The 114,674-nt window shown below is 69.5% G+C and carries 104 protein-coding genes, 2 tRNA genes and 1 pseudogene (1 of these 107 running past the window's edge); 44 read left to right on the forward strand and 63 right to left on the reverse strand.

Annotated elements, in window-relative coordinates; all coding sequences use genetic code 11:
- Positions 1-92: 92 nt before the first annotated feature.
- The 8 genes and pseudogenes from ACFWF2_RS05715 to ACFWF2_RS05750 form a co-directional block, all read right to left on the reverse strand.
- Positions 93-1,520: pseudogene (locus tag ACFWF2_RS05715) on the reverse strand (FAD-dependent oxidoreductase); the annotation flags it as partial.
- A gap of 15 nt (positions 1,521-1,535) precedes the next feature.
- Positions 1,536-2,549, reverse strand: coding sequence for a diiron oxygenase (locus ACFWF2_RS05720; RefSeq protein WP_379304979.1), 1,014 nt, complete (start codon positions 2,547-2,549; stop codon positions 1,536-1,538).
- 310 nt (positions 2,550-2,859) lie between these two features.
- Positions 2,860-3,000, reverse strand: coding sequence for a hypothetical protein (locus ACFWF2_RS05725; RefSeq protein WP_379304981.1), 141 nt, complete (start codon positions 2,998-3,000; stop codon positions 2,860-2,862).
- 118 nt (positions 3,001-3,118) lie between these two features.
- Positions 3,119-4,114 carry a sulfate/molybdate ABC transporter ATP-binding protein gene (locus ACFWF2_RS05730; RefSeq protein WP_379304983.1) on the reverse strand — a complete coding sequence of 332 codons (996 nt, stop codon included), beginning with the start codon at positions 4,112-4,114 and terminating at the stop codon, positions 3,119-3,121.
- Entirely contained in the window at positions 4,111-4,917 is an 807-nt protein-coding gene (gene cysW, locus ACFWF2_RS05735) for a sulfate ABC transporter permease subunit CysW (protein WP_379304985.1), read from the reverse strand. Before cysW ends, ACFWF2_RS05730 begins: the two co-directional genes overlap by 4 nt.
- The gene (gene cysT / locus ACFWF2_RS05740; RefSeq protein ID WP_379305165.1) at positions 4,914-5,714 is read right to left on the reverse strand and encodes a sulfate ABC transporter permease subunit CysT; all 801 of its coding nucleotides are present in this window, start codon (positions 5,712-5,714) and stop codon (positions 4,914-4,916) included. Before cysT ends, cysW begins: the two co-directional genes overlap by 4 nt.
- Before the next feature lie 122 nt (positions 5,715-5,836).
- A complete protein-coding gene (locus ACFWF2_RS05745; RefSeq protein ID WP_379304987.1) occupies positions 5,837-6,886 on the reverse strand; it encodes a sulfate ABC transporter substrate-binding protein in 1,050 nt (349 codons plus the stop codon).
- 210 nt (positions 6,887-7,096) lie between these two features.
- Positions 7,097-7,186: an Ms4533A family Cys-rich leader peptide gene (locus ACFWF2_RS05750; protein ID WP_019045829.1), complete on the reverse strand. Its 90-nt coding sequence runs from the start codon at positions 7,184-7,186 to the stop codon at positions 7,097-7,099.
- A 74-nt stretch (positions 7,187-7,260) separates the two neighbouring features.
- On the opposite strand from ACFWF2_RS05750, the gene ACFWF2_RS05755 reads away from it, so the two are divergent.
- Positions 7,261-8,310, forward strand: coding sequence for a M48 family metallopeptidase (locus ACFWF2_RS05755; protein ID WP_379304989.1), 1,050 nt, complete (start codon positions 7,261-7,263; stop codon positions 8,308-8,310).
- 117 nt (positions 8,311-8,427) lie between these two features.
- Here the strand turns inward: ACFWF2_RS05755 and ACFWF2_RS05760 are convergent, their stop codons facing one another.
- Positions 8,428-8,697: a hypothetical protein gene (locus ACFWF2_RS05760; RefSeq protein WP_379304991.1), complete on the reverse strand. Its 270-nt coding sequence runs from the start codon at positions 8,695-8,697 to the stop codon at positions 8,428-8,430.
- Between the two features lie 117 nt (positions 8,698-8,814).
- Here ACFWF2_RS05760 and ACFWF2_RS05765 point away from each other — a divergent pair, with 117 nt between their 5' ends.
- Positions 8,815-10,785, forward strand: a complete 1,971-nt coding sequence (locus ACFWF2_RS05765) for a glycoside hydrolase family 15 protein (RefSeq protein ID WP_379304993.1) — start codon at positions 8,815-8,817, stop codon at positions 10,783-10,785.
- A gap of 3 nt (positions 10,786-10,788) precedes the next feature.
- Here ACFWF2_RS05765 and ACFWF2_RS05770 read toward each other — a convergent pair whose 3' ends face one another.
- Together ACFWF2_RS05770 and ACFWF2_RS05775 are read right to left on the reverse strand one after the other, a co-directional pair.
- Positions 10,789-12,558: a hypothetical protein gene (locus ACFWF2_RS05770; protein ID WP_379304995.1), complete on the reverse strand. Its 1,770-nt coding sequence runs from the start codon at positions 12,556-12,558 to the stop codon at positions 10,789-10,791.
- 105 nt (positions 12,559-12,663) lie between these two features.
- A complete protein-coding gene (locus ACFWF2_RS05775; protein WP_379304997.1) occupies positions 12,664-14,571 on the reverse strand; it encodes a hypothetical protein in 1,908 nt (635 codons plus the stop codon).
- 281 nt (positions 14,572-14,852) lie between these two features.
- Here ACFWF2_RS05775 and ACFWF2_RS05780 point away from each other — a divergent pair, with 281 nt between their 5' ends.
- From ACFWF2_RS05780 to ACFWF2_RS05790, 3 genes are read left to right on the forward strand one after another with little or no spacing between them, the layout of a single operon-like run.
- Positions 14,853-15,239 carry a hypothetical protein gene (locus ACFWF2_RS05780; protein WP_379304999.1) on the forward strand — a complete coding sequence of 129 codons (387 nt, stop codon included), beginning with the start codon at positions 14,853-14,855 and terminating at the stop codon, positions 15,237-15,239.
- A 35-nt stretch (positions 15,240-15,274) separates the two neighbouring features.
- Positions 15,275-15,967: a response regulator transcription factor gene (locus ACFWF2_RS05785; protein WP_379305001.1), complete on the forward strand. Its 693-nt coding sequence runs from the start codon at positions 15,275-15,277 to the stop codon at positions 15,965-15,967.
- Positions 15,964-17,226 carry an ATP-binding protein gene (locus tag ACFWF2_RS05790; RefSeq protein WP_379305003.1) on the forward strand — a complete coding sequence of 421 codons (1,263 nt, stop codon included), beginning with the start codon at positions 15,964-15,966 and terminating at the stop codon, positions 17,224-17,226. Before ACFWF2_RS05785 ends, ACFWF2_RS05790 begins: the two co-directional genes overlap by 4 nt.
- A 3-nt stretch (positions 17,227-17,229) precedes the next feature.
- Here ACFWF2_RS05790 and lepA read toward each other — a convergent pair whose 3' ends face one another.
- Positions 17,230-19,077 carry a translation elongation factor 4 gene (lepA, locus tag ACFWF2_RS05795; protein WP_379305005.1) on the reverse strand — a complete coding sequence of 616 codons (1,848 nt, stop codon included), beginning with the start codon at positions 19,075-19,077 and terminating at the stop codon, positions 17,230-17,232.
- Between the two features lie 105 nt (positions 19,078-19,182).
- Between lepA and ACFWF2_RS05800 the strand changes: the two genes are divergently transcribed.
- A complete protein-coding gene (locus ACFWF2_RS05800) occupies positions 19,183-19,734 on the forward strand; it encodes a type II toxin-antitoxin system PemK/MazF family toxin (protein ID WP_379305007.1) in 552 nt (183 codons plus the stop codon).
- 60 nt (positions 19,735-19,794) lie between these two features.
- On the opposite strand, the gene ACFWF2_RS05805 is transcribed toward ACFWF2_RS05800, so the two are convergent.
- The 4 genes from ACFWF2_RS05805 to ACFWF2_RS05820 form a co-directional block, all read right to left on the reverse strand.
- Complete coding sequence (locus ACFWF2_RS05805) at positions 19,795-20,568, reverse strand: aquaporin (protein ID WP_379305009.1); 774 nt, start codon at positions 20,566-20,568, stop codon at positions 19,795-19,797.
- Positions 20,569-20,634: 66 nt separating this feature from the next.
- Positions 20,635-21,477, reverse strand: coding sequence for a transglutaminase domain-containing protein (locus ACFWF2_RS05810; RefSeq protein WP_379305011.1), 843 nt, complete (start codon positions 21,475-21,477; stop codon positions 20,635-20,637).
- Positions 21,474-22,451, reverse strand: a complete 978-nt coding sequence (locus ACFWF2_RS05815) for an alpha-E domain-containing protein (RefSeq protein WP_379305013.1) — start codon at positions 22,449-22,451, stop codon at positions 21,474-21,476. The genes ACFWF2_RS05810 and ACFWF2_RS05815 overlap by 4 nt, the downstream gene beginning before the upstream one ends.
- Before the next feature lie 5 nt (positions 22,452-22,456).
- Entirely contained in the window at positions 22,457-24,124 is a 1,668-nt protein-coding gene (locus ACFWF2_RS05820) for a circularly permuted type 2 ATP-grasp protein (RefSeq protein WP_379305015.1), read from the reverse strand.
- A 260-nt stretch (positions 24,125-24,384) separates the two neighbouring features.
- On the opposite strand from ACFWF2_RS05820, the gene rpsT reads away from it, so the two are divergent.
- Entirely contained in the window at positions 24,385-24,645 is a 261-nt protein-coding gene (gene rpsT, locus ACFWF2_RS05825) for a 30S ribosomal protein S20 (protein ID WP_019045815.1), read from the forward strand.
- A gap of 100 nt (positions 24,646-24,745) precedes the next feature.
- Positions 24,746-24,991 (forward strand): hypothetical protein, encoded by a 246-nt coding sequence (locus ACFWF2_RS05830; RefSeq protein ID WP_379305017.1) that lies wholly within the window; start codon positions 24,746-24,748, stop codon positions 24,989-24,991.
- 6 nt (positions 24,992-24,997) lie between these two features.
- On the opposite strand, the gene ACFWF2_RS05835 is transcribed toward ACFWF2_RS05830, so the two are convergent.
- The 5 genes from ACFWF2_RS05835 to ACFWF2_RS05855 form a co-directional block, all read right to left on the reverse strand.
- On the reverse strand, positions 24,998-26,206 hold the full coding sequence (locus ACFWF2_RS05835) for an LCP family protein (protein WP_379305019.1): 1,209 nt from the start codon (positions 26,204-26,206) through the stop codon (positions 24,998-25,000).
- 216 nt (positions 26,207-26,422) lie between these two features.
- Positions 26,423-27,394: a DNA polymerase III subunit delta gene (holA, locus tag ACFWF2_RS05840; protein ID WP_379305021.1), complete on the reverse strand. Its 972-nt coding sequence runs from the start codon at positions 27,392-27,394 to the stop codon at positions 26,423-26,425.
- Positions 27,354-30,176 (reverse strand): ComEC/Rec2 family competence protein, encoded by a 2,823-nt coding sequence (locus tag ACFWF2_RS05845; RefSeq protein WP_379305023.1) that lies wholly within the window; start codon positions 30,174-30,176, stop codon positions 27,354-27,356. The genes holA and ACFWF2_RS05845 overlap by 41 nt, the downstream gene beginning before the upstream one ends.
- Positions 30,177-30,717: 541 nt before the next feature.
- The gene (locus ACFWF2_RS05850) at positions 30,718-31,695 is read right to left on the reverse strand and encodes a helix-hairpin-helix domain-containing protein (RefSeq protein WP_379305025.1); all 978 of its coding nucleotides are present in this window, start codon (positions 31,693-31,695) and stop codon (positions 30,718-30,720) included.
- Between the two features lie 168 nt (positions 31,696-31,863).
- Positions 31,864-33,102 carry a cation:proton antiporter gene (locus ACFWF2_RS05855; protein WP_379305027.1) on the reverse strand — a complete coding sequence of 413 codons (1,239 nt, stop codon included), beginning with the start codon at positions 33,100-33,102 and terminating at the stop codon, positions 31,864-31,866.
- 577 nt (positions 33,103-33,679) lie between these two features.
- On the opposite strand from ACFWF2_RS05855, the gene ACFWF2_RS05860 reads away from it, so the two are divergent.
- A complete protein-coding gene (locus ACFWF2_RS05860) occupies positions 33,680-34,642 on the forward strand; it encodes a DUF2332 domain-containing protein (protein WP_379305029.1) in 963 nt (320 codons plus the stop codon).
- An 11-nt stretch (positions 34,643-34,653) separates the two neighbouring features.
- On the opposite strand, the gene lexA is transcribed toward ACFWF2_RS05860, so the two are convergent.
- The 11 genes from lexA to ACFWF2_RS05915 form a co-directional block, all read right to left on the reverse strand.
- Entirely contained in the window at positions 34,654-35,304 is a 651-nt protein-coding gene (gene lexA / locus ACFWF2_RS05865) for a transcriptional repressor LexA (protein ID WP_379305031.1), read from the reverse strand.
- 81 nt (positions 35,305-35,385) lie between these two features.
- Positions 35,386-36,228, reverse strand: a complete 843-nt coding sequence (locus ACFWF2_RS05870) for a DegV family protein (RefSeq protein ID WP_379305033.1) — start codon at positions 36,226-36,228, stop codon at positions 35,386-35,388.
- Positions 36,229-36,231: 3 nt separating this feature from the next.
- Positions 36,232-37,758: a diglucosylglycerate octanoyltransferase gene (gene octT, locus ACFWF2_RS05875; protein WP_379305035.1), complete on the reverse strand. Its 1,527-nt coding sequence runs from the start codon at positions 37,756-37,758 to the stop codon at positions 36,232-36,234.
- Entirely contained in the window at positions 37,748-38,407 is a 660-nt protein-coding gene (locus ACFWF2_RS05880; protein WP_379305037.1) for a histidine phosphatase family protein, read from the reverse strand. Before ACFWF2_RS05880 ends, octT begins: the two co-directional genes overlap by 11 nt.
- Positions 38,404-38,817 (reverse strand): ribosome silencing factor, encoded by a 414-nt coding sequence (gene rsfS / locus ACFWF2_RS05885; protein ID WP_379305039.1) that lies wholly within the window; start codon positions 38,815-38,817, stop codon positions 38,404-38,406. The genes ACFWF2_RS05880 and rsfS overlap by 4 nt, the downstream gene beginning before the upstream one ends.
- A gap of 46 nt (positions 38,818-38,863) precedes the next feature.
- Positions 38,864-39,505 (reverse strand): nicotinate-nucleotide adenylyltransferase, encoded by a 642-nt coding sequence (gene nadD, locus ACFWF2_RS05890; protein ID WP_378848310.1) that lies wholly within the window; start codon positions 39,503-39,505, stop codon positions 38,864-38,866.
- 65 nt (positions 39,506-39,570) lie between these two features.
- The gene (locus tag ACFWF2_RS05895; protein ID WP_379305041.1) at positions 39,571-40,479 is read right to left on the reverse strand and encodes a hypothetical protein; all 909 of its coding nucleotides are present in this window, start codon (positions 40,477-40,479) and stop codon (positions 39,571-39,573) included.
- Positions 40,480-40,640: 161 nt separating this feature from the next.
- Positions 40,641-40,982: an MmcQ/YjbR family DNA-binding protein gene (locus tag ACFWF2_RS05900; RefSeq protein ID WP_379305043.1), complete on the reverse strand. Its 342-nt coding sequence runs from the start codon at positions 40,980-40,982 to the stop codon at positions 40,641-40,643.
- 11 nt (positions 40,983-40,993) lie between these two features.
- The gene (locus ACFWF2_RS05905; RefSeq protein WP_379305045.1) at positions 40,994-42,385 is read right to left on the reverse strand and encodes a VWA domain-containing protein; all 1,392 of its coding nucleotides are present in this window, start codon (positions 42,383-42,385) and stop codon (positions 40,994-40,996) included.
- A gap of 1 nt (position 42,386) precedes the next feature.
- The gene (locus ACFWF2_RS05910) at positions 42,387-43,265 is read right to left on the reverse strand and encodes an AAA family ATPase (protein ID WP_379305047.1); all 879 of its coding nucleotides are present in this window, start codon (positions 43,263-43,265) and stop codon (positions 42,387-42,389) included.
- Positions 43,262-44,527 carry a glutamate-5-semialdehyde dehydrogenase gene (locus ACFWF2_RS05915; RefSeq protein ID WP_379305049.1) on the reverse strand — a complete coding sequence of 422 codons (1,266 nt, stop codon included), beginning with the start codon at positions 44,525-44,527 and terminating at the stop codon, positions 43,262-43,264. The genes ACFWF2_RS05910 and ACFWF2_RS05915 overlap by 4 nt, the downstream gene beginning before the upstream one ends.
- A 187-nt stretch (positions 44,528-44,714) precedes the next feature.
- On the opposite strand from ACFWF2_RS05915, the gene ACFWF2_RS05920 reads away from it, so the two are divergent.
- From ACFWF2_RS05920 to ACFWF2_RS05980, 13 genes are all read left to right on the forward strand, one after another.
- Entirely contained in the window at positions 44,715-45,587 is an 873-nt protein-coding gene (locus ACFWF2_RS05920) for a ribokinase (RefSeq protein ID WP_379305051.1), read from the forward strand.
- An 84-nt stretch (positions 45,588-45,671) separates the two neighbouring features.
- Positions 45,672-46,883, forward strand: coding sequence for an RtcB family protein (locus tag ACFWF2_RS05925; protein ID WP_379305053.1), 1,212 nt, complete (start codon positions 45,672-45,674; stop codon positions 46,881-46,883).
- Positions 46,884-47,043: 160 nt separating this feature from the next.
- The gene (locus tag ACFWF2_RS05930; RefSeq protein WP_379305055.1) at positions 47,044-49,167 is read left to right on the forward strand and encodes a RecQ family ATP-dependent DNA helicase; all 2,124 of its coding nucleotides are present in this window, start codon (positions 47,044-47,046) and stop codon (positions 49,165-49,167) included.
- A 170-nt stretch (positions 49,168-49,337) separates the two neighbouring features.
- Complete coding sequence (locus ACFWF2_RS05935; RefSeq protein ID WP_379305057.1) at positions 49,338-50,438, forward strand: methyltransferase; 1,101 nt, start codon at positions 49,338-49,340, stop codon at positions 50,436-50,438.
- Between the two features lie 65 nt (positions 50,439-50,503).
- A complete protein-coding gene (locus ACFWF2_RS05940; protein ID WP_379305059.1) occupies positions 50,504-50,893 on the forward strand; it encodes a hypothetical protein in 390 nt (129 codons plus the stop codon).
- 214 nt (positions 50,894-51,107) lie between these two features.
- A complete protein-coding gene (locus ACFWF2_RS05945; RefSeq protein WP_379305061.1) occupies positions 51,108-51,545 on the forward strand; it encodes an EXLDI protein in 438 nt (145 codons plus the stop codon).
- 28 nt (positions 51,546-51,573) lie between these two features.
- Positions 51,574-53,745 carry an MMPL family transporter gene (locus ACFWF2_RS05950; protein ID WP_379305063.1) on the forward strand — a complete coding sequence of 724 codons (2,172 nt, stop codon included), beginning with the start codon at positions 51,574-51,576 and terminating at the stop codon, positions 53,743-53,745.
- Positions 53,746-53,810: 65 nt separating this feature from the next.
- Positions 53,811-54,770, forward strand: coding sequence for a non-homologous end-joining DNA ligase (ligD, locus tag ACFWF2_RS05955; RefSeq protein ID WP_379305065.1), 960 nt, complete (start codon positions 53,811-53,813; stop codon positions 54,768-54,770).
- A gap of 99 nt (positions 54,771-54,869) precedes the next feature.
- Positions 54,870-55,802, forward strand: coding sequence for a D-isomer specific 2-hydroxyacid dehydrogenase family protein (locus tag ACFWF2_RS05960; RefSeq protein WP_379305167.1), 933 nt, complete (start codon positions 54,870-54,872; stop codon positions 55,800-55,802).
- A gap of 150 nt (positions 55,803-55,952) precedes the next feature.
- Positions 55,953-56,687, forward strand: a complete 735-nt coding sequence (locus tag ACFWF2_RS05965; RefSeq protein WP_379305067.1) for an ESX secretion-associated protein EspG — start codon at positions 55,953-55,955, stop codon at positions 56,685-56,687.
- Positions 56,688-56,721: 34 nt separating this feature from the next.
- The gene (locus tag ACFWF2_RS05970; RefSeq protein ID WP_379305069.1) at positions 56,722-57,093 is read left to right on the forward strand and encodes a hypothetical protein; all 372 of its coding nucleotides are present in this window, start codon (positions 56,722-56,724) and stop codon (positions 57,091-57,093) included.
- Positions 57,093-58,580, forward strand: coding sequence for a hypothetical protein (locus ACFWF2_RS05975; protein WP_379305071.1), 1,488 nt, complete (start codon positions 57,093-57,095; stop codon positions 58,578-58,580). The genes ACFWF2_RS05970 and ACFWF2_RS05975 overlap by 1 nt, the downstream gene beginning before the upstream one ends.
- A 24-nt stretch (positions 58,581-58,604) precedes the next feature.
- The gene (locus ACFWF2_RS05980; protein ID WP_379305073.1) at positions 58,605-58,928 is read left to right on the forward strand and encodes a DUF6191 domain-containing protein; all 324 of its coding nucleotides are present in this window, start codon (positions 58,605-58,607) and stop codon (positions 58,926-58,928) included.
- Here the strand turns inward: ACFWF2_RS05980 and proB are convergent.
- From proB to ACFWF2_RS06025, 9 genes are all read right to left on the reverse strand, one after another.
- Entirely contained in the window at positions 58,918-60,015 is a 1,098-nt protein-coding gene (gene proB, locus ACFWF2_RS05985; RefSeq protein WP_189033282.1) for a glutamate 5-kinase, read from the reverse strand. The two genes, ACFWF2_RS05980 and proB, sit on opposite strands and share 11 nt — an antisense overlap.
- 147 nt (positions 60,016-60,162) lie before the next feature.
- The gene (gene obgE / locus ACFWF2_RS05990; protein WP_379305075.1) at positions 60,163-61,617 is read right to left on the reverse strand and encodes a GTPase ObgE; all 1,455 of its coding nucleotides are present in this window, start codon (positions 61,615-61,617) and stop codon (positions 60,163-60,165) included.
- Between the two features lie 121 nt (positions 61,618-61,738).
- Positions 61,739-62,005: a 50S ribosomal protein L27 gene (gene rpmA, locus ACFWF2_RS05995; protein ID WP_067486232.1), complete on the reverse strand. Its 267-nt coding sequence runs from the start codon at positions 62,003-62,005 to the stop codon at positions 61,739-61,741.
- Positions 62,006-62,027: 22 nt separating this feature from the next.
- Complete coding sequence (rplU, locus tag ACFWF2_RS06000; protein ID WP_110039506.1) at positions 62,028-62,339, reverse strand: 50S ribosomal protein L21; 312 nt, start codon at positions 62,337-62,339, stop codon at positions 62,028-62,030.
- A gap of 228 nt (positions 62,340-62,567) precedes the next feature.
- A complete protein-coding gene (locus ACFWF2_RS06005; RefSeq protein ID WP_379305078.1) occupies positions 62,568-65,735 on the reverse strand; it encodes a translation initiation factor IF-2 N-terminal domain-containing protein in 3,168 nt (1,055 codons plus the stop codon).
- 488 nt (positions 65,736-66,223) lie between these two features.
- Positions 66,224-66,640: a nucleoside-diphosphate kinase gene (gene ndk / locus ACFWF2_RS06010; protein WP_218721467.1), complete on the reverse strand. Its 417-nt coding sequence runs from the start codon at positions 66,638-66,640 to the stop codon at positions 66,224-66,226.
- Positions 66,641-66,649: 9 nt separating this feature from the next.
- Entirely contained in the window at positions 66,650-67,078 is a 429-nt protein-coding gene (locus tag ACFWF2_RS06015) for a DUF4233 domain-containing protein (protein WP_379305080.1), read from the reverse strand.
- Positions 67,075-68,445 (reverse strand): bifunctional folylpolyglutamate synthase/dihydrofolate synthase, encoded by a 1,371-nt coding sequence (locus tag ACFWF2_RS06020; protein ID WP_379305169.1) that lies wholly within the window; start codon positions 68,443-68,445, stop codon positions 67,075-67,077. The genes ACFWF2_RS06015 and ACFWF2_RS06020 overlap by 4 nt, the downstream gene beginning before the upstream one ends.
- Positions 68,446-68,531: 86 nt before the next feature.
- The gene (locus ACFWF2_RS06025; RefSeq protein WP_379305082.1) at positions 68,532-71,210 is read right to left on the reverse strand and encodes a valine--tRNA ligase; all 2,679 of its coding nucleotides are present in this window, start codon (positions 71,208-71,210) and stop codon (positions 68,532-68,534) included.
- Positions 71,211-71,522: 312 nt separating this feature from the next.
- Between ACFWF2_RS06025 and ACFWF2_RS06030 the strand changes: the two genes are divergently transcribed.
- Positions 71,523-72,224 (forward strand): AAA family ATPase, encoded by a 702-nt coding sequence (locus tag ACFWF2_RS06030; RefSeq protein ID WP_379305084.1) that lies wholly within the window; start codon positions 71,523-71,525, stop codon positions 72,222-72,224.
- Positions 72,225-72,258: 34 nt separating this feature from the next.
- Here ACFWF2_RS06030 and ACFWF2_RS06035 read toward each other — a convergent pair whose 3' ends face one another.
- Positions 72,259-73,209, reverse strand: a complete 951-nt coding sequence (locus ACFWF2_RS06035; RefSeq protein ID WP_379305086.1) for a YegS/Rv2252/BmrU family lipid kinase — start codon at positions 73,207-73,209, stop codon at positions 72,259-72,261.
- A 76-nt stretch (positions 73,210-73,285) separates the two neighbouring features.
- Positions 73,286-74,914: an FAD-binding oxidoreductase gene (locus ACFWF2_RS06040; RefSeq protein ID WP_379305088.1), complete on the reverse strand. Its 1,629-nt coding sequence runs from the start codon at positions 74,912-74,914 to the stop codon at positions 73,286-73,288.
- A gap of 194 nt (positions 74,915-75,108) precedes the next feature.
- Here ACFWF2_RS06040 and ACFWF2_RS06045 point away from each other — a divergent pair, with 194 nt between their 5' ends.
- Positions 75,109-75,729 carry a TetR/AcrR family transcriptional regulator gene (locus tag ACFWF2_RS06045; RefSeq protein ID WP_379305090.1) on the forward strand — a complete coding sequence of 207 codons (621 nt, stop codon included), beginning with the start codon at positions 75,109-75,111 and terminating at the stop codon, positions 75,727-75,729.
- Positions 75,719-77,266, forward strand: a complete 1,548-nt coding sequence (locus tag ACFWF2_RS06050) for a glycerol-3-phosphate dehydrogenase/oxidase (protein WP_379305092.1) — start codon at positions 75,719-75,721, stop codon at positions 77,264-77,266. Before ACFWF2_RS06045 ends, ACFWF2_RS06050 begins: the two co-directional genes overlap by 11 nt.
- Positions 77,267-77,368: 102 nt before the next feature.
- Here ACFWF2_RS06050 and ACFWF2_RS06055 read toward each other — a convergent pair whose 3' ends face one another.
- The gene (locus ACFWF2_RS06055) at positions 77,369-78,604 is read right to left on the reverse strand and encodes a GNAT family N-acetyltransferase (protein ID WP_379305094.1); all 1,236 of its coding nucleotides are present in this window, start codon (positions 78,602-78,604) and stop codon (positions 77,369-77,371) included.
- A 132-nt stretch (positions 78,605-78,736) separates the two neighbouring features.
- On the opposite strand from ACFWF2_RS06055, the gene ACFWF2_RS06060 reads away from it, so the two are divergent.
- Positions 78,737-79,930: an FHA domain-containing protein gene (locus tag ACFWF2_RS06060; RefSeq protein ID WP_379305096.1), complete on the forward strand. Its 1,194-nt coding sequence runs from the start codon at positions 78,737-78,739 to the stop codon at positions 79,928-79,930.
- A 79-nt stretch (positions 79,931-80,009) separates the two neighbouring features.
- On the opposite strand, the gene mihF is transcribed toward ACFWF2_RS06060, so the two are convergent.
- Positions 80,010-80,324, reverse strand: a complete 315-nt coding sequence (gene mihF / locus ACFWF2_RS06065) for an integration host factor, actinobacterial type (protein ID WP_019045768.1) — start codon at positions 80,322-80,324, stop codon at positions 80,010-80,012.
- Positions 80,325-80,805: 481 nt separating this feature from the next.
- On the opposite strand from mihF, the gene ACFWF2_RS06070 reads away from it, so the two are divergent.
- Positions 80,806-81,615, forward strand: coding sequence for a hypothetical protein (locus ACFWF2_RS06070; RefSeq protein ID WP_379305098.1), 810 nt, complete (start codon positions 80,806-80,808; stop codon positions 81,613-81,615).
- A gap of 57 nt (positions 81,616-81,672) precedes the next feature.
- Here the strand turns inward: ACFWF2_RS06070 and clpX are convergent, their stop codons facing one another.
- From clpX to ACFWF2_RS06095, 5 genes are all read right to left on the reverse strand, one after another.
- Entirely contained in the window at positions 81,673-82,953 is a 1,281-nt protein-coding gene (gene clpX, locus ACFWF2_RS06075; RefSeq protein WP_189032986.1) for an ATP-dependent Clp protease ATP-binding subunit ClpX, read from the reverse strand.
- A gap of 241 nt (positions 82,954-83,194) precedes the next feature.
- The gene (locus tag ACFWF2_RS06080; RefSeq protein WP_218721479.1) at positions 83,195-83,860 is read right to left on the reverse strand and encodes an ATP-dependent Clp protease proteolytic subunit; all 666 of its coding nucleotides are present in this window, start codon (positions 83,858-83,860) and stop codon (positions 83,195-83,197) included.
- Positions 83,861-83,902: 42 nt separating this feature from the next.
- Positions 83,903-84,478, reverse strand: a complete 576-nt coding sequence (locus ACFWF2_RS06085; protein WP_379030323.1) for an ATP-dependent Clp protease proteolytic subunit — start codon at positions 84,476-84,478, stop codon at positions 83,903-83,905.
- 188 nt (positions 84,479-84,666) lie between these two features.
- Complete coding sequence (gene tig / locus ACFWF2_RS06090; protein WP_379305100.1) at positions 84,667-86,031, reverse strand: trigger factor; 1,365 nt, start codon at positions 86,029-86,031, stop codon at positions 84,667-84,669.
- Between the two features lie 138 nt (positions 86,032-86,169).
- Positions 86,170-86,724: an FKBP-type peptidyl-prolyl cis-trans isomerase gene (locus ACFWF2_RS06095; RefSeq protein WP_379305102.1), complete on the reverse strand. Its 555-nt coding sequence runs from the start codon at positions 86,722-86,724 to the stop codon at positions 86,170-86,172.
- A gap of 162 nt (positions 86,725-86,886) precedes the next feature.
- Here ACFWF2_RS06095 and ACFWF2_RS06100 point away from each other — a divergent pair, with 162 nt between their 5' ends.
- The 3 genes from ACFWF2_RS06100 to ACFWF2_RS06110 all read left to right on the forward strand — a co-directional run bounded on the left by ACFWF2_RS06100 (position 86,887) and on the right by ACFWF2_RS06110 (position 90,720).
- On the forward strand, positions 86,887-89,361 hold the full coding sequence (locus ACFWF2_RS06100) for a phosphoketolase (RefSeq protein ID WP_379305104.1): 2,475 nt from the start codon (positions 86,887-86,889) through the stop codon (positions 89,359-89,361).
- Between the two features lie 42 nt (positions 89,362-89,403).
- Positions 89,404-90,207 carry a metallophosphoesterase gene (locus ACFWF2_RS06105; RefSeq protein ID WP_379305106.1) on the forward strand — a complete coding sequence of 268 codons (804 nt, stop codon included), beginning with the start codon at positions 89,404-89,406 and terminating at the stop codon, positions 90,205-90,207.
- A gap of 144 nt (positions 90,208-90,351) precedes the next feature.
- The gene (locus ACFWF2_RS06110; RefSeq protein WP_379305108.1) at positions 90,352-90,720 is read left to right on the forward strand and encodes a hypothetical protein; all 369 of its coding nucleotides are present in this window, start codon (positions 90,352-90,354) and stop codon (positions 90,718-90,720) included.
- Between the two features lie 75 nt (positions 90,721-90,795).
- On the opposite strand, the gene fabG is transcribed toward ACFWF2_RS06110, so the two are convergent.
- The 3 genes from fabG to ACFWF2_RS06125 form a co-directional block, all read right to left on the reverse strand.
- Positions 90,796-91,554 (reverse strand): 3-oxoacyl-ACP reductase FabG, encoded by a 759-nt coding sequence (fabG, locus tag ACFWF2_RS06115; protein ID WP_379305110.1) that lies wholly within the window; start codon positions 91,552-91,554, stop codon positions 90,796-90,798.
- Positions 91,555-91,603: 49 nt separating this feature from the next.
- Positions 91,604-91,680: transfer RNA gene (locus ACFWF2_RS06120), tRNA-Pro, on the reverse strand.
- Positions 91,681-91,722: 42 nt separating this feature from the next.
- A tRNA-Gly gene (locus ACFWF2_RS06125) sits at positions 91,723-91,793 on the reverse strand.
- A 698-nt stretch (positions 91,794-92,491) separates the two neighbouring features.
- Here ACFWF2_RS06125 and ACFWF2_RS06130 point away from each other — a divergent pair.
- Positions 92,492-93,448, forward strand: coding sequence for a GGDEF domain-containing protein (locus tag ACFWF2_RS06130; RefSeq protein ID WP_110039617.1), 957 nt, complete (start codon positions 92,492-92,494; stop codon positions 93,446-93,448).
- 71 nt (positions 93,449-93,519) lie between these two features.
- Here ACFWF2_RS06130 and ACFWF2_RS06135 read toward each other — a convergent pair whose 3' ends face one another.
- Positions 93,520-94,323, reverse strand: coding sequence for an Fpg/Nei family DNA glycosylase (locus ACFWF2_RS06135; RefSeq protein WP_379305112.1), 804 nt, complete (start codon positions 94,321-94,323; stop codon positions 93,520-93,522).
- A gap of 154 nt (positions 94,324-94,477) precedes the next feature.
- On the reverse strand, positions 94,478-94,951 hold the full coding sequence (locus tag ACFWF2_RS06140; protein ID WP_379030290.1) for a ribose-5-phosphate isomerase: 474 nt from the start codon (positions 94,949-94,951) through the stop codon (positions 94,478-94,480).
- Positions 94,952-94,987: 36 nt separating this feature from the next.
- Here ACFWF2_RS06140 and ACFWF2_RS06145 point away from each other — a divergent pair, with 36 nt between their 5' ends.
- A complete protein-coding gene (locus tag ACFWF2_RS06145; protein ID WP_379305115.1) occupies positions 94,988-96,172 on the forward strand; it encodes a M48 family metallopeptidase in 1,185 nt (394 codons plus the stop codon).
- A 39-nt stretch (positions 96,173-96,211) separates the two neighbouring features.
- On the opposite strand, the gene ACFWF2_RS06150 is transcribed toward ACFWF2_RS06145, so the two are convergent.
- The gene (locus ACFWF2_RS06150) at positions 96,212-96,856 is read right to left on the reverse strand and encodes a disulfide bond formation protein DsbA (RefSeq protein ID WP_379305117.1); all 645 of its coding nucleotides are present in this window, start codon (positions 96,854-96,856) and stop codon (positions 96,212-96,214) included.
- 149 nt (positions 96,857-97,005) lie between these two features.
- Here ACFWF2_RS06150 and ACFWF2_RS06155 point away from each other — a divergent pair, with 149 nt between their 5' ends.
- From ACFWF2_RS06155 to ACFWF2_RS06165, 3 genes are all read left to right on the forward strand, one after another.
- The gene (locus ACFWF2_RS06155) at positions 97,006-98,226 is read left to right on the forward strand and encodes an NAD(P)/FAD-dependent oxidoreductase (protein ID WP_379305119.1); all 1,221 of its coding nucleotides are present in this window, start codon (positions 97,006-97,008) and stop codon (positions 98,224-98,226) included.
- 106 nt (positions 98,227-98,332) lie between these two features.
- Positions 98,333-98,728: a YciI family protein gene (locus ACFWF2_RS06160; protein WP_379305121.1), complete on the forward strand. Its 396-nt coding sequence runs from the start codon at positions 98,333-98,335 to the stop codon at positions 98,726-98,728.
- The gene (locus tag ACFWF2_RS06165; protein ID WP_379305123.1) at positions 98,725-99,987 is read left to right on the forward strand and encodes an RNA polymerase sigma factor; all 1,263 of its coding nucleotides are present in this window, start codon (positions 98,725-98,727) and stop codon (positions 99,985-99,987) included. Before ACFWF2_RS06160 ends, ACFWF2_RS06165 begins: the two co-directional genes overlap by 4 nt.
- 48 nt (positions 99,988-100,035) lie before the next feature.
- Here ACFWF2_RS06165 and ACFWF2_RS06170 read toward each other — a convergent pair whose 3' ends face one another.
- Complete coding sequence (locus tag ACFWF2_RS06170) at positions 100,036-100,464, reverse strand: MarR family winged helix-turn-helix transcriptional regulator (protein WP_379305125.1); 429 nt, start codon at positions 100,462-100,464, stop codon at positions 100,036-100,038.
- Positions 100,465-100,521: 57 nt separating this feature from the next.
- On the opposite strand from ACFWF2_RS06170, the gene ACFWF2_RS06175 reads away from it, so the two are divergent.
- Genes ACFWF2_RS06175 through ACFWF2_RS06185 form a run of 3 tightly spaced genes read left to right on the forward strand, consistent with a single transcriptional unit; the run spans position 100,522 to position 101,911 of the window.
- A complete protein-coding gene (locus ACFWF2_RS06175; protein ID WP_379305127.1) occupies positions 100,522-100,932 on the forward strand; it encodes a MarR family winged helix-turn-helix transcriptional regulator in 411 nt (136 codons plus the stop codon).
- 25 nt (positions 100,933-100,957) lie between these two features.
- Complete coding sequence (locus ACFWF2_RS06180; RefSeq protein ID WP_379305129.1) at positions 100,958-101,434, forward strand: NUDIX domain-containing protein; 477 nt, start codon at positions 100,958-100,960, stop codon at positions 101,432-101,434.
- A 45-nt stretch (positions 101,435-101,479) separates the two neighbouring features.
- The gene (locus ACFWF2_RS06185; RefSeq protein ID WP_379305131.1) at positions 101,480-101,911 is read left to right on the forward strand and encodes a nitroreductase family deazaflavin-dependent oxidoreductase; all 432 of its coding nucleotides are present in this window, start codon (positions 101,480-101,482) and stop codon (positions 101,909-101,911) included.
- Here the strand turns inward: ACFWF2_RS06185 and ACFWF2_RS06190 are convergent, their stop codons facing one another.
- A complete protein-coding gene (locus tag ACFWF2_RS06190) occupies positions 101,912-102,859 on the reverse strand; it encodes an AraC family transcriptional regulator (RefSeq protein WP_379305133.1) in 948 nt (315 codons plus the stop codon).
- Between the two features lie 125 nt (positions 102,860-102,984).
- Between ACFWF2_RS06190 and ACFWF2_RS06195 the strand changes: the two genes are divergently transcribed.
- The gene (locus tag ACFWF2_RS06195) at positions 102,985-103,707 is read left to right on the forward strand and encodes an NAD(P)H-dependent oxidoreductase (RefSeq protein ID WP_379305135.1); all 723 of its coding nucleotides are present in this window, start codon (positions 102,985-102,987) and stop codon (positions 103,705-103,707) included.
- Between the two features lie 63 nt (positions 103,708-103,770).
- Here ACFWF2_RS06195 and ACFWF2_RS06200 read toward each other — a convergent pair whose 3' ends face one another.
- Positions 103,771-104,694 (reverse strand): NAD(P)-dependent oxidoreductase, encoded by a 924-nt coding sequence (locus ACFWF2_RS06200; protein ID WP_379305137.1) that lies wholly within the window; start codon positions 104,692-104,694, stop codon positions 103,771-103,773.
- Positions 104,695-104,715: 21 nt separating this feature from the next.
- Here ACFWF2_RS06200 and ACFWF2_RS06205 point away from each other — a divergent pair, with 21 nt between their 5' ends.
- Positions 104,716-105,072, forward strand: a complete 357-nt coding sequence (locus ACFWF2_RS06205; RefSeq protein ID WP_379030251.1) for a winged helix-turn-helix transcriptional regulator — start codon at positions 104,716-104,718, stop codon at positions 105,070-105,072.
- A gap of 72 nt (positions 105,073-105,144) precedes the next feature.
- On the opposite strand, the gene ACFWF2_RS06210 is transcribed toward ACFWF2_RS06205, so the two are convergent.
- Positions 105,145-105,981 carry a phosphoribosylaminoimidazolesuccinocarboxamide synthase gene (locus ACFWF2_RS06210; protein WP_379305139.1) on the reverse strand — a complete coding sequence of 279 codons (837 nt, stop codon included), beginning with the start codon at positions 105,979-105,981 and terminating at the stop codon, positions 105,145-105,147.
- Between the two features lie 113 nt (positions 105,982-106,094).
- On the reverse strand, positions 106,095-107,051 hold the full coding sequence (locus ACFWF2_RS06215) for a GlxA family transcriptional regulator (protein ID WP_379305141.1): 957 nt from the start codon (positions 107,049-107,051) through the stop codon (positions 106,095-106,097).
- A gap of 70 nt (positions 107,052-107,121) precedes the next feature.
- Between ACFWF2_RS06215 and ACFWF2_RS06220 the strand changes: the two genes are divergently transcribed.
- The 4 genes from ACFWF2_RS06220 to ACFWF2_RS06235 all read left to right on the forward strand — a co-directional run bounded on the left by ACFWF2_RS06220 (position 107,122) and on the right by ACFWF2_RS06235 (position 112,328).
- Positions 107,122-108,069, forward strand: coding sequence for an NADP-dependent oxidoreductase (locus ACFWF2_RS06220; RefSeq protein ID WP_379305143.1), 948 nt, complete (start codon positions 107,122-107,124; stop codon positions 108,067-108,069).
- 228 nt (positions 108,070-108,297) lie between these two features.
- Positions 108,298-110,889, forward strand: coding sequence for an aminopeptidase N (pepN, locus tag ACFWF2_RS06225; RefSeq protein ID WP_379305145.1), 2,592 nt, complete (start codon positions 108,298-108,300; stop codon positions 110,887-110,889).
- Positions 110,890-111,121: 232 nt separating this feature from the next.
- Positions 111,122-111,727, forward strand: a complete 606-nt coding sequence (locus ACFWF2_RS06230) for a ClpP family protease (protein WP_379305147.1) — start codon at positions 111,122-111,124, stop codon at positions 111,725-111,727.
- 10 nt (positions 111,728-111,737) lie between these two features.
- A complete protein-coding gene (locus tag ACFWF2_RS06235; RefSeq protein ID WP_379305149.1) occupies positions 111,738-112,328 on the forward strand; it encodes a ClpP family protease in 591 nt (196 codons plus the stop codon).
- A gap of 179 nt (positions 112,329-112,507) precedes the next feature.
- Here ACFWF2_RS06235 and ACFWF2_RS06240 read toward each other — a convergent pair whose 3' ends face one another.
- Together ACFWF2_RS06240 and ACFWF2_RS06245 are read right to left on the reverse strand one after the other, a co-directional pair.
- The gene (locus ACFWF2_RS06240; protein WP_379305151.1) at positions 112,508-113,344 is read right to left on the reverse strand and encodes an SDR family oxidoreductase; all 837 of its coding nucleotides are present in this window, start codon (positions 113,342-113,344) and stop codon (positions 112,508-112,510) included.
- Positions 113,341-114,674 carry the 3' portion of a flavin-containing monooxygenase gene (locus tag ACFWF2_RS06245; RefSeq protein ID WP_379305153.1) on the reverse strand. The gene runs 148 nt beyond the window's last position, so only the last 1,334 of its 1,482 coding nucleotides appear in the window; the start codon falls outside the window, past its right edge; it ends in the stop codon at positions 113,341-113,343. Before ACFWF2_RS06245 ends, ACFWF2_RS06240 begins: the two co-directional genes overlap by 4 nt.

Consider the following 114,674-nt stretch of genomic DNA (forward strand, 5'->3'; position numbering starts at 1 on the left):
ACCCTGCCCGAGGACGTGGCGGTGCGCGTGCAGGACTCGAACCAGAAGCACCGCTTCATGGTGATGCCCCTGCGCCCCGCCGGCACCGACGGCTGCACGGTCTCCTGCGCGCAGGACTTGTTGGTCCCGATGAAGCCGGTCGGGCCGCGCTTGATCCAGCCGGTCACATACGTGCCGGTGACGACCGCGCCACCCGCGGCGGTGAGCACCCGACCCTGCTCGTTCGGGATGACGCCACGCGCGTCGTCGAACGGCAGATCCTTGGTCGGCACCCCGCGGTAGCCGACCGAGGTGAGCACGACGCCCGCCTCGAGCAGATCGGTGTCGCCGGTCGGCACCGCACTGGTGCGGCCGTCGGCGTCGGTGACCAGCTCGTTGCGCTCGACCCGCACACCCGTCACCGTGTCGGTGCCGAGGATCTCCACCGGCGAGGACAGGTAGCGGAATACGATGCGCCTGCGCTCGCCGAACGGGCGATTCGCGACGCTGTGCAGCAGGCGCAGCTTCTGCTCGATCTTGTACGGCAGCTCGGGGGTGACCTCGGGCAGCTCGCCCTCGATCGCGATGTCGATGTCGGCGGCCAGCAGGCCGACGAACTCGGGCACCGTGAAGGCCGACTCGGCGGGGCCGCGACGACCCAGGATCACGACCTCTTCGATCTTGCTCTCCCGCAACGCCTTCAGCGCGTGGGGCGCGATGTCGGTGCCTGCCAGCGTGGCCGGATCGACGGTCAGGATGCGGGCGACATCGAGGGCGACGTTGCCGTTGCCGACGATCACCACGCGCTTCTGGTTCAGATCGAACCGGTCGTCGACGTGCTCGGGATGGCCGTTGTACCAGGCGACGAAGTCGGTGGCCGACACATTGCCGGACAGACCCTCACCCGGGATGCCCAGCTTGCGATCCGAGGACGCGCCGACGGCGTAGATCACGCCGTGGAAGTGCTCGAGCAGATCGGCGTGGCTGAGGTGCTTGCCGATCTCCACGTCGAGGTAGGTACCGAAGTCCTCCTGCTTCGACATCACGTCGAACAGGTCGGCGACCTGGCGGGTGCGCTTGTGGTCGGGCGCGACGCCGAGCCGGGCCAGACCGTAGGCCTGCGGCAGCCGGTCGAACATGGTGACCGCGACGCCGGGCTGGGTCAGCAGCTCGTCGGCGGCGTACATCGCCGACGGGCCGGAGCCGACGATGGCAACGCGCAGCGGCGAACGCTGGGTGTCGATCGCGGGCGGCATCACGGGCCTGGCCAGGGTCGGCCGGTCGCGCTGGATGCGGTAGAAATCGGCGTTGATCTCGATGAAGGGCTTCTGCTCTTCGGTGAGCTTCTTCGACGAGGTGATGGCGTCGACGGGGCATGCGGTGGCACAGGCGCCACAGTCCACGCAGGCCGCCGGGTCGACGTAGAGCATCTCCGCGGTGCGGAAGTCCGGTTCATCCGGGGTGGGATGAATACAGTTGACCGGGCATGCGTAGACGCACGAGGCGTCGCTACAGCACGACTGGGTGACAACGTAGGGCATGGTCGCTACCGCGTCTCAGGCCGCGTGCTTCGCGGATCGCTTGGGCTCCGAGCGGTACCGGCTCGACGGGCCGTCGATGCCGAGCAGCTTCCACACCTTCTTGGCGACCGGGTTCATCAGGCCGATCTCCTCGGCGAGCGCACGCACGTCGATGAAGTAGTCGGCGAAGACCTGCTTGGCCTCCTTGGAACCGTAGAACAGCTCCTTGCGGACATCGGCAGGCATGTCGAACTGCTTGAAGAAGGTCTTCGGCGGGGTCGCGATGGCGCGGCCGAGGATGAACATGATGATCGGCATGGCGATCGAGAGCACAGCCTTGTTGAGCGCGCGCTGGGCAGGCACGTTCTTCTTCAGGAACTCGTGAGCGAAGGAGATGTGGCGAGCTTCCTCGGCCACGTGGATCGCCATCACGCCGCGCATGATCGGGTGGATGTCGTCGCCCGAGCGCAGGATGTCCTTCTGGATGTGGTCGATCGGCTCCTCGCCGGCCAGCACGGCCATGAAGAACAGGTTCGGCATCAGGGCGCCGACCGGGGCGGCCAGGTGACGCAGCTGACGCACGAGCGGGTTCATGCCCGGCACGTCGGCGACGCGGTTGACCATCTCCTGGAACATCAGAGTGTGGTTGTGCTCTTCGATCATCTCGTGCGAGCAGTACCGGAACTCCGGGTCGTTGTTCTTCAGGTTGAAGATGTGCTGCATCATGCCGATGATCAGGATGGCCTCGAACTGCAGGCCGACCTTGGCGACATTGGCCTGGCGGACCTTGCCGATCTCGATCTTCTTGTCCAGCGGCAGCGCCTGGTACCAGGCGTGGCGGCCGATCGGGTCGGCCGAGGTGACCAGGACCCAGCGCTCGGGCTTGTAGTCCGGGTCGAACTCGGGGTTGTCCCAGTCGATGTCCTCGAACGGGTCGAAGTGGCGGTTGACCGACGCCTCCGACAGCATCAGCAACTTCTCGGCGTACGCCTGAGCCTCCGCGACTACGGGATCGACGTCAGGGGTGGTGGGCGCAGACATCGTCGTCACTGCCTCTCCTCAAGGGACGTTTACTGTTTCCAATAGTTACACCTACGAGGAGTCACGTCAACTCTGCCACCTTCCCGATTTTCCCAGGCCCGGCGTGTCGAAATGCCTGGAGGAAAAGCTACTCACCAGTAAAAATGGTTCTACCTGTGACACTGCGTCATGCACAGTTGTAGGAAGCCGCCGGGCGGGCACGGGAAATTGGTTCGCGCCGAGCGCGCCGTTTCGCCGTATGTACCGCCGGTACCGGCTACCCTGCGCGGACGCGGCGCGGCGGGACAGCACTGTGGGCGCCAGCGAACGGCTCGACAACTCATGCGGCGGCGCGGGCGGGATGTTCGCGTCGGCCGTCGCCACCGCCGCCGATGCCGGTGTCGCTGATGAATCCGCCGGTCACCGCCAGTCCCCGGGCCGCGGCCGTGCCGTCGAGCTCGGCCTCCAGGTTCTCGAGCACAGTCGACGAAGCCCGCGCGCTCCCCGCGTGCTCGGCCCCGCCCGGTTCGGTGCGGCCGCGACCGCACCGAACCCATATCGTTCCACCGGGTGACCCCGGGCAACAGGGGCGCGGGATCTCAGCTCTGCGGCAGATCCGGGATTCGGGTGGCTCTGGCGTAGACCGTCTCGCCCTCGCTCAGATGCAGGGCCGCGGCGTCACCGCGGGTGACCTGCGCGGCGAACTGATCGCCGGTCGCGGCATTGCGCAGTTCGAGGCGCACCTCGAAACCGAGCCGGACGATGCGTTCGACCGTGGCCCTGGTGACGCCCGCGGACTCCGCGGTGCCCTCGTGTTCGGCCATCGCCATGCTCGGATCCCGGCCGACGCGGATGTCGTGCGGGCGCACGAGATGACCGTTGAGCCGGGCCACCGCACCGAGGAACGACATGACGAACTCGTTGGCGGGCCGGTCGTAGACGTCCTCGGGCGAACCGACCTGTTCGATGCGGCCCTTGTTCATCACCGCGATCCGGTCGGCGACGTCGAGCGCCTCCTCCTGGTCGTGGGTGACCAGCACGGTCGTCACGTGGACCTCGTCGTGCAGCCTGCGCAGCCATTTCCGCAGGTCCGTGCGGACCTTGGCGTCGAGGGCGCCGAACGGCTCGTCGAGCAGCAGCACCTGCGGGTCGACGGCGAGCGCGCGCGCCAGAGCCATGCGCTGGCGCTGGCCACCGGAGAGCTGCGCCGGGTAGCGATGCTGGAAACCGTCGAGCCCGACGATGCCGAGCAGCTCGTCGACGCGCTTGTCGATCTCCTTCTTCGGCCGCTTGCGGATGGTCAGGCCGAAGGCGACGTTGTCGCGGACCGTCATGTGCTTGAACGCGGCGTAGTGCTGGAACACGAAGCCGATGTCGCGCTTCTGCGGCGCCACGTGAGTGACGTCGTTGCCCGCGATCGAGACGATGCCCGAGTCCAGCGACTCCAGGCCCGCGATCGAGCGCAGCAGCGTCGACTTGCCCGAGCCGGACGGGCCGAGCAGGGCGGTCAGCTCACCCGAGGTGATGTCGATGCTGACGTCGTCGAGAGCGGCGAAGGAACCGTAGTTCTTGCGCGCGTTGGTCACGGTGATCATTCGGTGCCCCGCTTGCGTTCGAGGAGAGTCATCAGGAGAAGTACCACCAGGGCCATGCCCATCAGCAGGGTGGCCGCGCTGTAGGCGCCGAAGGTGTTGTGGTCGTTGATGTAGCGACCGTGCACCAGCAGGGTCAGCGTCTGCGACTTGCCGGGCAATGCGGTCGAGACCATGATCACCGCGCCGAACTCGCCGAGCGCGCGGGCAACGGTGAGCACGACACCGTAGGTCAGGCCCCAGCGGATGGCGGGCAGGGTGATCCGCCAGAAGGTCTGCCAGCGGGACGCGCCGAGGGTGGCCGCGGCCTGTTCCTGGTCGTCGCCGATCTCGTGCAGCACCGGTTCGACCTCGCGCACCACGAACGGCAGCGTCACGAAGATGGTGGCGATCACCATGCCGGGCAGGCTGAAGATCACCTTGAAGCCGGCCGATTCCAAGCCGCCGAACCAGCCGCCCGCACCCCACAGCAGGATCAGCGAGACACCGACAACCACCGGCGACACCGCGAACGGCAGGTCGACGATGCCCTGCACCAGGCTGCGCCCGGGGAACTTGCTGCGGACCAGCGCCAGCGCCGTCACGACGCCGAAGACCACGTTCAACGGGACGACGATCGCCACGATGAGCATCGACAACTGGAACGCCGAGATCGCCGCGGGCGTGGTGATCGAGTCGAGGAACGCCCCGATCCCCCGCTCGAACGTGCGCCACAAGATGATCACCAGCGGCAGCACGAGCAGCACGAGCAGATAGCCGAGGGCCACCGTGCGCAGCGAGAGCCGCGTGAACAGGGACAGCTTCATCGGGCCGCCTCTTCCTTCCGCGCGGTGCGCTCGGCGAGCAGCCGCAGGACGAGCAGGCTGGCGAAGGAGATGGCCAGCAGTGCCACCGACACCGCGGCCGCGTTGATCGGCCGGTCCACCTCGATCTGCTGCTGGATGTACTGCGAGGTCATCTGCGTCTCGCGCGGGATGTTGCCGCCGATCAGCACGACCGAGCCGTATTCGCCGATCGCCCTGGCGAAGGCGAGACCACCGCCGGAGATGATCGCCGGGGCCAGCGTCGGCAGCACGATGCGGCGGAAGGTGATCCAGTTGCTCGCGCCCAGCGAGAGCGCGGCCTGCTCCACTTCCCTGTCGACCTCGATCAGCACCGGCTGCACCGACCGCACCACGAACGGCAGCGTGACGAAGGCCAGCGCCACCACCAGACCGGGCTGGGTGGCGTTGAGGTGGATGTCGATCGGGCTGTTCGGGCCGTAGAGCGAGAGCAGCACGATCGAGGCGACGATCGTCGGCAGCGCGAACGGCAGATCGATCAGCGCGTTGACGACGCTCTTGCCGGGGAATTCGTCACGCACCAGCACCCAGGCGATCAGCGTGCCCATCACGACGTTGAGCACGGCGACGACCACCGAGACACCGACGGTGATGCGCAAAGAGTCCAGCGCCGCGGGCGCGGTGACCGCGTCCCAGAAGCCGGACCAGCCGTCCTCGAACGAGCTGACGGTCAGCGCCGCCAACGGAAGCAGCACGATGACGCTGAGCCACAGCACGGCGATGGCGATGCCGAGCGGGCCCACCGAGCCGGTCACGCGCAGCCACGACCATCGCGGGCCTCGAAACTTACCGGCGACGCCGGGATCGGGGGTTGTTCCGGTCCCGGCGTGCCCACTGCTGTCAGTCACAGTTGTCCAGTATCGCGTGTGCGCTGGGTCACGACCTACTTGGTGGCCTGGTCGTAGATGACCGCGACCTTGCCGGTGCCCTGTGCGAACAGCTCCTTGTCGACGGCCTTCCAGCCACCGAGGTCATCGATGGTCCACAGCTTGGCCGGGGTCGGGAAGTCGGCGGCGAACTCGGCGGCGACCTTCGGGTCGACCGGACGGAAGCCCGCCTGCGCCCACGCCTTCTGGCCCTCGGGGGTGAACAGGAAGTCACGGAACGCGGTGGCCTTGGCCAGGTTCTTGGAGTTCTTCAGCACCGCGACCGGGTTCTCGATCTTGAAGGTGGTCGGCGGGTTGATGTGCTCGATCGGGTCACCCTTGCGCTCGGAGAAGATGGCCTCGTTCTCGTAGCTCAGCAGCACGTCACCGGTGCCCTGCAGGAAGGTCTCGGTGGCTTCGCGGCCCGACTTGGGCTGCACCTTGACGTGCTCGGGCGAGATCAGCTGCGACAGGTAGTCCAGGCCTGCCTGCTGGTTCTTGCCGCCGTCGCTCTTGGCGGCGTAGGGGGCGAGCAGGTTCCACTTGGCCGAGCCCGAGCTGAACGGGTTCGGGGTGACGACCTCGACACCGGGCTTGAGCAGGTCGTCCCAGTCCTTGATGCCCTTGGGGTTGCCCTTGCGCACGACCAGGGTGACGACCGAGCCGAACGGGATGCCCTTGCTCGCGTCGGCGTTCCAGTTCGACTCCACCAGGCCCGCGTCGACGAGGCGGGTGATGTCGGGCTCGACGGAGAAGTTGACGACGTCGGCCTCGGCGCCGTCCTTGACCTTGCGCGACTGGTCACCGGAGGCGCCGTAGGAGGCCTGGACCTGGACGCCCTTGCCCGCCTCGGTCTTGTTGAACTCGGGCACGACCTTGTCGAAGCCCGGCTTCGGGACGGCGTAGGCGTAGAGATTGAGGGTGCCCCCGCTGCCGTCGGCTCCCGCGGCGCCGTCGGTCGAGTCACTGGCGCCACCGCCGCAGGCGGCCAGGGTGACCGCGGCGACAGCAGTGAGGGCGACAGCGGCGGCGCGGCGGCGCGAGCCGATCCAGGTGTTGCGAGACATCGGGTGAACCTTTCGGAAAGGACCTGCCGGACAACGTCTTTCGTTGCGACAGGATTACGCTCGTCGATCGGTAGACCTGCCGTGCGATGGACACACGGCAGTTGGCGCGACTCGGGCCCATTGACCCCCGGAGTAACGGACTACGACTGCGAAAGGAAAAGCGCGCGCCAGTCTACTGGGCAGAAACGCGCAGACGTGTCCGGTGGCCGATCACCGACAGAGGATGTCCGCGACAGCGAGGTTGCCGACAGCGATCAACGCCAGTTCATGGCGGATCTGCGGGGCGACACTCGATGACACAGGCAGACTGTAGCAGATTGCGACATGATGATTCGAATCGACGAGAGTTCCACACCGAGGGGGGATTTCATCCTATGACCATGGCTCCTGACCGCGTCCGGGTGCGTTTGCCGGAAATCAGCACGCGCGCCTGGGAACACCCCGCCGACCGCACCGCACTCGTGGCGCTGCGCTCGCTGAGCGGCTTCGACACGGTGCTGCGTGCGCTGTCGAGCCTGCTGCGGGAACGTCAGCACCGGCTGATGTACCTCGCGACCGCCGTGCGGGTCGACGACCGCCAGTTCCGCACGCTGCACGAGCTGCGCGCGGACTGTGTCGGAGTGCTCGACGCGCAGATCACACCGGAGATGTATGTCCTGCAGGACCCGTCGGTCAACGCCTTCACCATCGGCATGGACCGGCCGTTCATCGTGCTCACCACCGGCCTGCTCGAACTGATGGACACCGAGGAACTGCGGTTCGTCATCGGCCACGAGCTCGGGCACGCGCTGTCCGGGCACGCGGTGTACCGCACGATGCTCATGCACCTGATGCGGCTGTCGGCCTCGGTCGGCTGGCTGCCGGTCGGCGGCTGGGCGCTGCGGGCGATCGTGGCGGCGCTGATGGAGTGGAGCCGCAAGTCGGAGTTGTCCGGCGACCGGGCCGGGCTGCTGTGCTGCCAGGACGTGGAAGCCTCGGTGCGGGTGCACATGAAGACCGCCGGCGGCGCCTGGCTGCACGAGATGAACCACGGCGCGTTCCTCGACCAGGCCGACGACTACCTGCGCTCGGGTGACCTGCGAGACGGCGTCCTCAAGCTGCTCAACCTGGAACTGCAGTCGCATCCGTTCTCGGTGCTGCGCGCCGCCGAACTGCGCCGCTGGATCCAGTCCGGCGAGTACGAGCGGGTTCTCGGCGGCAGCTACCCGCGCCGCGAGCACGACAAGAACGCGCGGATCAGCGACGAGGTCAAGGAGGCGGCGCGCAGCTACCGCGAGTCCTTCGACCAGTCCGAGGACCTGTTCGTGCGCACCGTGCGTGACCTGGGCAAGGACGTGGGTTCGGCGGTGAACACCGTCGGCCATGAAGTCGGGCGAACGGTCGCCGACCTGGGCAAACGCTTCGACGACTGGCGCAAGAACTAGACCGGAAGCGCCGGCGCGGGCGACTGCTCGCGCCGGTGCGTCACCGGGTGAAGAACCAGGCGATGACGACGAGAACGAGAAGGGCAACCAGGGCGAGCTGAACGCGGGAACGTGGCATCAGCGGGCACCGCTGCCGACGGTCGGGCGCGCGGCGGCGACGGGTACCGGCGCTGCCGCCGTCACCGGCACGGCGGCCGGGATCGACGGCTCGATGCGATCCCCGCGGCCGAGCAGGCGGAAGGCCGCCCGCAGGGCGCGGTCGAGCAGGAAGGCGATGGCGAAGCTGATCGGGACCATGCCGACCAGCACGACGAGGAACTGGGGGATGAAGGGCAGCCCGGCTACCCAGAGTTCGAAGCCGTCCCACCAACCTGCGATGCGTTGCACCCCGACCACACTAGTCGGTGACGGTGAACGGGCGAATCGGCGTGGCTGTGACCGGCGGAACTGCACCGTCGACGCGGCAACGGTGGACGAGAGCGGGCAGCGCGCTGATGATGGGGTATGGAGTCTTCCAGCGCCGACAGCCTGCCGATTCTGAGTCCGGTCTCCTCCAGCGGCCGTCGCGGCGCCTTCCCGCCGATCGACGATTACGCCTTTCTCTCCGATTGCGAGACGAACTGCCTGATCGCCAGCAGCGGCTCGGTGGAGTGGATGTGTGTCCCCCGGCCCGACTCCCCCAGCGTGTTCGGCGCCATCCTCGACCGCAGCGCCGGGCATTTCCGGATCGGGCCCTACGGCAAGCACGTGCCCGCCGCGCGGCGGTACCTGCCGGGCGGGATGATCCTCGAGACGACCTGGCAGACCGAGACCGGCTGGCTGATCGTGCGCGACGCGCTGGTCCTCGGCCCGTGGCACAACAATATGGCCCGTTCCAAGACCCACCGCCGCACCCCGATGGACTGGGACGCCGAGCACATCCTGCTGCGGACGGTGAAATGTGTCAGCGGCACAGTCGAATTGGAGATGAGCTGCCAGCCCTCGTTCGACTATCACCGCGGCGGCGCGCGCTGGGCGTACACCGGCAACGTCTACGAGGAGGTGACGGCGGTGGCGGTGAACAATCCCGAGACTGGGGCGTCCCTGGTGCTCACCACCGACCTGCGCATCGGCCTGGAGGGCCGGGAGGCGCGGGCGCGCACGCGGATGAGCGAGGGCGATTCGGTGTTCGTCGCCCTGTCCTGGTCGGATCTGCCCGCTCCCGCCTCCTTCGACGAGGCGGCGAAGAAGATGTGGACGACCGCCGAATGCTGGCGCCGCTGGATCACTCTCGGTGACTTCCCCGACCATCCGTGGCGCAGCTACCTGCAGCGCAGCGCGCTGACACTGAAGGGCCTCACTTACGCGCCGACCGGCGCGCTGCTGGCCGCCGCCACCACCTCGCTGCCGGAAACCCCCGGCGGAGAGCGCAACTGGGACTACCGCTACACCTGGGTGCGCGACTCCAGTTTCGCGCTGTGGGGTCTGTACACCCTCGGCCTCGACCGCGAGGCCAACGACTTCTTCAACTTCCTCAACGACGCGACCACCGGCGACAACGGTGACGCGCTGCCCCTGCAGGTGCTCTACGGCATCGGCGGCGAACGCCGGATCACCGAGGAGATCCTGCCCAACCTGTCCGGCTACGACAACTCGCGACCGGTGCGTATCGGCAATGCCGCCTACAACCAGGACCAGCACGACATCTGGGGCACCATGCTCGATGCCGTGTACCTGCACGTGAAATCCCTGCAGCAAGTGCCGGAATCACTCTGGCCGATGCTGGAACGGACCGTGAACGCCGCGATCTCGCGCTGGCGCGAACCCGATCGCGGCATCTGGGAGGTGCGCGGCGAGCCACAGCAGTTCACCTCCTCGAAGGTGATGTGCTGGGTCGCCCTCGACCGCGGCGCCCGGCTGGCCCAGCTGCACGGCCAGTTCGAACGGGCCTACGAGTGGTTCGACATCGCCGAGGAGATCCGCGAGGACGTCCTCGCCAACGGCGTCGACGAGGACGGCGTGTTCACCCAGACCTACGGCAGCCGCACCCTCGACGCGTCGCTGCTGCTGGTGGTGCTGACCCGGTTCCTGCCCCCGGACGACTACCGCGTGAAGGCGACCGTGCTCGCCATCGCCGACCGGCTCACCGTGCACGGCCTGGTACTGCGCTACGACACCGACACCACCGACGACGGGCTCACCGGTGAGGAGGGCACCTTCACCATCTGCTCGTTCTGGCTGGTGTCGGCGCTGGTGGAGATCGGCGAACTCGAACGCGCCACCCAGCTGTGCGAGCGGCTGCTCGGCCTGGCCAGCCCGCTGCGCCTCTACGCCGAGGAGATCGACCCGCACACCGGCAGGCACCTGGGCAACTTCCCGCAGGCGTTCACCCATCTGGCGCTGATCAACGCGGTGACCCACGTGATCAGGGCGGAGGACTCCCGCCAGGCCGGTCAGTTCCAGCCTGCGCACACGCCGTCGAACCGGCCTGCCTGAGCGTCAGTAGGTGAGACGTTCGGCGCGTTCCCGTAGCCCGGCCAGCGTGCGCAGGCCCGCGTCGATCTCGGTGATGCGCAGTTCACGGTGGTCGCCGTAGCGCAGGCCGGTCTCCTCGGCGGCGCGCAACGCCTCCTCGGCGGTGCGGCCCACCTCGGCGGCGATCTCGGTGTAGTGGTCACGCAGCACCCGCTGCAGGGTGCGCAGGCGGTTGCGGGATTCCTTGCCCACCTGGAAGATCACGTCGTCGGCCAGCCGGGCCACGGCCACCTTGGCCTCGGACTGCCTGCGCTGCTTGCGGTTGCGGCGGTCGTCCCACAGCGCGTTCACACCCAGCAGCACGCCCGCGCCCGCGGAATACCAGTTGACCAGCGACATTCCGAGCAGGCTCGTGGCCAGACCGACCATCAGGATGCCGCCGTAGGAACCGCGCAGCGCCGAGAGCGCCTGCTGTCCGACACTGGATTTCGCGCTTTCGAGGGTCTCCAGCGGCTGCACCGGATCGAGCACGTCGCCGGGGTTGGTCAGGCGCAGCTCGGGCAGCGGCGGGGTGCGGTTGTCGGGCGGGAACTTCGTGGCCACCTGCTCGGCGAGTTCGACGGCGCGGTAGTGCGCCATCACGAAGTTCTCCTCGACGGCCTCGCAGATCCGCGCGTCGAGCTCGGTGGCGAAATCGGACCACTTGCGCGCCGGATCGGTGCGGGCGATCTCGGCCTCGGCCTCCCGGACCAGGGTGCGTAGTCGATGCCGCAGATCGTGTTCGATGTCGGCGCTCAGCTCGGAGCTGCCGTCGACGAGGGTGACCTGCCAGGTGGCGGTGCGCTGACGCAGCTGATCGGCCTCGGCGCGGGCGGCCGCGAGTCGCTGGGTGATCTCGGCACGCCTGCGCGGATCGCGCAGGGTCTCGGCCTCGGCCCGCAGGGTGACGCCGAGCTGATCGGTGACCAGGGCAATATCGCGCACCGCGGCGGCCACGGCGACCGAATCGGCCTGGGCGACAACATAGTCGTGCAGGTGATCGATGAGCTGGGGTATCCCGGACTCGATGTCGCGCTGCTGGTCGCCGGTCTCCTCGGCCTGCCGGTGCAGCAGCGCCGAGACCGGGGCGACCGCGAAATTCAGTCCGGCGCCGTCGAGCAGCGCGCGGTTGCGCCGCTGGGTCAGCGACCAGTGCGGGTTGCGGTCGATCTTGGTGAGCACACACACCACCGACGGGCACACCTGCTCGACCCGGCGCAGGTAGTCCAGCTGCGCCTCGGTCAGTTCGGCGGCGGCGTCGGCGGCGTAGAGCACCACGTCGGCGGCGGCGATCATCGACCAGGCCGCGCTCTCGTGGGTGGCGGCGCCGGGGGCGTCCATCACCACGAGGCCGTCGGCCAGCAGCGGGCTCGGCTCGGCGAACTCCGCGCGCAGGACGCCGAGGGCGGTCAGCGCGGGGCCGGGGTTCAGCGGGTCGACGGGCACCCGCTCGACGCGGCCGCGCTGGGCCGACTTCACCAGCGTCGCGGCCGGCGCGGGCCCGTACTCGACGATCACCGGGACGCTCGGCTTGCCGTCGGTGGCGCTGACCGGGGTGCCGACCATGCTGTTGACCAGCGTGCTCATCCCGGCCTGCGGTTCACCGACGACGACAAGGCGAACCCTGGTGTCGCTGAGCCTGGCTCGCACCATCCCGAGCCGCGCGTCGAGGTCGTCCCGGCCGCCGCTGCGGACCAGTTCCCGCAATTCGTCGACAAGGGACACGACCGGAGCCATCACATCCGGATGCTTCACCGTCGCAGCCTGCAGTCCGGCAGCGGCAGACAACCTGTTCCTCACTCTCGTTTCAGGTGCCCGGCCGAGACTGGGACCACGTCATTTGGTCAGACGACCTGGTCGTCAGATGACGAAGTCATACCCATGGTGTTCGGCGGGAAACACGGCACCCGAAAGATCAGCGCCGCCAACCCCGGAATCGAACAGTCCGGCCGACACGCCATGGTAGCTGTCGGGCTGGTGATCGAAGTCGGCGGCGATCGGCTTCGTGTCGATGACCGGCGGTTTCACCGGAGCCACGGTCGGCTGCACGGTCACCACCGGCGGCGGGGTGACCACGGTCGGCGGATCGATGTCGACGGTCGGCTGCTTGGTCGGCATCGTCGGCTGCTGGGTCGGCGCGGTCGGCTGCTGGGTGGGCACCGTCGCCGTCGGCTGCGAGCCGGTGGGGTCGGGCACGTCGACGGTCGGCGTGCTCGGGTTGGTCGAGGGCGCCGTGACACCGCCGGTCGTGCCCGGCTTGGTGGTGTCGATGCCGTCGTCCGGGACGGTCGGCTTGGTGCCGCTGTTCCCCGCGGTCGGCGGCACGGTGACCTGGGGCTGCTTGGTGATCTCCGGCATGGTGGGAGCCGTTGTCGGCTTGGGCAGATCGGGCAGCTTCACCGTCGTCGGGGTGTCGAGATCGACCGTCGGCTGCTTGGACGGCACCGTCACCGGAACCGTCGACGGGGAGCTGCCACCGGTGACATCCGGCACCACAACGGGTTTGGTCGGCGCGAACAGCGCGGGCACCGAGGCGGCGGGCGCGGTCAGCGGCGAGGCGGCGCCTGCACCGCCGAAGACGTTGGCGATCGGCGTGGACGCGGCATCGGGCTGGATGGTCGTCTGCAGCGGTGTGCTGACCACCGGGCTGGTGGCGACCGGCGCGGGCGCGACGGGCGCGACCGGAGCCGGGGCGGGTGCGATCGGCGCGGGTGCCGGGGCAGGCGCGGTCACGGGGGTCTGGGCCAGCGCGGGCGCCGGGGCAGGCGCGGGTGCCACGCCTGACGGCGCGGTGGTCGTGCCGGGCAGGCCGACACCGGAGGACGAGGAACCGGGCAGGCTGGGGCCGGTGGGCGAGGTCATGCCGCCACCCGTCGCGCCGCCGGTGGTGTCGCCGGGAACCTTCAGGCCGTCGCCGAGCCACTTGCCGTAGTCGTCGAGCTGATCGCCGACCTGGCCGACCTGGCCGGTGACCTTCATCTGCGAGGTGAACCACACTCCGTCGAGGCCGACGTGCGCGTCGACCTGCCATTCGGTGTTCACCATGGCACCGATGCCGTCGAACATGTCGCCGATGCCGTCGAACGGCCCGTCGGCGGGCGGCGAACCGGCCGCACCGCCGGCGCCGGGCAGAGCGCCGGGTCCGCCGGGCAGGCCGATGCCGTCGAAGCCGGGGATACCGACACCGTTGCCGGGCAGGCCGTCGAAGCCGGGGATGCCGATGCCATGGCCGGGCAGGCCGAAGCCAGGCGAGTTCGGCAGGCCGAGCTGGTTGTCCTCGTCGTCGCCGAAGCCGGACTGGACGGGTGCGTAGCCGGGGAGTCCGAAGCCGGACGAGTGGTCGCCGACGCCGGGGATGCGGATGTCGGTGTCGCCGTCGGAGCCGGGAATCTCTGGGCGCCACTCGGATTCGGTGGATCGGGCGACCATCGAGACGTCAGGCGCGGCAGGCGCGGCAGGCGGGTGCGCGGCGAACGGTGCGTGCGGCGCCACGGGCGCGGGCAGATCCGCGAGATCGGGGAACGTCACGACCGGGCTCGGCGCGTCCGGGCTCGGATCGGAAGAAACCTTCGATGACCAGCCCGCGTAGCGGCTGTCGGCGTTGCTGTCGGCGTTGCTGGTGTCGGTGCCGTTCGCGGCGACCAAGGCGCCACCGGTGACGTAGGCGCCCGCCCGGGCTACGCGGGCGACACCGTTGGCGACGCGGTAGGCGGTATCGGTCCCTTCTGCGCGCGCGGCACCGTCATCGAAACCCAGATCACGCGTCATCAATGCTCCAACACTCGCATCACTGTCGGCCCCCCACCACGGTCGAGGCGAAGTGAAGATCATCCAACACTATTTCCGGAACACCGAACTGTCATTTCGACCAGAACGGTTGGTACCACCTTATGGCGAGCAACGTATTTCGGCGACCCGGTGGAATCGGGGGGTCGCGATCCCAAGAGAACTCTAACGATTGCTCAACGGAGCGTGAAGATCGGCTGCTTAGCGTCGGTTTCGCCGGTCGAGCCGACCGGCCGAAATCCCCACCGGAGGAGTCGAAGACCATGACCGTCATCACCCAACGCCGCCGCGCCCGCGCCGTCGCCCTCGTCGGCGGCTTCGCGCTGCTGACCGGGACCATCGCCGGCGTCGCAGGCGCCGCGACCGCCGATCCCGCCGTGACCAGGGAGATCGGGCCCGAGCGGACGCTGATCATCTGCTCCGCGCCCGGCGCACCCGGCGTGCCCGCGCTGCCGCTGCTGCCGAACGGGGTGGCACCGGGACCGCGCATCCACCTCGAGCACTTCGAGGGCGAGCCCGCCACACCGCTGCCCGCACTGCCCGCGCGGCCGGGTGAACCGAGCGTCGAGCTGCCGGGCGACTGCGAGCGCGCCGAGCACGGCGACGCGCCGGGTGGCGTCGTGGTGATTCGTCCGCCGCACGTGCGCTGACCAGGAGAAACGATGGATCGCACTAGGGTGGGCGGATGACCGGACAGCAGATCTTGGTCGTCGACGACGAGGTCAGGGTGCTGGCGTCGCTGCGGCGCGGCCTCGAACTCTCGGGCTTCGACGTCGTCACCGCCGGTGACGGCGCCCGCGCGCTCGCCCTGGTGCGCTCCGCCGCGCCCGACGCCATGGTCCTCGACGTGAACATGCCCGAGCTCGACGGCGTCGGCGTGGTCACCGCCCTGCGGGCGATGGGCAACGACATCCCCATCTGCGTGCTCAGCGCCCGGAGCGCGGTGAGCGATCGGATCGCGGCGCTCGAGCGCGGCGCCGACGACTACCTCACCAAACCGTTCGACCTGGGCGAGCTGGTCGCCCGGCTGCGCGCGCTGCTGCGCCGCAGTGCCGCAACCGCTGTGCCGCAGGGCAAGACGGTGCGGGTGGGCGAGGTGGACATCGATCTGGCAGGCCATCGGGTGCACGCCGGTGGGCGACAGGTCGAGCTCACCAAACGCGAGTTCGAGCTGCTGGCGATGCTCGCCGACAATGTGGGCATCGTGCTCGGGCGCGAGCAGATCCTGTCCGCCGTCTGGGGTTACGACTTCGCCACCGACACGAACGTCGTCGACGTGTTCGTCTCCTATCTGCGGCGCAAGCTCGAGACCGACGGCGTCGCGCGGGTCGTGCACACGGTGCGCGGCGTCGGATTCGTCCTGCGCGAGCGCCCGTGAGCACCGGGTCGTGGTCGCTGCGGATGCGGGTGGCCGTGGTGTCGGCGGTGGTGGCCGCGCTGGTCGCGATCACCCTCGGCCTCACCTACGCGGCGCTGCTGAAGGTGGCGGGCACCCGGCAGCTCGATCAGACGGTGTCGACGATGCACGTCCAGGTGGCCGAACGCCTCGACGGTGTTCCCGCCCTGCCGATTCCGGTGCCGACGGATATACGCCCGTTCCCCGATGCCACCGCGCTGCCAGGGCCGCCGATGGCCGTGCCGACCGACCCCGCGCTGGCTCGGGTCCAGGGCGCGCCCGGCCTGCTGGTCCGGCTGAATCCCGATCGCGACCTGGTCGGCGCCGCGATCACCCGCAGCCAGCTGATCGGCCTCGGCATCGGCGTCGCCGGTGTGCTGGTGGCCGCCGGATTGGGTTGGGTGCTGGCCGGTTTCGCCGCGCGACCGTTGCGCAGGCTGGCCACCGCAACCCACGAGATCGACACCCTCGACGAACTCCCGCCACTGTCCGGCCGCGGCGCCAGGGAAGCCGAGGAACTCTCCGACGCGATCACCCGGATGCTGGCGCGGCTAGAGACCGCGCACGGCGAGACCAGACAGGCACTGGCAGGCGCCCGCGATTTCGCCGCGGTCTGCGCGCACGAACTGCGCACCCCGCTCACGGCGATGCGCACCGACCTGCAGGTCCTCGCCGGTGATGATCTCCCCGCCGACCAGCGCGGCGCCGTCCTCGCCGACGTGCTGGCCGCCGAACGCCAGATCGAGCGCACGCTCACCGATCTCGAGCGTCTCGCCGTCGGCGAGCTGACCGACACGGACGCGTTCGAACCGTTCGAGCTGTGCGAAACCCTCGACCGCGCCGTCCAGAACGCCCGGCGCGCGCAACCCGGCGTCGATATCACGCTGAGCGCCTGCGACCCGGTCCCGATGACCGGCCTGCCCGGCGGCATCATGCTGATCGTCACCAACGCTGTCGCCAACGCGGTCGCGCACGGCAATGCCACCGAGATCGCGGTGGCGGCGAGCACCGGCGCCGACGGGATCGAGATCACCATCGACGACAACGGCGCGGGCATACCGGAACACCTGTCCCCTACCGCCTTCGATCGTTTCGCCAAACGACCGGGCTCCCCCGGTTCGGGTCTGGGTCTGGCCCTGGTCCGTCAGCAGGCCGAATTGCACGGTGGCACCGCCGAACTCACCGAAAGCCCGCTCGGCGGGACGCGCCTGCTGGTGCGCGTCACCGCCGAGCCGGGGTGAGTGCTACTTGCCCTTGGGCTTGTCCGACGCCGCGTCCGAGGACAGCGCGGCCACGAAGGCCTCCTGCGGCACGTCGACCCGGCCGATGGTCTTCATGCGCTTCTTGCCTTCCTTCTGCTTCTCGAGCAGCTTGCGCTTACGGCTGATGTCACCGCCGTAGCACTTGGCGAGCACGTCCTTGCGGATCGCCCTGATGTTCTCGCGCGCGATGATCTTCGAGCCGATCGCGGCCTGGATGGGCACCTCGAACTGCTGACGCGGGATGAGTTCGCGCAGCTTGGTGGTCATCTTGTTGCCGTAGGCCTGCGCGGCGTCCTTGTGCACGATGGCGCTGAACGCGTCGACAGCCTCGCCCTGGAGCAGGATGTCGACCTTCACCAGCGCGGCCGACTGCTCGCCCGCCTCCTCGTAATCGAGCGAGGCGTAACCGCGCGTACGCGACTTGAGCGAGTCGAAGAAGTCGAAGATGATCTCGGCCATCGGCAGCGTGTAGCGCATTTCCACGCGCGTCTCCGACAGGTAGTCCATGCCGAGCAGCTCGCCGCGGCGGCTCTGGCACAGCTCCATGATGGTGCCGACGAACTCGCTCGGCGCGATCACGGTGCACTTGGTCACCGGTTCGAAGGTCTGGCGCACCTTGCCCTCGGGCCAGAACGACGGGTTGGTGACGATGTGCTCGGCGCCGTCTTCCATCACGACCCGGTAGATCACGTTGGGCGCGGTGGAGATCAGGTCGAGCCCGAACTCGCGCTGCAGGCGCTCGCGGGTGATCTCCATGTGCAGCAGACCGAGGAAGCCGCAGCGGAAACCGAAGCCGAGCGCCACCGAGGTCTCCGGCACGTAGGTCAGCGCCGCGTCGTTGAGCTGCAGCTTGTCCAGCGCATCGCGCAGATCCGGGTAGTCGGAGCCGTCGACCGGGTACAGGCCCGAGTAGACCATCGGGCGCGGTTCCTGGTAGCCGGCCAGTGCCGAGGTGGCGCCGTCGCGGGCCGTGGTGACGGTGTCACCGACCTTGGACTGACGTACGTCCTTCACACCGGTGATCAGGTACCCCACCTCGCCGACACCGAGGCCCTGGGTGGGCTTGGGCTCGGGCGAGACGATGCCGATCTCGAGCAGCTCGTGCTGCGCGCCGGTGGACATCATCTTGATCTTCTGGCGCGGGGTCAGCTTGCCGTCGACCACACGCACGTAGGTGACCACGCCGCGGTAGGTGTCGTAGACCGAGTCGAAGATCAGGGCGCGTGCCGGGGCGTCGGCGTCACCGACCGGCGGCGGCACCTCGGCGATCACCTTGTTCAGCAGCTCGGCCACACCGACGCCGGTCTTGCCCGACACCCGCAGCACGTCGTCGGGCTCGCAGCCGACGATGTGGGCGATCTCGGCGGCGTAGCGGTCCGGGTCGGCGGCGGGCAGGTCGATCTTGTTGAGCACCGGGATGATCGTCAGATCCTTCTCCAGCGCCAGGTACAGGTTCGCCAGCGTCTGCGCCTCGATGCCCTGGGCGGCGTCGACCAGCAGGATCGCGCCCTCACAGGCCTCGAGCGCGCGCGACACCTCGTAGGTGAAGTCGACGTGGCCCGGGGTGTCGATCATGTGCAGGACATAGTCCTCGCCGTCGACATTCCACGGCAAGCGCACGTTCTGCGCCTTGATCGTGATGCCGCGCTCGCGCTCGATGTCCATCCGGTCCAGGTACTGGGCGCGCATCGCCCGCTCCTCGACCACACCGGTGAGCTGCAGCATCCGATCGGCCAGGGTCGACTTGCCGTGGTCGATGTGCGCGATGATGCAGAAGTTCCGGATCCGGGACGGATCGGTGAACGTCGTATCGGCAAAACTGGAAGCCACTCCACTCCTCGAGGGGTATCGGCGAACTGCGTCTATCGTCCCATGGGCCGAATCGCCCCCCTGTCACCGGTGCACCGAAGCGCGAGTCACCGTTATATTTCAGGGATGGCCAGCAGTTGGAACACTCTCGGCAAGCAACTCGGCGTCATCGCCAAGGAGCAGGGACCGAAGATCGTGCGCAAGCAGGGGCCGCGGCTGCTAGAGAAGCTGGTGGCGGCACTGGCGGCCAAGCCGGAACCCGCCGTCGCGGTCCGCCCGACCGCGTCGACGCCGGTCCCCACCGCCCACCGGGCCCGGCAGATCGTCTACTGCCCGCAGCTCGACGGCCGTGCCGATCCGGGCGAGATCGTGTGGACCTGGGTGCCCTACGAGGAGGACCCGTCCAACGGCAAGGACCGGCCGGTGCTGGTCGTCGGGCGCGATCGCAAGACCCTGCTCGGACTGATGCTGTCGTCCAAAGCCGAACGCGCGCACGACCGCAACTGGGTCGGGATCGGCTCCGGCCCGTGGGACCACGACGGACGCCCCAGCTGGGTGCGGCTGGACCGGGTGCTCGACGTGCCGGAGGACGGCATCCGGCGCGAAGGCGCCATCGTCGAGCGCAAGACCTTCGACCTGGTCGCCCACCGGCTCGTCGCCGAATACAGCTGGAGCTGAACACAACAGGAAGCCCCGGTCCAGCCCGTGCCGGATCGGGGTTTCGTCGTTCGGTGACCGCTAGCTCAGCACGTCCCTGGACCGTCCGAAGATCAACCCGTAGATCAGCGCCCCCAGCGCGCCGCCTGCCAGCGGGAACACGACGAACACCCACACCTGCCCCATCGCCCCGTCCTGGTAGGGCGCCACCGCCAGACTGCGCACCGGGTTCACCGAGGTGTTGTCGATCGGCAGCGAGACCAGGTAGATCACCGTGAGGGTGACACCGATCGACAGCCCGGCCAGCGGGACATCGGAGATCTGGTCGGTGGAGGCCAGCACCACGAACACCAGCAGCGCGGTCAGCATCACCTCGATGATGATCGTCGCCGCGAGGCCGTAACCGTTCTGGACGACGACCTCACCGAGCGGACCGCGCACCGCCGAGGGGCTGTGCGCGCCCCAGCCGTTGGCGCCGAGCCCGTCGACCGAGCGGTCGTAGGCGGGCAAATTCTTGGCCAGGGCGAACAGCACGAGCCCGGCCAGGAAGCCGCCGATCAACTGGGCGATCACATACCCGGCGGCGCCGACGGCCGAGATCCGGCCGAGCAGCAGCTGTCCGAGCGTGACCGCCGGGTTGACGTGGCATCCCGAGATCGGCCCGATCGCGTAGACGAGGAACAGCAGCGCGAGGCCGAACGCGAAGGCGACGCCGAGCGAACCGACCCGGTCGCCTGCCAGCACCAGCGTGCCGACGCCACAGATCACCAGGATGAAGGTGCCGAGTCCTTCGGCGGCCCACTTCTTCGGCTCGGATACGACCTCGGGTTCGACGAGTTCCTGTGCAGTGGGCATCGGCCACCACCTCTCCGGGAGGAATCATCCCCGCGGCGAGCGGGGTCCGCACGAGCGAACTGGACATTACGCCAGGCGGGTGACCTCCACAACGACCTCCAGGTCGGTCGAGCCACCGCCGGAGAAAACCCCTTTCAGCGGTGGCACATCCGCGTAATCGCGGCCGACCCCGACCGAGACGTGCTGCTCGTTGACGGCCAGATTGTTGGTCGGGTCATAGCCCCACCACTGCCCGGTCCAGGCCTCCACCCAGGCATGCGACTGCCCCGCCACCGTCTCGCCGATCCCAGCGCCCGGCTTCGGATGCAGATAGCCGGAGACGTACCGGCTGGGAATTCCCATGCTGCGCAACAACACCAGCGTCAGATGCGCGTAGTCCTGGCAGACGCCACGCCGCTCGGCGAAGGCCTCCACCGCCGAGGTGTGCACCGAGGTCGTGCCCGCGATGTAGTCCATCTCCTTGTGCACCCACTCGGCGGCGCGCACCACCGCCTTGGCGGGCTCCTCCCCGCGGGCGAGCTGGCGGGCGACGGTCGCGAGCTTGCGGTCACGCGGCACATAGGCGGTGGGACCGAGCATTTCGTCGAAGCGATCGACCATCCGTCCGCCGCGCAGTTCGTCCCAGGTCAGTTCCTCGGCCGGCTCGGCGAACGGCTCGGTCTCCACCACCGACGACCCGGTCACCTCCAGTTCGGTGTGCGGCGCGTGCAGATCGAACGCGGTGACCGCGGTGCCCCAGTAGTCGGTGTAGCGATACGACCTGGTGGCGGGCACGGTTTCGACGCGATTGAGGATCACGTTCTGCCTGCTGTCCGCGCGCGGGGTCAGCCTGGCCTCGTTGAACGACCGCGTCACCGGCGCGGCGTAGACATAACCGGTGGTGTGCACCACCCTGATCCGCCAGCTCACAGCTCCCCCTCCACCTGCACACGCCCGTCGGAGCTGCTGCGCACATCGGTCCACGCCACCCACGGTGCGGCATGGAAGTACTGGCGGGACACGGCCTCGCTCACCTCGCGGCACGATTTCTGCAGCGCGAGCAGCCGGTTCTGCAGGTCCTCCAGCAGCACACCGGGCGGCAGGAATTCGAGTTCGCTGCGGGCCCGGCCCAGCACGCGCTGTGCCTCGTGCCGCGCGCCGACGCGACTGCCCGGTCGCTGGTCGAGCTCGGTCAGGCAGGCCTCGGCGACGCGCAGCGTGTGGAACACCGAGCGCGGGAAAAGCCGGTCGATCAGGATGAATTCGGCGACCCTCGCCGCGTCGAGTGCACCGCGGTGGGTGCGCAGATAGGTGTCGTGGGCGCCCGCCGAGCGCAGCACCGTCACCCAGGCGGGCGAGGAGGTGCGGTCGCCTGCGCGCGAGAGCAGCAGGCGCACCATCATGTCCACCCGTTCGATGGACCGGCCGAGCAGCAAGAACCGGTAGCCGTCGTCGCGCGAGAGCGTCGAGTCGGTCAGTCCGGTGAACATCGCGGCCCGGTCCTTGATGTAGGAGAAGAACTCGTGCGGGCCGAGGCCGCGCGCCGCCTTCTCCGCCGCCGCCAGCCCGTTGTAGGTGGCGTTGAGGCATTCCCACATCTCACTGGAGGTGACTTCGCGTGCGCCACGGGCGTTTTCGCGGGCCTTGCCGATCGAGTCGCTGATCGAGACGCCGTGGTCGTGGCTGAACGCGACGAGGTCGGTCACCGACCACACATCTAGGCGCAGGCCGTCGGGCGGTTCGATGCCGAGCACCTTCAGCAGCACGCGAGAGGTGCGGTCGGCGTCGACGGTGGCGTCTTCGAGCAGCTGGTGCACGGCGACGTCGAGGATGCGCGCGGTGTCGTCGGCGCGCTCGACGTATCGGCCGATCCAGAAGAGGGATTCGGCGTTACGAGCAAGCATGTGTGTTATTCCCCGATCAGCCGCTGCGTCTGTTGTTGTTGCTGCTGTTGCTGATTGGCCTGCGGCGCGCTGAGCTCGCGGCCGATCTCGAACGAATCGGCCTGCGGCGGATCACTCACCAGTTCCGGGCCCGCCAGTTCCCGGTCGACCGGGCCGGAGCGACCCGCCAGCACCCAGGTGTCCTTGCTGCCGCCGCCCTGGCTGGAGTTCACCACCAGCGAGCCCGCGGGCAGCGCGACCCGGGTGAGCCCGCCGGGCAGCACCCAGATGTCCTCGCCGTCGTTGACCGCGAACGGGCGCAGGTCCACGTGCCGGGGCGCCAGGTCGTTGCCGATCTTGGTCGGCACCGTGGACAGCTGCACCACCGGCTGGGCGATCCAGCCGCGCGGGTCGGCCTTGATCTTGCGCCTGATCGTGTCCAGCTCGCGCGGCGTCGCGTCGGGCCCGATGACGATGCCGTAGCCACCCGACCCCTCGACCGGCTTGACCACCAGCTCGCCGACCCGGTCGAGCACTTCCTCGCGTTCGTCGTCGAGCCAGCAGCGGAGGGTGTCGACATTGGGCAGGATCGGCTTCTCGCCGAGGTAGTACTCGATGATCGTCGGCACGTAGGTGTAGACGAGTTTGTCGTCGCCGACGCCGTTGCCGACCGCGCTGGAGATCACCACATTGCCCGCGCGGGCGGCATTGAGGACGCCGGCGATACCGAGCACCGAGTCCGGCCGGAAGTGCATGGGGTCGAGGAAGGTGTCGTCGATGCGCCGGTAGATCACGTCGACCTGCCGCTCACCCGCCGTCGTCCGCATGTAGACGACGTTGTCGCGGCAGAACAGGTCGCGGCCCTCGACCAGTTCCACGCCCATCTGCCTGGCCAGCAGCGAATGCTCGAAGTAGGCGGAGTTGTGCACGCCGGGGGTGAGCACGACGACGGTCGGGTCGGCCTCGTTCGGCGCCGCGGAAGCCCGCAGCGCCCGGAGTAGATGGGCGGGATAGTCGCCGACCGCCCGCACCCGGTGCGAGGAGAACAGATCAGGGAAGACCCTGGCCATCGTGCGCCGGTTCTCCATCACATAGGACACCCCCGACGGCGAGCGCAGGTTGTCCTCCAGCACGCGGAAGTCGCCGCGCTCGTCGCGCACCAGGTCGATGCCGGAGACGTGGATGCGGACCCCGTTCGGCGGGACCAGGCCCGCGGCCTCGCGATGGAAGTGCTCGCACGAGGTGACCAGCCGCTTGGGGATCACCTGATCGCGCAGGATGTTCTGCTCGCCGTAGACGTCGGCGAGGAACAACTCCAGCGCGGTCACCCGCTGCTTGATGCCGCGCTCGAGCTTGGCCCACTCCGCGGCCGCGATCACCCGCGGCACCAGGTCGAGCGGGAACGGCCGCTCCTGCCCGGACAGCGAGAAGGTGATGCCCTGATCGATGAACGCCCGGTCCAGCGCGTCGGAGCGTTTGGCCAGATCGCTGACGTCGTTGGCCGCCATCGCGGCGTGGATGCCCTTGTAGGGAGCCCGCACGCGGCCCGCTGCGTCGAACATCTCGTCGAAGGCGTCGGCGAAGCGGCCCGGCCCGTACCCCTCGAACAAACCGGTGTGTGCCGGGTGACCGTTCGTTCGCACCAACGCCGGTGATGCGGATCGAGCCGAACTCGGCGCTGTGGTGGAGGTCATGAGAAAAACTGTGCATCACCCGGGAGCGAGGCCGTGTGAGACACAGGTAAATTTCTTGCATCACCTGAAACGGGTGAAATCCGCCTAGGGCGCACGACCGCGCGGTCGATGCCCGATTTCGCCCGGCGGTGCCGAGCTGGTAACCTCGATCTTCGGCGCGGTGTTACCCGTAGTTCAGCACCATCTGCTGCATCGTGGGCGCGCGCCCGACGAGCTTTCAAGGCATACCACCCAGCGACAGGAAACCAGAGGATACAGGCGTGGCCAACATCAAGTCCCAGATGAAGCGGATCCGTACCAACGAGGCGGCGCGCAAGCGCAACCAGTCGGTCAAGTCCGCGCTGCGCACCGCGATCCGCAACTTCCGTGAAGCTGCCGCCAGCGGTGACAAGGAAAAGGCTGCCGAGCAGCTGCAGTTCGCGAGCCGCAAGCTCGACAAGGCCGCTTCCAAGGGCGTCATCCACGCCAACCAGGCGGCCAACAAGAAGTCCGCGCTCGCGCTGGCTCTGAACAAGATCTGATCGGAGCGGGCCTGGTACCCGCTCAGCAACACTTCGCAAGACGCAGCCGCCGTGGCCTCGATGACCACGGCGGCTTTTGTCGTCGGCTACCATTCCGCGCATGTTGACGGTGTACGCGAATCAGACGGTGGTACGAGGCGACGACCTGGCCGAGGTGATCCGCGCTGCGGAGATCCTGGGGATCGGTCTCAAGATCGAGAACGTGATGGTGCCCGACGAGGACGGTGGCTTCACGGCCGCGTGGATCGTCACCAGGGAGGACGAGGTCCCGCTCTACGACGAGTGGGAGGGCCGCTACGAGGACCTCGAGGACGACGAGGAGCAGCTCGCCGTCATCGGCGACTGATCGGGCTCAGTTCACACAGGGGATCTGCCCCGAGGTGATGTCGCCGCGGACCGGCTTGCCCGCGTCGGGAGTCCCCGACACCGGCGCGGTCGTGCTGGTCTGCCGGGCGCCCGTGGATGTTTCGCCCGGCCACGCGGCGGGTGGTTCCGTCCGCGCCGCCGTGCGCCGGGTCGTCGTGGCGGCGGGGACGGACATCCCGAACGCGGCGGCGATCTCGCGGCGGATCGCCTGCCGGTCCACGATGTTCACGTCCTGGCCGTTGACGACGTCGAAGCGAAGGACCGGCAGCGTGCGGAATTCGACCTGCGGGTTCTCCGCGGTGCCGAGGGTGCGCACGAACTCGGTCATGTTCCAGCCGTCCGACAGCACGATATTGCGGTGCGCCACCTCCATCAGCTGCCCCAGTTTGCCCGGATCGGTGAGGGTGCCCGCGCGGCGCAACTGCCGGGCCACCGAGGTGAGGAACGCCTGCTGACGGTGCGTCCGGTCCAGGTCGCCGTTCTCCAGGCCGTGCCGCTGCCGCACGAAGGCCAGCGCCTGTGCCGGATCGAGATGCTGGCGGCCTGCCGGGAAGTCGGCGCCGGAGAACTCGAGGTCGCGCACCGGATGATTCAGGCACACCTCCACCCCGCCGAGCGCGGCGGCCAGATCGTAGAAGCCCGCGAGGGTGACCTCGGCGAACCGGTCGATCGGCACGCCGGTCAGCTCACGCACGGTCCTGACGATCGCGGCCCGCCCCGCCTCCCGTCCCGCCTGTTCCAGCCGCCGCTGATCGGTGACGCCGCGCGCGATCAGCTGGTCCTGCACGGCGGCCTTCTTCAAGCCGTACGCCTCCTTGATCTTGGCGTGGGTGTAGCCGGGGATGCCGCTGACCGGCACGTAGTTGTCGCGCGGGATGGACACCGCGACGATCTTGTTCAGCGCGGCCGGAATATGCACCAGGATCAGCGTATTGGCGTTGTACCCGCCCTCGTCCCCGTCACCGGCGTGCAGCTGGTCGAGCACCTCGCGGGGCAGCTCGTTGCCGTTCTGATCGCGCCGGGTATCCAGCCCGATCAACAGGATGTTGAGATCGCCACCGAGCGAATGGGGCGCGTCGTCTTCGATGGCCTGCGACCGCAGAAACCCCGCGTCGAAGGTGCCCGCGGTGGACCACCCGTACGCGGTGACCGCGACCACCACGGCCGACAGACCGGCCGCCATCCCTTTGACCACGCCCCTGGCCCACCAGCCCGCCGAACTGCGAGCGCGTCGACCTAGCTCGCGCTCCCCGGTCCGGCTAACCGTCGGGTCGTCCATGTCATGATCAACTGTGCCAGCTCTGATAGCGGGAAGACATCGCGATTCGATCCCGATTACATGGCGGCACGGCGTGTCGCTTCATGGTGGTGCCCCAGCTGTGCGATCAGGAGCGGCACCGACGTCCTGGGTTCAGCCTGCGGCGCGGAGGTCGAGGATGCGGGAGAGCGCGTGTTCGAGGGCGTAGGTGGCGTCGGCGGCGCCCCCCTTGACGTCGGCGTTGAGGGTGGCGACCACTTGGAGGGCGGTGCCGATGGTGGCGGGGTTCCAGCCGCGGGTCTGGGCTTGGGCCTTCTTGACTTTCCAGGGGGGCATGCCGAGCTGCTGGGCGAGTTTGAACGGGTCGCCGCGGCCGGCGGAGCCGACGCGGGCGATGGTGTGCACGGAGTCGGCGAGGGCGTCGGCCAGCAGGACGTGCGGTACGCCGCGGTCGGTGGCCCAGCGCAGGGCTTCCATCGCGGCGGGGCGATCGCCCGCGACAGCGAGTTCGGCGACGTCGAAGCCGGTGACCTCGGCACGACCGGAGTAGTAGCGGCGCACCGCGTTCACATCGACCTTGCCGCCGGTGTCGGCGACCAACTGTGAACAGGCGGCGGCGAGTTCGCGCAGTTCGGAGCCGACGGACTCGATCAGCACCTGCACCACGTCGGCGGCCACCCGAACCCCCGCAGCGCGGAATTCTCCGCGCACGAACTCCATCCGCTCGGAGGCCTTGGTGAGCTTGGCGCATTCGTGCACCACCGCACCCTGCTTCTGCAACGCGGGCGCCAGCGCCTTGGCCCGGCCACCGCCCGAGTGCAACACCATCAGCACCACCCCGGCGGGCGGGTCGGCCGCGGCGTCGGTGATCACCGCGACCGCGTCCTTGCCCGCCTCGGCCGCCGACTCGAGCACGATCACCCGGTCCTCGGCGAACAGCGACGGGCTCAGCAGCTCCGCCAGCTCGGCAGTGCTCGCGTCACCGGCGCGCAGCCGGTCGACCGGCACCGACTCCGGATCGGGCGCACCCGCCCGCACCTGCCCGGTCACCTGCGCCACGGCGCGCTCGACCAGCAGCTCCTCGTCACCGAGAACCAGATGTACCGCGGCAGGGCGTTCGCTCACGAGGCGATCCTACGTTCGGCCACCGACAGGCTGATCGCCCGCGGTCTCCGAGCCGACCGTGACCGCCGCGGGTCCGACGGCGGGAGGTCACCGTCCGTAGGTCGGCGGCGGTGCCGAGGACGATGACATCCCCGTGGCGGTCGGTCCGGGCGATGGTGGCGCCGAGCGTGTCCAACCCCGCGGTGATCGTGGGGTGTGGATGACCGAACGTGTTGTCGGTTCCGGCACTGATCAACGCCAGGCGTGGCCGGACCGCTCGGAGGAATTCCGGTGTGGTGGTGCGGGATCCGTGATGTGGCACTTTGAGGATGTCGGCGCGGATGTCATTGTCGCGCAGCGCACGGGACTGTGCGGCGGCCTCGATGTCACCGGTGAACAGGATCGAACCCACTGCGGTGTGTGCCTTCAGCACGAGGGACCGATCGTTGGCTTCGTCCAATTCCAGTGAGGACGGCACCTCACGGCTCGGTGCGAGCACCGCCAGTTCCACTGCCCCAAAGGTCAGCACATGCCCCGCATGGAGTTCCATCAGCGGGATTCCGGCAAACTTCGCGATCTCGACAACCCGCTCGACACCGCCGGACCCAGTGCCATGATCAGCCGAATGCCGCTGCGCGACAGCTGATTCACTGCGGGTTCGATCGCGTGAACCCTCGGCAGTTCCGCCCGAGCACGACGCTGTCACCTCGCCGGGGTGCGCTGGATGTCCCCCGGACACGTCCGCCACATCTGCCGAGGGCGATGCTGAAGCCTCAGGCCCGGGCGCGGGATGGGGTGCTGTCGCGGGTGTCGCCGGCATGGACGCCTGGCCTGGGAGTGACTGTTCCGAGTTCCCGGAGGAGTGGTGTGGTCGGGTGGTAGGTGCCGGTGGGGTGTGGGGATGCCTGTCGTCCGGGCAGTGGTCGCCGGTGGCGCGGAGTTCGCCTGGGGCCGTCGCGATGGCGTCGACGGTGCGGCCGCGGAGTGCGCCGGCCAGGCCGTCGATGTGGTCGGCGTGCGGGTGGGTGAGTACCAGGAGCCGGATTTGGGTGATGTGTAGCCGGTCGAGGCAGCGGCGGATCGGGCGAGGGTCGGGGCCCGTGTCGATGACCACGGCCGCGCCGGGTCCGACCGAGAGCGCGAGGCCGTCCCCCTGGCCCACGTCGCACATGGCCAGTACCCAGCCGTCGGGCGGCCATCCGGGTTGCCAGAGCCGCACCGGGACGAGCACCACGGCGACGCCCAGGGCTCCGACAGTGAGCAGCCGACGGGTCTTCGACCAGCGCAAGGCCGCCACGATGGTGACGACGATCGCCGCAGCGACCAGTCCTCCGGTCAGGCCCGACGGCACCGTGACGGTGGCACCGGGTACAGCGGCCGTGTAGTCGGCGACCGAGAGCAACCACCACAGCGGTGGGCGTGCGCACCACAGCGCCCACACCGCCGCGTCGTCCCACACGCACGCGAGCACCGCGCCCACTGCCCCGATCACCGTGATGATCCCGACCACCGGCGCGACGAGTGCGTTCGCGATGATCGCCACGAGACTCACCCGTCCTGACAGCGCGACCATGAGTGGCAGCGTCACGACGAAGGCCCCGGCGGACACCGCGACGATCTCCGCGGGCGCACGCCACCATCCGCGTGCCCGCAGCCAATCCGCCCAGCTGGGGGCGAGCAGGATCAGCCCCGCTGTGGCGAGCACCGACAACGCGAATCCCGCACTCACCGCCAATTGCGGTGCCACACCGAGCAATCCGATCACGGCGGCACCGAGCGCAGGCAGTGCCTGTTTGCGCCGGCCGGTGAGCAGCGCGAGCACCGTCACCGAGCCCATTGCCGCCGCGCGCAGCACACTGGGGTCGGGACGCGCGAGGACGACGAACAGCACAACCACCCCGGCGGCTGCCGCGGCACTGGTGCGCGGACCTGCCGTGAGCAGCCGGGTGAGTGCCAGCAACGCAGTCAGCAAGATCGTGAAATTCGCCCCGCTGACCACACAAAGGTGTTGCAGGCCTGCGATTTCGAACGCATCGCGAACATCATCGGACAGTTCGGAGGTATCGCCGACGACCAGTGCCGGTAGCAGGCCCGCCGCGGCGGGCGGTAGCGCTCTCCCCGCTGCTTCGACAAGGTCTGCCCGCACGTCCGCGGCGAGCCGCTGCCACCACGGCAGGGTGCCGACGAGCTCCGGATCGGCCACCGCGTTCAGGGTCGCCACCGTCAGATCCGCTCGATTCGGTTCACTCACCCGGGCCCGGAACCGGATCACCTGCCCAGGCGACAGGCGGGCCCATTCGTCATCACCGGCGAGGACGACCACCGCCCCACCCACCCGCATCGTCGACGCACCGCCACCGAACTCGCGCAGCCCGGCATGGACAATCCACCGCCGCTGCCCACCGAACCCGCCCGCACGCATCGGTTTCGCGTCATCGGTGACAACGGCCAGCACCGTCACCGACCGCCCGAGCAATTCCCGCAACGGGTGCGCCTGCACGTGATACTCACGCCACGCGCCCGCCGCCCCGAAACCAGCCGCGAGCAGCATCGTCGCCAGCCCCGCCACCGCGACGACTCGCCACCGCTCCCGCTTGTGCGCGATCGCCCACAACAACACGACCCATAACCCGATCGCCACCACCACGGCACCGACCGCCAGGACCAGCCCCGCGAACCAGCCAAGGGACACCGCAACGATCGTCGCAACCCAACACCCGAGTGCGGCAGGCACCAGCCGCATATCGAGAACCTGCCGCTCCGGCTCCTCCACCACCTCCTCTTCGCGCGGTGCCGCCTTCATTCGCCCGCCGGATTCGCGCCCGGGCCATCGCCTCGTACCGCACTACGCCCGAGGACCGACCCGACCCCGAAGCACCCGAATTCCACACTGCTGTACGAATGTCCGACACAGTCCGCGAAGCAGGGCGAGAAATCACCTGGCGAAGCCACGTGGTCGGCGCTCGACGCCACGTTGTCCGCAGTTGACCCGACGCATACTGCGGCAGCCGATGTCACACGTGCGGCGGTCGATGCCACGTGGCCTGGTCTCGACGCGACGCTGCCCGGGGCCAATGCGACAGGGTCTGCGACCGATGCCAGGTATTCGGTAGCCGACGCCGCATGGGCTGGATTCGACGCCACGCGCTCCAGAGCCGGAATACCGCTGTCCAGGGTCGACGCGACAGGGCCTGCGACCGATGCCACGAGGTCGGCCGTCGATGTCAGGTGGTTGGGGGTTGAGGTTGGTGCGGGGCCGACCGATGCCGGGCATTCGCCCTGCGGATCGGTATCTCTGGTGGGGTCGGTTGTTTCGCCGATGCCGACCGGATCGGGCGGCCTGGTCATGTCGTCACCAGGTCGCGCAGGCGGGCGAGGCGGGCAGGGCCGATACCGTCTACTTCGCCTAGTTGGGCGACATCGGTGAATCGGCCGTTGGTCGAGCGCCAGGCGAGGATCGCTGTGGCGGTTACCGGTCCGACGCCGGGTAGTGCGTCGAGCTCCGCTGCCGTCGCGGTGTTCAGGTTGAGGCGAGCCTTGCCGCCTATTCCGTTCGAGGCGGTGTTCGTGCCCGTGACACTCGCCGCGCTCGGTGCGGTAGCGGGGGCGGGGTCGGCGGAGCCAATCATGGTGCTGCCCAGGCGTGGTGGTCCTGATTGGGGGCCGGTCGCGCCGACCACGAGCTGATCGCCGTCGGACAGGCGTTGCGCCAGGTTCAAGCCCGCCAGGTCCGCGCCGTCTCGGGCACCGCCCGCGATCTCGATGGCGTCGGCGATGCGGGAGCCACCGGGCAGACGGTGCAGACCCGGGCGGTCGACCAAACCCACCACGCTGACAACGACTTCCGTGCTCGCGCTCGGTCCGGTTCCTGCCATCGCGGCGGCTGTGGCGGTCGGCTCGGTTCGCCCGCCGATGCTCTCCGCACGAACTACCGGCACCGGCGGTATCGCCTGCCGCGTCGGCTGATCGCGCACCACCATGATGCCGGTGAGCACGACCGCGACCAGGCCCACCAAGCCGAGTACCAGCGCACCCCGGCGGCCGGGATCGAGGCGCGCCCCGCGGAACCGTTCGGGCACAAGCCGTTGCAGGCCGCCGGGTTGCGCGCCGTCGTCGAGCCAACCCGGCGCACGCACCTCCCCGCCCGGCGGCGTGAGTTCATCGTCGTCCCAACGCCCCTCGGCGCCGCCATCGGTGCGGGCCCCTGCCGGTGTGGGTCCGCGACCTGACTCGCTGCGCAAGCCGCCCTGTCCCACCTTCTCGCGTACCGCCAGCCCGCCCAGCCGTTGCCGTACCCGCTCGTGCTCGTCGTGTCGTGACATGGCAGTGACGCTACGAGGCAGCGACCTCGGCAAACCGCCGCCGACCTGGGTGGGAAACGAACCTGTGGACAACGTCGAGCCTGTGGACAACTCCCGATCCCGGCGGCCGCGCGCGTGCACGGCGAGGGCTTGGTCGGCCTCGTCGTCATCATCGGAAAGGCGGCCACGTCACGACTGGGACGTGTGCTGCTCGGCTCGAGGATGGTGCCGGGTCCAGGCGGCGTAACGCTGGGCCAGGGGTGCGGCACTGAGTCCATGGGCCAGTACCGAAAGTCCGATCGTCACGACCGCGGTGGTCAAGAGAAGATCTTCGTGGGGCAGTTCCTGGTGTTCTTCGAGGATGAGGATGACGAAGACGATGGTGGCGAGCCCGCGGGGGCCGAACCAGCCGACAAAGGCAATGGTCGGGGCCCGGGCGTGGGTGCCGATCATGGATAGCGCGACCGGGACCATCCGGACAACGGTGAGGCTCAGCACCGCGTAGCCCAGTACCGCCCAGGACAGGTGGCCGAGGGCGGGACCGAGCAGCACGGCGCCGAAGACAATGAAGGTGACGGCGTTGAACAGGTCGCCGGATTCGTCGAGCAGGCCGGCGTCGTCGCTGTCGTTCGCGGTGCGGCGGCGGATCGTGCCGAACGTCAGTCCGCCGACGAACGCCGCGATAAATCCCGACCCGCCCAGTGGCACGGCGACGGTGTAACCGAGTAGGGCGGCCGCGACGGGAACGATCTGCGCCCATAGTGGGTCGATTGTGCGGTGCCGCTGCGCAGTGACCAGGATCGTGGCGGCGATCGCCCCGGCGACCAGTCCTGCCAAGACGCCGTACCCGATCTGTTCGGAGACCAGCCGTGCCGCGGCGCCGCCGCCGGTTGCACCGGATTCGGCGTGTGCGATCGCCAGCACGATCAAGAACAAGGGCACGCAGATTCCGTCGTTGAGACCACTTTCGACATTCAGGCCTTGCCGCACCCGTGCCGGCAGCACCGGAAGCGTGACCACCGCCTGTCCCAACGCGGCGTCGGTCGGAGCCAGGATGACCGCGAGCAGCAGCGCCTCTGGCCAAGCGAGGTCGCCGAGCACGACCACCGCTACAGCGAAACCCGCCGCGATAGTCAATGGCAAGCCGATTCCGAGCAGCCTCACGGGAAGAGAGATCTCAGCACGCAACTCGGCCAGGTCCACCCGCGAGGCATCGGAAAACAGCACCATCGCCAACGTCACCTCGGCGAGGAGTTTGATGATCTCGGCGGTGGCTTCCACATCGATCAGCCTCAGCGACACGCCCCCGAGTAACAGGCCGGCGGCGGTGAAGATCATCGGTGCGGTGATCGGTGTACCCGAGATCCGTCCCGAGATCGACGCGAAGATCAACAACACCGTGGCGATCGTCGGTAATGCCCACGTCACGCGCGCTCCGCGGAAACGATCAGGAACAGTCCGCCCGCACCACGGCCGTGGCCGGGAAGTCCGAATGTGATCCGTGCCGGAACGGTGTCGCACTCGATGCTCATCTCTCGGTATTCCCTTCCCTCCGGGTAGACGATGTCGGACAGAATCTGGCGTGAGTACGATCGGCCGACTGCACGGCCACGCAGTATCAGGCCGGCGTCACAGGCCAGTTCAGCAATAGCTTCCTCCGAAAGCGCCGCTCACGCTTCACACGAATCGGGTGAGGCTCCCATACTTCGCTCACTCGGTTTCCCGATCACCCCATGGGCGCCCGCTGGCGCGCCGACGCCGTAGAAATACTGCCGCCGACCGACCAGACGATCCCGCCCCGACTGTCGCCCGGCGCCCACCTGCTCGCACAGCGCGGCGAACTCGACCTCGAGCTGGCGGGCAGGGCCGAAGCGACGCAGGAAACGAACCTGTGGACAACGGCGAGCCTGTGGACAACGTCCGGTCAGCGAGCGCTGAGCGCGGAATCCGCGCGGTCCGAGCGAATACGGTGCGCGCATGGCCGAAACGACGTACGGATGGTGCCATGGACCTGGCACACCGATTCCGCGACTTCGCGTATCGCGAGGTACACAGCAATTCCCCGCTCTACCTTCGGCGGGCCGTCGACATCGCCGAGGACCCCGCGGTGCTGGCGTTGATCGCCGAGCTGCCAACGGACAAGCAGCAACCCAACCTGATCCTGGCGGCCGCGCGCGTGAACGGCGCGATCGCGGTGCCCTACCGCGAGTTCCGCGGGCAGCTGATCGCGCGCTGGCCCGCGATCTCGGCGACAGCGCTGGCCAGACGCACCCAGACGAACGAAGCCGGCCGCGCGGCAACACTGCTACCGGTGCTCGCCCGGCTTCCCGGACCGCTGGCGCTGATCGAGGTCGGCGCATCGGCGGGACTGTGCCTGTACCCGGACCGTTTCAGCTACCGCTACGACGGGACAGCACTGGATCCCGCCGATGGTCCGTCCCCAGTGGTGTTGCCGTGCACGGTAACCGGCGACGCACCGATACCGGCTCGGCTACCCGAAGTGGTACATCGAGCCGGAGTCGACCTGAACCCGCTGGACGCGAGAGACATCCGGGATCGGGAATGGCTGGAAGCACTGGTCTGGCCGGGACAGGACGAACGTCTCGCGAGGCTGCGAGCGTCCTGCGCGATCGCTGCCGCGAATCCACCGCTCCTGGTGGCGGGCGACGTGAACGAGAAGGTCGCCGAACTGGTCCACACCGCGCCGCCCGGCAGCACGGTGGTCGTGTTCCACAGCGCGGTGCTCACCTATCTGCCCGCACAGGCCCGCGAGGAGTTCATCACCTCGGTGCGTGCGCTGCCCTGTCATTGGGTGTCCCAGGAGGGCACCGGTGTGATCGCGGAGTTCGCCGACCGGCTGCCCGCAACAGACTCGGGCACAGCGCGGATGGTGCTCGCGGTGGACGGCGAGCCGGTGGCCTACGCCGGGCCGCACGGCCAGTCGCTGGACTGGTTCGGCCCGGCGTAGCGCGGTCGACGTCAGATCCTGCGCATCACCGAAACGACCCGGCCCAGGATCACGGCCTCGTCGCCGTCGATGACCGAGTAGGCGGGGTTGCGGGGCTCGAGTTGCACATGGCCGTTGCGCCGGCGATACACCTTGACCGTGGCTTCCTCGCCGATCATGGCGGCCACGATGTCACCGGAGTCAGCCTCGCGCTGGCTGCGGACGACGACGAGGTCGCCGTCGCAGATCGCGGCGTCGATCATCGAGTCGCCGCGGACGCGGAGGCCGAAAACCTCGCCGCGGCCGACGAGTTCACGCGGCAGGGTGAGCAGGTCGTCGGCGTGCTGCTCGGCCAGGATCGGGGTGCCCGCGGCGATGTCCCCGACCACGGGCACGGTCACCGACCCGCCGGAGCCGCCGGCCGGTGCGTGCCGCAGGAACAGACGCACATCGATGGGGCGGGTCATCGCGGCGCCGCGGCGCAGGAAGCCGTCCTCCTCCAGCGCTTTCAGATGCTTGGAGACCGTGGACGTGGAGCGAAGGCCGACGGCGTCGGCGATCTCCCTGGCGCTGGGCGGGTAGCCGTGCGCGAGCACCGAGTCCCGGATCACGGCGAGGATGTGTTGCCTGCGGTGCGGCAGGTGCGCGGTGTCGGGGTAGTCGAAGTCGTCGTATCCGGTCACCGGGGCATCGTAGATGCCCGCGGGTTCAGACCGTCGGCGCAGGCTACCGGCGTGGCAGCCCGCAGCGGAACTCGGTGCCGGTCACGAACACCCGCCGGGCACAACGAGCACGCCGAGCGCGCCGACACCGAGGTGCACGCCCAGGGTGGGGCCGAACTCGGCGACGTAGAGCTCCTCGACCTCGGGCACCTGTTCGCGCAGCTGGGCGGCGATCGTCTCGGCGGCATCGGCGGCCCCCAGATGCTGGACGGCCAGCGCAGCGCCGTCCCCGCCCGCGGCATCCACCGCGGCCGCCACCAGCTTCGCGTAGGCACGGGATCTGGTCCGCACCTTCTCGCGCAGCTCCAGTTTGCCTTCGACCAGCTGCAGCAGTGGCTTCGTCACCAGTTCGCTGCCGAAGAACGCGGCGGCACTGCTCAGCCTGCCGCCCTTGCGGAGCTGTTCGGTGCGGTTGACCAGGATGAATGTGCGGGCGCGCGCGGCGGCCGCCACCGCGCGTTCGTAGACGGCATCCAGCGCCTCGCCCGCACGGGCCCGGCGCGCGGCGGCGAGCACAGGCAGACCGGTCGCCAAGCCGGCGCCGAGCGAATCCACCAGGCGCACACGATCTTCGGCGCCCATATCGCGGACCGCCTGCCGCCCCGACTCCCAGGTCGCCGACAGGGTGCGCGACAAATGCACGGCGACGACACCGTCGCCGTCGCTATGGCTCAGCGCGCGTTCGTAGGCCTCGCGCAGCTCTCCCGGCGAGGCAGCCGAGGTAGTGACCGAATCCGTCGAGTAGTCGATCTCGACGGGATCGATGCCCTCCCGGATCTCCCGGTCGCCGACGAGCACATGCAACGGCACCACTTCGATACCGAGCTCGGCGACGACGTCGGCGGACAGCCCGGCCGCCGAATCGGTGACCACCACAACGGCCACGGACTACCGGACCTCCTGCAGCGCCTTGGTCATCGCCGTCGCCACCGCAGCGTGCCCCGCCCAGCCCCAGTGAATGCCGTCCGGGTTCGCCGCACCCGACTCGATGTCGTCGCGCACGGCCTCACCGAGGTCGACCAGCGGCACCGAGGTACGGCCCGACCACGCCTGCAGCGCCTTGACCGCGCGCGCTCGGCCCCGGTGCACCCGCCCGTAGGCATCGCACTGGTGTACCGACGGCAGCACCGCGACCACGGGCAGCTCGGGACGCAGATGGTTCAGCGCCTCGCGCGACTGCTCCAGGTAGTCGACACTCACCTTCGGCGGAAGCGCCACGGGCCGACCGAGTTTCGACAGCTTGGGCTGCAGCCAGTTGTAGGAAGCGCGCACGCCACGGCGCAGCTTCGGGGGACGGATGTAGCGGATCAGTTCCCGCAGCGCGGTGGGCAGCGGGGAGGGCAGGGTGTCCATACCACCGACGGCGAACACGACCGCGCCTGCCCGCGGCACCGCGGCCCAGACCCGGGGGTCACCGATGAGCGCCCAGTAGGCGTCGCGGCAGGTCCAGCCGATCCGGGCGATCAGCTCCACATCCCAATCCAGTTCGGCGGCCACCATATTCGGCCAGATCCGCGGATCGTCCGCGGGCAGACCACCCTTGGGGCCGTAATACGCGAGGGAGTCGGCGATCACCAGCAGCACGGGGCGCGGCGACGCGGATTCCACCGGCCGGGGCGCGGTCGATTCCTCGACGAGCACGACCTCCACGGCCGCCTCGGCGAGCGATTCACCCTGTGCGACAGCGGTCTCCCCAACCAGCGAGTCCGGAGCGAACACCTCGGCCACCGAGGCAGAGTCCGCAGACACCGCGACGGACTCCTCCGCCACCGTCTCGGCCGAATCGCCCACCGTCTCGGCAACGGCAGCGGTGTCGGCCTCCGACGGATCGCTGGAACCATCAGCCGCACTGGCCGACTGGAGGTCTTGCGCCGCGGCGGGCTCTGCCACGGAGTTCGTCGTCGCCACGAGATCGTCAGCATCCGCAGCGGGACTGGTGCCGTCGGACAGCTCCGTGACGGATACCGCCGACTCGGCGGTATCCGACTGCGCAACAGCCGATTCGGCGTCGGCAGCATCCGGCTGCACGGCAGAGTCCGCTACAACCTCAGCCGCGGCCTCGGCGACACCATCGCCCGCTGTGGCAGGCTCGCCGTCGACATCGGCGTCCGAGTCCTCCGACGAGTCGCCCACCGACGCGGAATCGCTTGCCGCGGAGTCGACCTGCTCGGGCTCGGCGGCTACCGGCGCCGGCGGCGGGCCGAACAGCGCGTCGGGTAGCGAACGTTCGCTGCGCGCGGTGACCTGCTTGAAGAGTTCGTCCGGCACCGAACGGATGGGCTCCTCACGCTCAGGGCGTGCGGGCCGAGCGGGTGGCGGGCCGAACAGCGCGTCCGGCAATTGCCGTCCGGGCTTGGCCGTCACCTGCTGGAACAGTTCGTCCGGTACCGATCGGACGGGCTCTTCAGAGGACATCGGGAGCTACCTTCGCCGCTGCGTTCCAAACATCGAGGCGCCAGCCGGGTCGGTCGATGTCAGGGCCGTGACTGGACAGCTGTACCCAGCTCGTATTGGCCAGCCCACCGAGGGCAGGCCAGTTCTCTGGGGGCAGTTCCAGCAACGCGGCCGTGAGGGCAGCGATCAGCCCGCCGTGCGCCACCAGGATGATAGTCCGGCCGGGCCAATCCTGTCGCTCGTTGTACAGTTCGCGCACCACGGGCAGCGAACGCGCACCGACCTCGAGTTTGCTCTCGCCACCGGGCGGTGTGTAGGTGGCGTCGAGCCGCCACTGCACGCGCGCGCCCGGATAGTCGGCGTCGACCTCGAGATGGGTCAGACCCTCCCAGTCGCCGAGGTTGGTCTCGCGCAGCCGCTGATCGGTGACGACCGGCAGCTCACTGATGTCGCCGAGCGCCTGCGCCGTCTCTTTGGCGCGCCGCAGATCGGAGGCGTGGATGGCGATGGCATTGCGCGAAACCAGTTCGCGCGCCGCCTCTTTGGCCTGCTGACGACCGAGCTCGGTGAGATCGGTATCGATCTGCCCCTGCATCCGGTCCGCCGCGTTCCATTCGGTCTGCCCGTGCCGCAGCAGGATCAGCGTGCGCACATGGGCGTACTTGCTCACTCGGTGTCGCCTTCTACCTGTGCGTCGTCGGCGGCCGGAGTCGGCGGGGCGGCGATGCCATCGACAGGGACGGTCGGGCAGTCACGCCACAACCGCTCCAGCGCATAGAAATTGCGCTCGTCGTTGTGCTGGATGTGCACGACGATGTCGACGTAGTCGAGCAGCGCCCAGCGACCCTCGCGGGTGCCTTCGCGACGGACCGGCTTGTGCCCGGCTTCGCGCAGCTTCTCTTCGACGTTGTCGACGATCGCGTTGACCTGGCGCTCGTTGGGCGCCGAGGCGATCACGAAGCAGTCGGTGATCACCAGCTGTTCGGAGACGTCGAGGACGACGACATCGGTGGCGAGCTTGTCGTCTGCCGCGAGTGCGGCGACCTTGGCCATTTCGACCGCTTCGGCGGTGGCACTCATGCGTCCTCCCCCAGACAGGTCAGACCCTCGATCGTGTGGCTCAACGTCAGCTACCTTCCGTTCCTGCGGGCCCATACAGGTGCCGCTTCGATATGTACTGCACCACGCCGTCGGGGACGAGGTACCAGACCGGCCGACCCTCCGCGGCGCGGCGGCGGCATTCGCTCGACGAGATGGCCAGCGCGGGGATCTCGATCATCGTCACGGCATCGGCGGGCAGGTCCCGCAGATGCTCCTCGAGATGGTCGGTGTTCAGCTCGTACCCCGGACGGCTCACCCCGACGAACTTCGCCAGTTCGAACAGTTCGGTCCAATCCTGCCATGTCAGGATGTTGGCCAGCGCGTCCGCACCGGTGATGAAGTACAGCTCGGCGTCGGGATGAGCGCTCTGCATCTCGCGCAGGGTGTCCACCGTGTAGGTGACCTTGTTGCGTTCGATATCGGCCCGGCTGACCGAGAACCTCGGGTTGGACGCGGTGGCGATGACCGTCATCAGATACCGGTCCTCGGCGGGGCTGACCTGCTTGTTCACCTTCTGCCACGGCTGACCGGTCGGAACGAAGATGACCTCGTCGAGCTCGAACCGGTTCGCGACCTCGCTGGCCGCGACCAGGTGGCCGTGGTGGACGGGGTCGAAGGTGCCGCCCATGACGCCGAGCTTGCGGCGCGGCCGAGCTGTTTCGTGCATGAGGTCCGAGCTTAACGGGACTGCCACCGTCGGAGCGGACCGGACCGCTCCGTGGCAGCTCGGCGTCAGCACGGACCCGACGCCTGCGCGCACATCTGCGCGAACTGGGCGCGGGTGCGATCCAGCTCATCGGCGATGTGCGGGCCCGGATCGGTGGCGAGCCGGTTGTTCAGTTCGGCCATCAGCACGTCGATCGTGACCCACCACGGCCCGCGGACCCTGCCCCGGGGTCCACGCAGCTGCAGCCAGGCCGCCGCGCGCAGGCAGCGGGCACGCGGCGCGATCTTGCCCAGCTCACCCCACAGGCCGGCCGCCCGCAGGTAGCCGCCCAGCGCGGCCGATTCCTGCCCGCAACATTCCCGGGCCACGGCCGCCGACCACACCAGATCGGCGTGCCGATGCCGCTGCGTGGCCGAACCGGCGAACAGCCGCGCCGCCTCGGTGAACTGCCAGGCGGCCTGGCGGTGACGGCCGAGCCGCATCAGCGACTCGGCGAACTCGGCGCGGACCAGCGCGAGCTCGCCGGACGGGTAGCCGGCGACGCCGCTCAGCAGGGGCCGGTCGAAGGCGGTGACGGCCTCGACGTGCCTGCCCGCCCGATGCCAGGCCCGGCCCGCGACCAGCCACAGGTGCGCGGAATCGGCCGCCGAGATGGGGTGCCAGCACGCGGCGGCCGAGGCTGCTGCCCTGGCCACATCGCGGTCGCGGCCCGGTTGGGCGGCGATCGCGGTGACCAGCCGGGTGCGCAACTCGGCGAGTTCCCGGCCACCGATTTCGCCGAAGCCGACGACCAGCGCGCGACGCAGCTGCTCTTCGGCGGCGGCGGGCGCGTCGACCAGCCGCGCTGCCGCGATCCCGGCCAGCCTGCGCGCTGCCCGTGCTCCGGAACCTGGGGGCAGGTGCCCGGCCTGCACCGGCTCGCCGGCGGGTTCGACTGCTGCACACAAACTCTCGTTGGAGGATGGGTCGGTCACCAGGCGAACCACATCCACCGCGCGACGGCTCGGGCCCGCCGCGCTGTCACCCTGTCCGATACCCGTCGGTCGGACCGCTCGTCGTCGCGCGACGCCCCTGCCAGCATGGCGGTGATCTTGGTGGGCAGGCCATATGAGCGGCTTAACGTCCGCTGAAGCCGTCAGGCCTTGGGGCGCTTCGACTTCGGGAGCTTGGCCACCACGGCGTCGTAGGAGGCGTCGATCAGCTCGCGCAATTCGTCGGACGGGACGGCGCCGCCGACGGTGATGCTGTTCCAGCCGTAGCGCCCGATATAGGCGGACGCGCTGACGTCATCGGGGTAGATGTGGACCAGCTCGTCGGCCTCGCCGCGGTCGCGCCCGCATTTGAGCCCGATCGACGTGCCTTCCCCGAGGAAGGCGAAGATCTTGTCGCCCACTTTGGCGACGACGTCGCCCTCCCACGGTTCGTCTTGCCAGGCACCGGGTTTGGCCAGGCAGTAGGTCAGCAGATCCTCGCTCATCACCAGCTCCTTCAGACGGGCAACAACCGGGAGACCACGTCGGTCAGCTGGCGGGCGGATCGGCATTCGTGCATCTCGATCACCTCGCCGTACTCGCGAGCCGCCGAATCGCCGGTACCCCACAGATTCCGCGGTTCGGGATTCAGCCAGTGCGCGTGCCGGGCGGTGTCGACCAGCTGCCGCAGGGTGTCCAGCTGCGGATTGCGGTAGTTGGTGCGGCCGTCGCCGAGCACCAGCAGGGAACTGCGGCTGGTGACCGCGTCACCGAAATTGTCGGCGAAGGTGGTCAGCGCCTGGCCGTAGTCGGAGTGCCCGTCGGCGTCGATGATCCGCGACTCGGTGAAGATCCTGGTCAGCACGTTGTCGAGGCCGGCGTACGGGTCGAAGAAGGTGGTCACTTCGTCGGTGCGGTCGACGAAGGCGAAGATCCTGACCCGGGAGAACTGCTCGCGCAACGCGCTGACCAGCAGCATGGTGAAGTTGCTGAATCCGGCGACCGACCCTGAGATGTCGCACAGCAGAACCAGTTCCGGGCGGCCGGGCCTGGGCTTGCGGTTCACCAGGTCGATCGGCACGCCGCCGGTGGACATCGAGGCCCGCAGCGTCTTGCGCAGATCGATCTCGCCGCGGCGGGCCTTCTTGCGCCGCACCGCGAGGCGGGAGGCGAGGATCCGGGCCAGCCGCTGGCTGCCACGCCGCAGTTCGACGAGCTCGCGTTCGGAGGCGCGCAGGAAGTCGGCGTCCTCGGCCTGGCGGGCGACGCCGTAGGTGGCGACGCGATCGCGACCGATCTGCTCGGCGACCCGGCGATTGGTCTCGGCTTCCACGCTCGCCCGGAAGCCGGCGATGCGTTCCCGGACGATCCGCTGCGCGACCTCGGTATCGCGGTCGCTCGCGTCCGGCGGCAGGCCCAGACCCGCCAGTACCCGGGCCAGCAAGGTTTGTGGCGCGAGGTCTTTCAACGCCTGATACGCCGAGAACGACGGCCCGCGCGCCGACTGGTACTGACCCAGCTGCTCGACGACCTGCCCGGCCAGCAACTGCAACTGGGCGCCGCTGTCCTCGGCGGTGAGCAGTTCGGCCAGCTGTTCACGCAGAGCCGGCAGGTCGACCTGGCCCTCCGGCGTGCGCGGTAGGTCGGCGGCCTCGGCACCGCGCTCCCCCACCGCGACCGGGAACCACAGGTCGAACAATCCGTCGAAGGTGCGCCGGTGGGTGGGACGGCGCAGCAGCGCGCACGCCAGTCCCTCGCGCACCGACTCGCGATCGAGCAGGTCGAGCACGGTGAGTACCCGGCCCGCGTCGACGGTTTCCGAGGGCCCGACCGGCACGCCGCGGGCCCGCAGCGCCGCGACGAACCCGGCGACATGCCCGCCGAGTCCGTGCGGGCCAGGCGCTGTCATCTCAGGCCAGCTTCAGCTCGGCCAGCGCGCGCTGGTGGTCGCTGCGATGCTTGAGCACCACGCCGAGCGTGGCGCGCACCGTGGCGTCGTCGAGGTCTGCGGCGCCCAGCGCGAGCAGGGTGTGGCCCCAGTCGATCGATTCGGCGACCGACGGCAGCTTCTTGAGCTGCATCCCGCGCAGGACGTGCACGATCCGCACCAGCTGCTCGGCGACCGTGACCGACAGCTCCGGCACCCGGCTGGCGAGGATGCGGCGCTCGAGTTCCTCGTCGGGGAAGTCCAGGTGCAGGTACAGGCAGCGGCGCTTGAGCGCCTCGGACAGCTCACGGGTGGCGTTCGAGGTGAGGACGACGAACGGTTTACGGGTCGCGGTGATGGTGCCGAGTTCAGGGACGGTCACCGCGAAATCGCTCAGTACCTCGAGCAGCAGGCCCTCGATCTCGACGTCGGCCTTGTCGGTCTCGTCGATCAGCAGCACCGTCGGCTCGCTGCGCCGGATGGCGGTGAGCAGCGGGCGCGAGAGCAGGAATTCCTCGGTGAAGACGTCGGCTTTGGTTTCGGCCCAATCGTTCTCACTCGAGGCCTGGATCCGCAGGATCTGCTTGGCGTGGTTCCACTCGTAGAGGGCGCGGGCCTCGTCGACGCCTTCGTAGCACTGCAGCCGGACCAGCTCGGCCCCGGCGACCTGGGCCACCGCACGCGAGAGCTCGGTCTTGCCGACACCGGCGGGACCTTCGATGAGCAGTGGCTTGCCCAGCCGGTCGGCAAGGAAGACCGAGGTGGCCGTGGCCTTGTCGGCCAGGTAGCCGGTGTCGGCGAGCCGGGCGATGACGTCGTCGACCGAGGTGAAGATCGGTTCTTGTACCAGTGTCACGATCACACCGGCCGAGTCTGGCCGTCGCCCCACACGATCCACTTGGTGGAGGTGAGTTCGGGCAGTGCCATCGGGCCGCGGGCGTGCAGCTTCTGGGTGGAGATGCCGATCTCGGCGCCGAAGCCGAACTGCTCACCGTCGGTGAAGGCGGTGGACGCGTTCACCATCACGGCGGCCGCGTCGACGCGGGAGGTGAACTCCCGTGCGGCGGCCAGGTCGGCGGTGACGATGGCCTCGGTGTGGCCGGTGCCCCAGGTGTTGATGTGCTCGACGGCGGCGTCGAGACCGTCGACGACCTTCAGCGCGATATCCATGGTGAGGTACTCCTCACCCCAGTCGGCGTCGGTCGCCGGGACCTGACCCGGCAGCTCGCCGTGGATGGTGACGCCCGCGTCCTCGAGCGCCTTGCTCAGGCGCGGCAGGGCGGTCTCGGCGACGGCCGCGTCGATCAGCACGGTCTCGGCCGCGTTGCAGACGCTGGGGCGGCGGGTCTTGGCGTTGAGCAGGATGGCCTCGGCCATGTCCAGGTCGGCGGCGGCGTGCACGTAGACGTGGCAGTTGCCGGTGCCGGTCTCGATGGTCGGCACCTGGGCGTCGCGCACCACCGCGTTGATCAGGCCCGCGCCGCCGCGCGGGATGACCACGTCGACGAGGCCGCGGGCCTGGATCAGGTGGGTGACGCTGGAACGGTCGTTGCTGGGCAGCAGCTGCACCGCGTCGGCCGGGATGTCCTGGGTGACAAGGGCTTCGCGCAGCACCTCGACCAGGGTGGCGTTGGAGTTCGCCGCCGAGGAGGAGCCGCGCAGCAGGGCCGCGTTGCCCGACTTCAGCGCGAGGCCGAACGCGTCGACGGTGACATTGGGCCTGGCCTCGTAGACCATGCCGACGACGCCGAGCGGCACGCGGGTCTGGCGGATCTCGAGCCCGTTGGGCAGCGTGGAACCGCGGATGACGCCGCCGACCGGATCGGGCAGGCCTGCCACCTGGCGCAGGCCCGAGGCGATGCCGTCGATGCGCTCCTTGGTCAGCCGCAGGCGGTCGAGCAGGTTCTCCTCGGTACCGGCGGCCTGCGCGGTCGCGATGTCGGTGGCATTGGCCGCGAGCACGCGATCGGCGGCGGCGAGCAGCGCGTCGGCCGCCGCGTGCAATGCGTCGTTCTTCTGCGCCGTGGTCAGCTGAGCCAGCACGCGGGACGCGACGCGAGCCCTGCGGGCGGCGTCGTGCACCGCTGCGCGGATGTCGAGCTCGGGGGTCACTTCTACCGTCATGGGTATCAGCGTACGCAGTGCGGCTGTCCCGCTCGCCGCCACCCGGACCCCGGAATACGGCTCCGACCGGCGGCGGGACCGAGTTGTCCACAGGATTTCGCGCTGCCGCGTGACTTGTCCACAGGTCACGCCGCGCTCGCCACCCGAAATCGCCGCCGACCATGCCGCCGCCGCTAAATTTGCGGCCATGGACTTCGCCGCATCCACCGTCGTCGTGCTCGGCAGCGTCAACATGGATCTGGTCACCACCACGGCGCAACGGCCGGCACCGGGCGAGACCGTGCTCGGGTCCGGTTTCGCGACCGTCCCCGGCGGCAAGGGCGCGAACCAGGCGATCGCGGCGGCGCGCTCAGGCGCACCGGTGCGCTTCCTCGGCGCCGTCGGTGACGACGCGTTCGGGACCACACTGCGATCCACGCTGGCCGAGGCCGGTGTCGACACCGCGCTGCTGCGCACGGTCGACGGGCCGAGCGGCGTGGCGACGATCGTGGTCGACGGGACCGGCGAGAACAGCATCATCGTCGTCGACGGCGCGAACGGGCGGGTGACCGACCTGACCGAAGACGAACTCGCGGCCATCGCGGCCGCCGACATCCTCCTGTGCCAGTTGGAGATTCCGCTCGACACGGTGGCCACCGCCGCCCGACACGCCCGTGCATCGGGCACGATCGTCGCGCTCAACCCCTCACCCGTGCAACCACTACCCGCCGTGCTGTGGGCCGACGTCGACCTCGCCATCGTGAATTCGCTGGAGTTCGAACGGTATTCGGCCGAACTGAACCAGATACCGCATGTGGTGCGAACCCTCGGCGGCGACGGTGCGGTGTATCGATCCACCGACGGCACCGAGTTCGCGGTCGCCGGGCGCACGGTCGATGTCGTCGACACCACCGGCGCGGGCGACGCCTTCACCGGCGCCCTCGTCGCGACCTGGGCGACCGGGCCGCACGCTTCGGTGACCTGGGCCAATGCCGCCGGTGCCGTGGCGACCACCCGTCTCGGCGCCAGCTCCTCGATCCCGGACCGCGCCCGGATCGAGCGCGCGCTCGCGGTGGACTGATCCGCCGCCGAGCCCGGCGAAATTCACGTGCACCACACGGTTCGGGGTCCTACCGTGGGTAGTACATCAAGGAAAGGACCGACCATGTTTCCCGTCGAGCTGCGCGGTACGAGGGCGCAGACGCTCATGTGGGCCAACGAGCACGAGATCGAGCAGTCAGCGCTGCGTCAGCTCCGCAATATCGCGGAACTGAAATGGGTGTATGGACTGCGCGTGATGCCCGATGTGCACCTGGGCAAAGGCGCGACGGTGGGGTCGGTCATCGCCATGCGGGACGCGGTCGCGCCTGCGGCGGTCGGTGTCGATATCGGGTGCGGGATGGAGAGCGTGAAGACCGGGCTCACCGCCTCGGACCTGCCCGATGATCTGCGGTCGCTGCGGTCGCGAATCGAGCGGGCGGTGCCGGTGGGGTTCAACGCGCACAAGGAGGCGGTGAACGTCGGTGCGCTGCATGCCGGTTCGCACGGGCAGTCGGCGCGGACGAAGGGCTGGGACCGGTTCTGGCGTGAGTTCGGCGAGCTGCATCCCGGTGTGTCGTCGCTGGAGTCCAAGGCGCACAAGCAGATCGGATCGCTCGGCGGCGGCAATCACTTCATCGAGGTCTGCCTCGACCAGGACGACGCCGTGTGGATTCTGCTGCACTCCGGGTCGCGCAATATCGGCAAGGAGCTGGCGGAGCGGCACATGGCGATAGCGCGGGGGCTGCCGCACAACCAGTCACTGCCCGATCGCGATCTGGCGGTATTCCTCACCGGGACACCGGAAATGGACGCCTACCGGCGTGACCTCACCTGGGCGCAGGAATACGCCGCGCGGAATCGCGCGGTGATGCTGTCGCTCGTGTGCCGGGCGGTGCGCGACGAATTCGCAGGCCGTGACGTGCGTTTCGACGAGCCGATTTCGTGTCACCACAACTATGTGGCGGAGGAGATCATCGACGGCGTGCCGATGCTGGTGACCCGCAAGGGTGCGGTGCGGGCGGGTGCGGGTGATCTCGCGTTGATTCCCGGATCGATGGGGACGCGGTCGTATGTGGTGCGCGGCAAGGGGAATCCGGCCTCGTTCCAGTCGGCGTCGCACGGTGCGGGGCGGCGGTTGAGCCGGACCGCGGCCAAGAAGCAGTTCACCGTCGCGGATCTGGTTGCCCAGACCGAGGGCGTGGAATCGCGCAAGGACGCGGGTGTGGTCGACGAGATCCCGGCCGCGTACAAGGACATCGACGAGGTGATCGCGGCCCAGGCCGACCTGGTCGACGTGGTGGCGACGCTGCGTCAGGTCCTCTGCGTGAAGGGTTGAGTCATCGTCGGCGCAGGGTGCCCGCCACACCAGCGCCGACGAGCAACAGCCCGAGGCCGCCTGCCTCCGCCCCACCGCACCCAACTCTGGCCTGAATCGCGGAGAGGCGGGGTTGTACCGCTGATCAAACCTGTCGGTGGGGTCGGGCAGCATGGGGCGCATGACCTCAGCGACCGGCAACGACGTGCTCGATCTGACGGCTCCCGACCTGCGCGAACGCGCGGAGGAGTTGTTGCGTGAGCTGGCCGGGCCCGAGGCGCGGTTGCGGGAGGACCAGTGGATCGCGATCGAAGCGCTCGTGGTGCAGCGCAGGCGGGCGCTGGTGGTGCAGCGGACCGGCTGGGGCAAGTCGGCGGTGTACTTCATCGCGGCGAAACTGCTGCGGCGGGCCGGGCGGGGGCCGACGGTGATCGTGTCGCCGCTGCTGGCGTTGATGCGCAACCAGGTGGCGGCCGCCGAGCGGGCCGGGGTGGTGGCGGACACGATCAACTCGGGCAATGTCACCGAGTGGGACGAGATCCATCAGCGGGTGGCCGACGGCGCGGTCGATGTGCTGCTGGTGAGCCCGGAACGGTTGAACAATCCCGACTTTCGCGATCAGGTGCTGCCGCGGCTGGCCGCCGACGCCGGGCTGGTGGTGATCGACGAAGCGCACTGCGTGTCGGACTGGGGGCATGATTTCCGGCCCGACTATCGCCGTATCCGCACGCTGATCGCCGACCTGGGCTCCGACGTGCCGGTGCTGGCGACCACCGCGACCGCCAATGACCGTGTGGTCACCGATGTGGCGGGCCAGATCGGTACCGACACGCTGGTGTTGCGCGGCACGCTGGATCGTGCGTCGCTGCATCTGTCGGTGGTGCGGTTCGACGATGCCGTGCAGCGCACCGCCTGGCTGGGCGGGCAACTCGACCGGCTGCCCGGGTCCGGGATCATCTACTGCCTCACGGTGGCCGCCGCGCACGATCTGGCCGACGTGCTGAATTCGCACGGTCACACCGTCGCCGCCTACACCGGCCAGACCGACCCGGCCGAACGCGAAGTGCTCGAGGGCGCGCTGCTGAACAACGAGGTCAAGGCGCTGATCGCGACCTCGGCGCTGGGTATGGGTTTCGACAAACCCGATCTCGGGTTCGTGGTGCATGTCGGTGCGCCGTCGTCCCCCATCGCCTACTACCAGCAGGTCGGACGCGCGGGCCGAGGTACCGAGCGGGCCGAGGTGGTGTTGCTGCCCGGCGCGGAAGACAGCCGGATCTGGAGCTACTTCGCCTCGGTGGCGTTCCCGCGCGAGCACATCGTGCGCGCGGTGCTTGCCGCTCTCGACACCGATCGGCCGATGTCGACGATCGCGCTGGAACCGCTCGTCGAGCTGAACCGGTCGCGGCTGGAAATGGTGCTGAAGGTGCTCGACGTGGACGGTGCGGTGCGCCGGGTGCGCGGTGGCTGGCTGTCCACCGGCGAACCGTGGACCTACGACACCGAGCGCTACGAACGTCTCGCCGCCGCCCGCGACACCGAGCAGCAGGCGATGATCGACTACCAGGCGACCACCGCCTGCCGGATGACATTCCTGCGCCGCCAGCTCGACGACCCGGGTCTCGGCGCGCTCGACGCCGCGACCCCCGACTGCGGGCGCTGCGACAACTGCACCGGCACCCGCCCTGACACCACGGTCGACGCGGCCGCCGTCGCCGCCACCAGGGCCAGGCTGGACCGCCCCGGCCTCGACCTGGCGCCGCGCAAGCAGTGGCCCACCGGCATGGCGAAGCTGGGAATCCCGTTGTCCGGCAAGATCTCCGCGGGCGCCGACACCGGTCGCGTCCTCGGCAGGCTCACCGACCTCGGCTGGGGTCAGCGCCTGCGCACCCTGCTCGACGGCCCGGACGCCCCGGTGCCCGACGCCGTCTTCGACGCGTGCATCGCCGTGCTGCGCGACTGGAACTGGGCCACCCGCCCGACCTCGGTCCTTGCCCTGGAATCGCCCCGCTATCCCCAGCTCACCGCGAGCCTGGCCGCCCGGCTCGCGCAGATCGGGCGGCTGGACAACCTGGGCATCCTGCACACCAGGCCGGACCGGCCGCCGGTCTCGGCGGCGAACTCCGCCCACCGGGTGGCCGGCCTGTTCGACTCGTGGGAGGTGCCCGACCTCACCGGCGTCGAAGGCCCCATTTTGCTGGTCGACACCCTCACCGACACCGGCTGGACCATGACCGTCGCCGCCCATGCCCTGCGCACCAGCGGCGCGGACGCCGTCCTGCCGTTCGCACTCGCAACCCCGACCTGATCCCCGTCGCCTGCTCCGGCGGGGCCGGCACGACCCTGTACGCCGCGGGCCGACGTGGCGCTGCGAAGGCCCACCGACCTCAGGGTCTGCCGCGCCCCCTCCCCGACCCCTCCCCATTCCCGTAAGCTCAGTCCGTCCGTGCAGGTCAACCGGCCGACGATGGAGTCGTCATGACGTCCACAGCACTGAAGAAGATTCCCCCGCTGCCCGTGCTCCGTGCGATCGACCGGGTGCGTGACACTCTCTCCTCGGCGTACCGGAAGTTGGTACCCGGCCACATAGCGCTGCTGGAACTACAGATCGCGGGGTTTCTGTCCCAGGCGATCAGCACGGCCGCTGAGCTCGGGATCGCTGACGAGCTGGCCGACGGACCGCGCACGTCGGGCGAGCTGGCGCGGGCAGTCGACGTCGACGAGGACGGGCTGCGCAGGTTGATGCGCCTGCTGGTGAGCTACGACATCTTCGCCCAACGCCGCGACGGCACCTACACGCTCACCCGGATGGGTGACGCACTGCGCAGCGACGCCGAGGTGACTCTGCGTGACATGTCCCGGTTCTTCGGCTCGCAGTTCCACCGCAACCACTGGACCCATCTCACCGACGCGGTGCGCACCGGCGAAGCGGTCGGCCGGAACCTGGACGGGTCGAATTTCTTCGAGTACGCGGCGGTGAACCGCGAGGTCGGCGAGCTGTTCGATCGCGCGATGACCAGCGTGAGCACGCTGTCGATCGAACCGCTGCTCACCGCCTACGATTTCGGCCGGTTCGGCACGCTCGTCGACGTCGGCGGCGGGCGCGGCAGCCTGCTCACCGAGATACTCGGCCGGTTTCCGACGACACGTGGCATCGTGTTCGACCTGCCGAACGTGGTCGACGACCTGAACGCCGACCTCGCCGCGGTTGGCCTCGCGCAACGGTGCGCGGTGGAGAGCGGGTCGTTCTTCGATGAGGTGCCCCAGGGTGGTGACGCCTACCTGCTCAAACACATCCTGCACGACTGGTCTGACGAGCAGGCCGAACAGATCCTGCGCACCGTCCGCGCCGCGATGAGCCGCTCGGCGACATTGCTGGTGATCGAACTGGTGCTGCCGGACCATCAGCGTCCGCATCCGGGCAAGTTCATCGATCTGGAGATGCTGGTGAACACCGAGGGCGGCCACGAACGCACCGAAAAGCAGTTCCGCGACCTGCTGGCACGCTGCGGGTTCACGCTCCGGCGCACGGTGGAAACGGCGGCGCCGGATTGCGTGCTGGAGGCCGTCCCACGCTGACTCCCCTGCTCGACACGCCGCCGTCGATTGTGGGTGTGACCCGCCACCAGTGCTTCAATGCGGCTATGACCAGGACCTCATTTGCTCGATCCCTGATGGCCGTCGCCGCGGGCTGTGCGGCCGGATTCACCCTGTTGACCGTTCCCGCTCAGGCGTCGAACGAGAACCCGCTCGACTGCGCCGGAGTGCCGGGCGCCCGGGCCGCTGCCGATCGCGAGAGCGCGCGGCGCGGCATCGCGATCACCCCGCTGTGCTTCAGCGGCGGCCTCTACAGCAATATCCACGCGGGTATCCCGCTGGCCGTGCTGAACCCGCTGACCATGCCCGGCACCGCGAGCGTGTGCGTCGACGAACGCGGAACCGTCGAGGCCGCAGCCAGATTCGAATGGACCGAGCAGGTCCACGTGATGCCGATGTGTATCCAGAACCGGGCGTTCGGGGTCTACGAGCTGTAGGTTCGCGCCGCGCGCGAGCGGTCCGCACGGCGTGATCCGTGCGGACTTTTTTGACCCTTGCCCTATACGTATACATCTACTTATAGTGGGACGGACGGGACGCAGAGTCGCCGCACAACCGCACATCGACCACGACGACGAGCCGGAGCACGAGGGCTCGCCGCTCGTACACCCATGCCCATATGCGCACGCACTTATCGAATTGGAGCGATCAATGACCACCGAAACGCACACCGAGGCACCCGCGATCGTGGACACCGTCAAGCCCACCGCGGACGGATTCGGTCCGATCGTCGTGAAGGTCGGCCCCGGCGGCGGGCGCACCCAGCGATTCACCGGACGCAAGGTCGGCGAGTCACGGCAGGTGACCAGGAAGGCCGTCGAGGTCGTCCGCGTGTACCTCACCCACAAGGGCAACTACGTGGTGCAGAAGCAGGTCGCCGAGTGGTCGGAGTTCTCGCTGCCCGAGAACTGGACCAGGGACTGGAAGAACTGGCGCGCGATGGTCGGCATCGGGGAGCAGGACTGGGGCGATTTCACCGTCGAGGTGGCCGATTCGCTCGAGGCGCTGCGCGATCAGGTGCCGCCGAAGGTCTACCTGACGATCGTCGACCGCGTCAGCCACCCGCTGATCCAGGACCTCGACATCTGACTTCCAGGCCCGGAAAGGACCTCCCACCATGTTCGCCAGACTGGGGCGCGTCGTCGTCCACCATCCGTGGAAAGTGATCGGCCTGTGGGTGATCGCGATCGTCGCCGTGTTGTCGACGGCGCCCGCGCTCACCGCGACCACCGACCAATCCGAATTCCTGCCTTCGCATTACGAGTCGATCCAGGCGATGAAGCTGCAGGAGCAGGCATTTCCGCAGCACTCGGCGCCCGCGGCACTCATCGTGGCGGTGCGGGCCGACGGCGCGGCGCTGACCGAGGCCGACTCGGCGACGGTGAGTGCGGCCGCGGCCGCGCTGACCGCGCAGAACATCAAGGGCGTCACCGGAATCCAGGTGACACCACCGTCGGAGAACCGCCTGGTCCAGGTCATCGCGGTACAGATGACCAAGCTGACCGACGCCGCCGACAAGACGCAGAGCGAGGCGGTCAAGAGCCTGCGCGAGCATCTGAAGGAGCAGATGCGTGACACCGGATTGAAAGCGGGCCTCACCGGCACCGCGGCGCAGACCCTCGACCAGACCGAGCAGGGTGAGAAGGGCATGGCGATCATCGGCATCGCCACGATCGTGCTGATCCTGGTGCTGCTGCTGATCATCTTCCGCAGCCCGGTCATCGCGCTGCTGCCGGTGGTCACCATCGGCGCGATCTCGAGCACGGTCGGCGGCCTGATCGCCATGGCGGCCAAGGCCTTCGACCTCGAGATCGATACCTCGGTGAACTCGATCCTGCTGGTCGTGCTGTTCGGCGTCGGCACCGACTACATCCTGTTCCTGATGTTCCGCTACCGGGAACGGCTGAGGGCAGGCGACGACCCGAAGACCGCGATGGTCAATGCCGTCGCCAAGGTCGGCGAGGCCGTCACGTCGGCGGCGGCCGCGGTGATCATCGCGTTCATGGCGCTGACGCTGTCGAGCCTCGGGATGTTCCGGGCACTCGGCCCCGCACTGGCGATCGCGGTCGCGGTGGCACTGCTGGCCGGGCTGACGCTGGTGCCCGCGATCGTCTCGCTGCTCGGCACCAAGGTGTTCTGGCCGTCGAAGGCCTGGCAGGTCGAGCCCAAGGGCGCCCGGTTCGGCGCGATCGGCGCGGCGATGGGCAGGCGGCCCGGCGTGTTCGCGGTCGCCTCCGGTGGCGTGCTGGTGGCGCTCGGGGTGTTCGCGGTCGGCTTCAACCCGACCTTCGATCTGAGCTCGGGCTCCACCACCGACGCCTCCGAATCGGTGGCCTTCACCACCGAACTGCTCAAGGGGATGCCAGCGGGGGCGACGCAGCCGTCGGATGTGCTGCTGCGGTCGACAGCTCCGCTGGCCGACGACCAGCTGGCGACCTACCGCACGGCGCTGACACAGGTCGACGGTGTCGGCCAGGTCGGGCAGGCGCAGCTCTCGGCGGACCGGACGATCGCGAACTTCCAGGTGACCCTCGCCAACGCACCGGAATCCGATGCCGCACTCGACACGGTGGCAGGCCCGCTGCGCGAGGTCGCCCACCAGGCGGCCCCCGCGGGGGCGACGGCGGCGGTCGGTGGCATGACCGCGGTGTACGTCGACTTCGAGGACGCGATGAACCACGACTACCGGATCGTGTTCCCGGTGGCCGCGATCCTGATCATGCTCGTGCTGGCGCTGCTGCTGCGCAGCCTCGTCGCACCCTGGTACCTGATGGCCTCGGTGTTCCTCGGTTTCGCGGCGACCCTCGGCGCGACGGTGCTGGTGTTCCAGCAGATCCAGGGCGAGCACGGGCTGATCTTCACGCTGCCGGTGATCATGTACCTGTTCGTCGTCGCGCTGGGCACCGACTACAACATCCTGATGGTCGCCCGGTTGCGGGAGGAAGCCCGTGCGGGGCACACGCCCCGCGAGGCGGCGGCGCTGGCCGTGCGGCACACCGGGCCGACGGTGGCCGCGGCCGGTCTCATCCTGGCCGGCACCTTCGCCTCGATGATGCTGGCGGGCAACAGCAGTCTGTCGCAGATGGGCTTCGCCATCTCGGTGGGCATCGCGATCGCCGCGTTCGTGATGGCACTGTTCTTCACCCCGGCGGTCACGGCACTGCTCGGGCGCCGCGCCTGGTGGCCGGGACACGGTGGGGACAGCGACGAGGAACGCTCGCCCCGCTGGGCGGAGTACTCCTACGCCGAGAGCTACTACACGCCCCCGGCCAAGAGCCGCCAGGGCTGACACACCCGCCCACCGCAGGTCCGCTCCCCCGCCGGGAGCGGGCCTGCTCGTCTATCGTTGCGCAGGTGGCCAAGTCTGCGACACCGGCGGTCGAGCTGGCGGTGGGTGAGCACACGGTGCGGGTCAGCAACCCGGACCGGGTGTATTTCCCCGAACTCGGCGCGACCAAGCTCGACCTGGTGCAGTACTACCTGAGCGTGGGCGACGGGATCGTGAACGCGCTGCGGGACCGGCCGTGCATGCTGCACCGGTTCCCGAAGGGCCTGCCCGGCGGGAAGGTGCACCAGAAGCGGTTGCCCGGCGGCGCGCCGGACTGGATTTCGACTGTGCGCGTGTACTTTCCGCGCTACGGCAGACACGCCGACGAACTGTGCGTGCAGGAGCTCGCCGACGTGATCTGGGCCGTGCAGATGTCCACAGTCGAGTTCCATCCGTGGAATTCGCGGGCGAGCGACACCGAATCCCCCGACGAATGGCGCATCGACCTCGACCCCATGCCGGAGTGCCCGTGGCTGCGGGTGCAGCGGGTCGCCGGCGTGGTGCACGAGATCCTCGACGAGCTGGGCGCGGCCGGCTGGCCCAAGACCTCCGGCGGCTCCGGCCTGCACGTCTATGTGCGGATCGCCCCCGAATACGGGTTCAAACAGGTCCGCAGGGCGGCGCTGGCCTTCGCGCGGGAGGTGGAGCGCAGGGCGCCCGATGACGTGACGACGGCCTGGTGGCGGCGCGATCGCGATCCGGCCCAGCTGTTCGTCGACTACAACCAGAACGCCCGCGACCACACCATCGCCGCCGCCTACTCGGTCCGCGGCGTGCCCGCGGCGACGGTGTCGACCCCCGTGCGCTGGACCGAGATCGACGACATCCATCCCCGCGACTTCACCATCGAGACCGTCCCCGCCCGCTACGCCGAGCTCGGCGACATCCAGGCGGGCATGGACGGCGCCGTCTTCGACATCGCGCCCCTGCTCGAGCTGGCCGACCGCCACGCCATCGACGAGCCCGTCGACCTCGACGAATCGTGAGCGCGCCCGACGGGGAAGAATCGAGGCTCCCGGGTCCGCGTACGCGCGGCGACGGCAGCAGTTCACTACACAGGAGGACCCGTGCAGGAATCCGCGACCATGATCGCGATCGGCCCGGACCGGCAGCCACCTCGCCTGCTCGAGAAGGCCGTCGTCGGAGCGGGTGCGAAGGTCGGCGAGCTGACCGACGCCGACGCGCTGATCTGGACCGGCGCGCCCGGTGACTTCCCCGCCACGCTGCCCGCCGGGGTGCGCTGGGTCCAACTGCCCGCCGCGGGTATCGAGGACTTCTTCGACGCGGGCGTCTTCCGCGCGCACCCGGACGTGCTGTTCACCTCGGCGGCGGGCGCGTTCGCGCACAGCGTCGCCGAGCACGCGCTCATGCTGCTGCTGGCGGGCGTGCGCTATCTGCCCGAGCATCTGCGGGCGACGTCGTGGCAGCAGCGCGAGTTCTTCCCGCATGTGGGGTCGTTGCGCGGCAAGACGGTGACGATCGTCGGTGCGGGCGGGATCGGGCGCGCGCTGATTCCGATGCTGGCGCCGCTGGGTGCGCATGTGATCGCGGTGAACCGGTCGGGCAGGCCGGTGACGGGCGCGGGTATTCCGGCCGACGTGGAGACGGTGCGCGCCGACCAGCTGGGCCGGGTGTGGTCGCATACCGACCACGTGGTGGTCGCCGCGCCGGCGACGGCGCAGACCAGGCACCTGATCGGCGCGGACGAGCTGGCCAGGTTGCGGCCGTCGTCGTGGGTCGTCAATGTGGCTCGCGGCAGCCTGATCGATACCGATGCGCTGGTCAGCGCGCTGTCGCGGGGAGTGATCGGCGGCGCGGGCCTCGACGTGACCGACCCGGAACCGCTGCCGGACGGGCATCCGCTGTGGACATTGCCGAACGCGATCATCACCCCGCACGATTCGAATCCGCCGCAGCTGCGGCTGGCGGCCTTCGCCGATCACGTCGGCGCGAATATCGCCCGGTTCGTGGCTGGCGAGCCGCTGCTCGCGGTCGTCGAGCCGGAGCGGGGTTACTGAGCGATCCCGCCGCGGCCGGCCAAGGCAGCGATCTGGGTCCAAGCGGTTCAGAAGGTTCCATTCGGCAGGTTTGGCGGGTGATCGATGCGCCGGAATCGGACACTGCGGTTAGGCTGTGCTCGTCCTGGTTCGGTAAGGATGGGATCGGCAATGGGATGGACCTTCAGCGCTGACGAATTCGCGCACGTGTGGCGGGAATTCGGTCAGGACCGAATGCCCTTTCCGATCCGGGTGCTCGAGTCGCCACGCACCGAGTACGAGGCAACCCGCTTCCGCGCGGGCCTGGACCACCGACTACCCGGCGGCGGCGACCCCGACCTCGCCGCCTGCCTGCGGATCATCGCCGCACCCCACGCCAGGATCGTGCTCGTCGGCGGCGCGCACACCCCCGGCAGCGAGATCCGGCTGCTCGCCTGCTCGGTCTTCGACCACGCCGTGCTCGTGCTCCAGGAACCCGGCACCCGCCCCGATTACGGTGGCAGCGTGCGTGTTTCGATCGGTCATACCGCGGGGATCGGCGCCAGGGTCGCGGCCTGCCTGCCCGACACGCCGCCCGGACGCGAACCGGCGCGCGAGGCCGATGCCGCCGCCGTCCGCGACGAGGAAACCGTGATCGCGACCCATCCCGCCGTCCCCCGGATCCAGCGGCTGCTGCGCAAACCGCACACCGCCGAAGGGCATATCCGCATCGAGACCGGGCTCGACCGGGACACCCCGGCGCCACCGGTGCACTACAGCTGGATCGATGTCGCGGACGACGGCCGCTACCTGCTGCGGGCGGGCGAAACCGTGCACGTCGTCCCCGCGGCGGCCGGTCAGCTCGCCGCCCAACTGCAGCGCAGGCTCGCACCGGTGCACAGTTCGAACACCAGAAGGTCCGGCTAGCCTGGACGCCGACGCACGATCTGGAGGGGACGCGATGACGATCGACAGCAGCAGAGCCGAGATCTCCCGGTTCCGCAGCGCCGCCGCGGCGGGGTCCGTGAAGTTCGATCCCGATGCCGCGCGCCGGTGCGCCGACCTCTACGAACAGCAGGCCGATCGGCTCGCCCAGCTTCGTCAACGTCTCGAATCCGCGTCCGAGGCAGAAGGATTCGGTGGTTTCGTCTCCGCCCAGCAGCTGCAGGCCGGCTTCGCGCACAAGGCGCGTGACGCCGCCGACCTGATCGATCACTACATCGAAGCCGCGTACCGGATGAAGGAGGCGTTCCTGCTCAGCGGCGGTCTGCTGGACGAGGCCGATGCCGCCGCGGCCGCCGCACTGCGCGCCGTCGAGACGAGGCTGCGCTGATGAGCGGTACCGATCCCACCTACATCGGTGCGATGGAGCATTTCGAGTCCATGCCGCACGAGCAGATCTACGCGCGCACCCAGCAGATCGACGCGGCCGCCGTGCTCGGCGCGTCGATGGCCTGGCTGGAGAGCGCCGCCGCGCTCACCACCTCCCTGCCGCTGACCAGGTCCAACGCCGAGCGGGTCATCGAGGAGACCGGCTGGGAGGGCGCCGCCGCCGACGCCGCCTTCGCCAGCACCCGCAGCTTCGCGGCCGCGCTCGACGAACTGGCCGAGGTGTTCGGCGAGGTCGGCGCCCGCCTCGGCGGGGTCGCTGCCGCCGCGGAAGCGGTGAAGCTCGCGGTGGTCGCGCCCGGTGGTTCCGGGCCGATCGGGACCATCGCGCGGTTGCTCGAGGCCGCCCATGTCATCGACGCCCAGATGGCGGCCGAAGCGCTGCGCCAGGAGGCGGTGCTGGCGATGAACATGATCTACAAGCCCGCGTACACGCTCGCCGGGACCGGGGTGCCCGCGTTGCCCGCGCCGCCGGGAACCGCACCGGGTTCGCCTGCGGGGCAGAGGGGTTCGCGCAACGGCTCGACGCCGGAAGGTGCCGTGGAATCCGGCGCACCGCAGGGCGAGTCGGCTCAGGTCGGCAGCTCTCAGGCTCCCGGCACGGACGCGCCGGGTGCGCAGACTCCGCCGTCCGGGGACAGTCCCACACCGAGCCAGAGTCCGACACCGCCGACGACGACGCCCGCACCATCCGTCCCGAGCACCGAACCCACTCAGCCGGGCACGACCCCCGCGCCGTCGAGCCAGACCCCCGCTCCACCGGACTCGGGACAGCCACCGGCGCAACAGGACTCGGGGACGCCCGTCCCGACGTCGACGGAACAACCTGCCCCGACCACAGAACAACCCGCACCTACCCCGACGACACCAGAACAGCCGCCATCACCTACCACCGGACAGCCGGCGCCGCAGACCCCGGCGCCGACCTCGGAACAGCCTGCGCCACAACCGGAGACATCAGCACCACCGCCCACACCGGCAACCCCCGAACCAGCGCCACAGACCCTTCCACCCACCTCGGAACAGCCTGCGCCACAACCGGAAACGTCAGCACCACCGCCCACACCGGCAACCCCCGAACCAGCGCCACAGACCCTTCCACCCACCTCGGAACAGCCTGCGCCGCAACCCGAACCATCAGCACCACAGCCCGCACCGCGAGTACCTGAACCGGCGCCGCAAGCTTCCGCGCCCACCTCGGAACAGCCCCTGCCGGAACCGCCCGCACCTCAGCCCGCACCCCGCGCGCCCGAGCCGCCTGCGGCCGACCCGGCACCGCCCGCCCCCGGTGGCGAGGTTGATCCGGGTGGACAACCGGGTGTCACCGGCCCGATTCCGGACACGAATGTCCCTGGCCCGCAACCGGTGACGCCGCCGCCCGCACCACCGATCGATCTCGACCAGCCCGGCGTCATCCCACCACGACGGTGATCGCCGCAGGACAGGGAGGACGCAGTGGAATACGTGCTGTTCGCGGTGATCTTCGCCGCAACCGTGATCGGATTCGACCAGCTCGCACTGTGGGCGGAGCGGCGAGGCTGGATCTACTGGCGCAAGACACGCGGAACCACCGGTGCCGGACCCGGCATGCTGGGGGTGGTGGACGACCTGTTCAATCCGGCGTCCAAGCACGTTGTCGAGGAACGGAAATCCCAGCAGTTGGTGCGTGTCGAGGCAGGCTCGGGCCGTGAGCTCGACCTCGACACGCGAACGGTCTACCTGCGCAGTATGACTCCGCCCCCGGAGGACGGGCCCGCCGGCGCGGGCGTCACACCTTGACGAGGTCGTCGGCGTGGATGACCGGGCGCTGCATGGTGTCGGGGAGTTCGGTGGTGGAGCGGCCGAGCATGGTGGACAGTTCCGTGCTGTCGTATTCGACGACGCCACGGGCTACCACGCGGTTGTCGGGGCTGACCAGGTCGACGACGTCGCCGCCGAAGAAGCGGCCGCGGACGCCGGTGATGCCCGCCGCGAGCAGGGAGCGGCGTTTGGCGACGGCCTCGACGGCGCCCGCGTCGATGAGGACCGAGCCGCGGGTGTCGGCGGCGTGGCGGACCCAGAACTTGCGGCCGGACAGGCGGACCGGGCGGGCGGCGAAGGCGGTGCCGACGGTGCCGTCGGCGAGCGCGGTCGCGGCGTCGGCGGCCGAGGCGAGCAGGACGGGGATGCCGGCGTCGGCGGCGAGGCGGGCGGCGGACAGTTTCGATGCCATGCCGCCGGTGCCGAGCGCGCCGCCGCTGCCCGCGATGACGCCGTCGAGGTCGGCGCTGCTGCGCACCTCGGGAATGAAGTTCGCGGCGCCCTTGCGGGGATCGCCGTCGTAGAGGCCGGAGACGTCCGACAGCAGGATCAGGGCGTCGGCGCCGACCAGGTGCGCCACGAGGGCGGCGAGGCGGTCGTTGTCGCCGAAGCGGATCTCTTCCGTCGCGACGGTGTCGTTCTCGTTGACCACGGCGATGGCGCCGAGTGAACGCAACCGGTCGAGGGTGCGCTGGGCATTGCGGTGGTGCTCACGGCGGGCGAAGTCGTCGGCGGAGAGCAGGACCTGACCGACGGTGCGGTCGTAGCGGGCGAACGAGGTGCCCCAGGCGTGCGCAAGGGCCAGCTGGCCGACGCTGGCCGCAGCCTGCTTGGTCGCCAGATCCTTGGGTCTGCGGGACAATCCGAGCGGCGCGATGCCCGCGCCGATCGCGCCCGAGGACACGACAACCACGTCCGACCCGGCGCGCATGCGCGCTTCGACGGCGTCGGCCAGCCGGTCGAGCCGGTCGGTGTCGAGACCGCCCTCGAGGCTGGTCAGCGCCGACGAACCGATCTTCACCACGACCGCGCGCGCCGACACGATGGCCTGGCGCGCCGCACTCAACTCCGAACTCACCTGCATTGCCTTACTCCCTGCACCGCGATCACCGTCGTCGACGGTCCCAGCTCATGCCGGTGACCCACCGCAGTATGCCGATCGAACGGCCGCGTCCGACACCGGTTTTCGACCGGCGCCGACGCGGCCGGACCCCTATTTCCCGTCTTCGTCGAGCAAGCCGCGACGGGCCCGCGAGGCGAGCTTGCGCTCGGCCGCGCCGACGCGGTCGTTGTTCTCCAGCCGGATGTCGGTACCCCGGCCGGTCGGCACGATGTCGACACCGGCGGACACCTGCGGCTCCCACTCGAACGACACATCGCCGATCGTCACCGAGCAACCCGGCACGGCACCCTGCTTGACCAGCTCGGCCTCGACACCGAGGCGGGCAAGGCGGTCGGCCAGGTAGCCGACGGCTTCGTCGTTGTCGAACTGGGTCTGGCGCACCCAGCGCTCCGGGCGGGTGCCGCGCACGATGAAGCCACCGGGCTCCTGCGGGTCGGCGATCACGCTGAAGCCGGACTCGTCGGTCGCGATCGGGCGGATCACCGGACGCTTCGGAGCGGCCTTCGGGTGATCTTCGCGATACTGGCGGACCATGTCGGCCAGCGCGAAGGTCAGCGGGCGCAGACCGGCGCGGCTCACCGCGGAGATCTCGAACACCGGCCAGCCGCGTTCGGTGAACTCGGGGGTCACCATCTCGGCGAGCTCCGCCGCGTCGGGGACGTCGGTCTTGTTGAGGATGACCACGCGGGGCCGGTCGGCCAGGTCGCCCAGGCTCTCGTCACCGGTCAGCGCGGGCTTGTAGGCGGCCAGTTCGGCCTCGAGCGCATCGACGTCGGAGACCGGGTCGCGGCCCGGTTCCAGGGTCGCGCAGTCGACGACGTGGGCGAGCACCGCGCAGCGCTCGAGGTGGCGCAGGAAGTCCAGGCCGAGGCCACGGCCGTCGCTGGCGCCGGGAATCAGACCCGGCACGTCGGCCACGGTGAAGGTGGTGTCGCCACTGGCGACCACGCCCAGGTTCGGGACGAGCGTGGTGAACGGGTAGTCGGCGATCTTCGGCTTGGCCGCGGAGAGCACCGAGACCAGCGAGGACTTGCCCGCCGACGGGAACCCGACCAGGCCGACGTCGGCGACCGACTTCAGCTCCAGGACCAGGTCCAGCTCTTCGCCCTCTTCACCGAGCAGCGCGAAACCGGGCGCCTTGCGCGCCTTGGACGCCAGCGAGGCGTTGCCCAGACCGCCACGGCCGCCCTTGGCGACGACGAACTGGTTGCCCACGCCGACCAGGTCGACCACGACCTTGCCGTCGTTGTCGACCACCACGGTGCCGTCGGGCACCTTCAGCACCAGGTCGGTGCCCATCTTGCCGTCACGGTTGCCGCCCTCGCCGGGCTTGCCGTTGCCCGCCTTGGCGTGCGGGTGGAAATGGAAATCGAGCAGGGTGTGGACGTTGCCGTCGACTTCGAGGATCACGTCCCCGCCGTTGCCGCCGTTGCCGCCGTCGGGTCCACCCAACGGCTTGAACTTCTCACGATGCACCGAGGCGCAACCGTGTCCACCTCTACCGGCACGAACATGCAGCACGACGCGGTCGATGAATTTGGACATGGGTTGATCCTCCTCCTTCTGACTGGTCGATTGCGGTAAGGGTGGGCGAACACGACGGAGCGGGTCAGGGAAACAACCCTGACCCGCTCCGGTGTCCGTGGGGAGCTGACGCTCCAGGCGGTCAGGCCTGGACCGGCTCCGGGACGACGATGTTGACGGTCTTGCGGCCACGCTTGGTGCCGAACTCGACCGCGCCCGCCGCGAGGGCGAACAGGGTGTCGTCGCCGCCACGACCGACGTTCACGCCGGGGTGGAAGTGGGTTCCGCGCTGACGGACGAGGATCTCGCCCGCGCTGACCTTCTGGCCACCGAAGCGCTTCACGCCGAGGCGCTGGGCGTTCGAATCACGACCGTTCCGGGAGCTGGATGCACCCTTCTTATGTGCCATTGCTTCGTCTCCTCGGGATGTCTTACTTGATGCCGGTGACCTTGATGACCGTCAGCGGCTGACGGTGACCCTGGCGCTTGTGGTAGCCGGTCTTGTTCTTGAACTTGTGGATCCGGATCTTCGGGCCCTTGGTCTGGTCGACGACCTCGGCGGCCACGGAGATCTTGGCCAGCTTGTCGGCGTCGGTGGTCAGATCGGCGCCGTCGACGACGAGAACCGGGGTCAGGGCCACGGCGGTGCCGGGCTCGCCCTCGATCTTCTCGACCTTCACCAGGTCACCGACCGCGACCTTGTACTGCTTTCCGCCGGTCTTGACGATTGCGTACGCTGCCATCGGTCGGCTTCCTCCACTCACGTTGGTCCTGCACATGTCCACGCCACAGCTGCGACGTGTATTTCTGGGCTCATCCCCGCAGAGCGGGGGAAGAACGTTTGGCTGCCTGCGGAATCATCCGGCCGTTCGGCCAGATGCCCAATCGCGGGGCAGCGACCGACCTAGGTTACCAGAATGGCAACCCCTCCCCCAATTCGGCCGGTCAGGGCCGAATCGGGGGCCTACGGGTTACTTCGTTTCGGCGGCAGGCGCGCCCGCGGGACGCGCCACCGCGCGACGGCGCGGCTTCCGTTCCGGGACGATCACCGGCTCTGCGGCGAAGTCAACCACGGCCGCCGCGGGCGGCTGGTCGTTCGCTGAGAGCACGAACACCGCGCCCGCACTGTCGGCTGCCGGAGCGGCCGTCGACCTGGCCACGCGACGCCTGCGGGGCGCGCGCGGAGCGGGCTCCTCGGCGACGGGGGCCTGCTCGGCCGCTACCGGTTCGGGCTCGGCGGATGCGGCCTCGGGCTCGACCTCGGCGGCCGCCGGTTCGGTGGCCACCTCCGCCGGCTCGACCGGCGCCGCGGGCTCCTCGGCCGGGGCTTCCGCCTCGACCGGGGCTTCCGCCTCGGCCGGGATGACCCCGGTCAGCGCCTGGCTCTCGGCGGCCTGCTCACTGGCTGCCGCACTCCGGCTCGACCGGCGCGAACGCGAACGCGAACGCCGGGTCGGCTCGGCGGCGACGGTCTCCTCGACCGCGACCTCCTCGGCCGGGGCCGTCGTCGCCTCGTCGGCGTCTTCACCGTGGTGGGCGGCCATCGCGAGCGCGACCGGGTGGGCCCGCTTGACCGCGATGTCCTCCTCACCGTGCTCGGCGGCGGGCGCGGTGCCGTTGGTCGAGGGTGCGGCGGACGCGGCGGGCGCCTTGTCCTGGCCCTTGTCCTTGCCGCGGCGACGGCGCGAACCGCCCTCCTTGGCCCGGCCGGCCTGCTCATCGGCACCCGACCCGGCGTCCACCGGGTAGGAGTGCACGAGAATGCCGCGACCGTGGCAGTGCTCACAGGTGGTGGAGAACGCCTCGACCAGTCCGGTGCCCAGCTTCTTGCGGGTCATCTGGACCAGGCCGAGCGAGGTCACCTCCGAGACCTGGTGGCGGGTGCGATCCCGGCCCAGCGCCTCGGTGAGCCGGCGCAGCACCAGGTCACGGTTGGATTCGAGCACCATGTCGATGAAGTCGACGACGATCATGCCGCCGATGTCGCGCAGCCGCATCTGGCGCACGATCTCCTCGGCCGCCTCCAGGTTGTTCCTGGTGACGGTCTCCTCCAGGTTGCTCGACCCCGAACCGGTGAACTTGCCGGTGTTGACGTCGACGACGGTCATCGCCTCGGTGCGGTCGATCACCAGGGTGCCGCCCGAGGGCAGCCACACCTTGCGGTCGAGCGCCTTGGCCAGCTGCTCGTCGATGCGCAGGGTCTCGAACACGTCGACACCGTTGTTCTCGTGCCGGTTCACCCGCGGCAGCAGGTCCGGCGCGACGGTGCGCACGTAGTTCTCGACGGTGCTCCACGCGCGCTCACCTTCGATGACCAGCTTGGAGAAGTCCTCGTTGAACAGGTCGCGGATGACCTTGACCAGCAGGTCCGGCTCCTCGTAGAGGGCCTTGGGCGCGTTGGACTCCTTGGCCGCCGCCTCTTCGATGGTGCGCCAGGTGGCTTGCAGCCGCTCGACGTCGCGCGCCAGCTCGGGCTCGCTGACACCCTCGGACGCGGTCCGGATGATCACACCCGCGTCGGCGGGCACGATCTCGCGCAGGATCTCCTTGAGCCGCTTGCGCTCGGTGTCGGGCAGCTTGCGGCTGATCCCGGTGGAGGTACCGCCCGGCACGTACACCAGGAAGCGACCCGCGAGGGAGATCTGGGTGGTGAGGCGGGCGCCCTTGTGACCGACCGGGTCCTTGGACACCTGCACCAGCACCTGATCGCCGGGCTTGAGCGCCTGCTCGATCTTGCGCTCCTTGCCGCCCAGACCGGCGGCATCCCAGTTCACCTCACCGGCGTAGAGCACGCCGTTGCGGCCGCGGCCGATGTCGATGAACGCCGCCTCCATGCTGGGCAGCACGTTCTGCACCTTGCCGAGGTAGACATTGCCCACCATCGACGCCTGGCCGGAACTGGTCACGAAGTGCTCGACGAGGATGTTGTCCTCGAGCACCGCCACCTGGGTGGTGATCTGGTGACCCGGCGCGTGCTCGGCGGCGTCGAACGCCTTCTCCCGCACGACCATCACCCGGTCGACCGCCTCGCGGCGGGCCAGGAACTCCGATTCGGTCAGGATCGGCGGACGACGGCGCCCGGCCTCGCGGCCGTCGCGGCGGCGCTGGCGCTTGGCCTCGAGCCGGGTGGAACCGGAGATGCCCTGCACCTCGTCGGACCCGGACCGGTTGCGGCTCTTGTTGCGCGGCTCGCGCTCGTGCACGACGGTGTTCGGCGGATCGTCCTCCGAGGACGTATCGGCCTCGCCGGACTCCCCGCCGACCTTGCGGCGGCGACGACGGCGACGGCGACGGCTCGCGCCCTCCGGCTGCGAATCGTCCTCGTCCTCGGTGTCGGTCTCGACGTCCTCGGCCTGCTCGGACTCCTCGGTGGCTGCTTCGGCTGCCGGGGCGGTGTCGTCCTCGGTGTCGTCGGTGTCGGTGTCCTCGCCGTCGGCGGACTGCTCGCCACGGCCACGGCCGCGACCACGACGGCCACGGCGACGGCGGCGCGGCTGACCGTCGGCATCGTGGTCACCGGCGGCATCGACGTCGGCGGACTCGTCCTCGACCGTGTCGGTCTCGGGCTCGGCCTCCTCGACGGGCTCCTCGGTGCGCTTGACGGTCCGCTCGGCGCGACGGCGCTTGCGGGCCTCCTCGGCGGCGGTGGCGTCCGGCGGCAGGAACAGCGGCGCCGTGAAGGCGGGCGCCTCGAAGGCCACCGGCTCAGCCGGGGCAGGCGCCTCGGTGCTCCGGTGGGTGAACAGGCCGGTGTGCGCGTCGTCGGCCATCGCGGCGAACACTTCGTCGGTGCGCGCGACCTCGGGTGCCGAGAACATCGGCGCGGGCGCGGTGGTCGTGTCGGCCGGCTGCTCGGCGACGGGGGCGGTCGACGGCTCGGCAGCCGCCGCGGTGGTGGTGGATGCCGGGGATTCGCCGGTGTCGGCGTCAGCGGCGGCGATCGCGTCGCGCACCGTCTCGGCGACGGCGCGATCCACATTCGATTGAACGCTGCGGGCCTCGGCCCCCAGCTCGGCCAGTTTGGCCAGGATGCGTTTGCTGGTCACTCCCAACCGCTTGGCCAGTGCATGAACTCGAATTCGCTCCGGCAATTGATCGGCATCCTGTTGTGTTGTGTCCAGCGGCTCTGTATCGGCCACGAAGTCTCCTCGGGCCCCCGGGCGCGTCCATCCCCGGTACGGGAGTGACGCGGCCGACGCGGGGGCATCGTCCGTGCACCTCGTACCCGATGGTACGAGGGTCATCTGGTCTCGCCCCGCGTGTCCGGTCTCACCTCGATCGATCTGGCGGGCCAACCGGTCACGCGGCGCCTGGCTGTGCGGCGTGACGCCACGCTCCGAGCGCTCATCCAGCGTGCCTGCGCGGGCAACCCCAGCAACAGGGTCGTCCGTGGCAGCGATGATCGGCATCCAACCGCGGTGTCATCCGGTCATGTCCGCCACCGCTGTCGCGTACCTGCGCGACAAGCTGTCACCAACCGCCCTGTTTGAGCATCGGCGTCGAACACATCCGTAGTCAGTATCCCATACGGTTCGCGCGGGGATCGCCATCGGCGCAACTCACGCGAACCTCGCACCGCTCGAGCCCGTCGCGCCCGCAAGGACGCGACGAGCGAGTACAGCGCGAATCAAGCAGGAAATTCGGGGAACCAGAGCGCGATCTCGCGCTTGGCGGACTCGGGCGAGTCGGAACCGTGAACGAGGTTGAACTGGGTCTCCAGCCCGAAGTCACCGCGGATGGTGCCCGGGGTGGCCTTCTCGACCGGGTCGGTGCCACCGGCGAGCTGACGGAACGCCGCGATCGCGCGGGGGCCCGACAGCACGGCCGCGACGACGGGGCCCGAGGTGATGAACTCGATCAGGGATCCGAAGAACGGGCGCTCGGCGTGCTCGGCGTAGTGCTCTTCGGCGAGCTCGGTCGACACGTTCTTCAGCTCCAGCGCCTCGAGGGTCAGCCCCTTGCGCTCGATGCGGGCGAGCACCTCGCCGACGAGGCCACGGGAGACGCCGTCCGGCTTGATGAGTACCAAAGTCTGCTCAGTCACGGCGTCACTCTAACCGGCGTCGCCGCCCTGAGCCGAACTCGTGCCGGTTCGGCCGCCCATCCGCTGACTGGGCAGCAGGCCCGCGTCCATCCGGCGCTGCACGTCCGCGCGCAGGACGAGGATGAACGCCCACACCGCGGCGAACACCAGGCCGATGATCCCGATCGACAGGTGGATGAACGTGCCTGCCAGCAGCAGCACCTGCAGGCCGAGGTTGAACGGGATCGCCCACGGCTTGCGCTGCACGCCCGCGCCGAGAATCATCAGCAACGCCAGCACCACGAGATAGGTGCCGGAGAACCAGGTGATCCCGCCGCCGACATCGGCGACCACCGGCAGCGCCAGCAGCACCACGATGGCCTCGAGGACCAACGTGCCCGCCATGACCCCGCGCAGACCCTTCCACGGATCGGTCGCCGGGGGTGGAACCTCACTCATGCCGGACCCTTTCCGAAGAGAGCGCGCGCCGCGCCCGCGGTCACCACCGAACCGGTGACAACGACACCGGCGCCGGAGATCACGTCACCGTCGTCGCCCGCCTGCTCGGCCAGCGCGATCGCCGATTCCAGCGCGTCGGGCAGGGTGTCGGCGGTGATCACCCGCTCGTCGCCGAAGCGCTGTACGGCCAGGTCGGCGAGGGCGTCGACATCCATGGCCCGTGGCGAACCGTTGCTGGTGACCACGATCTCGTCGAACACCGGCTCCAGTGCGTCCAGGATGCCCGCCGCGTCCTTGTCCGCGAGCACGGCGACGACCCCGACCAGCTTACGGAAGTCGAACTCGCTGGTGAGGGTATTCGCCAGCGCCTGCGCGCCGGCGGGATTGTGCGCCGCGTCGACGAAGATGGTCGGCGCGTTGCGCATCCGTTCCATCCGGCCGGGGCTGGCCGCGCTCGCGAAACCGGCGCGCACCGCCTCGATGTCGAGCTGCCGATCCGCGCCCGCGCCGAAGAACGCCTCCACCGCGGCCAGCGCGAGCGAGGCGTTGCGGGCCTGGTGCTCACCGTGCAGCGGCAGGAAGATCTCGTCGTAGACGCCGCCGAGTCCCTGCAGGGTGAGCAGCTGACCGCCGACGGCAACCGCCCGCTCCAGCACCCGGAACTCCGCGCCCTCGCGGGCCACCGCGGCGTCGACCTCGACGGCCCGGCGCAGCAGCACGTCCATCACCTCGGGCTCCTGCTCGGCGATCACCGCGACGGTGTCGACCGGGATCAGCGCCTCGGGCGCGCGCTTGATGATCCCGGCCTTCTCCCCGGCGATCGAGGCCAGGTCGGGGCCGAGGTACTCGGTGTGGTCGAGGCCGATCGGGGTGATCACCGCGACCTGCCCGTCGATCACATTGGTGGCGTCCCACGTGCCGCCCATGCCGGTCTCCACGACGGCCACGTCGACCGGTGCCTCGGCGAAGGCGGCGTACGCCATGCCGGTGAGCACCTCGAACTTGCTCATCGCCGGGCCGCCTGCCGCCTCGGACTGCTGGTCGATCATCCCGATGTAGGGCTCGAGTTCGCGGAAGGTCTCCACGTAGCGGGCCGGGCTGATCGGGGCGTTGTCGATGCTGATCCGCTCGGTCGCCAGCTGCAGGTGCGGGCTGGTGATCCGGCCGGTGCGCCGGTGCAGCGCGGTGAGCAAGGCGTCGATCATCCTGGTCACCGACGTCTTGCCGTTGGTGCCGGCGACATGGATCGCCGGGTAGCTGCGCTGCGGGTTGCCGAGCAGGTCCATCAGCGTGGCGATCCGGGTCAGCGACGGCTCGATCTTGGTTTCCGGCCAGCGCTTGTCCAGCTCGGCCTCGACCAGCGCCATCTCGGCCAGGTCGACCGGCGACGGCCCGGCGCCGAGTGGAGCCGGGCGGTGGTCGTCGGCTTCGTACTGCGGCTCCGGCTCGTCGTTCACTTGCCGCTCAGCTCCGCCAGGCGGGCGCCGATGCGCGCGACTTCGGCCGCGGCCACATCCCGGCGGCCGGTGATCTTGTCGACGACCTGCTGCGGCGCCTTGGCCAGGAACGCCTCGTTGCCCAGCTTGGCCGTGGTGGTGTCGAGGTCCTTCTGCGCGACCGCGAGATCCTTTTCCAGCCTGCGGCGTTCGGCGTCGAGGTCGATCGCGCCGGAGGTGTCGAGCTGCACGGTGACCGTCGCGCCGGACAGGCGGACCTGCACCTCGGCGGTGGTGGCGAAGTCGTCACCCGGTTCGGTCAGGCGGGCCAGGTTGGCCACCGAGCCGGCGAACGCGCCGAGCCCGGCCTCGTCCAGGCCGACCAGCGTGGCCTTCACCTTCTGCTTGTCGGCCAGGCCCTGATCGCTGCGGAAGCGGCGGATCTCGGTGATCAGGCGCTGCGTGTCGGCGACGCGCTGCGCGGCGACGGTGTCGGTGGCGATGCCGCTCGCGGCAGGCCACGGGGCGACGACCACCGACTCACCGCCGGTCAGCGCCTTCCACAGGGTCTCGGTGACGAACGGGATCACCGGGTGCAGCAGGCGAAGGACCGCGTCGAGCACCGTGCCGAGCACCACCGCGGTGCTCTCGGCGCGGGCGTCGGACTCGGCGAACTGCACCTTCGACAGCTCCAGGTACCAGTCACACAGTTCGTCCCAGGCGAAGTGGTACAGCGCCTCGCAGGCCTTGCCGAACTCGTAGGCGTCGAAGGCGGCGTCGACCTCGGCGCGCACCTCGTCGAGCCGGTCGACGATCCAGCGATCGGTGTCGGTGAGGGTCTCGCGCGGAGGCAGCTCACCGGAGCGCGCGCCGTTCATCAGCGCGAACTTGGTGGCGTTGAACAGCTTGGTGACGAAGCTGCGCGAGGCCAGCGCGTGCGGTTCGCCGACCGACAGGTCACCGCCGGGCTGGGCGCCGCGGGCCAGGGTGAAGCGCAGCGCGTCGGCGCCGTAGGAGTTGATCCAGTCCAGCGGGTCGATGCCGTTGCCACGCGACTTCGACATCTTCTTGCCGTACTGGTCACGGATCAGGCCGTGCAGGAAGACGTCCTCGAACGGCACCTGCTTCTGCCCGCCCTTGCCGACGGTGAGCGCCGGGTCCTCGCTGACGAACATGCCGAACATCATCATCCTGGCCACCCAGAAGAACAGGATGTCGTAGCCGGTGACGAGCACGCTGGTCGGATAGAACTTCGCCAGCTCCGGGGTGGCCTCGGGCCAGCCCATCGTGGAGAACGGCCACAGGCCCGAGGAGAACCAGGTGTCGAGCACGTCCGGGTCCTGCACCCAGCCCTCGGGCGCCTCCTCGTCCGGGCCGAGGCACACGATCTCGCCCTCGGGGCCGTACCAGATCGGGATGCGGTGACCCCACCACAGCTGGCGCGAGATGCACCAGTCGTGCATGTTGTCGACCCAGTCGAACCAGCGCGGTTCCTGGCTCGCGGGGTGGATCTTCACGTCGCCGTCGCGGACGGCGTCGCCCGCGGCCTTGGCCAGCGACTCGACCTTGACCCACCACTGCATCGACAGGCGCGGCTCGATCGGCTCGCCGGAGCGCTCGGAGTGGCCGACGCTGTGCGTGTACGGCCGCTTCTCCGCGACGACGCGACCCTCGGCCGCGAGGCGCTCGCGCACCTTCACGCGCGCCTCGAAGCGGTCCATACCGTCGAATTCGGTTCCGGTGCCGGTGATCCGGCCGCCCTCGTCCATGATCGTCGGCATCGGCAGGTTGTGCCGCAGGCCCATCTCGAAGTCGTTGGGGTCGTGCGCGGGGGTGATCTTCACCGCGCCGGTGCCGAACTCCGGGTCGACGTAGTCGTCGGCGATGACCGGGATCTGGGTGCCGGTGATCGGGTGGTAGACGGTGGAGCCGATCATCGCGGCGTAGCGCGGATCGTCGGGGTGCACGGCCACCGCGGTGTCACCCAGCATCGTCTCGACGCGGGTGGTGGCGACGACGACGTGCGGTTCGTTGTCGTCGAGCGAGCCGTAGCGCAGCGAGACCAGCTCGCCCTCGACGTCCTTGTAGTCCACCTCGAGGTCGGAGATGCCGGTCTTCAGCACCGGCGACCAGTTCACCAGCCGCTCGGCCCGGTAGATCAGGCCCGCGTCGTACATGCGCTTGAAGATGGTGCGGACCGCGCGCGAGAGGCCCTCGTCCATGGTGAAGCGGTCGCGGCTCCAGTCGATGCCGTCGCCGAGCGCGCGCATCTGCCACTGGATGGCGCCACCGGACTCGCGCTTCCAGTCCCACACCTTGTCGATGAACAGCTCGCGGCCGAAGTCCTCTTTGGTCTTGCCGTCGGCGGCGAGCTGCTTCTCCACCACGGTCTGGGTCGCGATGCCCGCGTGGTCCATGCCGGGCAGCCACAGCACCTCGTAGCCCTGCATCCGCTTGCGGCGGGTGAGGGTGTCCATGAGGGTGTGATCGAGGGCGTGGCCCATGTGCAGGGTGCCGGTGACATTCGGCGGCGGCAGCACGATCGAGTAGGCGGGCTTGCCGCTGGTCGCGTCGGCGCCGAAGTATCCGGCATCTACCCAGCCCTCGTACAGGTCGGCCTCTACCTCGCTGGGGTTCCAGCTCTTGGGCAGGGCATCGGCACGATTACGCGAGTTGTCTGGGGCTGCGCTGGTCACCCACCAATCCTAAGGGGCCCCGGCAAAGCAATTGACGCCCCCCGCCACAGCACGGCAGCGCCGAAAAAACAGAGACGGAATCTTCGGTGGATGAGGGACACCGAAGACTCCGTCTACCCCTGTGATACTACCGGCGATTCACCACGACCCGGGGGATCCATAGGCAATTCTCAGCTTCGCTCCCACGGCCGGGTGGCGTTTTGTCACCTGAGCACAACGACACGCGGAAGTTGTTGTGAGCCAGGCGTCTCCGCTGAACATCCGGGTGATCCCCGATTGCCGAATTGTCTGTTTTCCCGGAGTCTGGAGAGGGTGACGCCCCCGCTCGATTCCGCCGCGACTCCCCCGCCCCGATCCGCGCCGCCGCGGATCATCGCTCCCCACGCGCTGGTGGACCTACGCGCGGGCGACGTCGACCAGCTCCACTACCCGGCCGCCAGCGTGCTGGTCTTCGCCGGCGTGCCCGGCGCGGGCAAATCCACTGCGCTACACCGCTTCTTCGCCGCCGGTCCCGACGCCGAGGAGCCGGTGCGCACGGCTTCGGGTGCGCTGGTGCTCGATTCGAATCACACCCGCAACCGGTTGCGGCACCGGCTCGGCCTGCTGCCGTATCCGCTGTGGCGGCCGCTGGTGCACCTGGCGCACTACCGCGCGATCCGCGACGCGCTGCGCGCCGCCGACGGGCCGGTGGCGATCCACGACTGCGCGACGTTCGCCTGGAGCCGCCGGATGATCGCCCGCTGGGCGCAGGCCGGGCGCCGCGAGCTGCACATGGTGCTGATCGATGTGCCACCGACGCAGGCCAGGCACGGTCAGGTCACCCGAGGCAGGCGGGTCAACAGCGTGGCGTTCTCCGCGCACTGCCGCCGATGGGAGCGGATGATGCGGTCCCTCGGCGCGCGCGAACCCGGACCCGTCGCGCCGGTCCCGGAGCCGCTGGACTCGGCGTCGGTGGTGATCGTCGACCGGCCGACCCTCAGCTCGGTCACCCGTATCAGCTTCGACGCCGCCTAGGGCCGGTCTCGATCCGCAGCACGGGCGGCCGCCTTTACGGCACGAGCACCGTCAGCGCGCCCGGCATCGCCTGCACGGTGACCGGCAGCATCCCGGCCGGTTCGCCGTCGGCCGTGGCGTAGCCGCCGTCGACGGTGACGGTGATCCGCCGCGCCCGGTAGCGCTTGGTCGCCGGATGGTCGATGCGCTTACCCGCCGACAGCGCGGGCAACAGCCGCGCCATCTCGAGCCGGGAGACCGCGCCGACCACGGTGATGTCGAGGTAGCCGTCGTCAGCGAGGGCGTCCGGGCAGACCAGCATGCCGCCGCCGTAGGTGCGGGTATTGCCGATAGGGGCCATCACGGCATCGGTGTGGATCACCGTCTGTTCGCCGTCGGGGTTGTCGAGCGCGCCGGGCGCGAGGCCCGACAGCTCGATGGTGAACGGCAGCGTGTAGCCGCGCATCAGCTCGGCCACCGCGGCGACGGTGTAGCGCAGCGGGCCGCGCGGGTAGCGCATCTTGTTGGCGCGCAGGGTGACTCGCGCGTCGAATCCGGTGCCGACAACGGTGGCGAACCAGGTGGGTGTCGCGTACGTCGACTCGATCCGGCCGAGATCGATGTGGCGGACCCGGCCGCGCAGCACGATGTCGGTGGCCGCCTCCGGGTTGCCGGTCGGGATGCCGAGCTCCCTGGCCAGATCGTTGCCCGTGCCGGCGGGCACCAGACCGAGCGGCACGGTGCTGTGCGCGACCGCGGCCAGCAACACGTTCATCAGCCCGTCGCCGCCGACACAGATCACCGCGTCGGGCCGCCTGAGCTCGCTGGTGACGGCCGCCCTGACTTGCTCGACCGATTCGGCCGCGCTGGGCGCCCGCACCTCGGCCACCTCGACACCCTGAGCAAGCAGCCGCTCCAGCACCGCCTCGGCGACGCCGTCACCACGCCCCGCACCCGAATGCGGATTCGTGACGACGAGTACCCGCCGCACCGAAAGTTCACTCACGACTCCCCCTCGCCAGAGCTCGGCTCCGTCGCGCGCGAACGCGCGCTCTGCATCCGGTTCACTCGCCAAAGCTCCCTCACGGCACCAGCTTTCCAGGATTGAGCACCCCGGCGGGGTCGAGTTCGCGTTTCACCGCGCGCAAGACGCGAACGCCCAGGTCGCCGACCTCGGCCGACATCCACGGACGATGGTCGGCGCCGACGGCGTGGTGATGGGTGATGGTGCCGCCCGCGGCGATGATCGCGTCACCGACCGCGGACTTGGCGATGTGCCACTGCGCGATCGGGTCGTCGAGCTGCTTGGCGACGATGGTGAAGTACAGCGAGGCGCCGGTCGGGTAGGTGTGCGAGATGTGGCACATCACCAGCGCGGGCGTGCCCTGCGCGCCGAGCGAATCCATCAGCGCGCCGGTGACCTTGGTCTTCAGATTCGACAGGTTCGCCCAGGTGGTCGCGGTCTCCAGGGTCTCGCACAGCACACCGACATCGAGCAGCGCGTCACGCAGGTACGGCGCGGCGAAGCGGCCGTGCTCCCACTGCTGCGCGGGCGCCTCGCCGAGCGCGGTGCCGCCCGCGGCGGTCAGCAGGCCGCTGGCCTCCAGCGCGCGGGCGGCGACGTGCTCCTCGGTGCCCTCGTAGGTGGTGATGGCCAGGCAGCCCGCGACCGAAGCGCCGCCGACGTCGCCGGAGCGGGCCAGGTTCAGCCCGGTCTCGGCCTCGTCGGACAGCCGCAGCACCGTCGGCGCCGCACCGGTCTGCACCAGCGAGCGCAGCGCGGCCGCGCCGGTGGCGAAGTCGGGGAACGACCAGGCCTGGTAGGCGGTGGTTTCCGGGACCGGATGCACGCGCAGCGTCACCGAGGTGATGATGCCGAGGGTGCCCTCGGAGCCGACGAACAGCTCACGCAGGTCCGGCCCGGCGGCCGAGGCGGGTGCCCGCCCGAGTTCGACGGTGCCCTGCGGCGTGGCGATCACCAGTCGCTCGACCATGTCGTCGAAGCGGCCGTAGCCCGCCGAGGCCTGACCCGACGACCTGGTCGCGGCGAACCCGCCGATGGTCGCGAACTCGAAGCTCTGCGGAAAGTGCCCGAGCGAGAGCCCGTGCTCGCCGAGCAGCGCCTCCGCCCGCGGTCCGGCGAGACCGGCGCCCAGGGTCGCCAGGCCGCTGACCGGGTCGACCCCGGTGACGGTGTCGAGCCTGCGCAGATCCAGCGCGATGACGGTCGCGAACTGTCCGCGCACCGGATCGACACCGCCGACCACGCTGGTGCCGCCGCCGAACGGGACGACGGCGATGCCGTGCTCGGAGCAGTAGCTCAGCAGGGCGAGGACCTGGGCATGATCGGCGGGGAAGAGGATCGCGTCGGGCGCGTCCTGCGGGCCGTCGGCCCTGCGGCGCAACAGATCCGGGGTGCTCTTGCCGCCCGCGTGGCGCAGCCGGACGACATCGGCGGTGCTGAGATGTTCGTCACCAACGACGGCCGTGAGCCCGGCCCGATCGTCGGCCGTGAGAGTGGAGGGGCGCAGCGGCACGTCGCCCTCGTCGCGACGCGCCACCGGCTCGCCCGAGATACCGAACACCTGCGCGAGCAGGCCGCGGATCTGCGCCGACAGGGGCTGGTGTCCAGCGGGGACACCCCAGGCGTCCCACACCATACTCGGCTGCAGGGTGGTGGCACCGGCATTTTCGGGTTGCGTCTCGACCATGCGTTACATTCTGACATATAGTGTCAAGCAGTAACCAGTACGATAAGTCCTCGAGTCGGCATCCGACCGCTGTCGGATGTCACTGCCCCGCATTCACGACACCGACCCCGCTGGTCCGCTCGATACCCTTGAGCGTTGCCAGCTCGACCACTGCGCCGGATCCGGCGCCGCCGAACACACCGGGGTGAAGCACGATGATCGAAATCGCGACCAACGCGGACGAGCAACTCTCGCCCACCGACGTGGCGATTCTCGATGCCACGCGGGCCTGTGTCGTCGACTTCGGCGTCCGTCGCACCACCCTCACCGAGGTGGCGCGCCGCGCCGGGGTCAGCAGGCCGACGGTGTACCGGCGCTGGCCCGACACGGGTTCGCTGATCGCCGAACTGCTCGTGCGCGAGCTACGCACGATCGTCGGCGAGACCATGCCCGAGATCGGCCTCGGCCGGGACCGGCTGGTCCGTGGCATCGTCGCCGGTGCCGCGGCGATCCGGGCGAACGCGGTGTTCGCCAAGATCTTCCGCACCGACACCGATCTGATGCTCACCTATGTGTTCGGCAGGCTGGGGCGCAACCAGCGCACGCTGATCGAGCTGTTCGCGACCGCGATCCGGCTCGGCCACGACGACGGATCGATCCGTGCGGGCGATGCCGAGCAGATGGCGGCCATGCTGCTGCTCATCACCCAGTCCGCGGTGCAGTCCGCGGGCACGGTGGAGCCGCTGCTGGCCGGTGCGCAGTTCGACGCGGAGCTGTCGAGGGCGATCGAGGGTTACCTGCTCCCGCCACGCGACAAGGACTGTGATGACTCCTGATTCGAAGTTCGCCCTCAACGCGACCCGCCGCACCGCCGACCTGACCGCCCTCGGCGATCGGCCCGAAGTCGACGTCCTGGTGATCGGCGGTGGCGTGACCGGCGCCGGTGTCGCCCTCGACGCCGTGTCCCGTGGCCTGCGCACCCTGCTGGTCGAGCGCGCCGACTTCGCGTTCGGCACCAGCCGCTGGAGTTCGAAGCTGGTGCACGGCGGCCTGCGGTACCTGGCGAGCGGGCGGGTCGGGATCGCACACGAGAGCGCAGTCGAGCGCGGCGTCCTGCTGCGGACCACCGCGCCGCACCTGGTGCGCCCGCTCCCCCAGCTGGTGCCGCTGCTGCCCGGTATCAAGACGGCCCAGAGTTCACTCATCCGCGCGGGTTTCGCCGCCGGTGACGCGCTGCGCATCGCCGCCCGCACCTCCGCCGACACCCTGCCGCGCTCGCGCCGGGTCGCCGCCGCCGAGGCACTGCGACTGGCGCCGACCGTGCGCCGCGACGGGCTGCGTGGTGGTCTGCAGGCCTGGGATGGCCAGCTCGTCGACGACGCGCGCCTGGTCGTCGCCCTGGCCCGCACCGCGGCCGCCGAGGGCGCGACGGTGCTCACCCGCATGGAAGCCGTTGCCGCGACCGGCGATTCGGTCCAGCTGCGCGACACCCGCACCGGCGAGACGCTGACCGTGCGGGCGCGCGCGGTGATCAACGCGACCGGCGTGTGGGCGGGCGAGGTCGACCACAGCATCAAGCTGCGGCCCAGCCGCGGCACCCACCTGGTGTTCGACGCCTCCGCGTTCGGCGGCTTGAGCGCGGCGCTGACGGTGCCGGTTCCTGGCAGCATCAGCCGTTTCGTCTTCGCTCTGCCCGCCGCGCACGGCCGCGTCTACCTCGGACTCACCGACGAGGAAGCGCCCGGCCCGATCCCGGACGAGCCGCAGCCCACCGAGTCCGAGATCGACTTCCTGCTCGACACCATCAACACCGCGCTGCGCGAACCGCTGACCCGCGCCGACATCCGCGGCCGCTTCGCCGGCCTGCGCCCGCTGCTCGAGACCGCCGACGACAGCACCGCCGACATCTCCCGCGAGCACGCGGTCCTCACCTCCCCCGACGGCCTGATCACCGTCGTCGGCGGCAAGCTCACCACCTACCGCCAGATGGCCCAGGACGCCGTCGACGCCGCCGTCGCCCACGCCGCGCTGCCCGCGTCGAACTGCCGCACGACCCGCCTGCCCCTGGTCGGCGCGGTCGCGGGCGCGGCACGCGACCGCATCGACGCACCCCCGGTCCTCATCGAGCGCTACGGCAGCGAGGCGGGCCAGATCGTCTCGGCCTGGCTGGCCGACCCGTCCCTGCGCGAACCGGTCGCCCCCGGAATCGACGTCACCGCCGCCGAATTCGACTTCGCCATCAGCCACGAGGGCGCCCTCACCGTCGACGATCTCCTCGACCGCCGCTCCCGCATCGGCCTGGTCCCGTCCGACCGCGCCGCCGCCACTCCCGCCGCGGAAGCCGCGTTCGCCCGGGCTGTCGTCGGCAGCTGACCGCGCGACTGCCCGTCAGCGCGGCAAACGGGCATCCGCGACGGTGAGCCGCCCGCACCGCGACGACCGCCCGGTCGGCGGGTGCGCTCGGCGAGCGGAAGGTCAGCCGTCGACCCAGGTGGCCAGGTCTACGCGCATGCAGGCGCGTGGCCATTCGTCGAGGCCGTGGGCGATCTCGGCGGCGCGGATGGCCCGCAGCTCCGGTGTCTCGTCGGCGGCGGGGATGTAGGTGAAGCCGAGGCGCTCGTAGTACGGGCCGTTCCACGGCACCTCGGTGAAGGTGGTGAGGGTGATCTCGTGCAGCCCACGGTCTTTCGCCCAGTGGACCGCGTGGTCGATCAGGCGTTTGCCGAGGCGAAGGCCCGCGTGGGCCGGGTCGACCGACACCTGGTCGATGTGCGGCTGTCCGTCGACGAGACCGAGCACCAGGTAGCCGATCGGGCGGCCGGTGTCGTCGGGCCACACCCACGCGCGCTCGGCGGCGATGTATTCGCGCAGGGTGTCGGCCTGCGGCGGCTCGTCCTCGGCGACCGCGGTCATGCCGACCTCGGCGAACGGCGCACCGGCACGTTGCTCGATCTCCTGCAGCACCGGGATCTCGGACTCGCTCGCGGGTCGGATCGGGCCGCCGACCACCGGTCGCCGCTCGGCGGTCCCTGGCTGATCGACGCCGGTCACCGCGTCCGCCGGGGTGGCGATGATGCCGCTGAGCAGGGCGCGCAGAGCCCACCGGGCGCGGGCATCGCCGCCCGCGGTCATCTGCGCACGCAGGGCGACGATGGTCGGGTAGCGCTCGGCGGGCAGTTCGGCGAAACGCTCGGCGATGTCGTCCGCCTCGGTCCCGCCCTCGACGTCGCAGGCGGCCCGCTCGGCGGCTTCGGCGGTGATGTGCCGGTGGATCAGGTCGACGGCCCAGGTGGCGGTCGCCGGATCGAGGCCGCCCTCGCGGAGCAGGGCGAGGAGCTGTTCGATCAGGCCGAGCGCGTGTTCGGTCGCCGGGAGCCTGCCGAAGGCGTGCGGCGCGAGACCCGCGTGCTTGCCGAGCGCCTCGATCGTGTTCTCGACGACGGCGGTCAGGCGCTGCCGCCAGTCACCATCGGTGGGCGTGGTCACGGTGGACAGGACGTGGTCGAGCATGCCGGTCATGAGGTCGTCGCGATGGGCGACGTAGACGTAGAGCGAGGCGGCGCCGGTGTCGAGTTCCTGGGCGACCCGGCGCATGGTCAGCGCGGCCGGGCCGTCGGTGTCGAGGATGCGCAGTCCGGTCCGAATGACCACCTCGCGACTGAGCGGGGCTTTCGCCGGTCTGGCCCGGCGACTGACGGGTGCGGCATTCATGCGCCGATCCTACGCGGCGCACGAACGACGTTTGGCACGAACAACGTTCGCACTCCGCACCGACCTCAACCCTCAGCCCCCGCGCGCCAGTCGTTCTATGCTGACAACGGCCAGTCCGACAAGGAGGCATTGATGCGCGCGCATTCGTCCACCGTGGCCATCGTGCCCGGGACCGGGATCGTCGCCCGATTCGGCGACGTCGTCGTCTATCTCGCCGGCGAGACACCGTCCACCGATCGCCTACTCGGCGCGGTCGAGACCGTCGCGATGAGTACCGCGGCCTCGTCGCCCGGTGCGGCGCTGGCCCAGCGACTAGCCGGTGTCGTCTTCGGTGGCGCCTCCGCACCGCCGCCGTTCGGTGTGCTGGCGCCCACCGCCGACGGGATGCTGATCTTGTTGCGCGGCGCGGTGATCGCCGAGATCTCCGGCGCCGAGGGCAATCGCCGCCTCGCCGGCGACCGTGCCTTCACCTGGGTCGACGAGATCATCCGCGAACCCGTCCGCCGGATCGCGGTCGGCGCCGAGATGGCCGACCCGACCAGCGCCAATCCGCGCACCGATCTGCGGGCGGGCATCGTCACCGGCAACGGTTTCGTGCTCACCCTCGGCCGCCGCCGCAATCCGGCGCCGCGCCGCGTCGAGGCGATCGACGAGCCGCCGCCGACCGAAGCCACCGGTTTCCGGGCACTGCGCGAGCCGTCCGGCCATGTCGAGAACGGCGAGGCAAGGCCCGCCACCGCCGGTTTCGCACTGCCCGGCGACTCCGCGCCCGGATCCACCGGTCCGGCAACCGGTTTCGTGCCCGAGGCGGGCAGCGCCGACGGCGAGACCGTGAGCACGGGCTCGCGGCCGAACACCGGTGACGGCGTCACCGTCAGCACCGGCCCGCGCAACACCCCGGCCACCAACGCCCCCCTGGCCTGGTCACAGGCCTTGGATGCCGCGAAGCTGGCCGAGCCCGTCGCGCTGGGAAAATCCGGGCCGCAGCCGAGTAGTCCGCGCGGCGCCCTGGTCACCGAGGACGGGCTGAGCTACCCGCTGGACCGGCCCTACGTCCTCGGCCGTAACCCCTCCGGCGACGAATCGGTGCGGGCCGCCGCCGCCACCCCCATCCTGATCGAACGCGACCGGCTCGTCTCCCGGGTCCATGCCTTCGTCGCCCCCGACCGTGGCAAGGTGTTCGTCCGGGAAGCCCCCGCCACCTCCGGTACGTTCTTCGCCGCCCCCGATTCCGAACGCTGGTCCCGCGTCGGCACCCTTCCCATCGAGCTACAGCCGGGCTGGCGCCTGCGGATCAACGATTTCCTGCTGACCTACTGCGTCTGAGAGACCGCTTCAGGCCGAACTATCCCGACGCCCGTGGTGTGCACGCTGTGCGTCCACGGGCGTCGGATCGCTGTTCGGCTCAGGCCTCGAGGGCGTCGAGCAGCGCCGCGCGCTGGCGAGCACCGAGCCCGCCGATGCGGCGATCCTCGGGGATCTCGGCCTGATCCATCAGCTTGGCCGCCTTCACCGGGCCGACACCCGGCAGCGCCTTGATCACCGCAGCGACCTTGGTCTTCTTGACCAGGTCGTCGCTGTCGGCCTTCTTGAGCAGATCGGCGACGGTGACCTTGCCCTCCTTCACCTTGCCGATCAGTTCCGAGCGCGCCTTGCGCACGGCAGCCGCTTTGGCCAACGCCTCGGTGCGCTGTTCGGCGGTCATCGTAGGCAGTGCCATGTCTCCTCCGCTTCCACTCGTCACTCGAACAACTCGAACATCTGATTGACGGACCGAGTAAACAGCAACCGAACGGCAGCACCAGTCCGACACACCGCGAGGATACGCCGATGAGTTTTGCGTGGTGAGCCCGTCGTAATGGGTGAACGCCCAGTAAGACGGACGAAACGGACGAAACTCCGCCGAGTGACGCGCGTAACACCACACCGGCCTGCGACGAAAAATTCAACAGAAGCACCGAACGGGATCAAGGTTCAACGGCGAACCACGGAGGATCAACGAAGCTCCTCGGCCCCGGGCGCGACCGGTTCCCCGGTCGTCACCGTCTCCCCGTGACAGTGCGGTTCCAGCTACACAGTTGTGCGCCAGACGTTTTCCGGCCTCCGCGGGCCGGCCCTAACCGGCCCGCGGTTGTGCTCTCTGCCACCTTATGCGCAAGAATGACGCGACCCGGCGAACCCTTTTGCTAACTGGAGTTGCGATGCGCGAGGAACACCCGCTCGATGACGAGGTCGTTGCGTTGCCGGTCCGGGTCGAACGGGCCAGGCGACGCATCGCCTACCAGTCCGATCCGGCCCTGACCGACGCACTGTCCGAGGACGAGCTGCGCGCCGAGCGCGAACTCGCCGAGAAGATCCGCACCTACGAGCGCGACCAGCGCTGGAAGCAGATCAAGTCGGCCTCCATGCACGCCGATCGGCTGCGCGAGACCACCGCCGAGATGGAGCGGGCCGAGATGGCCGACGTGATGCTGGCCCGCAAGGCCATCGCCGCGCAGCGCCGCGAATCCAACCCGCGCGCCCGGCTGGCCTCGCTCTACCAGCACCGCACGTGGTCGCTGCGCGCACTGGCAGGCGTGGTGATCGCGGGCATGCTGTGGTCGGCGGTCAACGTCCAGCACAACATCGCTCCTGGCGGGCCGAGCGACCCGCTCTACTGGGCCAGCTTCGGCCTGGAGGCGATGATCAGCGTCTGCCTGATCATCATCATGATCGGCACCACCCGCGTGGCCGAGTGGGGCGTGATGGGCAACCGCACCCAGGTCCTGGTCGCCGAGCTGTTCCTGCTCGCCCTCACCATCGCCCTCAACACCTATCCGCACCTGAGCGCCGGGCACTGGTACGACGCCGCGGTGCACGCCGTGGCCCCGGTGATGATCGGTGTCGCCCTGATGATCCACAACGCCGCCAGCGCCCGCTACAGCACCGCCATCGCCCGCGCCTCGGCCGAGATCCCCACCGACGACGCCGAAGACCTCCTCTCGGCGGCTCCGGCCTTCCGCGAGGGCTAGCAGAACGCGAAGAGGGCCCGTACTCCGATCGGAGTACGGGCCCTCTCTTTCGTGGCTCTAGGCCGACTTCTCGCGGCGCTCGGTGCGCTGGGTCTTGCGGGGCACGATCGTCGGCAGGACGTTCTCGGTGACGGTGTCGGCGTCGACGACCACCTTGGCGACGTCGTCGCGGCCCGGGATGTCGTACATCACCGGAAGCAGGACTTCCTCCATGATGGCGCGCAGGCCACGGGCGCCGGTGCCGCGCAGGATCGCCTGATCGGCAACGGCTTCGAGGGCGTCGGTGGTGAACTCGAGGTCGACGCCGTCCATCTCGAAGAGCCGGACGTACTGCTTGACCAGCGCGTTCTTCGGCTCGGAGAGGATCTTGACCAGCGATTCCTTGTCCAGGTTCGTCACCGAGGCGACGACGGGCAGGCGGCCGATGAACTCGGGGATCAGACCGAACTTGATCAGGTCCTCGGGCATCACGTCGGCGAAGTGGTCGTCGGTGTCGACCTCGGCCTTGGAGCGGACCTCGGCGCCGAAGCCGATCCCGCGGTGACCGGTGCGGTCGGAGATGATCTTCTCCAGGCCCGCGAACGCGCCTGCCACGATGAACAGCACGTTGGTGGTGTCGATCTGGATGAACTCCTGGTGCGGGTGCTTGCGACCGCCCTGCGGCGGCACACTCGCCTGGGTGCCCTCCAGGATCTTCAGCAGCGCCTGCTGCACGCCCTCGCCGGAGACGTCACGGGTGATCGAGGGGTTCTCGCTCTTGCGGGCGATCTTGTCGACCTCGTCGATGTAGATGATGCCGGTCTCGGCGCGCTTGACGTCGTAGTCGGCGGCCTGGATCAGCTTCAGCAGGATGTTCTCGACATCCTCACCGACGTAGCCCGCCTCGGTGAGCGCGGTGGCGTCGGCGATGGCGAACGGCACGTTCAGCATCTTCGCCAGCGTCTGCGCGAGGTAGGTCTTACCGCAGCCGGTGGGGCCGAGCATCAGGATGTTCGACTTGGCCAGCTCGACGCTCTCGCCGCGGCTGTCGCGGCCCTTGTCGCCGGCCTGGATGCGCTTGTAGTGGTTGTACACCGCGACCGCGAGGGTGCGCTTGGCCGTGTCCTGGCCGATGACGTAGTTCTCCAGGAAGTCCCGGATCTCCGAGGGCTTGGGCAGCTCGTCGAGCTTGACCTCGCTCGACTCGGCCAGCTCTTCCTCGATGATCTCGTTGCAGAGGTCTATGCACTCGTCGCAGATATAGACCCCGGGGCCCGCAATGAGCTTCTTGACCTGCTTCTGGCTCTTTCCGCAGAACGAGCACTTGAGCAGATCGCCGCCGTCTCCGATGCGCGCCATCTCGTAGGTCCCTACTTCCTTGTCCGAGTGCGACCGTCGTCCCCCGATTGGGCCGGAAATACGTTTCGGTGCCGTCAATCAGAGCAATGGTCCCTGAGTCGACCGTACCTGGTGTGCGCGAATGAGGTCGACAACTCGCGCATGTTTCTGTTCAGGGTTGTGCGGGTTCTCACCATTGTGGGCCAACCCGCGCGAAATTGGTGGGCCCGCCGCCGAAACTGCGGCGACGGGCCCGGGCGTGTCACTTCTGTCCGCTGAGCTTCCGGTAGTCGAAGACCTGATCGACGATGCCGTATTCCTTGGCCTCCTCGGCCGTCAGGATCTTGTCGCGGTCGGTGTCCTTGCGGACCTGCTCCTCGGACTTGCCGGTGTGACGCGAGATGGTGACCTCCATCAGGCGGCGCATCCGCTCGATCTCGGCCGCGGCGATCTCGAGGTCGGACACCTGGCCCTGCACGCCACCCGAGGACGGCTGGTGAATCAGGATGCGCGCGTTGGGCAGCGCGGCGCGCTTGCCGGGCGCACCGGCGGCCAGCAGCACCGCGGCGGCCGAGGCGGCCTGGCCGAGGCACACCGTCACCACGTCGGGGCGCACGTACTGCATGGTGTCGTAGATGGCCATCAGCGCGGTGAACGAGCCACCGGGCGAGTTGATGTACATCGTGATGTCACGATCGGGGTCCTGGGACTCCAGCACCAGCAGCTGCGCCATGATGTCGTTCGCCGAGACGTCGTCGACCTGGTTGCCCAGGAAGATGATGCGCTCTTCGAACAGCTTGTTGTACGGGTCGGAAGTCTTGACGCCGAACGAAGTCTGCTCGGTGAACTGCGGCAGGATGTAGCGCGCCTGCGGGAGGCCCGCAGCGGAGCCGCCATGTCCGGCGCGCGGGTCGAAGAGGTTGGCCATCTTTATCTCCAAGCTTGTCTCGAGTGAGGGGGGACGGCGGCGTTACTTCGCCTGGTTCGCGTGGCTGACCACGTGGTCGATGAAGCCGTATTCGAGGGCTTCCTTCGCCGTGAACCAGCGGTCGCGATCCGCGTCCTCGGTCACCTGTTCCACCGACTTGCCGGTGTGCAGCGACTGCAGCTCGTTGAGCTCCCGCTTGGTGTGCGCGAACTGCTCGGCCATGATGGCGATGTCGGCCGCCGAACCACCGATGCCCGCCGACGGCTGGTGCATCATGATCCGGGTGTGCGGCAGCGCGAAACGCTTGCCCTTGGTGCCCGCGGTCAGCAGGAACTGCCCCATCGACGCGGCCAGGCCCATCGCGACGGTCTTGATGTCGCACTCGGCGAACTGCATGGTGTCGTAGATCGCCATGCCCGCGGTGACCGAGCCACCAGGGGAGTTGATGTAGAGCGAGATGTCCTTGGTCGGATCCTCGGCGTCGAGCAGCAGGATCTGGGCGCACAGCTTGTTGGCGATGTCGTCGTCGACCTGGGTGCCGAGGAAGATGATGCGCTCGCGCAGCAGCCGCTCGTACACCGAATCACTGAGGTTGAGACCAGCAGTAGCGGCTGTCATGACCCCTGCCTGGTTGATTGTCACGGATACCTGCCTTCTCTTCTCACCGATTTGCTACGGCCATACGGTTCGTCGTCACAAACAGTAACGAAGCAGGGCGGCACCGAACTCCCGGTACCGCCCTTCTTCGCTCACAGCGCAATCCAAGCACCCCGGTAGGGGTACCGGTCACACCGGCATCACAAAACCTATTCGGCGGCTGCCTCGACCTGCTCGGTCTCGGCGGAATCCGCGGGGTCACCGAACATTTCGGTGGTGTCGACCACGTTGCCCTCGGAGTCGGTGACCTTCACCTGACCGACGACACCGGCCAGCGCCTTGCCGCGACGGACGTCGGCGAACACCGCGCCGAGCTGACCGGCCTGCTGCACCTGCTGGATGAACTGCTCCGGCGACATGCCGTAGCGCTGGGCCTGGAACAGGATTCGCTCGGTGAGCTCCTGCTGGCCGACCTGGGTGTTCTCGGCCTCGGCGATGGCGTCGAGCAGCAGCTGGGTCTTGACCGACTTCTCGGCGGCTTCCTGGGTGTCCTTGTCGAACTCCTCGCGGGAGGAGCCCTGCGCCTCGAGCGCCTCGGCCAGCTTGGCCTCGTCGTGGTCGAAGCCGTGGACGGCGTCGTGCAGCACCGCGTCGACCTCGGCCTTGACGACGGCCTCGGGCAGCGGGACCTCGACGGTCTCGAGCAGGGTGTCGAGCACCTTGTCACGGATCTGACCGGCCTGCTCGACCTTCTTGACGCGCTCGACGCGGCCCTTCAGGTCTTCCTTGAGCTCGTCGATGGTGTCGAATTCGCTGGCCAGCTGGGCGAACTCGTCGTCGGCCTCGGGCAGCTCGCGCTCCTTCACCGACTGCACGGTGACGGTGATGACGGCTTCCTTACCGGCGTGCTCGCCGGCGACCAGGGTGGAGGTGAACTCCTTCGACTCGCCGGCCGACAGACCGGTGACCGCCTCGTCGAGGCCCTCGATCAGCTGACCCGAACCGACCTCGTGCGACAGACCGGTGGTGGCCGCCTCGGGGACGTCCTCGCCGTCGACGGTGGCCGAGAGGTCGATCGACACGAAGTCGCCGTCCTGCACGGCGCGCTCCACACCGGTGAGGGTGCCGAAGCGCTGACGCAGCGAGGTGAGCTGCTGCTCGATGTCGGTGTCCTCGATGGTGAACGCGTCGACGGTGACCTCGAGGCCCGAGTAGTCCGGCAGCGCGATCTCGGGGCGCACGTCGACCTCGGCGGTGAACGCCAGCTCTTCGCCGTCTTCGATCTTGGTGATCTCGATCTCGGGCTGGCCGATGACCTTCACCTCGGCGGACTGCACGGCCTCGGCGTAGCGGCCCGGCAGGGCGTCGTTGACGACCTGCTCCAGCACGGCGCCACGGCCGACGCGGGTCTCGATCAGCTTGGCCGGAGCCTTACCCGGACGGAAGCCGGGGATCTTGACCTGCTGGGCCAGCGCCTTGTACGCCTTGTCGAAGTCGGGCTTCAGCTCCTCGAAGGGCACCTCGACGTTGATCCGGACCCGGGTCGGGCTCAGCTGCTCGACGGTGCTCTTCACGGACATGCTCCTTGGTTCGTAGTTCATGTGGTGTCCCCGCATGGGGCGTCGCACCCTGAGGCGGCGCACAATGCGCATCCCGACCAGGGTAGTTGACCGCGTTCGCGGCCGTGCAATCGGCAGTTGTTTGGGCGGCGGCTAGCGGCCGACCTGCACCGCGTCGGTGACGAAGACCAGCGTCTCGTTCGGCGCGACGCCGTTGCCACCGTCGCCGTAGCCGAGGTTCGGCGGCACGATCAGCAGCCTGCGCGTGCCCTGCTGGACCCCGAGCAGACCCTGGTCCCAGCCCTCGATGACCTGGCCGGCGCCGAGGGTCAGCTGGAACGGCTTGCCGCGCTTGAAGGAACTGTCGAGGGTCTGCTTGTCCGACCAGGTGACCAGCGCGTAGTTCATGGTCAGCGGCTGACCCGCGACCGCGCCGGGGCCGTTGCCCGCGACCAGGTCCTTGACGATCAGCGTCTTGGGCGGGTCGCAGGAGTCCGGGATGGTGATCTCCGGCGCGTCGCCGTAGCCACCGCTGACCTTCACATCGTCGGCGGTGCACTCGCGGCCCTTGCTCGCCGTCGGCGCGCCGGCGGCGGCGCTGGTGGTCGACGTCGTGCCGGACGACTCCGTGTCCGAGCCGCACGCCGCTGTCGCGATCGCGGCGGCCGCGACGAGTCCGATGCCGATGATCCTGCCGAGAGAATGCATGGCCCGCACAGTAATAGACCGCTGATCCGGGCCCTGGTACCGGCACGGCGGTAGGCTCGGCGGTGCGTTTCTCCACCGGTGTCGCCGAGTGTCGAATCGGCGCAACGGACAGGTCCCGCGGCGCGCGACGCCGCAGCTCACCCAGTGCGAGGAGAGTCCGCGATGACCAGGACCAGCGATATCGAGCGCGACACCGCGGCCGACAACGTGGGCGGCGGCGACGGCGAGACCATCGCCCCGAAGCCCTATGCCCTCACCGACGCCCCCGGCCCGCTGACCCGTGACGAGCTCGTCGCGGTGGACACCTGGTGGCGGGCCTCGAACTATCTGGCGGTCGGTCAGATCTATCTGATGCGCAACGCGCTGCTGCGCGAGCCGCTGCGGCCCGAGGACATCAAGCCGCGTCTGCTCGGCCATTTCGGCACGGTGCCCGGCCTGAATCTGGTGTGGGCGCACGCGAATCGGGTGATCAGGGAACGCGACCTGAACGCCGTCTACGTGGCGGGCCCCGGCCACGGTGGACCCGGCCCCAACGCCTGCGCCTGGCTGGAGGGCGCCTACGCCGAGCTCTACCCCGATATCCCGCGCGACGGCGACGGCATGCGCAGGCTGTTCCACCAGTTCTCCTTCCCCGGCGGCGTCCCGAGCCACTGCGCGCCGGAGACGCCCGGCTCGTTCCACGAGGGCGGCGAACTCGGCTACAGCCTGCTGCACGCCTACGGCGCCGCGCTCGACCATCCCGATCTGACGGTGTTCTGCGTGATCGGCGACGGCGAGGCCGAGACCGGTCCGCTCGCGGGCAGCTGGCACGCGAACAAGTTCCTCAACGCGGGCCGCGACGGCGCGGTGGTGCCGATCCTGGCGCTCAACGAGTACAAGATCGCCAATCCGACCATCTTCGCCCGTATCCCCGAGGCGGAACTGGTCGCGCTGCTGCGCGGATACGGCTACGAGCCGATCATCGTCTCCGGCGACGATCCGGCGCCGGTGCACCAGGCGATGGCCGCCGCGATGGACACCTGCCTCGACCTGATCGCCGGGTTCCAGCGCGCGGCCCGCGAGGACGGTGTCAGCACCCGGCCACGTTGGCCGATGATCGTGCTGCACACGCCGAAGGGCTGGACCTGTCCCCCGGTGGTCGACGGCGAGCGGGTCGAGGGCACCTTCCGCGCCCATCAGGTGCCGCTGCCCGCGGCCCGCACCAACCCGCGGCACCGGCGCGTGCTGGAACAGTGGCTGCGGTCGTATCGGCCCGACGAGCTGTTCGACGAGGGCGGCACACCGGTGCCCGCCCTGCTCGAGCAGATCCCGGACCGGCCGATGAGTCTCAATCCGGTGGCCAACGGCGGCCTGCTGGTACGTGACCTCGACCTGCCCGACTGGCGCGAGTACGGCGTCGAGGTCGAGCAGCCGGGTGCGGGACAGCACGAGGCGACCCGGGTGCTCGGCGGCTGGCTGCGCGATGTCACCGCGCGCAACCCGCACAATTTCCGCACCCTCGCCCCCGACGAACTGGTCAGCAACCGGCTGCGGGACATCCTCGAGGTGACCGGCCGGGACTGGCAGGCCGAGGTCGGCCGCTGGGACGTCGACCTGTCCCCGACCGGCCGTGTCGTCGAAGTGCTCTCCGAGCACATGTGCCAGGGCCTGCTGGAGGGCTACCTGCTGACCGGCCGCCACGGCGTGTTCACCTGCTACGAGGCGTTCATCCACATCGTCGACGCCATGTTCAACCAGCACGCCAAATGGCTCGACGCCAGCCTGGCGGTGCCGTGGCGGCGCAAGATTCCCAGCCTGAACTACCTGCTCACCTCGCATGTGTGGCGCCAGGACCACAACGGATTCACCCATCAGGACCCGGGATTCCTGGATGTCGTCGCGAACAAGAGTCCCGAGATCGTGCGGGTGTATCTGCCGCCGGACGCCAATACCCTGCTGTCCACCTACGACCACTGCCTGCGCTCGCTGCACTACGCGAATGTGGTCGTCGCGGGCAAACAGCCCGGGCCCGACTGGCTCTCGGTGCCCGAGGCGGCCGTGCACTGCGCTCGCGGGGCAGGCATCTGGGAGTGGGCTTGCCACAACGACGAGCTGGGCGCCACGCCCGATGTGGTGCTCGGCTGCGCGGGCGACATTCCCACCCTGGAAACCCTGGCCGCCGCGGCGATCCTGCGTGATCGGCTGCCCGATCTGCGGCTCCGGGTGGTCAATGTCGTCGACCTGATGCGCATGCTGCCCGCCGACGAGCATCCGCACGGCCTGGCCGATCCCGAGTTCGACGCGCTGTTCACCACCGACCGCCCGGTGATCTTCGCCTTCCACGGCTACCCGTGGCTGGTGCACCGGCTCACCTACCGCCGCACCAATCACGCCAATCTGCACGTGCGTGGATATAAGGAGAAGGGCACGACCACCACCCCGTTCGACATGGTCATGCTCAACGATCTCGACCGCTTCCACCTGGTGCTCGACGTGATCGACCGGGTCCCCGGCCTGCGCGAGCGAGCGGCGGGACTGCGCCAGGAAATGGTCGACGCGAGGTCGACCGCGCGCCGCTGGACGAGGGAGCACGGCGAGGACATCCCGGTCGTCGCGAACTGGGTCTGGCCCGACGCCGCCATCCCCACTGTGACGTAACGCGCTTGCGGCCCGGGCCGCGCCTGCACGACCATGGAGGCGATGACCGAGTCCCACCGCACCGACCACACCCTCCCCCGCGACCGCCGCGACCTCACCGGACCGTTCGACGTGATCGGCGACGTCCACGGCTGCCGCGGCGAGCTCGAGACCCTGCTCGGCGAACTCGGCTACCTGATCGACCGTGACGAGCGTGGCCGGGCGGTCGGCGCCGCCCATCCGGACGGGCGCACCGTGGTCTTCGTCGGCGATCTCGTCGACCGCGGCCCCGACACCCCCGGCGTGCTGCGCCTGGCGATGGGCATGGTCGCCGCGGGCACCGCCCTGTGCGTCACGGGCAACCACGACTACAAGCTGGTGCGCGCCCTCGACGGCCGCAATGTCCGGATCGCGCACGGCCTGGAACGCTCACTGGCCCAGCTCGCCGACGAGGCCCTCGAATTCCGCACCGCCGCGCACACTTTCCTGCGCGAGCTGCCCAGCCACTATCTGCTCGACCACGGCAAGCTGGTCGTCGCGCACGCGGGCCTGCCGGAAAGCCTGCACGGCAGCACCTCCGGCCGGGCCCGCTCGTTCGCCCTCTACGGCTCCCCCACCGGCGAATACGACGAACACGGCCTGCCCATCCGCTACGACTGGGCCAGGGACTACCGCGGCACCGCCACCGTCCTCTACGGCCACACCCCCGTCACCAAGCTGACCTGGGTCAACAACACCCTGTGCCTGGACACCGGCGCCGTCTTCGGCGGCAGCCTCTCCGCCGTGCGCTACCCCGAACTGACCACGATCTCCGTTCCCGCCGAACAGATCTGGACCGAACGCGCAGGCATCACCCCCGCCGGTTAGGCCTGGCCGCGGTCCTTCTCGATCTTGCGTCGCGCCGTCGTCGCCGAATCGTCAACTCGACATCCCGCACCGGTCGGCCGCGATGTGGCGAATCGGGCTTACCATCAGCGGCGGACGACCCGACTCACTGCCGAGGAGAGGTTCATGCGCCGAACGTTGCTCGCACTGGCCGTGCTCTGCCCACTGGTCGGTGCGGGGGTGGCTACCGCGGATCCGGCGCCGCCCGGGGCGAGTACCGCGGGGACACTGACCGTCCGGGCGATCACCGGTCGCGAACCGATCCCCGTCAACCGCGCCGAGATCACGGTGACCCGCTGCGACGAGACCAAGGTCGTCTCGACCCTGACCAGCGGCGCCGACGGTCGCGCCGCCATCGCGCTGCCCGACGGCTGCTACGAGGCGAGGGTGATCACCGTGCCCGGTGGTTGCGCCCTCGCCGACACCGAACCGGTACAGCTCGAGGTCCGCCGGCGCACCGCGGTCAGCACCGAATTCCGCTTCCGCTGCGCCTGAGCGGCAGCGAGATTCAGCGGCGGCGGTCCGCCGGGCTGGATGGGCGAAATTTCTTCGCGCGCACCAGCCTTCGGGTCAGTCCTTCGGTCCGCCCGCGACGTAGATGACCTGACCGGACACGAACCCGGCGCCCTCGCTCGCGAAGAACGACGCGGTGTTGGCGATGTCCTCGGGCTTGCCGACCCGGTTGACCGGGATCTGCGCCGCGGCGGCCTGTTTGAACGCCTCGAAGTCGACACCGACCCTGGCGGCGGTGGCCGCGGTCATCTCGGTCTCGATGAAACCGGGCGCGATCGCGTTCGCGGTGACACCGAACTTGCCCAGCTCGAAGGCCAGGGTCTTGGTGAAGCCCTGCATGCCCGCCTTGGCCGCGGAGTAGTTGGCCTGACCGCGGTTGCCGAGCGCGGAGGTGCTCGACAGGTTCACGATGCGCCCGAACTTGGCGTCCACCATGTACTTCTGCACCGCGCGGGTCATCAGGAAAGCGCCACGCAGGTGCACGTTCATGACGGTGTCCCAGTCGTCGACCGACATCTTGAACAGCAGGTTGTCGCGCAGCACGCCCGCGTTGTTGACCAGGACCGTCGGCGCGCCGAGCTCGGTGGCGATCCGCTCGACCGCCGCGGCGACAGCGGCTTCGTCGGAGACATCGGCGCCCACCGCGAGCGCACTGCCACCGGCGGCTTCGATGGCGGCGACGGTGTCGGCGCAGGCTGCGGCATCGAGATCGAGGACGGCGACGGCATATCCGTCGGCGGCGAGCTTGACGGCGACGGCGGCGCCGATACCCCGTGCGGCACCGGTGACGATGGCGACCCTGCGTTCCGTGGACATGAGCACTCCTACCTCGCCGACACAACCCTGCAACTGGGCGAAATGGTGATGGTCGGGGTGACAGGATTTGAACCTGCGACCCTCCGCTCCCAAAGCGGATGCGCTACCAAGCTGCGCTACACCCCGAGGCCTCGCAGGCTGCGACGCCGTCGAGGGAATTCATGTTTGAGCGGGTGACGGGAATCGAACCCGCACCATCAGCTTGGAAGGCTGAGGTTCTACCATTGAACTACACCCGCAGGCATACGACATCGATGGGATCGCCACGATGTCGTGTGCGACACGACTGTACCGAATCCCGCGCGATAAATGCCAATCCGCCCCCTGGCGAGCACGGCGACGCGCCCTCCTCCACGGTGCTGTCACCCGCCGGCGCAGCGCCCGATTAGGGCCTAATGACCCTAGCCGTGGAAACCCTCCGACCGACACCATTGTTGATGCGCGCCTATGGGGACCGGCGCCTGCTCCACCGGGGGATTAAATAGGAGAATTTTCCTTAAAAACCTGGCATGTGGGCGGCGAGTAGGCCACCATGAGATGGCGCGTGACGGCTCCTTGTCGGGGGGAGTCGTGGCCACTCGGCCGCAGTGTCACGACTCGCCCCCTTTGCCAGGAGGAACCCATTGGCGACCCAACGTCCACCACCTCGAGATGGGCAACACGCTGCGCGTTTCGGTCCTCCCAAAGTTTTTCCGGGAAGCGTGTAACACCCGAGCGCCTGCAGCGATGTCATACCCGATCGCCATTCGCGAGAGACCTGCAACGTGTTCTACTACGCGGCTTTTAGGTCTCGGGTGGCTTGCTAGGATCCTTTTTGCCGGACGGGGGTATCTGGAAAGGGGGCGGTGAGCGTGTGCCGAACTCGGTGGACTCAACCGCGTAGCAGTGCGAACGATCGAGGTGGCAAGACCGTCGCCACCTTCCGCCGGTGATATCGATGACTGTCCACATCGAGCCACCGGTCGCCGCGATGGCCCGCGCCTGGGCCCGCGCGGTGTGCGCCGAACCGGGATCGTCCACGGCGCCGCACCAGCTGGAGCCGGTGCTCGTCGAGATCGTCGAGCGGCTGCTGCATCTGGCTCGGACCGAACCGTTCCCGGTGCCACAGGCGCGGATGCTCGGCGCCCGGCTTGCCGAGGCGCCATTCGAACGCACCAGGATGCTGGCGCATGCCACCCGCTGGCTGCTCGGCTTCCCCTCCGGCGTGCCGGGATCGCTGGTGGCCACCCGCTGGCCGCTGGTCGCCAGCCAGGCCATCGACAGCTACGCGCAGGCGCTGCAGGAACGCGCGCTCGCGCAACAGGAACAGAACATCTCGGCGAAAGTGTCACTGCGCGTACAGGAGATCGCCGCGCTGCAGCACCGCTTGCGGCACGAAGCAACCCACGACGCGCTCACCGATCTGGCCAACCGCACGCTGCTGCAGGAACGAGTACGGGCCTTCGCGGCCGACCCGACCCGCGGCGTCGGCGTGCTGGTCGTCGATCTGGATCGGTTCAAGCAGATCAACGACGGCTACGGACACGCGATCGGCGACGAGGTACTGGTCGAACTGGCCAACCGGCTGCGCGAGGTGTGCCCGCCCGACACGGTGATCTGCCGGTACGGCGGCGACGAGTTCGTTGTCGCGGCCAATCCGCGCCGCGACACCCTCGGCGAGCTGGCGCACCGCGTGGTGGCGGCGCTGCGCGACCCGGTGTGGTCGAGCGCGGGGCCGGTACCGGTCTCGGCCAGCGTGGGCACGGCGTTCTGCGCGCCGGGAAAGACGTGCGATTTCACCGATCTGCTGCGTCGCGCCGACCGCGCGATGTATTCGGCGAAATCCGCGGGCGGGCGGCGTTTCGCGCTCGCCGAATCGGGCGACCCGGAACTGGGAACCGCGGTCGCGGGCTGAGTCGGATCGCGAAGCCTGCACTTCGCGCTCCGGCTCAACCCCTCTCAGCGTTCGATGTAGCCTGCCGCAAATCAGCGTGGCTGACAGGTGGGGCACCAGAACAGATTTCGCCCGTCCATGACCTTGTGCGCGATCGGCGTCGCGCACACCCGGCACGGTTCGCCCTGGCGGCGGTACACATAGGTGCGTGGCCGGTCCTTGGCGTACGACGGTGCGCCGGTGTCGTGTTCGGGCCGGACGACATGCATGCGGCCGGTGGCGACGCCGACCGGCATCAGGTCGACGAGATCGGCCCACAGCGCGTCCCATTCCGCGGCGCTCACCGACGTGCCCGGCCGGAACGGCGAGATGCCGTGCCGGAAGAGCACTTCCGCACGGTAGACATTGCCGACGCCGGCGATCACCGCCTGGTCCATCAGCAGCGCGCCGATCGCCCTGCGGGAGCGCCGGATTCGCGCACCGGCTCGTTCATGATCGGCATCGGGCCGCAGCGGGTCGGCGCCCAGCCGCGCCACCAGGGCATCCACCTCGCCGGGGTTGAGCACCTCGCACGCGGTCGGCCCGCGCAGATCGGTCCCGAATTCCGTTGCGGCGCCGATCATCCGCATCCGCACCTGTCCGACGGGCGGACCCATCGGCAGCCCGGCCTCGCTGAACGTGCCGTACAACCCGAGGTGCACGTGCACGGTCAGCCCGGACTCGTAGTGGTGCAGGAGATGCTTGCCGACGGCCTCGGCCCGTTCCAGCACCCACCCGTCCACCAGCGCGGCGCCCTCGGCGAAGCGCCCTTGCGGACTCGAAACCCGCACAGCGCCACCGGAGAACCGTTCCTGATGCAAGCGGGCGATGCGATGAAGGGTGTGCCCCTCAGGCAAGAAACACACCCTCCTCAATCACAACTCACCAACTGATCTCGCAAGCACATGGGTAACTCACCGGGTACGAGCTGACCCGACAGCCACCCCACCGCCGGCCGCGTCGCCAACTCACCCCGCACCTAGGTCTGGCCGAAATTCGCGGAGAGGCGGATCAGTACGCGGGGACCTCAGGTGCCTCGCCGGACTTCTCGTAGTCGGCGAGGATGTCGATGCGACGCTGGTGACGGGCCTCTTCCGACCACGGCTGCGCGATGAACGCGTCGACGATGGCGAGGGCCTCGGCGGTGGTGTGCATGCGGCCGCCGATGCCGATCAGCTGAGCGTTGTTGTGTTCGCGGGCCAGCTTGGCGGTTTCGACGCTCCAGGCCAGGGCGCAGCGGGCGCCGGGGACCTTGTTGGCGGCGATCTGCTCGCCGTTGCCGCTGCCACCGAAGACCAGGCCGAGCGAGCCGGGGTCGGCGACGGTGCGGCGGGCCGCCTCGATGCAGAAGGCGGGGTAGTCGTCGAGAGCGTCGTATTCGAGGGCGCCACAGTCGACGACCTCGTGTCCGGCCTCCTGCAGATGGGCCTTGACGTGATTCTTCAGTTCGAAACCGGCATGGTCGGCACCCAGGTAAACGCGCATGGCTGCGATTGTGTCAGGCCGCTTAGAGTCGTTTTCATGCACCCGCACGAACCGCATTCTCCGCCTTCGGCAGGTCCCCCACCCGTGCCGCCGGGGCCGTCTGCCGACCAGCCGGGGACCGCACCGCCGGCGCCGTGGCAGCAGCCGGGCGCGCAGACCGGCGGGTTCCCCGCTCCACAGACCGGAGCTTTTCCGCAGACCCAGCCGTTTCCAGGCGCGTATCCGCCGGTGCCACAGGGGTATTACCCGCCCGGCGGTCCGCCCCTGCCGCCGCAGTACCAGCCGCGCGGGCTGTCACCGTTCGGGATGCCCGCCCGGCATCCGTGGGAGATCCCGCTGCTGGTGGTCGTCATCATGATCACCTCGGTCGCGTATCTGCTCGCGCTGCTGATGCTGGTGGTCGAGGTGGTGGCCGACCCCGTCGTCGACGAGCACGGGGAAGAGGTCAGCGATTCGATTCTGACCAGCCCGTATGTGCTGCTGCTGTTGTTCGCGCCGGTGCTGCTGTGGGCGGGCCGAGGCATGAACTACGCGCGGATGCGGATCAACGGCGTCAAGATGTCGCCGACCCAGTTCCCCGAGGGCTATCGGCTGGTGCAGGAGGCCGCGGCGCGATTCGGGATGCCGAAGGTGCCCGACGCCTATGTGGTGCTCGGCAACGGCCAGATCAACGCGTTCGCGTCCGGGCACGGGTTCCGCCGGTTCGTCGTGGTCTACAGCGACCTGTTCGAGATCGGCGGCGCCGCCCGCGAACCCGACGCGCTGGCGTTCATCATCGGCCACGAGGTCGGCCACATCGCCGCCGGGCACGTGTCGTATTGGCGTCAGCTCGGCATGTTCGTCGCGCCGTGGCTGCCGCTGCTCGGGTCGTCGCTGATCCGGGCACAGGAGTTCACGGCCGACAATCACGGCTTCTGTAACCGGCATCTGGGCGCGCCGGGCGCCATGGCCACCCTCGCCGCGGGCAAGTACCTCAATACCGACGTCGGGTTCGACGAGATGGCCGACCGGGCGGCGCAGGAGAAGGGCGGCTTCGTGTTGCTGGTCAACGCGATGTCGAGTCATCCGGTGCTGACCTGGCGGATGTGGGCGCTGCGCGACCGGAGCAAGCCGGGCCCGATGTTCTGCCGCCCGAGCGCACCGCAGCCCGGCATGATCCCGCCGCCCGGTGGCTATCCGCTCAACGCGGCGCCGCCCGCGCTACCGCCGAAGCCGGTGTGACGGGGTGGGGTGCCGGTCGGGCACCCCACCTGCTCGTTGTCAGTCGAACACAGGGTCTTCGGTGCGGGTGCGCTTCAGTTCGAAGAAGTGGGGGTAGGAAGCCAGCGCGACCACGCCGTCCCACACACGCCCCGCGTCCTCGCCGCGCGGGATGCGCGAGAGCACGGGACCGAAGAACGCGACCCCGTTGACGTGGATCGTCGGGGTGCCGACATCGGGGCCGACCTTGTCCATCCCCGCGTGGTGGCTCTCCCGCAGCGTCTCGTCGAACTCGGTGCTGGTGGCGGCATCCGCGAGCTCGGCGGGCAGGCCGAGCTCGGCGAGGGCGTCGGCCACGACCGCGGCGAAGGTTTCCTGGGCGGTCTCGCGCTCGAATTCGTCCCTGCGCTGGTGGATGCGGGTGCCCAGCGCGGTGTAGAGCGGCGCCAGGATCTCCTGGCCCGCCTTCTCGGCGGCGGCGATCGCGACCCGGACCGGGCCCCAGCCCGCGGCCATCAGGTCGACGTAGCGTTCGGGCAGATCATCCTTGCCCTCGTTGAGCACCGACAGGCTCATCACGTGGAAACGCGCGTCGATGTCACGCACCTTCTCCACTTCCAGAATCCAGCGGGACGTGATCCAGCACCAGGGGCACAGCGGGTCGAACCAGAAATCGACGACGTCCTTCGTGGCTTGATCGCTCACGGAGCTTCCTCTCGAGTCACAGTTGGGCAGGTCGCAAAGCCCGCCGGTTGGTGCAACCGCGCCACGCCCTGAATCGTTCCCCTGCGGTGATCTCGCGCACTAGGCTCGACGGCGAGGAGTCCCGGTCGTCCGCGAGAAGGAGTCCGTTCATGAGCTCGAATCAGCATTTCGTCGTCATCGGCGGCGGACTCGGTGCAGCCAAGCTCGCCGAGGCCCTGCGCGCCAACGACTTCGACGGCCGGGTGACAGTGCTGGCTGCCGAGGAGGAGCTGCCCTATGAGCGGCCGCCCCTGTCCAAACAGCATCTGGCAGGCACCCAGCAGCTGCCCGATTTCACCGTCGACCAGGGTTCCTGGTACCGCGATCATCACATCGACCTGCGGCTGGGCACCACCGCGACGGCGTTCGATCCGCGCGCCCACACGGTGACACTGCCGGATGAGTCCACTCTGAGCTACGACAAGCTGGCGCTGGCCACCGGTTCCCGCCCGCGCACGCTGCCCATTCCCGGCGCCGACGCGCCGAATGTGTACACCCTGCGCACGATCGGCGATTCGGATGTGCTCGCCCAGATCCTGCGGACGCACCGCACGCTGGTGATCATCGGCGGTGGCTGGATCGGCCTCGAGGTCGCCGCGCAGGCGCGGGCCAGACAGGTCGAGGTGACCGTGCTGGAAGCGGCCGAGCTCCCCCTGATCGGCGCGCTCGGCCCGGAGATGGGCGCGTTCTACGCCGAGCTGCACCGCGCGCACGGCGTCGACCTGCGGACCGGCACCAAGGTCGACACGATCCTGACCGACGACGGCCACGCCACCGGCGTGCAGCTCGGCGACGGCACCGTGATCCCCACGGAGGCGGTGCTGGTCGCGGTCGGCGCCCAGCCCAATATCGAGGCAGCGCTCGCGGCCGGGCTCGCGGCCGACGGCGGCGTACTGGTCGACGCGGGTCTGCGCACGAGCGACCCGGATGTGGTCGCGGTCGGCGACATCGCCGAGCAGGAACATCCGCTGCTGAACCGGCGCGTGCGCGTCGAGCACTGGGCCACCGCGCTCAACCAGCCCGCGGTGGCCGCGCTGACCATGCTGGGCAAATCCGCGTCCTACGACCGGCTTCCGTACTTCTTCAGCGATCAGTACGACGTCGGCATGGAGTACACCGGCTATGTCGGCCGTGACGACGACGTGCGCGTGGTGGTCCGCGGCGACCAGGCCGAGCGCGAGTTCGTTGCGTTCTGGCTCGATCCGCAGAACCGGGTGCGCGCGGGCATGAACGTCAACGTGTGGGACGTGACCGAGCGGATCAAGCAGCTGATCCTGGCGGGCGAGCCGGTCGATCCGGACCGGCTGGCCAATTCCGACATTTCTTTGTGATGCAGGTCACAGATATCGGTGGAGCCGATGTGTCGAACGATGCGCATCGGCTCCGACCATGTCTCGAGGGCGCCAGAAGGGCGCCACCGAAACCAGGAGCGTTCCGATGAAGTACATGCTGGTCAAGACGTATTCCGACGCCGCGTACTGCAGCGCCCCGCTGCCGGAATGGGGGCCCGAGGACATCGCCGCCCACATCGATTTCCAGCGGGCGCTGGGTGAACAGCTGGCCGCCGCGGGCGAGCTCGTCGACGCCCAGGGCCTGGCCGGTCCGGAGCAGGCGCTGATCGTGTGCTCCGACGGCAGCTCGGCGCCGGTGGTGACCGACGGACCGTTCCCGGAGACCAAGGAGTTCCTGGCAGGCTACTGGGTCGTCGACGTCGACTCCCCCGAACGCGCGATCGAGATCGCCGCGCAGGCCTCGGCCGCACCCGGCCCTGGCGGCAAGCCGCTCGGCGAGTACATCGAGGTGCGCCAGATCATGAGCGCGCCTGCCGAGTGAGCCGAGCCCCGCGCACCGAGGACCTGCTGCGCGAACTCGCCCCGCAGGTCCTCGGCGTTCTGGTCCGCCGGTTCGGCGATTTCGACCTGGCCGAGGACGCCGTGCAGGACGCGCTGCTCGCGGCGGCGACGCAGTGGCGTACCGACGGCCTGCCGGGCAATCCGCGCGGCTGGCTGATCCAGGTGGCCCAGCGCCGGATGGCCGACGCGGTGCGCGCCGAAGTCGCGCGGCGGCGCAGGGAGACAACGGTTTTCGTCCGCGATGTGCCCATCGAGGCGACTGCGCGCGACGACACCCTCGACCTGTACTTCCTGTGCTGCCATCCCGATCTGCCGCCCGCCGGCGCGATCGCGTTGACCCTGCGCGCGGTCGGCGGCCTGAGCACCGGCGAGATCGCCGCTGCCTTCCTGGTCCCGGAAGCGACCATGGCGCAACGCATTTCCCGCGCGAAGAAGCGGCTGGCCGAGAGCGAGCGGCCGTTCGCCAACGGCGCGCACGACAGCGCACGCCTGAGCGCGGTACTCCAGGTGCTGTACGTGATCTTCACCGAGGGGCACACCAGCAGTTCCGGTGCCGGGCTGCGCCGCGCCGACCTCTCCGCCGAGGCCATCCGGCTGACCCGCGCGCTGCGCGCCCTGCTGCCGACGAACACCGAGATCACCGGCCTGCTCGCGCTGATGCTGCTCACCGACGCCCGCCGCGCCGCCCGCTCCGGTCCGCACGGCGAGCTGATCCCCCTGCACGAACAGGATCGCTCCCGCTGGGACCGCGCCCAGATCACCGAGGGACTGCGCCTGCTCACCGCGACCCTGCCCGCAGGCCTGTCCGGCAGGTATCAGATCCAGGCCGCGATCGCCGGTCTGCACGCGCAGGCAGCTCGGGTCGAGGACACGGACTGGGCCCGAATCCTGCTGCTCTACACCATGATCGAGCGCGCCAACCCGAACCCGATGGTCACTCTCAACCGGGCCGTGGCAACCGCCATGGCGCACGGTCCCGCCGCCGGACTCGCCGTGGCCGACTCCGTCTCCGAACCGCTGGCCCGCTCCCATCGGCTCGCCGCGGTGCGCGGGCACCTGCACGAGATGGCGGGCGACGACGCCGCTGCCGTCGCGCACTATCAGCTGGCCGCCAAGCAGACGGCAAGCGTGCCGGAGCGCGACTACCTACTGCTCCGCGCCGCCGGCCTGCGTTCGGGCGAGGCCGTATCGGCGGTTCGCTTGCGTCCACGCTCCAGCAAAGCCACGCCAGCCCAGTGAACTCGCCGCGCGACCGTCGCTGGACGTCGCGCCGAGGCCGGGAACGGGTCAACCGGCTGGTTCGAGGTTCGCGATCATTCGCGCGAGAGTGGTGGTGAGCGTGGCGAATTCGGCATCGGTGATGCCGTCCGCCAGCTGTCGGCGGACGACGCCCACCGCGCGGGCCGCGGTCCCGTGCGCCGCCAGCCCCGCGTCCGTAGCGGCATACCGGCCGTCGGGGTCGCGGGTGATCCACCCACGTGCGATCAGGGCGGCGGTGACATCGGCGATCGACGCGCCGTCGGCCGTCCAGAAGGGCCGCAGCGCGTCGACCAGGTCAGCGGCGGGATCGCCGACGATCGTGTTGAGCGTCTGCCACTCCCGCCGCGACATCCCGACGCTCTCGACCGCCCGGTCGAAGGTCGCCTCGATGAGCTGGTCCAGGCGTTTGACCTGGTAACCGATCAGCCTGCGTTCGGTCATCATCCACTCTTTCATGCACTATTACACTTACATGTCCTATTACATGTATATGTACGACGGTAGCATGAGCTCGTGGACGAGGTCGAGCGGATCGAACGGGCGATGATCGCCATCCGGCGGCGCCAGACCCGGCGCACCCTGGCGGCGGACGAACCGAGCGGACAGGCCTTCGACGTGCTCGATGTGGTCGAGGCCGCGACCGAGCCGACCGTGTCCACGGTCGTGGCCGCGCTGGCCGTGGATCAGCCGCGCGCCAGCAAGCTCGTCGCCGCCGCCGTCACCGGCGGCTACCTGCGCCGCGTCGCCGACCAGTCCGACGGCAGGCGTTCGCTGCTCGTGCTCACCGAAAGCGGCCGGGACCTGCTGGATCGGGCGCACGACCGGCGTCGCGGCGCCTTCGACCGCGCGATGGCCGGCTGGTCCGGCACCGACCGCGCCGCGTTCGCCCGCCTGCTCGGCCGGTTCGTCGATGGACTCGACTGACGGCGGTCCTGGCAGACTCGCAGTCGTGACGGATGTGTTCAGTGCGGGTGTCCTGGTCTATCGCCGCCGCGCCGCCGGGATCGAGGTTCTGCTCGGCCATATGGGCGGCCCGCTGTGGGCGAAGAAGGACTCCTCGGCGTGGTCGATCCCCAAGGGCGAGTATGTCCCCGACGAGGAACCGGCTCGCGTGGCCGCGGCGCGGGAATTCACCGAGGAGCTCGGGCTCCCGGTTCCCGACGGCGACTGGATCGACCTCGGTGAGGTGCGCTACGGCAGCGGCAGCAGGCGCAAGACCGTCACCGTGTGGGCCGTCGAGGGTGATCTCGATCCGGCCGAGGTCGTCCCCGGCACGTTCGAGATGGAATGGCCGCCGCGCTCCGGCCGCACCGGCGTGTTCCCCGAAATCGACCGCGCGGCCTGGTTCGATCCGGCCACCGCCGAGGACAAACTCGGGAAAGGTCAGCGCCCATTTCTCACCCGGCTCACCGACCACCTGGGCTGACGCCGGACACGCCGGGCGGTTACCTCGACGGAGTACATTGCGGTCATGCCCAGCGACCTGCAGCTGAAGATCATGAACGCCGGCCACCGCGTCCTGCTCGCCCTCAGCGGAGGCCGCGTCGGCAACCGCATCTTCGGGATGCCCTCCCTCGAACTGACCACGATCGGCCGCAAATCCGGCGAACCGCGCAAGGTGATGCTGACCGCGCCGGTCATCGACGGCGACACGATCGTCGTCGTGGCCTCCCGCGGTGGCGACCCGACGCACCCGGCCTGGTACCTGAACCTGCGGGACAACCCGAATGTCGAGGTGTCGCTGCAGACCGGCCCGACGCGGCCGATGACGGCCCACGTCGCCACCCCCGAGGAACGGGCGAAGCTGTGGCCCCGGGTCGTCAAGGGATACAAGGGTTACGGCGACTACCAGACCAAGACCACCAGGGAGATCCCGCTGGTGCTGCTCGCACCGCGGACCTGATCAGACGAGGGCGGCCCGGAACTCCGTCGGGCTGCTGCCCCGCGAGCGCTTGAAGGCCGCGCTGAATCCGAACGCGTCGGAGTAGCCGACGGTGGTCGCCACCTGGGCGACGCTGCGCGCGGGATCGGCGAGCAGTTCCTCCGCCTCGGCCATCCGCCATTCGGTGAGGTAGGTCAGTGGCGGTTCACCGATCACCTCGGTGAACCGCTTGGCGAACAGCGCCCGCGACACGGCGGCCTCGGCGGCCAGGCTCGCGACCGTCCACCGCTCGAAAGGCTTGGCGTGGATGGCTTCCAGTGCCGGGCCGACCACCGGATCGGCCATCCCGCGATACCAGGCGGGCGCGCAGTGCTGCTGCTCGGCGAGCCAGGTGCGCAGGTTGCAGACCAGCGACCAGTCCAGCAGGCGATCCATCATGGCCTGCGAGCCCGCGCTGTGCCGGACCGCCTCGGCGGCGGAGTCCTCGAGCCAGGCGCACACGTCGCTGTCGGCGGCGACGACCATCACCGGCGGCAGGGCGCGCAGCAGGCGTTCGTGCCGCCTGCCCGAGGCGCGATAGGCGCCGACGATCAGCGACGTCTCCCCCGGCGCACCGGTTTCGGTGATCTCCTCGGTCAATCCCGGTGTGGCGCAGGATGAGTCGGTCGGGCCGAACCCGTCCGGCACGAAACAGGACAGCTCGTACTCGGTGAGCGGCCGATCGGGCGCGGCCTCGATATCGTTGAGCTGGAACGGTTCACCGGCCTGCACCACCGCCGTATCGCCCGCGCCGAGCCGGGTGCGCGACCCGTCGGCGAGCACCAGGGTGCCGCCGCCGCGCAGCACACACACCATGATCAGCGGCGCTCGATCGGCGAAGCGAATCGTCCACGGTGCCCGCAAGACGGCATGGGCGACGACCGAGCCGTCGGCACGGATGCCACTCAGCAGCGAACTCAACGGGTCCATGCCACCAGCGTAGACGAACTCCTATCAACTGGAGATGATCGCCCATAGATCGTCCACGCAAACCACGGTTAACTCGAAGGCACGGGGCACACCGTCCCACCTCACGATCGAACAGGGAGCCCACCGTGTCGCAGTCGCCTTCCACCACAGTGCCGACCACCACCGAGTCGAATCAGCCCGAATCAGGCTCTCGCACAGCGCTCGTCGTGCTCGCCCACCACCGCGCCGACTCGCTGTCCGCCCATATCGCGCGCCGCGCGGCCACCCGGCTCACCGCCGCCGGGTACACGATCGACTTCCTGGATCTGCACGCCGAGAACTTCGACCCGCGGATGACCGTGGCCGACCAGCCGGACTGGGGCAACCGCGACAAGCAGTACGCCCCCGGAACCGAGGCGCACATGCGGCGCCTGCTGGCCGCCGAAGTCGTGGTCGTGGTCTTCCCGGTCTACTGGCAGAGCGTGCCCGCGACGCTCAAGGGCTGGATCGACAGCGTCTGGAACTACGGATTCGCCTACGGCCGCAGCAAGCCGCGCCTGGCGGGCAAGCGCATCCTGTGGCTCGGCCTCGCGGGCGCGACCGCGGGCGACGAGATCCTCCCCGGCATGCAGCAGTTGCTGGAGGCCCAGCTCAGCGCGGGTCTGGCCTACTACAGCGGTTTCGCCGACTCCCGGGTCGGCCTGCTTCCCGACGCCGAGGAACAGCCGCAGACCCTGGACGCCGAGGGCAATCTGATCATCGGCGAGGCGATCAGTGGCGACGCCCGCACCGCCCACTACGCCGCGTTCGACGCGACGGCCGAAGGTTTCGTCGACGACTTCCTCGCGGCGAACCTGGTCGACGCCTGAGCCCCTGCCCCGCGCGGTGACCGTCACCGTCACCGCGCGGCCTGGCCCCGAGAGCGGACACGCTCACAGTCCAGTGAGCATGCGTCGCAGCACGCCGAAGAGTTCGGTGGGGTTGCCGGATTCGACGGCCGCCTTGTCGATCAGATCGATGGCGGCGGCGGTGAATTCGTCGCTCTGTTCCTGCACGTACTCCGCCGGGGTGTCGATGCCGGGCGCGTGCTGGGCGAGCAGGGTCGCCATGGCCTGGAGGAACGGGGCCATCAGCGCGGCCAGCTGCGCGGCGGTGCCACCCGTGGTGCGGACCATGGCGCCGCCCTGCTGGAACGCGGCGAACATCGCGTACATGCCGCCCAGGATCGACACGTCGTACATCGCCGCCGCGCCGAGATCCGCGCCGACGAAATCGGCCCGCCCGAACAGTTCGAGCACCGGGCGGTACCGATCGAAGGCCGCGGTCGCGCCGCTGTACAGCACGAACGCGCCGGGCCCGCCGATCATCGACGGCACCGCCATGATGCCGCCGTCGATCAGTTCGACCTCGTTGTCCGCGGCCCAGCGGCCCAGTGCCCGCGCCTGTTCCGGTGTCGTGGTGGTCAGGTTCACCACCGTGTGCCCGCGCAGTAGCGCCGCGACCGGCTCGATGTGCTCGCGCACCGCCGCGTCGTCGAGCACGCACAGGATCACCAGATCGGCCGCGGCCAGCGCCTCGGCGGAGCTCGCCGCGAGCACCGCGCCCTGCGCCACCAGCGGCTCGGCCCGCGCCGCGGTGCGATTCCACACCGTCACCTGGTGGCCACCGGTCAGCAGCGCCTGCGCCAGCGCGGTGCCCATCGCACCGAGACCGAGCACCGAAACCCGCTGTGCCGTCACCGAGTTGGTCATGTTTCCCCTTGGTTCGAAGCTCTCGCCGCCACCTCGGCAACGCACTCCTAGATTCGCCGGTAGCGATACACTGCACAAGTACCGACTATCAAGTCCAATACTCACCAAAAAGTAAGTAAGGCGAACATGAAGCAGCGAGAGCGCCCGTACTCGTGCGGGATCGATGCGGCGCTCGACGTCGTCGGCGGCAAGTGGAAGGCGCTGATCCTGTGGGCACTGTCGACCGGCACCCAGCGCTTCGGCGACCTCAAGCGGATGGTGCCCGGGGTGACCGAGAAGATGCTGATCCAGCAGTTGCGTGAGCTCGAGCACGACGGGATCGTCCACCGGGAGATCTACGCGCAGGTGCCCCCGAAGGTGGAGTACTCACTCACCGACCTCGGGGTATCGCTGAACGCGGCGCTCGTCACCCTCGGCGCGTGGGGCAACGCGAACATGGACCACATCTGCGAGGTCAAAGGCGTTCTCGCGCCGGTGCACTGACGCGCCGACCGTGGTGCGGTCGGCCATCGCGCGGATGCGGCGCCGGTGCATCGCCCCGGCGCCGCGCGGGCATCAGCCCTGGATGCCCTGCCAGGTGTTGCCGGTGATGCGCTCGTAGGCCTCTTCGTACTTGCGCCGGGTCGCCTCGACCACGTCGGCGGGGATCTCCGGACCCGGGTACTCCTTGTTCCACCCGGTGGAGGTCGACCAGTCGCGCACGAACTGCTTGTCGAAGGAACGCTGCGCGCGGCCCGGCTCCCACTCGTCGGCGGGCCAGAAGCGCGAGGAGTCGGAGGTGAGCACCTCGTCGCCGAGGGTGAGCACGTCACCGTCCCAGCCGAATTCGACCTTGGTGTCGGCGACGATCACACCGGCCTTCGCGGCATGCTCGGCGCCGCGCGAGTAGATCTCGAGGGTCAGGTCGCGCAGTTTCCCGGCGACCTCGCGGCCCTCCTGGTTCACCACGTCGGCGAAGCTGATCGCCTCGTCGTGGCCCTCGGCGGCCTTGGTGGAGGGGGTGAAGATCGGCTCGGGCAGCTTGTCGCCGTCGCGCAGCCCCGGCGGCAGGGCGATGCCGGACACCGTCCCGGACTGCTGGTACTCCTTGAGCCCCGACCCGGTCAGGTACCCGCGCGCGATGCACTCGACCTGCACCATCTTCAGCGGCTTGACCCTGATACCGCGCCCGGCGAACTCGGCGGGCACATCGGTCGCGGAGACCACATGGTTGGGGATGCCGGTGAAGTACTCGAACCACCAGTTCGACAGCTGGGTCAGCAGCGCGCCCTTCTCCGGAATCGGCGTCGGCAGCACGACGTCGTAGACCGACACGCGGTCCGAGGCAACCAGCAGCAGGGTGTCGCCGTCCTCGTAGAGGTCACGAACTTTCCCGGCGTGCACATGCTTCAACGTCGAGCCTCCGAATCCTGGATGGGCGTACTGGGTTCGCCCGGAACTCTACCGGCCCGCCCGGTGACCGGATCCGGCCTGGTCACCGCGACGCGAGGCCGATCACATTCCGGTCAGGCAGTCGCACGCTCGATATCGGCGAGGCGGAACGTGCGGCGGTAGGTCAGCGGGGCGACGCCGACCGCGACCTGGAAGTGCTGGCGCAGTGAGGCACCGGTCGCGAAGCCGACTCGGCCGGCGATCTGCTCGACCGACAGATCGCTGGCCTCGAGCAGGTGCCTGGCCCTGGCCACCCGTTGCTGAGTGAGCCAGCGACCGGGACTCATCCCCACTTCGTCGACGAACCGGCGCGCGAAGGTGCGCTGACTCATCCGCGCGTGCGCGGCCAGCTCCGCCATGGTCAGCGGAAGCTCGAGATGTTCGAGCGCCCAGTGCCGGGTTGCGGCGGTGCTCGCGATCGCGGGATCGGGGACGGGCTGGTCGATGTACTGCGCCTGCCCGCCCTCGCGCCACGGCGGCACCACGCACCGGCGGGCCACGTGGTTGGCCACCGCGCTGCCGTGATCGGCGCGCACGATGTGCAGGCACAGGTCGACGCCGGAGGCCGCGCCCGCCGAGGTGAGAACGTCACCGTCGTCGACGAACAGGACGTCCGGGTCGAGCCGCACCCGCGGGAAGTGGCGGCGGAACGAGTCGGCCATGCGCCAGTGCGTGGTCGCGGGTCGCCCGTCGAGCAGGCCCGCCGCGGCCAGGACGAACGCTCCCGTGCAGATCGACACGATGCGGGTCCCGGGGCGGATCAGCGCGAGCGCACCCCGGGTCACCGCACCGAGCCCGGCGAGAGCTTCGCCGATATCGGACGCGGGAATCACCACCGTGTCGGCGGTCGCCAGCAACTCGGGCCCGTGCTCGACGGCGATCCGGAAGTCGGCACAGGTCCGCACCGGCCCGCCGTCGACGGAACAGGTGAGCACCTCGTAGCGGTCGTCGAGGGTGCCGAAGACGCGCTGCGGTGTGCCGAGTTCGAACGGGTAGACGCCGTCGAGCGCCAGGACCACCACACGATGCATGGCACGATTCTATCGGATGATGACTTTCATGCCATTTTCTCGACGGCCGCAGCCCGGCACCGTTGACCCCATGACCGACACCATGCGCGCCATCAGCCAGGACACTCTCGGCGGACCCGAGGTCCTGCGCGAGATCGAACTCCCCCGTCCCACCCCCGGCCCGAGCCAGCTGCTCGTCCGGGTGCACGCGGCCGGGCTCAATCCGACCGACTGGAAGCATCGCGCCCTGCCCGGCTTGTTCCTGCCCCCACCGCCTTTCGTGCTCGGCTGGGATGTCTCCGGCGTCGTCGAGGCGGTCGGTTACGGCGTCACCCTGTTCGCGCCCGGTGACGAGGTGTTCGGCATGCTGCCCTACCCGCACGGGCACGGTTCGCTGGCCGAGTACGTCGTCGGGCCCGCTCGCGCCTTCGCCCACAAGCCGGACAACGTCGACCACATCGTGGCCGGCGCCACCCCGCTCGCCGCGCTCACCGCCTGGCAGGCGCTGGTCGACACCGCGAATATCCAAGCGGGACAACGGGTGCTGATCCACGCCGCCGCGGGCGGAGTGGGCCATCTCGCGGTGCAGATCGCGAAGTCGCGGGGCGCGTATGTCATCGGGACGGCGAGCGCGGCCAAGCACGAGCACCTGCGCTCGCTCGGCGCCGACGAGCTGATCGACTACCGGGAGGTCGATTTCGCCGAGGTCGTCGGCGATGTCGACGTGGTGCTGGACACCCTCGGCGAGGAGAACAGCCGCCGGTCGCTACCGACACTGCGACCCGGCGGACTGCTCGTCAGCATCCTGGCGCGCACCGGGACCGACCTGCCCGCCGAGGCGGCCCGGCAGGGCGCCCGCTTCGCCGCGCTGCTCGTCGAGGCCGATCATGCCGGGATGCGGGCCGTCGCCGAACTGCTCGCGTCGGGCGAGCTGACGCCGACCATCGCCGGGGTGTTCCCGCTCGCCGAAGCGGCGAAGGCGCACGCGCTCGGCGAGACGGACCGGACGCTCGGAAAACTCGTGGTCACTGTGCCCTGACCAGGTGGGCGCCGCCGACCAGGTGCGCGGCGGTGCCGACCCGGGGCATGGGGTGGCGGCGACCCCGGGCATCCGGCGGTGGCGGTGACCCAGCGCACGCGGTGGCGGCGAGGCCGGAAACTCGTGAGCGGGCGCCGACGGCAAGTGGCATTGTGGACGCTGATGTGCGCACCGGTGGACCACCGCAGCGCTCGACCGTGCCGTGTTCGTCGACGACGAAGGAGATCTATGTCCGCCCCGAATCTCACCCGCGACCAGGCGGTCGAACGCGCCGCGACCGTGGCCGTGCAGAACTATCGGATCGAACTCGACCTCACCGACCAGCCGCGAGGCGCGGGTTCGGAAGTGTCGGACACCTTCGGTTCGAAGACCACCGTCACCTTCACCGCCACTCCCGGTGCGAGCACGTTCATCGATCTGGTGGCGCCGCGGGTGCGTTCGGCCGTGCTCAACGGCACCCCGCTGGATGTGAGCGGCTACGACGAGTCGACCGGGATCACGCTGACCGAGCTGGCCGAGACCAACGAGCTCGTCGTCGAGGCCGACTGCGAGTACTCGCACACCGGTGAGGGCCTGCACCGCTTCGTCGACCCGACCGACGACAACGTCTACCTGTACTCGCAGTTCGAGACCGCCGATGCCAAGCGGATGTTCGCCTGCTTCGACCAGCCCGATCTCAAGGCGACCTTCGACATCGTCGCCACCGCACCCGGCGACTGGCGGGTCGTCTCCAACGGCGCGACCGCCGAGGAGCACAAGGTCGGCGCGGTCGTGCGGCACACCTTCGCGACCACCCCGAAGATGAGCACCTACCTGGTCGCCATGATCGCCGGTCCGTACGCGACGTGGACCGACTCGTACACCGACAGCCACGGCGAGATCCCGCTCGGCCTGTTCTGCCGCGCCTCGCTCGCCGAGCACATGGACGCCGAGCGCCTGTTCACCGAGACCAAGCAGGGATTCGCCTTCTACCACGACAACTTCGGCGTGCCGTACGCCTTCGGCAAGTACGACCAGCTGTTCGTGCCGGAGTTCAACGCGGGCGCGATGGAGAACGCGGGCGCGGTCACCTTCCTCGAGGACTACGTCTTCCGGTCCAAGGTGACCCGCGCGTCCTACGAGCGCCGCGCCGAGACCGTGCTGCACGAGATGGCGCACATGTGGTTCGGCGACCTGGTCACCATGAAGTGGTGGGACGACCTGTGGTTGAACGAGTCGTTCGCGACCTTCGCCTCGGTGCTGTGCCAGGCCGAGGCCACCGAATACACCAGCGCCTGGACCACGTTCGCCAATGTGGAGAAGTCCTGGGCCTACCGCCAGGACCAGCTGCCGTCGACGCACCCGATCGCCGCCGACATCCCCGACCTGCACGCGGTGGAGGTCAATTTCGACGGCATCACCTACGCCAAGGGCGCTTCGGTGCTCAAGCAGCTCGTCGCCTACGTCGGGTTGCAGCCGTTCCTGGCCGGGCTGCGTGACTACTTCGCCGAACACGCCTACGGCAACGCCACTTTCGACGATCTGCTGGCCGCGCTGGAGAAGGCGTCGGGCCGCGACCTGTCGAGCTGGGGCGCGCAGTGGCTCAAGACCACCGGCCTCAACATCCTGCGTCCCGACTTCCTCGTCGCGCCGGACGGCACGTTCTCGAGCTTCGCCGTGGTCCAGGAGGGCGCCGAGCCCGGCGCCGGTGAGCACCGCGTGCACCGGATCGCGGTCGGCGTCTACGACGATGTCGACGGCAAGCTGGTGCGCACCCACCGCGCCGAGCTCGACCTCGACGCGACCGGACGCACCGAGGTACCCGAGCTGGCCGGCGTGCCGCGCGGCAAGCTGGTGCTGGTCAACGACGACGACCTCACCTACTGCTCGCTGCGCCTCGACCCCGATTCGCTCGATGTGGTCGTGCAGCGCATCGGTGACATCGCCGACTCGCTGCCGCGCACCCTGGCCTGGTCGGCGGCCTGGGAGATGACCCGGCAGGCCGAGATGAAGGCCCGCGATTTCGTCGCGCTGGTGCAGCGCGGGATCGGCGCGGAGTCCGAGATCGGCGTGGTGCAGCGGCTGCTCATGCAGGCCGCCACCGCCATCTCCAGCTACGCCGATCCGGTGTGGGCCGAGCGGGAGGGCTGGCCCGGTTTCGCCGACCGGCTGCTCGAGCTGGCCCGCGAGGCCGAGGCGGGCTCGGATCATCAGCTCGCCTTCGTCAACGCGCTGACCGGGGCGTTGCTCGCGCCGCGCCACACCGGCGTGCTGGCCCAGCTGCTCGACGGCGATCCGGCCGTGGCCGGGCTGCCCGGACTCACCGTCGACACCGACCTGCGCTGGCGCATCGTCACCGCGCTGGCGGCGGCCGGGCAGATCGACGCCGACGGCGTCGACTCGCCGACCATCGACGCCGAGCTGGCGGGCGATCCGACCGCGGCGGGCAAGCGCCAGGCCGCCGCGGCAGCCACCGCCCGCCCGATCGCCGAGGTGAAGGAGCGGGCCTGGGCGACGGTGATGGGCGACGACTCGGTGCCCAACATCACCGCCCGCGCCATCGTCGGCGGCTTCGCGCCCGCCGGTCAGGGCGAGCTGCTCGCCCCGTACGTGGACAAGTACTTCGCCGAGATCCCCGCCGTCTGGGAGCGCCGCTCCAGCGAGGTCGCCCAGACCGTCGTCATCGGCCTGTACCCGCACTGGGCGATCACCGAGGACGCCGTCGCCAGGGCCGACGAGTTCCTGGCGGGCGACCACCCGCCCGCCCTGTACCGCCTGGTCTCCGAGGGCCGCGCCGGCATCGAACGTTCCCTGCGCGCACGGGAATTCGACGCCAAGTAAGCGGTCACCCGAGGGCCCGGTGCTGCGATTTCGCCGCACCGGGCCTTCTCGCTGTCCGAACCCAGGTCCGGCGTAATCGTGCAATTCGACGTCTCGGAGTCAGAAAACTGACTGCAGGCGACCCGATTGCACGATTACGCCGGGCTCAGCCTGCGCGTGTCGCTGCTGTAAGCAGATCTGCTGCGGGCAGCAGAAGCGGCGAATCACGGTGCGCGCGAGGCACCGTGGACGCATGGCACACGACGACAAGACTCCGATGTTCAGCTGGCGGGCCCGCGAACAACTGTTCGGGCGCCGGATCCTCGTGCTCGACGGTCCGCTCGACGACGACAACGGCACGCTGCTCATCACGCAGCTGCTGACCCTGGCGGCGCAATCGCCCGAGGCGCCGATCTCGCTGTGGATCCACTCCCCCGGTGGTTCGGTGCCATCGATGCTCGCGATTCGCGACGTCATGCGGCTGGTCCCGTGCGAGGTGTCCACGCTCGCGCTCGGATTGGCGTGCAGCGCAGGGCAGTTCCTGCTGTCCTCGGGGTCGCCGGGCCGCCGTTTCGCCTTGCCGCACGCGCGCATCCTGATGCATCAGGGCTCGGCGGGTATCGGTGGCAGCGCTGTGGAAGTAGAGGTGCAGGCCGACGACCTGCGCTACACCGTCGACACGGTGCTAGGCCTGATCGCCGCCGACACCGGCCAACCTTTCGACCGCGTCTACGAGGACTCCCTGCACGACCGCTGGTTCACCGCGACCCAAGCGCTCGAGTACGGCTTCATCGACCACATCGTCGAATCGTTCGACCAGGTCGTCCCCAACCGCCACCGCATCGGCATCACGGCATAGAGGAGTCATCGTGACCAGTTACACAATCCCGAATGTCGTGTCTCAGCATCGTGGTGGCGAGCGGATCACCGACATCTACTCGCATCTGCTCAGCGAGCGCATCGTCTACCTGGGCACGCCCATCGATTCCGGCGTCGCCAACGCGCTCATCGCCCAGTTGCTGCACCTGGAGTCGGACAGTCCCGGCCAGCCGATCAGCCTCTACATCAACTGCGAGGGCGGCGATCTGTCGGCGATGCTCGCCGTCTACGACACCATGAGTTTCATCAAGGCGCCCGTGCACACCACCTGCGTCGGCCAGGCCATCGCGGTCGGGGCCGTGCTGCTGGCCGGCGGCGCGGCGGGTCATCGCTCGATGCTCCCGCACACCCGGATCGTGTTGCACCAGCCCGCGACTCGCGGGCAGGGCACCATCCCGGACTTGATCCTGCAGGCCGACGAGATCGTCCGGATGCGCGCGGCGATCGAGGCGATCCTGTCCAAGCACACCGGTCAGACGCCGGAAACCCTGCGCCGCGATACCGATCGGGACCGGGTGTTCACCGCCGACACCGCGCTCGATTACGGCCTGGTCGACCAGGTGCTGCACGAACGGGAGTGAATGCCCGGGCTGCGCACAGTCGGTTACAGCGATCCGTCACCGCACACCGGGTGCCGAACTACCGGCGATCATCGGCGAGCGGCCTATCGCGGTCACGACAGGCCGCTCGGCCGAGGTCTGCCGCTCGCGGCGACGCTGATCATGCCCGCCGCGGTGCGCAGGGGCGATTCAGCTGCGCGTCACTGCTTTTCGATGCGGTCCAGGTAGGCGCGGCGCACGCCGTCGTCGACCCGGGTGATCGCGGCGTCGTCGTTGGCGGCCTTGCGGAAGACTCGCATGACCGCTTCCGGCACCAGCCCGGACGCGTTGGCCGCCAGCCCGACATACGACGGCACCGCGGTCTCGGCCGCCCTGGTCTTGACCGTGCGGACCACGGCGGCGGCGATGTCCTCGGGATCGACGGCGGGCAGGATGCCGTAGTCGATCCCGGAGCTGAGTTCGGTGCGCACCGCCGACGGGAGCACCGCGCTCACGCTGACCCCGGTCGCGTCCATCTCCAGCCGGGTCGCCGCGGTCAGCCCGACCACGGCGAACTTGCTGGCGTTGTAGACGGCCAGGCCCTTGATCGGGAACTTGCCCGCCAGCGAGGCCACGTTCACGACATGGCCGTAGCCGCGCTCGACCATGCCGGGCAGGGCCAGGCGCATGCCGTGGATGACGCCGTAGACATTGACGTCCATCGTGAGCTGATCGATCCGGTCCGACTGGTCGAGGAACGCGCCGTTGGGCATCACGCCCGCGTTGTTCACCAGCACGTCCAGCGGTGCGCCACGCCATTTCGCGGCCGCGGCGAGAAACGCCGCGTACGAGTCCTTGTCGGTGACGTCGAGGACGTGGCCCATGGCCCGGATGCCGATCTCGTCGGCGGCCTGGACCGCCAGCGCCTCGTCGAGGTCACCGAGCGCGACGTAGGCGCCCTTGGCCGCGAAGGCCGCGGCGGTGGCGAGGCCGATGCCGCGTGCGGCGCCGGTGATCGCGACCAGCGCCCCGTCCAGGTCGATTCGTGGGTAACTCATGCCGGTACCGCCATCTCGTCGTCGTCAATGATGGTGAAATCGTCGGGGTCGAAGGCGCTGACCCGGCGGGTCAGCTCGCCGGTGGACCAGGGCCAGCTGAAACTGTTGCGGCCGTTGGCATCCAGGTAGTAGCTCTGGCAGCCGCCCGCGTTGTAGACGGTGCCCGCCAGTGCGGACTGCACCTGGTCGACATAGCGGGCCTGGACCTCCGGTCGCACATCCAGGATCGCCCAACCCCGCCGCCGCGCGCTCGCGATTGCCGAGACCAGGAAATCGACCTGGGCCTCGAGAATCGCGAAGGCCGAGGAGTGGCCGGTGCCAAGGCTGGGGCCGAGCACGGTGAACGCGTTGGGGAAACCGGTGGTGACCGTGCCGAGGTAGGCCTCGGGCGAGCCCTGCCAGTGTTCGGCCATGGTCCGCCCGTCGGCGCCGCGCACGATGTCGGCCAGCGGGGTGTCGAGGATGTGGAAGCCGGTGCCGAGGATGACGGCGTCGACTTCGGCGGTGCTGCCGTCCGCGCCGATCACCGTGTTGCCGCGGAACTCGGCGACGGCGGTGGCGTGGACGTCCACGTTGTCCTTGGTCAGCGACTGGAGGTAGCTGTTGGAGAACAGGATCCGCTTGCAGCCGAGCAGGTAGTCGGGGGTGAGCTTGGCCCGCAGCTGCGGATCACGCACCACCGCACGCAGATACGCCGAGCCCACCGACTGCACCGTCTGCATCAGCGGGCGCGGATTGCGGAACGCGACGCCGAGTCCCTCCATCAGCGTGTACTCCACCGAGCGCAGTGCCTTGTGCGCGAACGGCACCCGGCGCATGAACCGCTTCTCGATGCCGGGCACCGGGTGGTCGAGCTTGGGCAGCACCCACTGCGCGGTCCGCTGGAACAGGTGCAGCGCGGCGACCTCCTTTTGGATCTCCGGCACGAACTGCACCGCCGACGCCCCGGTCCCCACCACGGCGACGCGCTTGCCGCGCAGGTCGTAGTCGTGATTCCAGCGCGCGGAATGGAACACCTCGCCAGGGAAACCGGCCAGGCCGGGGATCTCGGGCACGCGCGGCTCGTTCCACGGACCGGCGGCCGAGACGACGAAACGGGCGGTGAGCTCGCCGTCACCGGTGTCGAGCCGCCACACCCGCTCGGCCTCGTCCCAGTGCGCACCGAGCACCTGCACACCGAAACGAGTGCGGTCGGCGAGACCGTGCTCGCGCGCCACGCGGTCGACGTAGGCGAGGATCTCGGGCTGGGTCGCGAACAGCCGCGACCATTCGCTGTTGGGCGCGAACGAGAACGAGTACAGGCCCGATGGCACGTCGCAGGCGCAGCCGG

Origin of the sequence: Nocardia sp. NPDC060259 (assembly GCF_042728775.1) — a bacterium.
In the GTDB taxonomy this organism is placed as follows: Bacteria; Actinomycetota; Actinomycetes; order Mycobacteriales; family Mycobacteriaceae; genus Nocardia.

Excerpts from the sequence above, each read along its gene's own strand:
- ACFWF2_RS05730 (WP_379304983.1), bottom strand. The coding sequence starts at position 4,114 with ATGATCACCGTGACCAACGCGCGCAAGAACTACGGTTCCTTCGCCGCT.
- cysW (WP_379304985.1), bottom strand. The coding sequence starts at position 4,917 with ATGAAGCTGTCCCTGTTCACGCGGCTCTCGCTGCGCACGGTGGCCCTC.
- ACFWF2_RS05745 (WP_379304987.1), bottom strand. The coding sequence starts at position 6,886 with ATGTCTCGCAACACCTGGATCGGCTCGCGCCGCCGCGCCGCCGCTGTC.
- ACFWF2_RS05755 (WP_379304989.1), top strand. The coding sequence starts at position 7,261 with ATGACCATGGCTCCTGACCGCGTCCGGGTGCGTTTGCCGGAAATCAGC.
- ACFWF2_RS05765 (WP_379304993.1), top strand. The coding sequence starts at position 8,815 with ATGGAGTCTTCCAGCGCCGACAGCCTGCCGATTCTGAGTCCGGTCTCC.
- ACFWF2_RS05775 (WP_379304997.1), bottom strand. The coding sequence starts at position 14,571 with ATGACGCGTGATCTGGGTTTCGATGACGGTGCCGCGCGCGCAGAAGGG.
- ACFWF2_RS05780 (WP_379304999.1), top strand. The coding sequence starts at position 14,853 with ATGACCGTCATCACCCAACGCCGCCGCGCCCGCGCCGTCGCCCTCGTC.
- ACFWF2_RS05785 (WP_379305001.1), top strand. The coding sequence starts at position 15,275 with ATGACCGGACAGCAGATCTTGGTCGTCGACGACGAGGTCAGGGTGCTG.
- ACFWF2_RS05800 (WP_379305007.1), top strand. The coding sequence starts at position 19,183 with ATGGCCAGCAGTTGGAACACTCTCGGCAAGCAACTCGGCGTCATCGCC.
- ACFWF2_RS05805 (WP_379305009.1), bottom strand. The coding sequence starts at position 20,568 with ATGCCCACTGCACAGGAACTCGTCGAACCCGAGGTCGTATCCGAGCCG.
- ACFWF2_RS05815 (WP_379305013.1), bottom strand. The coding sequence starts at position 22,451 with ATGCTTGCTCGTAACGCCGAATCCCTCTTCTGGATCGGCCGATACGTC.
- ACFWF2_RS05820 (WP_379305015.1), bottom strand. The coding sequence starts at position 24,124 with ATGACCTCCACCACAGCGCCGAGTTCGGCTCGATCCGCATCACCGGCG.
- ACFWF2_RS05830 (WP_379305017.1), top strand. The coding sequence starts at position 24,746 with ATGTTGACGGTGTACGCGAATCAGACGGTGGTACGAGGCGACGACCTG.
- ACFWF2_RS05845 (WP_379305023.1), bottom strand. The coding sequence starts at position 30,176 with ATGAAGGCGGCACCGCGCGAAGAGGAGGTGGTGGAGGAGCCGGAGCGG.
- ACFWF2_RS05850 (WP_379305025.1), bottom strand. The coding sequence starts at position 31,695 with ATGTCACGACACGACGAGCACGAGCGGGTACGGCAACGGCTGGGCGGG.
- ACFWF2_RS05860 (WP_379305029.1), top strand. The coding sequence starts at position 33,680 with ATGGACCTGGCACACCGATTCCGCGACTTCGCGTATCGCGAGGTACAC.
- octT (WP_379305035.1), bottom strand. The coding sequence starts at position 37,758 with ATGTCCTCTGAAGAGCCCGTCCGATCGGTACCGGACGAACTGTTCCAG.
- rsfS (WP_379305039.1), bottom strand. The coding sequence starts at position 38,817 with ATGAGTGCCACCGCCGAAGCGGTCGAAATGGCCAAGGTCGCCGCACTC.
- nadD (WP_378848310.1), bottom strand. The coding sequence starts at position 39,505 with ATGCACGAAACAGCTCGGCCGCGCCGCAAGCTCGGCGTCATGGGCGGC.
- ACFWF2_RS05900 (WP_379305043.1), bottom strand. The coding sequence starts at position 40,982 with ATGAGCGAGGATCTGCTGACCTACTGCCTGGCCAAACCCGGTGCCTGG.
- ACFWF2_RS05905 (WP_379305045.1), bottom strand. The coding sequence starts at position 42,385 with ATGACAGCGCCTGGCCCGCACGGACTCGGCGGGCATGTCGCCGGGTTC.
- ACFWF2_RS05915 (WP_379305049.1), bottom strand. The coding sequence starts at position 44,527 with ATGACGGTAGAAGTGACCCCCGAGCTCGACATCCGCGCAGCGGTGCAC.
- ACFWF2_RS05920 (WP_379305051.1), top strand. The coding sequence starts at position 44,715 with ATGGACTTCGCCGCATCCACCGTCGTCGTGCTCGGCAGCGTCAACATG.
- ACFWF2_RS05925 (WP_379305053.1), top strand. The coding sequence starts at position 45,672 with ATGTTTCCCGTCGAGCTGCGCGGTACGAGGGCGCAGACGCTCATGTGG.
- ACFWF2_RS05930 (WP_379305055.1), top strand. The coding sequence starts at position 47,044 with ATGACCTCAGCGACCGGCAACGACGTGCTCGATCTGACGGCTCCCGAC.
- ACFWF2_RS05935 (WP_379305057.1), top strand. The coding sequence starts at position 49,338 with ATGACGTCCACAGCACTGAAGAAGATTCCCCCGCTGCCCGTGCTCCGT.
- ACFWF2_RS05940 (WP_379305059.1), top strand. The coding sequence starts at position 50,504 with ATGACCAGGACCTCATTTGCTCGATCCCTGATGGCCGTCGCCGCGGGC.
- ACFWF2_RS05945 (WP_379305061.1), top strand. The coding sequence starts at position 51,108 with ATGACCACCGAAACGCACACCGAGGCACCCGCGATCGTGGACACCGTC.
- ACFWF2_RS05950 (WP_379305063.1), top strand. The coding sequence starts at position 51,574 with ATGTTCGCCAGACTGGGGCGCGTCGTCGTCCACCATCCGTGGAAAGTG.
- ACFWF2_RS05960 (WP_379305167.1), top strand. The coding sequence starts at position 54,870 with ATGATCGCGATCGGCCCGGACCGGCAGCCACCTCGCCTGCTCGAGAAG.
- ACFWF2_RS05965 (WP_379305067.1), top strand. The coding sequence starts at position 55,953 with ATGGGATGGACCTTCAGCGCTGACGAATTCGCGCACGTGTGGCGGGAA.
- ACFWF2_RS05970 (WP_379305069.1), top strand. The coding sequence starts at position 56,722 with ATGACGATCGACAGCAGCAGAGCCGAGATCTCCCGGTTCCGCAGCGCC.
- ACFWF2_RS05975 (WP_379305071.1), top strand. The coding sequence starts at position 57,093 with ATGAGCGGTACCGATCCCACCTACATCGGTGCGATGGAGCATTTCGAG.
- obgE (WP_379305075.1), bottom strand. The coding sequence starts at position 61,617 with ATGTCCAAATTCATCGACCGCGTCGTGCTGCATGTTCGTGCCGGTAGA.
- rpmA (WP_067486232.1), bottom strand. The coding sequence starts at position 62,005 with ATGGCACATAAGAAGGGTGCATCCAGCTCCCGGAACGGTCGTGATTCG.
- rplU (WP_110039506.1), bottom strand. The coding sequence starts at position 62,339 with ATGGCAGCGTACGCAATCGTCAAGACCGGCGGAAAGCAGTACAAGGTC.
- ACFWF2_RS06015 (WP_379305080.1), bottom strand. The coding sequence starts at position 67,078 with ATGAGTGAGGTTCCACCCCCGGCGACCGATCCGTGGAAGGGTCTGCGC.
- ACFWF2_RS06020 (WP_379305169.1), bottom strand. The coding sequence starts at position 68,445 with ATGGCGCTGGTCGAGGCCGAGCTGGACAAGCGCTGGCCGGAAACCAAG.
- ACFWF2_RS06040 (WP_379305088.1), bottom strand. The coding sequence starts at position 74,914 with ATGGTCGAGACGCAACCCGAAAATGCCGGTGCCACCACCCTGCAGCCG.
- ACFWF2_RS06045 (WP_379305090.1), top strand. The coding sequence starts at position 75,109 with ATGATCGAAATCGCGACCAACGCGGACGAGCAACTCTCGCCCACCGAC.
- ACFWF2_RS06050 (WP_379305092.1), top strand. The coding sequence starts at position 75,719 with ATGACTCCTGATTCGAAGTTCGCCCTCAACGCGACCCGCCGCACCGCC.
- ACFWF2_RS06055 (WP_379305094.1), bottom strand. The coding sequence starts at position 78,604 with ATGAATGCCGCACCCGTCAGTCGCCGGGCCAGACCGGCGAAAGCCCCG.
- ACFWF2_RS06060 (WP_379305096.1), top strand. The coding sequence starts at position 78,737 with ATGCGCGCGCATTCGTCCACCGTGGCCATCGTGCCCGGGACCGGGATC.
- mihF (WP_019045768.1), bottom strand. The coding sequence starts at position 80,324 with ATGGCACTGCCTACGATGACCGCCGAACAGCGCACCGAGGCGTTGGCC.
- ACFWF2_RS06070 (WP_379305098.1), top strand. The coding sequence starts at position 80,806 with ATGCGCGAGGAACACCCGCTCGATGACGAGGTCGTTGCGTTGCCGGTC.
- clpX (WP_189032986.1), bottom strand. The coding sequence starts at position 82,953 with ATGGCGCGCATCGGAGACGGCGGCGATCTGCTCAAGTGCTCGTTCTGC.
- ACFWF2_RS06080 (WP_218721479.1), bottom strand. The coding sequence starts at position 83,860 with ATGGCCAACCTCTTCGACCCGCGCGCCGGACATGGCGGCTCCGCTGCG.
- ACFWF2_RS06085 (WP_379030323.1), bottom strand. The coding sequence starts at position 84,478 with ATGACAGCCGCTACTGCTGGTCTCAACCTCAGTGATTCGGTGTACGAG.
- ACFWF2_RS06095 (WP_379305102.1), bottom strand. The coding sequence starts at position 86,724 with ATGCATTCTCTCGGCAGGATCATCGGCATCGGACTCGTCGCGGCCGCC.
- ACFWF2_RS06100 (WP_379305104.1), top strand. The coding sequence starts at position 86,887 with ATGACCAGGACCAGCGATATCGAGCGCGACACCGCGGCCGACAACGTG.
- ACFWF2_RS06105 (WP_379305106.1), top strand. The coding sequence starts at position 89,404 with ATGACCGAGTCCCACCGCACCGACCACACCCTCCCCCGCGACCGCCGC.
- ACFWF2_RS06110 (WP_379305108.1), top strand. The coding sequence starts at position 90,352 with ATGCGCCGAACGTTGCTCGCACTGGCCGTGCTCTGCCCACTGGTCGGT.
- fabG (WP_379305110.1), bottom strand. The coding sequence starts at position 91,554 with ATGTCCACGGAACGCAGGGTCGCCATCGTCACCGGTGCCGCACGGGGT.
- ACFWF2_RS06130 (WP_110039617.1), top strand. The coding sequence starts at position 92,492 with ATGACTGTCCACATCGAGCCACCGGTCGCCGCGATGGCCCGCGCCTGG.
- ACFWF2_RS06140 (WP_379030290.1), bottom strand. The coding sequence starts at position 94,951 with ATGCGCGTTTACCTGGGTGCCGACCATGCCGGTTTCGAACTGAAGAAT.
- ACFWF2_RS06145 (WP_379305115.1), top strand. The coding sequence starts at position 94,988 with ATGCACCCGCACGAACCGCATTCTCCGCCTTCGGCAGGTCCCCCACCC.
- ACFWF2_RS06155 (WP_379305119.1), top strand. The coding sequence starts at position 97,006 with ATGAGCTCGAATCAGCATTTCGTCGTCATCGGCGGCGGACTCGGTGCA.
- ACFWF2_RS06160 (WP_379305121.1), top strand. The coding sequence starts at position 98,333 with ATGAAGTACATGCTGGTCAAGACGTATTCCGACGCCGCGTACTGCAGC.
- ACFWF2_RS06170 (WP_379305125.1), bottom strand. The coding sequence starts at position 100,464 with ATGAAAGAGTGGATGATGACCGAACGCAGGCTGATCGGTTACCAGGTC.
- ACFWF2_RS06185 (WP_379305131.1), top strand. The coding sequence starts at position 101,480 with ATGCCCAGCGACCTGCAGCTGAAGATCATGAACGCCGGCCACCGCGTC.
- ACFWF2_RS06190 (WP_379305133.1), bottom strand. The coding sequence starts at position 102,859 with ATGGACCCGTTGAGTTCGCTGCTGAGTGGCATCCGTGCCGACGGCTCG.
- ACFWF2_RS06205 (WP_379030251.1), top strand. The coding sequence starts at position 104,716 with ATGAAGCAGCGAGAGCGCCCGTACTCGTGCGGGATCGATGCGGCGCTC.
- ACFWF2_RS06215 (WP_379305141.1), bottom strand. The coding sequence starts at position 107,051 with ATGCATCGTGTGGTGGTCCTGGCGCTCGACGGCGTCTACCCGTTCGAA.
- ACFWF2_RS06220 (WP_379305143.1), top strand. The coding sequence starts at position 107,122 with ATGACCGACACCATGCGCGCCATCAGCCAGGACACTCTCGGCGGACCC.
- pepN (WP_379305145.1), top strand. The coding sequence starts at position 108,298 with ATGTCCGCCCCGAATCTCACCCGCGACCAGGCGGTCGAACGCGCCGCG.
- ACFWF2_RS06230 (WP_379305147.1), top strand. The coding sequence starts at position 111,122 with ATGGCACACGACGACAAGACTCCGATGTTCAGCTGGCGGGCCCGCGAA.
- ACFWF2_RS06240 (WP_379305151.1), bottom strand. The coding sequence starts at position 113,344 with ATGAGTTACCCACGAATCGACCTGGACGGGGCGCTGGTCGCGATCACC.